At 65.3% G+C, this 114,784-nt stretch carries 104 protein-coding genes, 2 tRNA genes, 2 pseudogenes and 1 other annotated feature; of the genes and pseudogenes, 59 read left to right on the top strand and 49 right to left on the bottom strand.

Going from position 1 to position 114,784, the window contains the following annotated elements; all coding sequences use genetic code 11:
* Positions 1–67: 67 nt before the first annotated feature.
* Positions 68–703 (bottom strand): LuxR C-terminal-related transcriptional regulator, encoded by a 636-nt coding sequence (locus N825_RS38025; protein ID WP_037456371.1) that lies wholly within the window; start codon positions 701–703, stop codon positions 68–70.
* Between the two features lie 409 nt (positions 704–1,112).
* Here N825_RS38025 and N825_RS20735 point away from each other — a divergent pair, with 409 nt between their 5' ends.
* The 3 genes from N825_RS20735 to N825_RS40410 all read left to right on the top strand — a co-directional run bounded on the left by N825_RS20735 (position 1,113) and on the right by N825_RS40410 (position 6,073).
* Positions 1,113–2,453: an MFS transporter gene (locus tag N825_RS20735; RefSeq protein WP_084164925.1), complete on the top strand. Its 1,341-nt coding sequence runs from the start codon at positions 1,113–1,115 to the stop codon at positions 2,451–2,453.
* Between the two features lie 363 nt (positions 2,454–2,816).
* Entirely contained in the window at positions 2,817–5,525 is a 2,709-nt protein-coding gene (locus N825_RS36740) for an ATP-binding protein (protein WP_051512688.1), read from the top strand.
* A 140-nt stretch (positions 5,526–5,665) separates the two neighbouring features.
* Positions 5,666–6,073 (top strand): DUF2934 domain-containing protein, encoded by a 408-nt coding sequence (locus N825_RS40410; protein ID WP_157619449.1) that lies wholly within the window; start codon positions 5,666–5,668, stop codon positions 6,071–6,073.
* A 60-nt stretch (positions 6,074–6,133) separates the two neighbouring features.
* On the opposite strand, the gene N825_RS20720 is transcribed toward N825_RS40410, so the two are convergent.
* The 3 genes from N825_RS20720 to N825_RS20710 form a co-directional block, all read right to left on the bottom strand.
* The gene (locus tag N825_RS20720; protein WP_037456368.1) at positions 6,134–6,349 is read right to left on the bottom strand and encodes a hypothetical protein; all 216 of its coding nucleotides are present in this window, start codon (positions 6,347–6,349) and stop codon (positions 6,134–6,136) included.
* A gap of 175 nt (positions 6,350–6,524) precedes the next feature.
* Positions 6,525–8,282, bottom strand: a complete 1,758-nt coding sequence (locus N825_RS20715) for a monovalent cation:proton antiporter-2 (CPA2) family protein (protein ID WP_063833888.1) — start codon at positions 8,280–8,282, stop codon at positions 6,525–6,527.
* 37 nt (positions 8,283–8,319) lie between these two features.
* Positions 8,320–9,018 (bottom strand): Crp/Fnr family transcriptional regulator, encoded by a 699-nt coding sequence (locus N825_RS20710; RefSeq protein ID WP_037456365.1) that lies wholly within the window; start codon positions 9,016–9,018, stop codon positions 8,320–8,322.
* A 228-nt stretch (positions 9,019–9,246) separates the two neighbouring features.
* Here N825_RS20710 and N825_RS20705 point away from each other — a divergent pair, with 228 nt between their 5' ends.
* On the top strand, positions 9,247–9,996 hold the full coding sequence (locus N825_RS20705) for a DUF502 domain-containing protein (protein WP_425423743.1): 750 nt from the start codon (positions 9,247–9,249) through the stop codon (positions 9,994–9,996).
* 94 nt (positions 9,997–10,090) lie between these two features.
* Positions 10,091–11,956, top strand: coding sequence for a chloride channel protein (locus N825_RS20700; RefSeq protein ID WP_051512687.1), 1,866 nt, complete (start codon positions 10,091–10,093; stop codon positions 11,954–11,956).
* Positions 11,957–11,967: 11 nt separating this feature from the next.
* On the opposite strand, the gene recG is transcribed toward N825_RS20700, so the two are convergent.
* Complete coding sequence (gene recG / locus N825_RS20695; protein ID WP_037456363.1) at positions 11,968–14,049, bottom strand: ATP-dependent DNA helicase RecG; 2,082 nt, start codon at positions 14,047–14,049, stop codon at positions 11,968–11,970.
* 117 nt (positions 14,050–14,166) lie between these two features.
* On the opposite strand from recG, the gene N825_RS20690 reads away from it, so the two are divergent.
* The gene (locus tag N825_RS20690; RefSeq protein WP_245613181.1) at positions 14,167–15,006 is read left to right on the top strand and encodes a GNAT family N-acetyltransferase; all 840 of its coding nucleotides are present in this window, start codon (positions 14,167–14,169) and stop codon (positions 15,004–15,006) included.
* Here N825_RS20690 and N825_RS20685 read toward each other — a convergent pair.
* The 4 genes from N825_RS20685 to N825_RS20670 all read right to left on the bottom strand — a co-directional run bounded on the left by N825_RS20685 (position 15,003) and on the right by N825_RS20670 (position 19,205).
* Positions 15,003–15,860 carry an ABC transporter permease gene (locus N825_RS20685; protein ID WP_051512686.1) on the bottom strand — a complete coding sequence of 286 codons (858 nt, stop codon included), beginning with the start codon at positions 15,858–15,860 and terminating at the stop codon, positions 15,003–15,005. The genes N825_RS20690 and N825_RS20685 overlap by 4 nt on opposite strands.
* Before the next feature lie 3 nt (positions 15,861–15,863).
* On the bottom strand, positions 15,864–16,799 hold the full coding sequence (locus N825_RS20680; RefSeq protein ID WP_084164924.1) for an ABC transporter permease: 936 nt from the start codon (positions 16,797–16,799) through the stop codon (positions 15,864–15,866).
* Positions 16,796–18,121 (bottom strand): ABC transporter substrate-binding protein, encoded by a 1,326-nt coding sequence (locus tag N825_RS20675; protein WP_037456355.1) that lies wholly within the window; start codon positions 18,119–18,121, stop codon positions 16,796–16,798. Before N825_RS20675 ends, N825_RS20680 begins: the two co-directional genes overlap by 4 nt.
* A 76-nt stretch (positions 18,122–18,197) precedes the next feature.
* Positions 18,198–19,205, bottom strand: a complete 1,008-nt coding sequence (locus tag N825_RS20670; protein ID WP_037456352.1) for an ABC transporter ATP-binding protein — start codon at positions 19,203–19,205, stop codon at positions 18,198–18,200.
* Between the two features lie 184 nt (positions 19,206–19,389).
* On the opposite strand from N825_RS20670, the gene N825_RS20665 reads away from it, so the two are divergent.
* Positions 19,390–20,016: a phosphorylase family protein gene (locus N825_RS20665; RefSeq protein ID WP_037456349.1), complete on the top strand. Its 627-nt coding sequence runs from the start codon at positions 19,390–19,392 to the stop codon at positions 20,014–20,016.
* On the opposite strand, the gene N825_RS20660 is transcribed toward N825_RS20665, so the two are convergent.
* Together N825_RS20660 and N825_RS20655 are read right to left on the bottom strand one after the other, a co-directional pair.
* Positions 19,976–20,767 carry a DUF3108 domain-containing protein gene (locus N825_RS20660; RefSeq protein WP_037456346.1) on the bottom strand — a complete coding sequence of 264 codons (792 nt, stop codon included), beginning with the start codon at positions 20,765–20,767 and terminating at the stop codon, positions 19,976–19,978. The genes N825_RS20665 and N825_RS20660 overlap by 41 nt on opposite strands.
* An 87-nt stretch (positions 20,768–20,854) precedes the next feature.
* Entirely contained in the window at positions 20,855–23,002 is a 2,148-nt protein-coding gene (locus N825_RS20655; protein WP_051512685.1) for an RNA degradosome polyphosphate kinase, read from the bottom strand.
* A gap of 201 nt (positions 23,003–23,203) precedes the next feature.
* On the opposite strand from N825_RS20655, the gene N825_RS20650 reads away from it, so the two are divergent.
* The 3 genes from N825_RS20650 (at position 23,204) to N825_RS20640 (ending at position 26,644) form a co-directional block, all read left to right on the top strand.
* Positions 23,204–23,683 carry a CreA family protein gene (locus N825_RS20650; protein ID WP_051512701.1) on the top strand — a complete coding sequence of 160 codons (480 nt, stop codon included), beginning with the start codon at positions 23,204–23,206 and terminating at the stop codon, positions 23,681–23,683.
* Between the two features lie 90 nt (positions 23,684–23,773).
* Positions 23,774–24,766: a tRNA dihydrouridine(20/20a) synthase DusA gene (dusA, locus tag N825_RS20645; RefSeq protein ID WP_037456343.1), complete on the top strand. Its 993-nt coding sequence runs from the start codon at positions 23,774–23,776 to the stop codon at positions 24,764–24,766.
* 249 nt (positions 24,767–25,015) lie between these two features.
* A complete protein-coding gene (locus tag N825_RS20640) occupies positions 25,016–26,644 on the top strand; it encodes a sigma-70 family RNA polymerase sigma factor (protein ID WP_084164923.1) in 1,629 nt (542 codons plus the stop codon).
* A gap of 96 nt (positions 26,645–26,740) precedes the next feature.
* Here the strand turns inward: N825_RS20640 and N825_RS39050 are convergent, their stop codons facing one another.
* The 7 genes from N825_RS39050 to tatA form a co-directional block, all read right to left on the bottom strand.
* Positions 26,741–26,905: a hypothetical protein gene (locus N825_RS39050; RefSeq protein ID WP_157619445.1), complete on the bottom strand. Its 165-nt coding sequence runs from the start codon at positions 26,903–26,905 to the stop codon at positions 26,741–26,743.
* Positions 26,906–26,956: 51 nt separating this feature from the next.
* On the bottom strand, positions 26,957–29,719 hold the full coding sequence (locus N825_RS20635) for a sensor histidine kinase (RefSeq protein ID WP_037456342.1): 2,763 nt from the start codon (positions 29,717–29,719) through the stop codon (positions 26,957–26,959).
* On the bottom strand, positions 29,716–29,955 hold the full coding sequence (locus N825_RS20630; RefSeq protein ID WP_051512683.1) for a hypothetical protein: 240 nt from the start codon (positions 29,953–29,955) through the stop codon (positions 29,716–29,718). The genes N825_RS20635 and N825_RS20630 overlap by 4 nt, the downstream gene beginning before the upstream one ends.
* A complete protein-coding gene (locus N825_RS20625) occupies positions 29,952–32,054 on the bottom strand; it encodes a 3'-5' exonuclease (RefSeq protein ID WP_037456340.1) in 2,103 nt (700 codons plus the stop codon). Before N825_RS20625 ends, N825_RS20630 begins: the two co-directional genes overlap by 4 nt.
* Before the next feature lie 4 nt (positions 32,055–32,058).
* Positions 32,059–32,451 carry a response regulator transcription factor gene (locus tag N825_RS20620; RefSeq protein ID WP_037456338.1) on the bottom strand — a complete coding sequence of 131 codons (393 nt, stop codon included), beginning with the start codon at positions 32,449–32,451 and terminating at the stop codon, positions 32,059–32,061.
* Between the two features lie 131 nt (positions 32,452–32,582).
* Positions 32,583–33,467 carry an SPOR domain-containing protein gene (locus N825_RS40820; RefSeq protein WP_157619443.1) on the bottom strand — a complete coding sequence of 295 codons (885 nt, stop codon included), beginning with the start codon at positions 33,465–33,467 and terminating at the stop codon, positions 32,583–32,585.
* 217 nt (positions 33,468–33,684) lie between these two features.
* Positions 33,685–33,897 (bottom strand): twin-arginine translocase TatA/TatE family subunit, encoded by a 213-nt coding sequence (tatA, locus tag N825_RS20605; RefSeq protein ID WP_037456331.1) that lies wholly within the window; start codon positions 33,895–33,897, stop codon positions 33,685–33,687.
* Between the two features lie 307 nt (positions 33,898–34,204).
* On the opposite strand from tatA, the gene N825_RS20600 reads away from it, so the two are divergent.
* Positions 34,205–35,986 carry an SLC13 family permease gene (locus N825_RS20600; RefSeq protein ID WP_051512682.1) on the top strand — a complete coding sequence of 594 codons (1,782 nt, stop codon included), beginning with the start codon at positions 34,205–34,207 and terminating at the stop codon, positions 35,984–35,986.
* A 27-nt stretch (positions 35,987–36,013) separates the two neighbouring features.
* On the opposite strand, the gene N825_RS20595 is transcribed toward N825_RS20600, so the two are convergent.
* The 6 genes from N825_RS20595 to glpD form a co-directional block, all read right to left on the bottom strand.
* On the bottom strand, positions 36,014–36,193 hold the full coding sequence (locus N825_RS20595) for a hypothetical protein (protein ID WP_157619441.1): 180 nt from the start codon (positions 36,191–36,193) through the stop codon (positions 36,014–36,016).
* A 131-nt stretch (positions 36,194–36,324) separates the two neighbouring features.
* Positions 36,325–37,104 (bottom strand): ATP-binding cassette domain-containing protein, encoded by a 780-nt coding sequence (locus tag N825_RS20590; protein WP_037456329.1) that lies wholly within the window; start codon positions 37,102–37,104, stop codon positions 36,325–36,327.
* A gap of 12 nt (positions 37,105–37,116) precedes the next feature.
* On the bottom strand, positions 37,117–38,349 hold the full coding sequence (locus N825_RS20585; RefSeq protein ID WP_037456328.1) for a sugar ABC transporter permease: 1,233 nt from the start codon (positions 38,347–38,349) through the stop codon (positions 37,117–37,119).
* A 107-nt stretch (positions 38,350–38,456) separates the two neighbouring features.
* A complete protein-coding gene (gene xylF, locus N825_RS20580; protein WP_037456324.1) occupies positions 38,457–39,509 on the bottom strand; it encodes a D-xylose ABC transporter substrate-binding protein in 1,053 nt (350 codons plus the stop codon).
* Between the two features lie 257 nt (positions 39,510–39,766).
* Positions 39,767–40,291 (bottom strand): peptidylprolyl isomerase, encoded by a 525-nt coding sequence (locus tag N825_RS20575; protein WP_037456515.1) that lies wholly within the window; start codon positions 40,289–40,291, stop codon positions 39,767–39,769.
* 107 nt (positions 40,292–40,398) lie between these two features.
* A complete protein-coding gene (gene glpD, locus N825_RS20570) occupies positions 40,399–41,928 on the bottom strand; it encodes a glycerol-3-phosphate dehydrogenase (RefSeq protein ID WP_037456513.1) in 1,530 nt (509 codons plus the stop codon).
* Positions 41,929–42,139: 211 nt separating this feature from the next.
* Here glpD and N825_RS36735 point away from each other — a divergent pair, with 211 nt between their 5' ends.
* From N825_RS36735 to N825_RS20545, 5 genes are all read left to right on the top strand, one after another.
* Positions 42,140–43,972, top strand: coding sequence for an intermembrane phospholipid transport protein YdbH family protein (locus tag N825_RS36735; protein WP_198038797.1), 1,833 nt, complete (start codon positions 42,140–42,142; stop codon positions 43,970–43,972).
* A 5-nt stretch (positions 43,973–43,977) separates the two neighbouring features.
* Positions 43,978–44,226 (top strand): YnbE family lipoprotein, encoded by a 249-nt coding sequence (locus N825_RS20560; protein WP_051512700.1) that lies wholly within the window; start codon positions 43,978–43,980, stop codon positions 44,224–44,226.
* Positions 44,223–44,573: a YdbL family probable chaperone protein gene (locus tag N825_RS20555; protein WP_037456316.1), complete on the top strand. Its 351-nt coding sequence runs from the start codon at positions 44,223–44,225 to the stop codon at positions 44,571–44,573. The genes N825_RS20560 and N825_RS20555 overlap by 4 nt, the downstream gene beginning before the upstream one ends.
* A gap of 133 nt (positions 44,574–44,706) precedes the next feature.
* Positions 44,707–45,555: a hypothetical protein gene (locus N825_RS20550; RefSeq protein WP_157619439.1), complete on the top strand. Its 849-nt coding sequence runs from the start codon at positions 44,707–44,709 to the stop codon at positions 45,553–45,555.
* Between the two features lie 122 nt (positions 45,556–45,677).
* Positions 45,678–46,196 (top strand): gamma carbonic anhydrase family protein, encoded by a 519-nt coding sequence (locus tag N825_RS20545; RefSeq protein WP_037456495.1) that lies wholly within the window; start codon positions 45,678–45,680, stop codon positions 46,194–46,196.
* Positions 46,197–46,223: 27 nt separating this feature from the next.
* On the opposite strand, the gene N825_RS20540 is transcribed toward N825_RS20545, so the two are convergent.
* Positions 46,224–48,041 carry a PHA/PHB synthase family protein gene (locus N825_RS20540; protein WP_037456493.1) on the bottom strand — a complete coding sequence of 606 codons (1,818 nt, stop codon included), beginning with the start codon at positions 48,039–48,041 and terminating at the stop codon, positions 46,224–46,226.
* A 305-nt stretch (positions 48,042–48,346) separates the two neighbouring features.
* On the opposite strand from N825_RS20540, the gene N825_RS20535 reads away from it, so the two are divergent.
* The 12 genes from N825_RS20535 to N825_RS20490 all read left to right on the top strand — a co-directional run bounded on the left by N825_RS20535 (position 48,347) and on the right by N825_RS20490 (position 59,826).
* On the top strand, positions 48,347–48,778 hold the full coding sequence (locus N825_RS20535; RefSeq protein ID WP_037456310.1) for a hypothetical protein: 432 nt from the start codon (positions 48,347–48,349) through the stop codon (positions 48,776–48,778).
* A 189-nt stretch (positions 48,779–48,967) separates the two neighbouring features.
* The gene (locus N825_RS20530; RefSeq protein ID WP_084164920.1) at positions 48,968–50,251 is read left to right on the top strand and encodes an LL-diaminopimelate aminotransferase; all 1,284 of its coding nucleotides are present in this window, start codon (positions 48,968–48,970) and stop codon (positions 50,249–50,251) included.
* Complete coding sequence (locus N825_RS20525; RefSeq protein WP_037456307.1) at positions 50,248–51,540, top strand: homoserine dehydrogenase; 1,293 nt, start codon at positions 50,248–50,250, stop codon at positions 51,538–51,540. Before N825_RS20530 ends, N825_RS20525 begins: the two co-directional genes overlap by 4 nt.
* Positions 51,541–51,660: 120 nt before the next feature.
* Positions 51,661–52,629: a class II fructose-bisphosphatase gene (gene glpX, locus N825_RS20520; protein WP_037456304.1), complete on the top strand. Its 969-nt coding sequence runs from the start codon at positions 51,661–51,663 to the stop codon at positions 52,627–52,629.
* Between the two features lie 77 nt (positions 52,630–52,706).
* The gene (gene recJ / locus N825_RS20515; protein WP_084164919.1) at positions 52,707–54,413 is read left to right on the top strand and encodes a single-stranded-DNA-specific exonuclease RecJ; all 1,707 of its coding nucleotides are present in this window, start codon (positions 52,707–52,709) and stop codon (positions 54,411–54,413) included.
* Between the two features lie 112 nt (positions 54,414–54,525).
* A tRNA-Glu gene (locus tag N825_RS20510) sits at positions 54,526–54,601 on the top strand.
* Between the two features lie 182 nt (positions 54,602–54,783).
* Positions 54,784–55,086, top strand: a complete 303-nt coding sequence (locus tag N825_RS20505) for a hypothetical protein (RefSeq protein ID WP_051512680.1) — start codon at positions 54,784–54,786, stop codon at positions 55,084–55,086.
* Positions 55,087–55,312: 226 nt separating this feature from the next.
* Positions 55,313–55,657 (top strand): very short patch repair endonuclease, encoded by a 345-nt coding sequence (locus N825_RS38020; protein WP_084164918.1) that lies wholly within the window; start codon positions 55,313–55,315, stop codon positions 55,655–55,657.
* Positions 55,658–55,713: 56 nt separating this feature from the next.
* Entirely contained in the window at positions 55,714–57,042 is a 1,329-nt protein-coding gene (locus tag N825_RS38015) for a DNA cytosine methyltransferase (RefSeq protein ID WP_084164917.1), read from the top strand.
* On the top strand, positions 57,017–57,517 hold the full coding sequence (locus N825_RS38010; protein WP_245613180.1) for an Eco29kI family restriction endonuclease: 501 nt from the start codon (positions 57,017–57,019) through the stop codon (positions 57,515–57,517). Before N825_RS38015 ends, N825_RS38010 begins: the two co-directional genes overlap by 26 nt.
* A gap of 285 nt (positions 57,518–57,802) precedes the next feature.
* Positions 57,803–58,633 (top strand): FRG domain-containing protein, encoded by an 831-nt coding sequence (locus tag N825_RS38005; protein WP_198038796.1) that lies wholly within the window; start codon positions 57,803–57,805, stop codon positions 58,631–58,633.
* Between the two features lie 2 nt (positions 58,634–58,635).
* Positions 58,636–59,826, top strand: coding sequence for a DUF262 domain-containing protein (locus N825_RS20490; protein ID WP_084164914.1), 1,191 nt, complete (start codon positions 58,636–58,638; stop codon positions 59,824–59,826).
* Positions 59,827–60,705: 879 nt separating this feature from the next.
* On the opposite strand, the pseudogene N825_RS20480 reads toward N825_RS20490, so the two are convergent.
* Positions 60,706–61,182, bottom strand: a pseudogene (locus N825_RS20480) (transposase); the annotation flags it as partial.
* Positions 61,183–61,382: 200 nt separating this feature from the next.
* Here N825_RS20480 and N825_RS20475 point away from each other — a divergent pair.
* Positions 61,383–61,610, top strand: coding sequence for an AbrB/MazE/SpoVT family DNA-binding domain-containing protein (locus N825_RS20475; RefSeq protein WP_037456488.1), 228 nt, complete (start codon positions 61,383–61,385; stop codon positions 61,608–61,610).
* The gene (locus N825_RS20470) at positions 61,610–62,020 is read left to right on the top strand and encodes a PIN domain-containing protein (RefSeq protein WP_245613179.1); all 411 of its coding nucleotides are present in this window, start codon (positions 61,610–61,612) and stop codon (positions 62,018–62,020) included. Before N825_RS20475 ends, N825_RS20470 begins: the two co-directional genes overlap by 1 nt.
* 69 nt (positions 62,021–62,089) lie before the next feature.
* Here N825_RS20470 and N825_RS20465 read toward each other — a convergent pair.
* The 4 genes and pseudogenes from N825_RS20465 to N825_RS20450 all read right to left on the bottom strand — a co-directional run.
* Positions 62,090–62,361, bottom strand: a pseudogene (locus N825_RS20465) (IS3 family transposase); the annotation flags it as partial.
* Positions 62,174–62,290 (bottom strand) — a sequence feature (AL1L pseudoknot). (Overlaps the previous pseudogene by 117 nt.)
* Before the next feature lie 15 nt (positions 62,362–62,376).
* Positions 62,377–63,591 (bottom strand): ABC transporter substrate-binding protein, encoded by a 1,215-nt coding sequence (locus N825_RS20460; protein ID WP_037456288.1) that lies wholly within the window; start codon positions 63,589–63,591, stop codon positions 62,377–62,379.
* A gap of 192 nt (positions 63,592–63,783) precedes the next feature.
* Positions 63,784–64,554, bottom strand: coding sequence for a GntR family transcriptional regulator (locus N825_RS20455; protein ID WP_037456283.1), 771 nt, complete (start codon positions 64,552–64,554; stop codon positions 63,784–63,786).
* Between the two features lie 124 nt (positions 64,555–64,678).
* A complete protein-coding gene (locus tag N825_RS20450; protein WP_037456281.1) occupies positions 64,679–65,926 on the bottom strand; it encodes an ABC transporter substrate-binding protein in 1,248 nt (415 codons plus the stop codon).
* Positions 65,927–66,150: 224 nt separating this feature from the next.
* On the opposite strand from N825_RS20450, the gene N825_RS20445 reads away from it, so the two are divergent.
* From N825_RS20445 to N825_RS20425, 5 genes are read left to right on the top strand one after another with little or no spacing between them, the layout of a single operon-like run.
* Positions 66,151–67,071 carry a phytanoyl-CoA dioxygenase family protein gene (locus tag N825_RS20445; RefSeq protein WP_051512699.1) on the top strand — a complete coding sequence of 307 codons (921 nt, stop codon included), beginning with the start codon at positions 66,151–66,153 and terminating at the stop codon, positions 67,069–67,071.
* A 41-nt stretch (positions 67,072–67,112) separates the two neighbouring features.
* Positions 67,113–68,276, top strand: coding sequence for an acyl-CoA dehydrogenase family protein (locus N825_RS20440; RefSeq protein ID WP_037456275.1), 1,164 nt, complete (start codon positions 67,113–67,115; stop codon positions 68,274–68,276).
* Entirely contained in the window at positions 68,276–69,424 is a 1,149-nt protein-coding gene (locus N825_RS20435) for an acyl-CoA dehydrogenase family protein (RefSeq protein ID WP_051512678.1), read from the top strand. Before N825_RS20440 ends, N825_RS20435 begins: the two co-directional genes overlap by 1 nt.
* Complete coding sequence (locus N825_RS20430; protein WP_037456272.1) at positions 69,421–70,620, top strand: CaiB/BaiF CoA transferase family protein; 1,200 nt, start codon at positions 69,421–69,423, stop codon at positions 70,618–70,620. Before N825_RS20435 ends, N825_RS20430 begins: the two co-directional genes overlap by 4 nt.
* Positions 70,620–71,408, top strand: coding sequence for an enoyl-CoA hydratase/isomerase family protein (locus N825_RS20425; protein ID WP_037456269.1), 789 nt, complete (start codon positions 70,620–70,622; stop codon positions 71,406–71,408). Before N825_RS20430 ends, N825_RS20425 begins: the two co-directional genes overlap by 1 nt.
* A 5-nt stretch (positions 71,409–71,413) precedes the next feature.
* Here the strand turns inward: N825_RS20425 and N825_RS20420 are convergent, their stop codons facing one another.
* Positions 71,414–72,757 (bottom strand): GntT/GntP/DsdX family permease, encoded by a 1,344-nt coding sequence (locus N825_RS20420; protein ID WP_037456267.1) that lies wholly within the window; start codon positions 72,755–72,757, stop codon positions 71,414–71,416.
* A gap of 338 nt (positions 72,758–73,095) precedes the next feature.
* Here N825_RS20420 and N825_RS20415 point away from each other — a divergent pair, with 338 nt between their 5' ends.
* The 4 genes from N825_RS20415 to N825_RS20400 are packed head-to-tail and all read left to right on the top strand — an operon-like array spanning position 73,096 to position 76,272.
* Positions 73,096–74,439: a hypothetical protein gene (locus N825_RS20415; protein ID WP_037456266.1), complete on the top strand. Its 1,344-nt coding sequence runs from the start codon at positions 73,096–73,098 to the stop codon at positions 74,437–74,439.
* Positions 74,436–74,942 (top strand): hypothetical protein, encoded by a 507-nt coding sequence (locus N825_RS20410; protein ID WP_037456264.1) that lies wholly within the window; start codon positions 74,436–74,438, stop codon positions 74,940–74,942. The genes N825_RS20415 and N825_RS20410 overlap by 4 nt, the downstream gene beginning before the upstream one ends.
* A 58-nt stretch (positions 74,943–75,000) precedes the next feature.
* Positions 75,001–75,516, top strand: a complete 516-nt coding sequence (locus tag N825_RS20405; protein WP_157619435.1) for a hypothetical protein — start codon at positions 75,001–75,003, stop codon at positions 75,514–75,516.
* A gap of 15 nt (positions 75,517–75,531) precedes the next feature.
* Positions 75,532–76,272, top strand: a complete 741-nt coding sequence (locus N825_RS20400) for a hypothetical protein (RefSeq protein ID WP_037456261.1) — start codon at positions 75,532–75,534, stop codon at positions 76,270–76,272.
* Here the strand turns inward: N825_RS20400 and N825_RS20395 are convergent.
* Positions 76,269–78,464: a mechanosensitive ion channel family protein gene (locus tag N825_RS20395; protein ID WP_051512677.1), complete on the bottom strand. Its 2,196-nt coding sequence runs from the start codon at positions 78,462–78,464 to the stop codon at positions 76,269–76,271. The two genes, N825_RS20400 and N825_RS20395, sit on opposite strands and share 4 nt — an antisense overlap.
* A 289-nt stretch (positions 78,465–78,753) precedes the next feature.
* Here N825_RS20395 and N825_RS20390 point away from each other — a divergent pair, with 289 nt between their 5' ends.
* The gene (locus N825_RS20390) at positions 78,754–79,059 is read left to right on the top strand and encodes a DUF485 domain-containing protein (protein ID WP_037456260.1); all 306 of its coding nucleotides are present in this window, start codon (positions 78,754–78,756) and stop codon (positions 79,057–79,059) included.
* 53 nt (positions 79,060–79,112) lie between these two features.
* Here the strand turns inward: N825_RS20390 and N825_RS20385 are convergent, their stop codons facing one another.
* Positions 79,113–79,568 carry a hypothetical protein gene (locus N825_RS20385; protein WP_051512676.1) on the bottom strand — a complete coding sequence of 152 codons (456 nt, stop codon included), beginning with the start codon at positions 79,566–79,568 and terminating at the stop codon, positions 79,113–79,115.
* 290 nt (positions 79,569–79,858) lie between these two features.
* On the opposite strand from N825_RS20385, the gene N825_RS20380 reads away from it, so the two are divergent.
* Positions 79,859–80,158, top strand: coding sequence for an antibiotic biosynthesis monooxygenase family protein (locus tag N825_RS20380; RefSeq protein WP_037456258.1), 300 nt, complete (start codon positions 79,859–79,861; stop codon positions 80,156–80,158).
* A gap of 46 nt (positions 80,159–80,204) precedes the next feature.
* On the opposite strand, the gene N825_RS20375 is transcribed toward N825_RS20380, so the two are convergent.
* The gene (locus N825_RS20375) at positions 80,205–80,423 is read right to left on the bottom strand and encodes an HVO_A0114 family putative DNA-binding protein (RefSeq protein WP_342666035.1); all 219 of its coding nucleotides are present in this window, start codon (positions 80,421–80,423) and stop codon (positions 80,205–80,207) included.
* Between the two features lie 102 nt (positions 80,424–80,525).
* Here N825_RS20375 and tnpA point away from each other — a divergent pair, with 102 nt between their 5' ends.
* The 4 genes from tnpA (at position 80,526) to N825_RS37995 (ending at position 86,393) form a co-directional block, all read left to right on the top strand.
* The gene (gene tnpA, locus N825_RS36730) at positions 80,526–80,903 is read left to right on the top strand and encodes an IS66-like element accessory protein TnpA (RefSeq protein WP_051512675.1); all 378 of its coding nucleotides are present in this window, start codon (positions 80,526–80,528) and stop codon (positions 80,901–80,903) included.
* Positions 80,900–81,253 carry an IS66 family insertion sequence element accessory protein TnpB gene (gene tnpB / locus N825_RS20365; protein WP_037456252.1) on the top strand — a complete coding sequence of 118 codons (354 nt, stop codon included), beginning with the start codon at positions 80,900–80,902 and terminating at the stop codon, positions 81,251–81,253. Before tnpA ends, tnpB begins: the two co-directional genes overlap by 4 nt.
* A 72-nt stretch (positions 81,254–81,325) precedes the next feature.
* The gene (gene tnpC / locus N825_RS20360) at positions 81,326–82,906 is read left to right on the top strand and encodes an IS66 family transposase (protein WP_037456249.1); all 1,581 of its coding nucleotides are present in this window, start codon (positions 81,326–81,328) and stop codon (positions 82,904–82,906) included.
* 790 nt (positions 82,907–83,696) lie between these two features.
* Positions 83,697–86,393 carry an AAA family ATPase gene (locus N825_RS37995; protein ID WP_084164912.1) on the top strand — a complete coding sequence of 899 codons (2,697 nt, stop codon included), beginning with the start codon at positions 83,697–83,699 and terminating at the stop codon, positions 86,391–86,393.
* A 542-nt stretch (positions 86,394–86,935) separates the two neighbouring features.
* On the opposite strand, the gene fahA is transcribed toward N825_RS37995, so the two are convergent.
* The 5 genes from fahA to phhA are packed head-to-tail and all read right to left on the bottom strand — an operon-like array spanning position 86,936 to position 92,343.
* A complete protein-coding gene (gene fahA, locus N825_RS20350) occupies positions 86,936–88,216 on the bottom strand; it encodes a fumarylacetoacetase (protein WP_198038793.1) in 1,281 nt (426 codons plus the stop codon).
* Positions 88,217–88,254: 38 nt separating this feature from the next.
* A complete protein-coding gene (hmgA, locus tag N825_RS20345; RefSeq protein WP_037456243.1) occupies positions 88,255–89,568 on the bottom strand; it encodes a homogentisate 1,2-dioxygenase in 1,314 nt (437 codons plus the stop codon).
* A 12-nt stretch (positions 89,569–89,580) separates the two neighbouring features.
* Entirely contained in the window at positions 89,581–90,693 is a 1,113-nt protein-coding gene (hppD, locus tag N825_RS20340; RefSeq protein WP_037456240.1) for a 4-hydroxyphenylpyruvate dioxygenase, read from the bottom strand.
* Between the two features lie 27 nt (positions 90,694–90,720).
* Positions 90,721–91,425 carry an SDR family oxidoreductase gene (locus N825_RS20335; protein ID WP_037456463.1) on the bottom strand — a complete coding sequence of 235 codons (705 nt, stop codon included), beginning with the start codon at positions 91,423–91,425 and terminating at the stop codon, positions 90,721–90,723.
* Between the two features lie 24 nt (positions 91,426–91,449).
* Entirely contained in the window at positions 91,450–92,343 is an 894-nt protein-coding gene (gene phhA, locus N825_RS20330; RefSeq protein WP_245613178.1) for a phenylalanine 4-monooxygenase, read from the bottom strand.
* Between the two features lie 142 nt (positions 92,344–92,485).
* On the opposite strand from phhA, the gene N825_RS20325 reads away from it, so the two are divergent.
* Complete coding sequence (locus N825_RS20325) at positions 92,486–92,965, top strand: Lrp/AsnC family transcriptional regulator (RefSeq protein WP_037456235.1); 480 nt, start codon at positions 92,486–92,488, stop codon at positions 92,963–92,965.
* Here the strand turns inward: N825_RS20325 and N825_RS20320 are convergent.
* Genes N825_RS20320 through N825_RS36725 form a run of 3 tightly spaced genes read right to left on the bottom strand, consistent with a single transcriptional unit; the run spans position 92,962 to position 95,382 of the window.
* Positions 92,962–93,864, bottom strand: coding sequence for an NAD-dependent epimerase/dehydratase family protein (locus N825_RS20320; RefSeq protein WP_037456232.1), 903 nt, complete (start codon positions 93,862–93,864; stop codon positions 92,962–92,964). The genes N825_RS20325 and N825_RS20320 overlap by 4 nt on opposite strands.
* Before the next feature lie 33 nt (positions 93,865–93,897).
* Positions 93,898–94,644, bottom strand: a complete 747-nt coding sequence (locus tag N825_RS20315) for an SDR family NAD(P)-dependent oxidoreductase (RefSeq protein WP_037456229.1) — start codon at positions 94,642–94,644, stop codon at positions 93,898–93,900.
* Positions 94,645–94,704: 60 nt separating this feature from the next.
* Positions 94,705–95,382 (bottom strand): GntR family transcriptional regulator, encoded by a 678-nt coding sequence (locus N825_RS36725; protein ID WP_157619433.1) that lies wholly within the window; start codon positions 95,380–95,382, stop codon positions 94,705–94,707.
* A gap of 332 nt (positions 95,383–95,714) precedes the next feature.
* On the opposite strand from N825_RS36725, the gene N825_RS20305 reads away from it, so the two are divergent.
* From N825_RS20305 to N825_RS20290, 4 genes are all read left to right on the top strand, one after another.
* A complete protein-coding gene (locus N825_RS20305; protein ID WP_211098405.1) occupies positions 95,715–96,347 on the top strand; it encodes a GntR family transcriptional regulator in 633 nt (210 codons plus the stop codon).
* An 83-nt stretch (positions 96,348–96,430) separates the two neighbouring features.
* On the top strand, positions 96,431–97,123 hold the full coding sequence (locus tag N825_RS20300) for an ECF transporter S component (protein ID WP_037456226.1): 693 nt from the start codon (positions 96,431–96,433) through the stop codon (positions 97,121–97,123).
* A 2-nt stretch (positions 97,124–97,125) separates the two neighbouring features.
* The gene (locus tag N825_RS20295) at positions 97,126–98,961 is read left to right on the top strand and encodes an ABC transporter ATP-binding protein (protein WP_051512671.1); all 1,836 of its coding nucleotides are present in this window, start codon (positions 97,126–97,128) and stop codon (positions 98,959–98,961) included.
* Between the two features lie 8 nt (positions 98,962–98,969).
* Positions 98,970–99,782 carry an energy-coupling factor transporter transmembrane component T family protein gene (locus tag N825_RS20290; protein ID WP_037456225.1) on the top strand — a complete coding sequence of 271 codons (813 nt, stop codon included), beginning with the start codon at positions 98,970–98,972 and terminating at the stop codon, positions 99,780–99,782.
* On the opposite strand, the gene N825_RS20285 is transcribed toward N825_RS20290, so the two are convergent.
* Entirely contained in the window at positions 99,761–100,642 is an 882-nt protein-coding gene (locus N825_RS20285) for a hypothetical protein (RefSeq protein WP_051512670.1), read from the bottom strand. The genes N825_RS20290 and N825_RS20285 overlap by 22 nt on opposite strands.
* Before the next feature lie 220 nt (positions 100,643–100,862).
* On the opposite strand from N825_RS20285, the gene N825_RS20280 reads away from it, so the two are divergent.
* The 3 genes from N825_RS20280 to N825_RS20270 all read left to right on the top strand — a co-directional run bounded on the left by N825_RS20280 (position 100,863) and on the right by N825_RS20270 (position 104,253).
* Positions 100,863–102,149 (top strand): serine hydrolase domain-containing protein, encoded by a 1,287-nt coding sequence (locus N825_RS20280; RefSeq protein ID WP_198038792.1) that lies wholly within the window; start codon positions 100,863–100,865, stop codon positions 102,147–102,149.
* A 405-nt stretch (positions 102,150–102,554) separates the two neighbouring features.
* Complete coding sequence (locus tag N825_RS20275) at positions 102,555–102,923, top strand: hypothetical protein (RefSeq protein WP_037456223.1); 369 nt, start codon at positions 102,555–102,557, stop codon at positions 102,921–102,923.
* A gap of 568 nt (positions 102,924–103,491) precedes the next feature.
* Entirely contained in the window at positions 103,492–104,253 is a 762-nt protein-coding gene (locus N825_RS20270) for a terminase small subunit (RefSeq protein ID WP_037456220.1), read from the top strand.
* A gap of 54 nt (positions 104,254–104,307) precedes the next feature.
* Here N825_RS20270 and N825_RS20265 read toward each other — a convergent pair.
* Positions 104,308–104,381: transfer RNA gene (locus N825_RS20265), tRNA-Gln, on the bottom strand.
* Positions 104,382–104,607: 226 nt separating this feature from the next.
* Between N825_RS20265 and N825_RS20260 the strand changes: the two genes are divergently transcribed.
* From N825_RS20260 to N825_RS20250, 3 genes are all read left to right on the top strand, one after another.
* On the top strand, positions 104,608–105,633 hold the full coding sequence (locus N825_RS20260; protein WP_037456448.1) for a Ppx/GppA phosphatase family protein: 1,026 nt from the start codon (positions 104,608–104,610) through the stop codon (positions 105,631–105,633).
* Between the two features lie 105 nt (positions 105,634–105,738).
* Positions 105,739–106,491 (top strand): RlmE family RNA methyltransferase, encoded by a 753-nt coding sequence (locus N825_RS20255; RefSeq protein ID WP_051512669.1) that lies wholly within the window; start codon positions 105,739–105,741, stop codon positions 106,489–106,491.
* Positions 106,492–106,510: 19 nt separating this feature from the next.
* Positions 106,511–107,647: a cysteine desulfurase family protein gene (locus tag N825_RS20250; protein ID WP_037456217.1), complete on the top strand. Its 1,137-nt coding sequence runs from the start codon at positions 106,511–106,513 to the stop codon at positions 107,645–107,647.
* Here the strand turns inward: N825_RS20250 and N825_RS20245 are convergent.
* A complete protein-coding gene (locus N825_RS20245; protein ID WP_342666034.1) occupies positions 107,613–108,530 on the bottom strand; it encodes a LysR family transcriptional regulator in 918 nt (305 codons plus the stop codon). The two genes, N825_RS20250 and N825_RS20245, sit on opposite strands and share 35 nt — an antisense overlap.
* A 162-nt stretch (positions 108,531–108,692) precedes the next feature.
* On the opposite strand from N825_RS20245, the gene N825_RS20240 reads away from it, so the two are divergent.
* Complete coding sequence (locus N825_RS20240; RefSeq protein WP_037456214.1) at positions 108,693–109,892, top strand: urate hydroxylase PuuD; 1,200 nt, start codon at positions 108,693–108,695, stop codon at positions 109,890–109,892.
* A gap of 1 nt (position 109,893) precedes the next feature.
* Positions 109,894–111,225, top strand: coding sequence for a guanine deaminase (gene guaD, locus N825_RS20235; protein WP_051512668.1), 1,332 nt, complete (start codon positions 109,894–109,896; stop codon positions 111,223–111,225).
* On the opposite strand, the gene N825_RS20230 is transcribed toward guaD, so the two are convergent.
* The 3 genes from N825_RS20230 to N825_RS20220 all read right to left on the bottom strand — a co-directional run bounded on the left by N825_RS20230 (position 111,205) and on the right by N825_RS20220 (position 113,476).
* The gene (locus N825_RS20230) at positions 111,205–111,519 is read right to left on the bottom strand and encodes a hypothetical protein (RefSeq protein ID WP_037456212.1); all 315 of its coding nucleotides are present in this window, start codon (positions 111,517–111,519) and stop codon (positions 111,205–111,207) included. The genes guaD and N825_RS20230 overlap by 21 nt on opposite strands.
* Positions 111,516–111,800, bottom strand: coding sequence for a hypothetical protein (locus N825_RS20225; protein WP_037456210.1), 285 nt, complete (start codon positions 111,798–111,800; stop codon positions 111,516–111,518). The genes N825_RS20230 and N825_RS20225 overlap by 4 nt, the downstream gene beginning before the upstream one ends.
* A 137-nt stretch (positions 111,801–111,937) precedes the next feature.
* On the bottom strand, positions 111,938–113,476 hold the full coding sequence (locus N825_RS20220; protein WP_037456207.1) for a helicase HerA domain-containing protein: 1,539 nt from the start codon (positions 113,474–113,476) through the stop codon (positions 111,938–111,940).
* A gap of 282 nt (positions 113,477–113,758) precedes the next feature.
* On the opposite strand from N825_RS20220, the gene N825_RS20215 reads away from it, so the two are divergent.
* The gene (locus N825_RS20215; RefSeq protein WP_037456206.1) at positions 113,759–114,544 is read left to right on the top strand and encodes an Hpt domain-containing protein; all 786 of its coding nucleotides are present in this window, start codon (positions 113,759–113,761) and stop codon (positions 114,542–114,544) included.
* 53 nt (positions 114,545–114,597) lie between these two features.
* Here N825_RS20215 and N825_RS39815 read toward each other — a convergent pair.
* A partial coding sequence (locus N825_RS39815) for a hypothetical protein (protein WP_037456205.1) occupies positions 114,598–114,784 on the bottom strand: 187 nt, incomplete at its 5' end.

The raw sequence follows: 114,784 nt of genomic DNA, 5'->3' as shown, positions 1-114,784 counted from the left end.
CGGCCGGAACCATGCCATATGGCGCGGTCCCGGCGTCGGGTTCCCAAGAGACACATTCGATCCAACCTCAGGCGCTGAGCATGCGCGGCTGGTCGAAGCCCTGGTGGATCGCCCACAAGGCCGCCTGCGTCCGGTTGGCCGCCTTGATCTTGCGCAGCAACTGCTTGACCGAGGCTTTGACCACCATCTCGCTGAGCGACAGGTGGTTGGCGATCATCCTGTTGCTGTCGCCGTTGACGAGCCGCCGCAGGATCTCGGCCTCCCGCGCCGTCAGGCCGCGCGGCGGCGCCGGCTTCGGCACGGGGATCTTGAAGGGAGTGAGGCCGGCGGGGAACAGCAACTGGCCATCCATCACCTTGTCGAGCGCCGAGATGAGTTCCTCCGGTCCATGGTCCTTGGTCAGGTAGCCATGGGCCTGGGCCTCGACCGCCTGACGCAGGTGGTCGGCTTGAAGGTTCGAGGTCAGCATCACCAGCCGGGCGTTCGGCAAGGCGGCGCGGAGCGCCTGGATCGAGCGCGGTTTGTCGGAACCGGGGTCGAGGACGATCAGCCGCGGCTCTTCCGTCAAATCCGACAGCGGGTGGGCCAACGCCTCCTCGATGGTCGCGTGCTCCGCGACCACATGGTAACGCGATCCCTCCAGCAGACGCGTCAGCCCTTGGCGGAACAGGCGGTGCGGGTCGATCAGCAGCGTCGAGGTCATCTGAATTCTCCATCGCGGGAACCTGACGCCACAAGACCACGGCCTGATCCGTGAGACAGTGAAGTAGTTCACAATCGATGAAGAAGTTTCTTTTTTTCGCGCTTCCTTAACGCATTGGGACCGACTGCCGCTGGGGGCGGCAACTTGTCCGATTCGTCGTGGTGCCATTTGGAGATGACAAAAAGATAGGCTCACGATTGTTCGATTGCGTCCTCCGAGTTGCTGAACTTGTTGGTCGAACGTGCCAAGGAATGCATCGGATCTCAAGATGATCCTTCTCATATTTCCAGCCGCGGTTTGTTCGACGAAATCCATCGGGATCGCCAAGTTCCGGTAGCGGGCCAACCGACCATCCCGGACCGTGGATCGGAGCGTTTGGCGGCACCGGCTTGTTGAAGGGGGTGTAGGAATGATGGGCGCCCTCGAACTTCCCCTGGGACGCTTCCCGCCCCGCCGCCCCGGAGCCAGACAGCCCTTGCGACCGATAACTCCCCCGACCAAATCCCCTGCCGGTTTTGGCGGCGTCGTCAGAGCCCTCCGCAATCCGAACTATGGCATCTACACCGCCGGTAACGCGGTGTCGCTGATCGGCACCTGGATGCAGAGGATAGCCGTTGGCTGGCTGACCTGGCAGCTGACCGGATCGGGCGCCTGGCTTGGCGCCATGGCTTTCGCCGATCTGTTTCCGACCGTCCTCGTCGGTCCCTTCGCGGGCGCGGTAGCGGACCGGTGGGACAGGCTGCGGGTGACCAAGGTCAGCCAAACGCTGGCGATGCTCCAGTCGATCGTGCTCTTCATCCTGACATACTTGGATCTCATCGACATCGCCTCGCTCTTCGCTCTGACGGTGGCGCTCGGCGTGATCGCGGGGTTCAATCAGCCGGCGCGGCTGGCCCTGATCCCCAGCCTGGTCAAGCGCGAGGACCTCTCGGCCGCGGTCGCGATCAACTCGATCATCTTCAACTCCGCGCGCTTCGTTGGGCCGGCGGTCGCGGGGGTGATGATCGTGGCCGGCGGCATCTCCGCCGCGTTCGCGGCCAACGCCGTCAGCTTCGCGCTGTTCCTGGTCTCGCTGTCCTTCATCCGCGTCACGGGAGAGCGGCAGGAGTTTCCGGCGGCGCGCCGGTCGCTGCTCGGCGATGTCGGCGATGGCATCCGCTATACCGCTTCCCATCCGGGAATAGCGCCGATGATGCTCCTGCTCATCATCGTTTGCATGTGTGTCCGACCCGTTGTGGAACTGCTGCCGGGCTTCGCCGCGGCGGTCTTCGCGTCGGGCGCCGACGGATTGGCGGTGCTGACCTCCACCGTGGGAGCGGGAGCGGTCCTTGGCGGCCTCTGGCTGGTCCGCCGGAGCGACCCCGCCGGCCTGACGAACATCGCCTTGGGCAACACGCTGGTGCTGGCGCTGGCCTTGCTGGCCTTCGTCGCGACCGATCGCTGGTGGATCGCGTTGCCAGCGCTGGCGGTGCTCGGGGCCTGCATGGTGGTCACCGGCGTCGGGACCCAGACCCTCCTTCAACTCTCCGTCGCCACCGAGATGCGGGGCAGGGTGCTCAGCCTCTATGGCGTGATCTTCCGCGGCGGCCCGGCGATCGGTGCCCTGGTCATGGGGGTCGCGTCGGAACACCTGGGGCTTCGGCTACCGCTGGCCATCGGCGCCGGTTTGGCGATGCTGGCGTGGCTGTGGACTTGGCTGGGTCGCGCCAGGATCACCGGAGCGCTCGAGTCCCAGGGTAATGCGGACTGATGATCAATGGTGTGGACGATCTCGCGAGATTTGAAAATCCATAGTTATGGCGAGTTATGACCCATGAATGAGTATTCGATCTAAATTCTATTTACTAAGGTTCCGTGATTATCCTCAATATTTCGTTTTATTGATCTCGATTGCGCCACGACATTGCCAAGACATGGCTTGTGGACTTGATCGCAACCATCCTCCGACATTCGCAATGGTCATCAACACTTCTTATCAGGATGTGAGGTGGACATCATGATGGAAGTCTTTTTGTCTCTAGACATCTGAGGTAGCCTAAGTCGTCTGAAATATGTCATAAAACCAGTCAACTCGGTCTTGGGGCACCGGTTCCAGAACGCTGAAGGCGCAGGAATGCCGATCAAAGCCGATCTGATATGGGGAGTTTTGTTCGGGCTGCGGGTGCGTCTGGTGCTTCTCGTCGCCTGCGGATTGATCCCCCTGTCCATCCTGGTGCTCACCCAGCTGGGGCGCCAGCGGGACGACGTCCTGGCCGAGGCCCATGAAGGGATCAGGGCGGTGGCGCGTCAGGCCGCCGTCAGGCAGGCCGAGGTGCTGGGGCAGGTGCGGGGCCTGCTGGAGGTGTTGAGCGCCATTCCCACGCTGAGGGAGTTCCAGGCGGGTGCTTGCGACGAGATGCTGGGCCAGATCCGCGATCACTATCCCGGCGTCACCTCCATCTGGTTCGCCACTCCGGACGGCCGGGTGCCTTGCAGCGACCAACCCTCCGGTCACAATCTCAGCATGGCGGAGCGCGATTATTTTCAGCGAGCCTTGGCGGGTGGCGAGTTCGTCGTCAGCGACTATCTGATCGGCCGCGTCAGCCGCCGGCCCGTCCTCGCCACCGCGTTGGCGTTCCGGGGGCCGGACGGGCCGATCGCGGGTATCGCGATGGCGGCGGTCGACATCGACTGGCTCCACCGGATGGCGGAGCGGACGGTCGGCGGAACGGGCTTGAGCCTCGTCCTGATCGATGGCAAGGGCACGCTGCTCGCGGAGGTCCCCCCCGGCCCGGCGCCGGTCGGCCAGCCAGCCGGCGGAAACCCCCTGGTCGCCGCGATGCTGGGGACGGCGGAAGGCCGCTTCGAGACGGTGGACGACTCCGGTGTCCAGCGCTTGTACGCCCATGTGCCGCTGCCCGGTACCAACGCGCGCTTGGCGGTCGGGCTGGAGCGGGCGACGGTCCTGGCGCGGGTCGACCGGCAACGCGTCGTCAGTCTCGTCACCCTGGTCCTGGCGACGGTGGCGTCGCTGATCGCCGCCATCGTCGCGGGGGAGGTGCTCATCGTGCGCCGGCTGGACCGGCTGCGGGAGGTGGCGGCGCGGCTGGGGCGCGGCGATTTGTCGGTGCGCGCCCACGTGCCTCCCGAAGCCGAGTTGCGGGAGCTGGCCGTCGCCTTCAACGACATGGCCGACAGCATCGAGCGGCGGGAAAAGAGCCACCGCGACAGCGAGGCCCGCTTCCGCGACATGGCCGAGGTGTCCAGCGACTGGTTCTGGGAAACCGGTCCGGACAATCGCTTCACCTACATCTCCAAGGGGATCGCGCTGACGGGCGCCGGTCCGGAGATGTTCATCGGTGCCAGCCGGGAGGAATTGCGCGCCGCGGAGGTCGATCCGACCGAGCTGCCCGGCTGGGAGACCTACGCCGCCGACATAGCGGCGCGCCGGCCGATCCGCGACTTCACGTATAGGATCGTGGCGCCGGACGGATCGGTCCGCCACCTCGCCAGCAGTGGCAAGCCGGTGTTCGACGACGCGGGCGTCTTCGTCGGCTATCGCGGCGTCGGCCGCGACGTCACCGGCGAGGTCGAGGCCGAGCTGGAGATGCGGCGCGCGCGCGCCGCCGCCGAGTCGGCGAACCTCGCCAAGTCGCAGTTCCTGGCGATCATGAGCCATGAACTCCGCACCCCCATGACCGGCGTGCTCGGCACCATGGATCTCCTGGCCGACACGGGCCTGACGGACGAGCAGAACCAATGGCTAGGCATCATGCGCGGCTCGGCCGAGACCCTGATGACGGTGCTGAACGACATTCTGGACTTCTCCAAGATCGAGGCGGGGCAACTCCATTTCGAGGAGGTGGATTTCAAGCTGAGCTCGGTGACCCACGAGGTGGCCTCGCTCTTCGCGAGGCTGACGGAGGGCAAGCGGCTGGAATTCGCCGTCGTCTCGGATGACTTGGAGCGCCGGAACCTGGACGATGTCCGCGGCGATCCGGTCCGGCTGCGGCAGGTGCTGTGGAACCTGGTCGGCAACGCCGTCAAGTTCACCCAGCATGGACGCATCGGGATCCGCGTCACCGTGGCGGATCCCGGCGCCGAGGTCCTCCGCGTGATGTTCGAGGTTTCCGATACCGGCATCGGCATCGGCGAGGAGCAGCGGGAGCACCTGTTCGAGCCGTTCTCCCAGGCGGACGCCTCGACCACCCGGCGTTTCGGGGGGACCGGCCTCGGTCTCGCGATCTGCAAGCGGCTGGTGGAGGGCATGGGCGGCGCCATCGGCGTCACCAGCGTGCCGGATGTCGGATCGACGTTCTGGTTCACCGTCCGGCTGGGGCGCGCGACGTCGCGGGACCCGGCCTCCCGGGACACGGCGCCGCCCGCCGAGGAGGTGCCGGTGACCGCCACGCCCAGGCGCGTCCTGCTGGCGGAGGACAACGACCTCAACCGGCTGCTGGTGACCACCATGTTGCGGCGCATGGGTCATGATGTCATGGCGGTGGAGAACGGCCTGCGCGTCATCGAGGAGATCGGCCGCGGCGTCCACGACATCGTGATCATGGACCTTCACATGCCGATGATGACCGGCGAGGAGGCGGCATTGCGCGTTCGGGCTATGGAAGTGCCTTGGCGCGACCTGCCCTTGGTGGCGCTCACCGCCGACGCCATGCCGCCACGGTCCGAGCGGATCCAGGCCATTGGCTTCGACGCCTGCCTGACCAAGCCGGTGGACTGGCGTCAACTGGGCGAGATCATCGCGCGCCTGACCAGCGCCCGCGATGGGGAGGATGGCGCCGGTCAGGGTTCCGGCGCCGAAGTGGAATCAACCGCGGGATGGTGAGGGAACCGGGGCTTTCCCTGTCCGTTAGCGTCGGACAACCGACTGGTTCGGCGCGAAGCGTTCGTGGCGCGCTGCCCCGGGGGACCTAGCGATGGAATTGTCAGGATTGCCGGAAACCGGCCAAGGGAGAGCTGCCTCAAATGAGCTTGATCGACGACGTTGAAAAGCGGGTGGAGCAACGCGCCTACGAGATTTGGCGGCGCGAGGGATGCCCCGAGGGCCGCGACGCGGACCATTGGGTGCTTGCCAAGGAGGAGATCGCGATCGAGGACAACCAGAGCCAGGCTCTGATGCCAAACCCGTCACAGGGCGGCGACGACACCGTGGTTCATTCCGAGCCGGTCGAGCCGCTGCTCGCCGCGGAGACTCTGGGGGAGGATACCGGCGGTCCGACCAACCAGTCGGAAGAGCAGCCACTGCCTAAGAAAACACGTGCCCGCCGTGCGCCCGCCGCCAAGACCGCCCCAGCGGGAGAGCCGGAACCCGCTGGGTCTAGCGCTCCGGAGGCGTCCAAACCGGCGCGCGCCCGGAAGAAGGCCAAGGAATAGGGCCGGTCGGGGGAAAGGCTTCAAACCGATAACCGTCGAAAGGGCCGGGCGTCGTCGGGGTCACGCCGCGTCGTTGACCGCGATCAGCCCGCCCAAGGCGCCATAGGCCTTGCGGTCCGAGCGCATCAGTTCAAGCGTCTCCCGAAGACTCTCCTGCGCGAACGAGCAGGACTGCCGATCGAGTTCGGCGCGGGTCAGTTCGATGAAGCTGTCCAACAGGCGCGCATGCACTCGGCAGGCGGAACGGAGTTCGGAGGCGATGATCGGAGTACGCATGGCGGCTGGCCCTTCGGCTCATGTTGAACGTGTCCCCATTAAGCTGATTCCCGGTTAATGACCCGTAAATGCTGGCATTCGCCAAGCGTCTTCAGAAGAACTACCCCTTTGGAGCGACGTCCTTCGAAGGCTTCATGACCCCGTGATCCGTCCTGTTCCAAGTGATCGGGTGAGCTTACCTTGCTCCGCGTTTCCTCTCCTCGGGTGAGGTGGTCGGCGCTGGATCCGGCTTGGGTGGGATCAGGTTGGTCAGCTTGGCGTAGGCTTCGACACGGAACTCCTCCAGCACCTCGGCCACCTCTTCGGACGACCTGCCGAGCGAGCGGAGCAGCAGGCCGCCAAGCCGCAGGCTTCCCTCCATCATCTCCGGCACCACATGGGTGGCGCCGGACGCGCGCAGATGGACCTGATGTTCGTGATCGCGCGCCCGGGCGTGGATGTCCAACATCGGGCATAGCCTGCGGATCGCCTCGACCGCCCGCTCCGCCGCCTGTGGCTGGTCCAGCGTCACCACCGCCGCGCGGGCGCGGTCGATCCCGGCGGCCCGCAGCACCTCCGCCCGGCTGGCGTCGCCATAGTAGATCGGCAGCCCGCGCGCCCGTCCTTCCGCGACCCGCGACGGCTCCAGATCGAACGCCATGTAAGGCAGTCTTTGCGCGTCGAGCAGCCGGGCGATGGTCTGGCCGACCCGGCCGAAGCCCGCGATGATCACGTGTCCCTTGAAGTCGCGGGCGTCGCCCTCCAGCCGACGGAGTTCCGCCGGCACGATCCGGGGTGACAGCGCCTTGGCGAGCAGCCGCCCCGCCGCCATCAGGAATGGCGTCAGCGCCATGCTCAGCGCCACCACCGCCAGCATCAGCTGGCCGGTCGCCGGTGACAGGACGCCCACCGTCATCGCGAGGCTGAACAACACGAAGGCGAATTCGCCGCCCTGTCCCAGGCTCAGGCCGACATGCGCCGCGACCGCGAAGGGAAAGCCGAAAGCGCGGCACAGCAGGCCGGTCACGACGGCCTTGCCCAAAACCAGCGCCGCGACCAGCGCCAGCACCAAGGGCGCCTGCCCGACGATCAGCCCCAGGTCGATGGTCATGCCGACAGTCATGAAGAACAGGGCCAGCAGGATGCCGCGGAAGGGCTGTATGTCGCCCTCGACCTGATGTCGGAACTCCGTCTCCGCGATCAGCAGGCCGGCGAGGAACGCTCCGAGCGCCATCGACAGTCCCGCCAACTCGGTCAGGTAACCGACGCTGAGCACCACCAGCAGCGTGACGCTGGTGAACAGTTCGGGTGATTTGGCGGCCGCGACCACGCGCAGCGCCGGCCGCAGGATCAGACGCCCCACCACCACGATGATGACCAGCACACCGATCGCCTTCAGCGCCGCTATGCCCAGCGCGCCGGCCAGCCGGGTCCCGCCGGCGGCCAGCAGGGGCACCAGCGTCAGCAGCGGGACGACCGCCAAGTCCTGGAGCAGCAGCACGGCGAACGACAGCCGGCCATGCCGGGTCGACAGCTCGCCCCGCTCGACCAGGATCTGCAGCACGATGGCGGTGGACGACAGAGCCAGCCCACCGGCCAGGATGGCGGCCGCCTCCCGTGGCTGGCCGAGCCAGCGGGCGCCCAGATAGAACAGCGCGGCGGTGAGGATGACCTGCAAGCCGCCCAAGCCGAAGACATGGAGCCGAATCGCCTTGAGCCGCTCGATCGACAGTTCAAGCCCGATCGTGAACAGCAGGAACACGACGCCGAAATTCGCCAGCACCGTGACGCCGTGGACATCGGACACGATCGCCATGCCGGCGGGTCCGATCAGGGTTCCAGCGACCAGATAGCCCAGCACGGGGCTGGACCGCAGCCTTTGGAAGATGGGAACCACCAGGACGGCGGCGGCGAGGATGATCAGGACGTCTTGAAGGCTTTGATTGGCGTGCATGCGCGGCTCGGTGGCGACGGACTGTGGCGGACGCGTATCACTCGCCCCGGACTTCCTCCACCATATCGACCAATCGCGTATAATCCTTAACGACGAGCGCGTGGCTGCGCCGCTCGACGATGCCGCTCCGCGACAGATCGCTCAAGACCCGGGCCACAGTCTCGCGCGTCGTGCTGACCCGGCTGGCGATGTCGCCATGGACCGGGATCGGCGAGATCTCCGCCGTGTTGTCCGCTTTCAGTCCGGGCTTGGCGAGACGCACCAGTTCCGCGTGGACCCTGTTGTTGGCGCCCAGTGTGCTGAGGTCCATGATCCGGCCGGTGGCGCGGCGGATGATCGCCGCCAGCCGCCGCATGAACAGCAGCGCCACCTTGGGATGGGTGGTGACGATCTCCTGGAACAGCCGAGGAGGTACGAAGGCGATCAGCGTGTCGGTCAGCGCCACCACCGTCGCCGACCGGGGCTCGCCGTCCACCGCCGACAACTCGCCGATATAGCCGCCGGCGGAAACGTCGTCGAAGCTGATCTCGCGCCCCGACATGGAGAACATCACGACGCGCACCCGGCCCTCGACAACCAAGCAGGCGTCCCGCGTCTCGCTGAGGTGGTCGATGATCTGTTCGTCCGCCTTGTAGCGGCGCCAGCCGCACTGGCGGACGATGGCCGACCTTTCGTCCGGCGTCAGCGACGCCAGCAGATCGATCCGGTCGAGCGATGCGACCTGCGTTTCGGACACGGCTGAACTCTCCGGGCATATGACGGTCTATGAAGGATAGCGCACCCCGTCGCGGCCCGCGACCCCTCCCCTTGATGGGGAGACCCATTGTATGCTTGCAAGTTGAACCAATTTTATCAAGAGCGGCCAATCAAGCCCACCTAACGTCCAATGGGCCGCCCAACAAAACATTGTGCCATCGGGGCGTCCGGCCCATCATCGATCAACCTCCCAGGTCAGGTTAAGCCCGTGCTCCCCGAAAAAACCATCAAGCCAGCCGACACACAGGCCGCCGCGTCCGGAAAAGCCGCCAAGCCACTCAGGATCGGCATGATGGGCCGCCTGCGGGCCTATTTCCTGGCCGGCATCCTCGTCACGGCGCCGGTCGCCATCACGCTCTACCTGGCCTGGGCGGTGATCAACCTGATCGACACCGCCGTCTCGCAGCTGATCCCGGCGACCTACAATCCGGAAAACTACTTGCCGTTCAGCGTTCCCGGCCTGGGTGTCGTGATCGTCCTGGTGGCCTTGACCCTGACGGGCGCCTTGACGGCCGGCGTGATCGGCCGTCTGGTGGTTCGCGCTGGCGAGTCCGTGCTGGCGCGCATGCCGGTGGTGCGCGGCGTCTACGCCGCCACCAAGCAGATCATGGAGACGGTGCTGGCCAACCAGTCCGCCGCCTTCCGCGAGGTCGTGCTGCTGGAATATCCCCGGCGGGGCATCTGGACGATCGGTTTCATCAGCGGCACCACCCAAGGCGAGGTCAGGGACCTGACCGGCGAGGAGGTGGTCAACGTGTTCGTCCCGACCACGCCCAACCCGACCTCCGGCTTCCTGCTGTTCGTCCCGCGCACCGACCTCCGCGTGCTGGAGATGACGGTCGAGGAGGGGATCAAGATGGTGGTGTCCGGTGGCATCGTGGCGCCGCCCGACCGCCGCCCGGTCGAGAGCCGGGGCATGCCGCTGGAGCGCGAGAGGACGCGGGAAACGGTGGAATAACCGGCGGCGGTGCCGCTTCGCCCTCCGAGGTGTTAGGCAAGGGACGCCCAAACCGGCTCCGCCGGATCATTCGAGCGAAGCGCCAAGCACCATCATGTCGGAAGCTACCCGAAATCCTTCGGACACTCCCCGCGACGCGCCGGCCGAGCCCGCGGCCGTCCCGAAGCACACCGAGACGTGGTCGATCCGCCGCCTGAGCATGGCGATCCCGACGCGGAAGCTGCGCAACAGCGAGATGGTGCTGATCCTGATCAGCGGCGTGCTGGGCGGCGTGATCGGCTTGGGCGTGGTCCTGCTCCACGACCTCGTGGGCCTGCTGCACCGACTGGTCTTCGGAATCGCCGAAGGGCGCTATCTCAGCGAGGGTGTCGACATAGCACCCGCCGCCATGGTGCTGGGGCCGACGCTCGGTGGCCTTCTGGTCGGCACGCTGATCTTCTTCGTCCGCAAGATACGACCCGGCGAGATCGTCGACCCGATCGAGGCCAACGCGTTGTTCGGCGGCAAGATGTCGTTGATCGATAGTTTCCGGCTGACCATCTCGACGCTGATCTCCAACGGTTGCGGCGCATCGGTCGGGATGGAGGCGGCCTATACCCAGACCGGCTCCGGCTTGTCCTCCGCCGTCGGGCAGGTGATCCGCCTGCGCCGGGGCGACCTTCGCATCCTGACCGGCTGCGGGGCGGCCGCCGCCATCGCCGCCGCCTTCAACGCGCCGCTGGCCGGCGCCTTCTACGCCTTCGAACTGGTGATCGGCAGCTATACGCTGGCGGCGCTGGCGCCCGTCGCGGTCGCGGCCGTGGTGGCGACGCTGGTCGCCCGCCTCACCATCGGGACCGCGCCGATCTTCATGGTCGATGTCACCAGGGTCGGGGCGGGCGCGGTCGACTACGCCGCCTTCGCGCTGGTGGGATTCGCGTCCGGCTGGCTCGGCATCCTGACCATGCAGGCGGTGACCGTCTGCGAACGCTTCTTCCGCAGGCTGGCGCCCCAGATCTGGATCAGGCCGGCGCTTGGAGGGCTCTGCGTCGGCCTGATGGCGATGTGGGTTCCCCAAGTGCTGGGCAGCGGCCACGGCGCCCTCCAGATGAGCCTGGACGCCGGTTACACCCTGCCGGTGCTGCTCACGGTGCTGACGGTCAAGATCCTGGCGTCGGCGGTTTCGCTGGGTTCCGGTTTCCGGGGAGGGTTGTTCAGCTCGTCGCTGTTCCTCGGCAGCCTGTTTGGCGGCGTGCTGGCCCAAGTCGCCGACCGGGTCTATCCGGAACTCTCGGTCAGCGACACATCGTTCATGCTGGTCGGCATGGGCTCCGTCGCGGCGGCGATCATCGGGGCGCCGATCACCATGGTGATGCTGGTGCTGGAAAGCACCGCCGACTTCCCCGCCACGGTCGGCGTGTTGACCGGCGTCGTGGTCGCCAGCGTCGTGGTCCGCAAGGTCTTCGGCTACTCCTTCGCGACGTGGCGCTTCCACCTGCGCGGCGTCCCGATCCGGGGTGCTCATGACGTCGGCTGGATCGAGGACCTGACGGTCGGCCGCCTGATGCGCCGCGACCAGAAGGTGGTCGAGGAGGACATGAACATCGCCGCGTTGCGCCGGATCTATCCGCTGGGCAGCGTCAAGCAGGTGTTCGTGGTCGACGAGGCGGCCCAATACCGCGGCCTGATCGATATGGCGATGGTCCACAACCCCGATTTGGACGAGACGGCGGACAAGACCCAGGTGGCCACCCTGGTCCGGGGTGTCCGCTATTTCCTGCTGCCGCGCACCAATGTCAGGACCGCGCTCAAGCATTTCAGCGAGGCGGAGGAGGAAACCCTTCCCGTCCTGGACAGCCCGACCAGCCGCAAGGTGGTGGGCTACCTGACCGAAGCCTACGCCCTGCGGCGCTACAATCAGGAACTCGAGAAGCAGCGCAGCGACGAATTGGGCATGAAGAACCTCTACGGCTCGGACTGAGGCCGCCCCGGTCAGCCGGACCGCAGGTATTTGACCGCCTGCTCCCGTTCGAACAGGTACAGCAGAACGCGCAGCGCCCGCCCGCGCTCCGATTGAAGCTCGGGATCGCGGTCCAGGATCAGCCGGGCGTCGTCTCGCGCCACCGCCAGTAAATCGCCGTGAACAGCCAAGTCGGCCATGCGGAACTCCGGCAACCCGCTCTGGCGGGTGCCCAGCACCTCGCCAGCCCCCCGCAGGCGCAAGTCCTCCTCCGCGATCAGGAAGCCGTCCTCGGTGTTCTTCATGATCGTCAGTCGTGCCTTCGACGTCTCGCTCAACGGGTTGTCATACAGCAGCAGGCAGGTCGACGCCGCCGTGCCGCGGCCGATCCGTCCACGCAGCTGGTGCAACTGGGCGAGGCCGAAGCGCTCGGCGTGCTCGATCACCATGACGGAGGCCTCCGGCACGTTGACGCCGACCTCGATCACGGTGGTGGCGACCAGCACGTCCAGCCCGCCGCCCGCGAAGGCGGTCATCACGGCATCCTTGTCGGTCGGCTTCATCTTGCCATGGACCAGCCCGACCCGTTCGCCGATCATGCCGCGCAGCAGCGCGTGTCGGTCGGTGGCCGCCGCCAGATCGACCAGTTCCGACTCCTCGACCAGGGGGCAGACCCAATAGACGCGGGCGCCCTCGGCGATCTTGCGCTGGACGCCGGCGATCACCTCCTCCAGCCGGTCGATCGGGATCGTGATGGTCGTGATCGGCTTGCGGCCCGGCGGCTTCTCGGTCAGGCGCGACACGTCCATGTCGCCATAGGCGGTCAAGGTCAGCGTGCGCGGGATCGGCGTCGCGGTCATGACCAGCACGTCGACCGCCCGGCCCTTGGACGATAGCTGGAGCCGCTGATGGACACCGAAGCGGTGCTGCTCGTCGATCACCGCGACCGCCAAGTCGCGGAAGGCGACGTCCTCCTGGAACAGCGCGTGGGTCCCGACGATGATGTCGATCTCCCCGGCGGCCAGCCGCTCGTGGATGGCGGCCCGAGCCTTGCCCTTGTCGCGGCCGGTCAGCACGGCCAGCCGTACCCCGGCGGCCTCCGCCAGCGGCGTCAGCGTCTCGAAATGCTGGCGCGCCAGGATCTCGGTCGGCGCCATCAGGGCCGCCTGCGCCCCGGCCTCGACCGCGTTGAGCATGGCGAGCAGGGCCACGACCGTCTTGCCGCTGCCGACATCGCCTTGCAGCAGCCGCAGCATGCGCCGGTCCGCCCGCATGTCGTCGTAGATCTCCTCCAGCGCGCCCGCCTGCGCGCCGGTCAACGCGAAGGGCAGGGCGGCGGTCACCCGCTGGCGCAGCCTGCCGTCGCCGACCACGGAGCGGCCCGACAGCTTCCGCTGGTGCTGGCGGATCAGGGCCAGCGCCAACTGGTTGGACAGCAACTCGTCGAAGGCCAATCGGCCACGCGGCGGCGTCATGCCGGAGAGATCCGCCTCGTCCTGGGGATTGTGGACGGTGGCGAGGGCGGCCCGCCAGGACGGCCAGCCGCGCCGGGCGAGCCAAGCCGCGTCCTGCCACTCCGGCAGGTCCTTGGCGGCGGCCAACGCCGAGGCGACCGCTTTCCGCAATACTTTCGAGGCGAGCCCGGCCGTCATGGGATAGACCGGCTCCACTGGCTCGAACTCGCCCTTGGCATCGGCCGGGACGATGTGGTCCGGATGCGCCATCTGCGGCATGCCGTTGAACCACTCGACCTTGCCGCTGACGACGACCTGCTGCCCGATCGGCAACTGCTTCAACAGCCAGTCGCCCCGCGCGTGGAAGAACACGAGGTCGATCTCGCCGCTGTCGTCCCGGCATCGCACCTTGTAGGGGTGGCGCGGGTTCATGGGGGCGGAATGGTGCTCGACCCGGACCGTCAAGGTGGCGATGGCGTTGTCGGGAGCGTTCGCCACCTCCGGCGCGAAGCGGCGGTCGATGATGCCGGTTGGCAAGTGCCACAGCAGGTCCGCCACATGCGGTCCGACCAGCTTCTCGGTCAGCTTGCCGAGCTTCGGCCCGAGCCCCTTCAGCGTCGTGACCGGGGCGAACAGGGGGAACAGGATGTCTGGCCGCAAGGAGCGCCCTCGTTACGCGGGATGGGATGGCGGACTTAGCCGCGGGCGCGCCGTTGTCGCAAGTCCCGTGTCATGCTTCAATCCCGATCGACGTGATGAGTGGAGAGGGATGCCAACGTGACGATCAGGACCATGAGCCGGGGCGAGTTGGACCGGGTGATCCAATGGGCGGCGGACGAGGGATGGAACCCCGGCCTCGGCGACGCCGCCGCCTTCCACCTTGCCGATCCCACCGGCTTCCACATCGTCGAGGCTGACGACGGCCAGCCGGCCGCCGCGATCTCCGTCATCCGCTATGGCGAGCGATTCGGCTTCCTCGGCCTCTACATCGCCCGTCCGGGATATCGGGCGCGCGGCCATGGCATGACGATCTGGCGATCCGGCATGGAGTATCTGGCGGGCCGCACGGTCGGTCTCGATGGCGTGGTGGCCCAGCAGGAGAACTACCGAAAGTCCGGCTTCGCGCTGGCCCACCGCAACATCCGCCACCAGGGCGTCGTCCCCCCGGTCGAGGCGCCGGACGGCCTGACCAGCCTGACCGACATGCCGTTCGACACCTTGCTGGACTACGACCTGCCCCTGTTCGGGGCCCCACGCGCGGCCTTCCTGTCCGCCTGGATCGGCATGCCCGGCGTGATCGCCCTGGCGGCGGGAGCGTCGGCGGAAAGCTTCCAGGGCTACGCCGTGGCGCGCCCCTGCCGCGTCGGCTGGAAGATCGGCCCCCTGTTCGCCGACGATCCCGCCACCGCCGACGCCCTGTTCCGCGGCATCGCCACCCGCTTGCCCGCCAACGAGACGGTGATCCTGGACGTCCCGGAACCAAACCGCGCCGCCCTTGCCCTGGCGGCGCGCTTTGGGCTGACCCCGGCCTTCGAGACCGCCCGCATGTACGCCGGCCCGCCACCCGACATCGACCTCGCCCGCGTCTTCGGCATCACGACGTTCGAATTGGGCTAGACTCCCACCCCCGCGTCCGACCCGAGCCTCGCCCGCCGGCGCTGGACCAGCAGCACGCCGCCCAGGGCCGCCAGGATCACCAGGAATGAGAGCGCCGTCGTCAGGGTGCCCAGCGCGTAGAGCACCGGCGTGGTGACGTTGGTGGTCATGCCGTAGATCTCCAGCGGCAGTGTGTTGAAGCTGCCGGCCGTCATCAGGGTGCGGGCGAACTCGTCATAGGACAGCGTGAAGCCGAACAGGGCGATGCCGATCACGCTGGGGGCGATGATTGGCAGCACGACGAAGCGGATCGTCTGCCAAGGTGTGGCGCCCAAGTCGCGGGCGGCCTCCTCGTAGGCCCGGTTGAAGCGGTTGAAGATGGCGAACATGATCAGCAGGCCGAACGGAAGCGTCCAGGTCAGGTGCGCGCCGAGGCCAGAGCTGAACCAGTTGGGCTCGACGCCCACGATGTTGAACATCAGGCCGATGCCCAGGCTGACCAGGATCGACGGCACGATCAGGCTGGCGACCGCGATGTAGAAGATCACGCCCGAGCCCCGGAAGCGGTGCCGGAACCCCAGGCCCGCCGCCACCGAGAACAGCACCGTCACGACCATCACGATCAGGCCCAGGCTGACCGAGCGGGTCAGAGCACCACCGAAATCGCCGACCGCCTGCTGCTGGAACAGGTTGTGGAACCAGTGGGTCGAGACGCCGTTCATCGGGAAGGTCAGCCCGCCGTTCGGCCCTTGGAACGACAGGATCACGATGGTCGCGATCGGGCCATACAGGAACAGCACGAACAGCCCGAAGAACGCCGCCAGCAGGTAGAAGCTGAGCGGGCGTGGCTCACGGCCCTTGGCGGGTTTGGCCATGGCTCAAAGCTCCTTCCGGATATCGACGATCCTCAGCATCAGCGCCACCATCATCAGGACCACGAACAGCAGGACGACCGCGTTGGCCGCCGCGGCGGGGTATTGCAGCAGGGAGATCTGGTTCGCCATCATCAGGCCGACCGACGCGCTCTGCCCGCCGCTCATCAGGCGGACGGTGATGAAGTCGCCCATGACCAGCGTCACCACGAAGATCGAGCCGATCGCGATGCCCGGCTTGCTCAGCGGGATGATCACGTTGGTCAGGACCTGCCATCCGGTGGCCCCGGCGTCCACCGCCGCCTCGACCAGCGCGCGGTCGATCCGCATCATCGAATTGAAGATCGGCACGACCATGAACAGCACGTAGAGGTGGACGAAGGCCAGCACGACCGAGAAGTCCGAGAACAGCAGGAACTCCAGCGGCTGGTCGATCACCCCCATGGCGAGCAGCGTCGAGTTGAGCAGCCCGTTGCGGCCCAGGAACGGGATCCACGAGATCATGCGGATGATGTTCGACGTCCAGAACGGGATGGTGCAGATCATGAAGAGTGTGATCTGCCATGTCAGCGACCGGACGTGGAAAGCCACGAAATAGGCCACGGTGAACCCGATGCCCAGGGTCAGCGCCCAGGTCAGCACCGCGTATTTCAAGGTGTTGAGGTAGATCTGCCAGGTGACCGAAGAGGTCAGCAGCTCCTCGTAGTTCAGCATCATGAAATCCGGGATGACCCGGATCGAATCATAGTCCCAGAAGCTGACCACGATGATGGTGGCGATCGGGATCAGCAGGAAGATGGCGAAGGTGAGCGTGAGCGGCGCCACCTGGAGATAGGGGGCGATCGCCGCCGCCAGACGGCCCCTGTCGAGGCGCTTGTCCAGGCGGCGGGGCACCGCCCCCTCCCGGCGCTGGGCCGGGAGGGATTCGGCTCGATCGGTCATGCGGCGATGAACTCGTTCCACTTGCGGAGCATGTAGCGGTCCTCGTCCATCACGGCGTTCCAGCAGGCGACGGCGCCCATCCGCTCGTTGAACGATCCGCCGTCGCGGACGGCGCCGGCCTTCTCCATCACCTTGCCCTCGGGGCTGAGGATATCGGCGGCCGCCGGCTTGCCCTCCATCCAGAACGCCCATTCCTCGGGGCTCATGTGCTGCTTGGCGGTGTCGAGCACGGCGCTGTAATAGCCCTGGCGGTTCAGATAGGCGCCGACCCAGCCGGACAGGTACCAGTTGATGTACTCGTACGCCGCCTCCAACTCCAAGCCGCTGACATGCTTGGCGATGCCAAGCCCGCCGCCCCAGGCGCGATAGCCCTCCTTCAGCGGCTGGTAGACGCAGTTGATGCCCTTGGCGCGGACGGCGGCCACGGCGGGCGACCACATCGACTGGATCACGACCTCGCCCGAGGCCATCAGGTTGACGCTCTCGTCGAAGGTCTTCCAGAAGGCGCGGAACTGGCCGGCCTTCTTGGCCTCGATCAGCAGGGCGATCGTCTTGTCGATCTCCTCCTTCGTCATGTTGCCCTTGTCGCCGTACTTCATCTCGCCCATGGACTCGGCGACCATGGCGGCATCCATGATGCCGATCGACGGGATGTTCAGGATCGACGCCTTGCCCTTGAACGCGGGGTCGAGCAGGTCCTTCCACTGGGTGATCGGGCGGCCGATCAGGTCGGGCCGGATGCCCAGCGTGTCGGCGTTGTAAATGGTCGGGATCAGCGTCATCCACTGGGTCTGCGACTTGGCGAACTTGACCGAGTCCTTGCCCTCGACGAAGCCGACGGTGTGGGGCGCCGTGCCCTGCGCGATCGTCGATTCCGGCGTCAGCTTGCCGGTGATGAACAGCGGGACGATCTTGTCGAAGTTCTTGATCTTGCCGACATCCATCGGCTGCATGACGCCCGCCGGGAAGACCTTCTTGCAGATCCAGTATTCGATGTCGGCGATGTCATAGGACTTGGGCTGGGTCACCGCGCGCTGCGAAACCGCGTCGCTGTCGAGCGCCGTCATCTGAAGCGTGAAGCCCAGGTCCTCCTTGACCTTCTCGGCCACGGCATTGAGGTTCGACACGCCGGTGCCGAACTGGCGCAGCGTCACGTTCTTGATGTTCTGCGCCCAGATCGTGGGAAAGCCGGTGATGGCGCCGCTGCCCACCGCGAGGCCGGCGGCCGCCGCCGTGCCCTTCAGCGCCTGGCGGCGGGAAATGCCCAGTGTTTTGGTCCCAGGAGTCTTGGCCTTCGGCGGATTGGTCGAATCGCTGCTCATCTCTGAAGCCTCTCGTTTTTTGCTTGTCGGTTTATTGGATTTGGATGGCGGGTTCTTCGTTTCTGGTCCCGCTTCCTCAGGCGGCCAGCGGGTGCATGTCCTCCGCCGCCCACGTCGCGGTCACGGTGTCGCCGACATCGTGCGGCGCCGCGAAGAAGGCGTGTTCCGTGATGGTGATCGCGAACTCCTCGACGCCCGGCGCCGACAGCCTCAGATGCACCATCGGGCCTTGGTACTCGACCAGCCTGACAGTCCCCGTGAAGGTGTTGGTGCCGCCACTGGAGCCATCCGGAAGGATGCGGATGCGGTCGGTGCGGACGGCGACCTGCCTGCCGCCGGTGCCGTCGCGCGGCGCCAGGACGTTGTGGCCGCCGATGAAACGGGCGACGAAGGCGTCACGCGGCTGATTGAAGACCTCGCGCGGGGTTCCGGCCTGGGCGATCTTGCCGTTGTTCATCACGACGACCAGATCCGCCAGCGCCAGGGCCTCCTCCTGCCCGTGGGTGACATGGATGAAGCTGATGCCAAGCTCGCGTTGCAGGCGCTTCAGCTCCTCCCGCATCTTGACCCGCAGGAATGGATCGAGGGCTGACAGCGGCTCGTCCAGCAGCAGGGCGCTGGGGTTGGTGATCAGCGCCCGGGCCAGCGCCACGCGCTGTTGCTGGCCGCCGGAAAGCTGGGCGGGCAGGCGTTCGGCGTACTTGTCCATCTGGACGAGGTTCAGCAATTCCATCGCCTTGGCGCGGCGCTCCGGCTTCGCGACGCCTTTCAACTTGAGGCTGAAAGCGACGTTGTCGACGCAGGTGAGGTGCGGGAACAGCGCGTAGCTCTGGAACATCATCGCCGTCCCGCGCCGGGCGGGAGGCAGGTCGTTGATATGCGTGTTGCCGAGCAGGATGTCGCCGTCGGAGACGGATTCATGCCCGGCGATCATCCGCAGGGTCGATGTCTTGCCGCAGCCGCTGGGCCCCAGCAAACAGCAATAGGTTCCGGCCGGGATGCGCAGGTCGATCGCGTCGACCGCCGTCACCGGCCCATACATCTTGGTGACCGCAGCCAGTTCGATATCCGCCGGTCCGGCCATTCGCCTTCACTCCACCCTGTCTTGACGCGCCGACATTGATCGGCCGTTCAATGTTGAGCAATTTGGGTGCCACGGCGATGGCCTCGGCTAGGATGCCCGCCGTATTGACGCTTTGGGAGTTCAATGTGATCGCTTTTTATTCATATTCCAATTTTAGCCTAATTAATAGGCGGAATATCGGGGCATGACACCCGCGATCGTCGTCGGCATGGAGATGGAGGCCAGGATCGCCTGCGGGTCGGGTATGCCCGTCTCCCTGCTGGCCGGTGCCGCCGGTTTGCTGGCCGAAGGCGCCAGCGGATTGATCAGTTTCGGAATCGCGGGAGGCTTGGCGCCCGGACTGCTCGCCGGAACCCTCGTCGTAGCGAGCGAGGTGGTTCTGACCGATGGAACCCGGCTGCCCGCCCGCCCGGTCGAGTGCCGCGAAGCCATCATCGCGCCCATCGCGGCGGCGCCGGCGATCGTCTGGCGCGTCGCCGACAAGCGGGCGCTTCACCGGGGCACCGGTGCCGCCGCCGTCGATCTCGAAAGTGGCGAGGTGGCGCGCCTCTGCGCCGAGGCGGGAGTTCCGTTCGCCGTCATCCGGGCCATCGCCGATCCCGCCGGGCGGGAGCTTCCCCCCGCCGCCCTGATCGGCATGGGCGCCGATGGCCGGGTCGATCTGCCCGCCGTGATCCGGAGCGTGGCGCGCCGGCCCAGCCAGATCCCCGCCCTGATCGGGGTTGGCCTCGACACGAGACGCGCGCTTCGAACCCTCGCCGCGGTCGATCTCAGGCTTTGCTGGCCGACACCAGGTTCATCACGACGTTGATCCAGTCGAGATCGACCTGGATCCGCACCGGCACGCGCGCTTGGCCAGGCATCGGTTCCGCGAACCAAGCCGTCGCCGTGCGATCTACCCCGTACTGGAAGAACTCGCCATCCTCGCGGTCACGTTCGAAACCGGCCACGGGATGGATGCGGATGGTGCATTTTTCGGCCGCACCCTGGTGCATGTTGCGCGACGACTTCTGGAGCGTGTCCGGACCGTTGGAGGTGACGATCACGTCGTAGCGCCGCCGCCCGTCGAACACCGGGAAGGTGCCGGAACACCCCGTCTGGCCGCTGGCCGCGATCACGCCCACCGCGGCGCTGACTGGGTCGAGCGTGTTCGGCCGGAACTCCGGCGACACGGCGTTGGCCGACAGGTCGGACTGCGGCGGCTCCGCCGTGACCGAGACCTTGCCAGCCTTGTCATACCCCATGCTCAGCTTGCGGTGCCGGCTGCGCGTCTGCCGGTCGGACTGGAACCGTTCCGGCTCGACCTTGGCGCCGCCCTCGACCCGGCCATCGGCGCTCGCCCGATAGGACCAGCGCGACAGCAGGTCGATCAGCCGGCCACCCTTGGCCTCGACCGACGCCTTGTAGCGGTCGCTGTCGAGATCCAGCGTCATGCCGCCGCTGACGAGGAAAATTCCGCCGGCATAGACGTCGTAATCAAGCTTCATGGCCGGCGCGTCGGCCCAGGCCTGAAGCGGAAGAACGCACAGGGCCGCGGCGAGGCAGGTGCGGATCGGTGCCATGGTGGTTCCCCCGACCGTGTGGAGTGCTGATGAACATCATCGGCACTCTACATGGCGACATGGTGATACCATGGCAACCAGGGGCGTCTAGCCCCGGCCGTGCGTCCTGGCGCTGCCCCGGCCGGACAGGCTTGGGTTGTTCATGAAATAGGTGTGCGCGTTCGGCGCCTTGGGGTCGGCCTTCATGCGGATGAACTCGCCCTCGGGGTTCATGACCCAGCTCTGCGCCGTGTCCCGCAGGTTGGTGCCCATGATCTGCTCGACAATCTGCTCGTGGACCGTGGCGTTCTCGATCGGCACCAGCGTCTCGATGCGGCGGTCGAGGTTGCGCGGCATCCAATCCGCCGACGAGATGAAGACCTTCGCCTTGGCCGATGGCAGCCCATGGCCGTCGCCGAAGCACATGATCCGGCTGTGCTCCAGGAAGCGGCCGACGATGCTCTTGACCCGGATGTTCTCCGACAATGCCGGCACGCCCGGCCGCAGGCAGCAGATGCCGCGGATGATCAGGTCGATCTGGACCCCGGCGCCGGAGGCCTCGTACAGCTTGTCGATGATGTCCGGATCGACCAGCGAGTTCAGCTTGACCCAGATCGCCGCCTTGCGGCCGGCCTTGGCGTGGGCGATCTCGCGGTCGATCATCTCGACCAGACGCGAGCGCAGGGTCAGCGGCGCTATCGCCAGCTTCTCCAACTGCTGTGGCTTGGCGTAGCCGGTCATGTAGTTGAACATCACCGACGCGTCATGGCACAGCGCCGGGTCGCAGGTGAAGAACGACAGGTCGGTGTAGACCTTGGCGGTGATCGGGTGATAGTTGCCGGTGCCGAAATGGACATAGCTGTGCAGGCCGTCGGCCTCGCGCCGCATGACCAGCGACACCTTGGCGTGGGTCTTCAGGTCGACGAAGCCATAGACGACGTGGACACCGGCCCGCTCCAGGTCGCGCGCCCATTGGATGTTGGCCGCCTCGTCGAACCGGGCCTTCAGCTCGACCATCGCGGTCACCGATTTGCCGGCCTCGGCGGCCTCGATCAGCGCCGCGACGATCGGCGAGTTCTTGCTGGTCCGGTACAGCGTCTGCTTGATCGCCACGACCGCCGGATCGTGCGCCGCCTGGAGCAGGAACTGCACCACCACGTCGAAGCTCTCGTAGGGGTGGTGGACCACGATGTCCTTGTGCCGGATCGCCGCGAAGCAGTTGCCGCCGAAATCGCGGATGCGCTCGGGAAAGCGCGCGGTGAAGGGCGGGAACAGCAGGTCGGTCCGCTCGTCCAGGATCAGCTGCTTGACATCGGTCAGCGCGATCAGGCCGTTCTGCACGAAGACCTCGCTGGGGGCGACCCTCAACTCGCTGACCAGGAACTCGCGCAGGTCCTGGCTGGTCTCCGCCTCGACCGCGAGGCTGATCACCTTGCCGCGGCGGCGGCGCTTCAAGGCGCTCTCGAAGGTGCGGACGAGATCCTCCGACTCCTCGTCGATGTCGATCTCGCTGTCGCGCAGCACGCGGAACAGGCCCTGGCCGGACAGCTTCAAAGGCGGCGGGAACAGCCGGTCCAGGAACATCAGAACCAAGTCCTCCAGCAGCAGGAAGCGCGTGCCGGCGCCGGGCAGGCGGACGAATCGCTCCAACTGGTTGGGCAGCGGTATCAGCGCGTCGAGCGGCTCGACCTTCTCGGGGTCCTTCAATTGGAGCACCAGCGCCACGCCGCGATTGGCGATGAACGGGAAGGGGTGCGCCGGATCGACCGCGATGGGGGTCAGCACCGGAAAGATCTCGCGCAGGAACCGGGCCTCGGCCCAGGCTCGGTCCTCGTCGCCCAGGTCCTGGGGCGTCAGCACCTGGATGCCGGCGTCGCGCAACTCGTTCCACAGCAGGTTGGCGCAGCTCTGCTGCTGCTCGTCCAGCTTGATGATGGCCTGGTTGATCAGGGTCAGCTGCTGCTCGGGCAGGAGATTGTCCGGAGTCAAAGCCTTGACGCCGGCCCGTTCCTGCGCCTTCAGCGCCGCGACGCGGACCATGATGAACTCGTCCAGGTTGGCGGCCGAGATCGACAGGAAGCGAAGGCGTTCCAGCAGGGGGTGGTGGATGTTGAGCGCCTCGCCCAGGACCCTGTCGTTGAAGGCCAGCCACGACAGTTCGCGATTGATGAAGCGGTCGGGCGGCAGCGCCACGGGTTCCGGCTTCCTCGGCTGGTTGGCCTTCTTCTGGCTGGCGGCGTCCACGGTCGTATCCATATCCATCCCCTTGGGCCTTTTTATCGGCGGCCCCATTCACCGGAGCCGCAAGATGCCGCGACATTCATGGCCGCCGCATGACGGTTTTGTTAACATTTTACGCGATCTTTCAACCTGTGTCATATCGCCCTGCCGGACGCTTGACTTCGTCCCGCGTTGCGCGTGTCTGTGCCGGGTAAACGCTTCCACGGAGATATGGATATGGGCCGCTACGGTTTCGCTTCGGCACTGGTGGGGCTCGCCCTGGCATTCGGCTCCATGACGCCCACCGCCGCCAGGGCGGAGGAGGTCGGTTGCGTCACGACCGCCTGGAAACTGCTTGGCGCCAACCACAGGGTCTGCGTCGAGGCCTTCGACGATCCCAAGATCCCCGGTGTCGCCTGCCATCTCAGCCAAGCGCGGACCGGCGGGGTGTCCGGTAGCCTGGGCTTCGCGGAGGACCCGTCGCGCTTCTCCATCGCCTGCCGTCAGGTGGGACCCATCACGATGCCGGAAAAGCTGCGCGACAACGAGGAGGTCTTCACCGCCGACACGTCCATCCTGTTCAAGGAGACGCGCGTCGTCCGGATGTTCGACAAGAAGCGCAATACCCTGGTCTACCTCAGCTACAGCACCAAGATGGTCGACGGGTCGCCGATGAACGCGGTGTCGAGCGTCCCGATCATGCCGTGGCGCCAATAAAGCGCTCGCCGCGTCTGGTGATTCGGCGCCGTCCCGCTATAGTGTCCGGCTGTTGATCCCGGATCGCTGCCTGGAACCCCTGTCGTGACGATGTCGAGCCATCCTATTTCGGTCGCCCCCATGATGGACTGGACGGACCGCCATTGCCGGTACTTCCTCCGCCAGATCAGCCGGCACGCCTTGCTCTACACCGAGATGGTGACGACCGGCGCCATCCTGCACGGCCCACGCGACCGCCTGCTGGCCTTCCATCCCGACGAACATCCGGTGGCGCTCCAACTGGGCGGCAGCGATCCCGCCGATCTGGCGGCCTGCGCCCGGATCGCGGAGGAGTACGGCTATGACGAGGTCAACCTGAACTGCGGCTGCCCCAGCGACCGCGTCCAGTCCGGCCGGTTCGGCGCGTGCCTGATGGCCGAGCCGGACCTCGTCGCCGACCTGGTCTCCGCCATGCGCTCCACCGTCTCCATCCCAGTCACCGTCAAGTGCCGCATCGCCATCGACGAGATGGAGGAGTGGTCGACCCTGGAAGGCTTCGTCGCCCGGATCAGGGCCGCCGGCTGCGGCCGGATCATCGTCCATGCCCGCAAGGCTTGGTTGAAAGGTTTGAGCCCCCAGCAGAACCGGGACATACCGCCGCTCCGATACGATCTGGTCCATCGGTTGAAAGCCGAGAACCCCGACCTGGACATCACGATCAACGGTGGCATAATCGACTTGGACGAGGCCGCCCGGCATCTAGAGGTGGTCGATGGCGTCATGCTGGGCCGGGCCGCGTACAAGACGCCCTACGTCCTGGCTGATGTCGACCGGCGGTTCCATGGCGTTTCCGACTCGGGGCCGACGCGCCGCGAGATCATCGACCGGATGCTGCCTTATATCGAGGCGAGATGCCTCGAAGGTGTGCCTCTGCATGCCATCACCCGGCACATGACAGGTCTGTTCCAGGGGCAACGCGGCGGTCGGGCATGGCGGCGGCATTTGAGTGAATTTGCGCACAAAAGCGGTGCCGGGCCTGAGGTTGTCGAGGCGGCGTTGTCGAGGATTGTTCCCGAGCGTGAGATTTTTCAGGCGGCGGAGTAGCGCCCGCGACGAATCGGACCACATGGTGTTGTCTGAAACTCGTCGTTTAGCCCTTGACAAAACCTGCGTAAAGACCGAAATGGCCCGCCGTTCACCGATCGGAAATAGCAGTGTCAGAATTTGGTAACGTGAGCGGTGCCGCACCACGCAGGCGGTGCCGCTTCATTGATTTCCGAACCGAGTGAATTTCTATTCCTCCGCCTCGGCAGGGGTTGGTGGGACTGAGTTGGAAATCCGAGGACAATCGTTATGACCGCCCTTGAAGTAACGGCGCAGCCTGTCGCCGACACAGATCGCGCCCCCGCGGTGCGTAATGAGACCACCGGTGCCCGTGGCAACATCGCGTTCGCCGAGCACTCGACCGACCCGGTCCGCCTCTACCTGCGCGACGTGGCGCAGCACCCGCTGCTGACGCGTGAGCAGGAGGTGACGCTCGCCCAGCGCATGGAGGCCGCCCGGTCCGCCATCGATGACGTGATCGCCGTCAGCCCGTTCACCCGGACCCGGCTGGTCCAGTGTCTCCAAGGCCTGCGTGAGGGCTCGGTCAACGTCGGTAACATCGTGGATGTCGAGCGGTTCACCCGGATCGGCGCCGAGGCGGACGCCGAGGCCGCCGCCGGCGAGGCCAAATCCGGTGACGAGGTTCTGGACGAGGACCTGGAAGCGGTCGTCGACGACGCCGACGTGGCCGAGCCCGCCGCCCTTCCGGTGATCTCGGCCGCCGAACTGGCGGAGAAGGTCATCGAGGCGCTGGAGAGGATCGTGGCCGCCGATGCGACGGACGCCGCGGCTGCCGCCGTGCTGGTCCGCGAACTGCCGCTGTCGGTCGACCTGCGGACCGAGCTGATCAACGCCATGCGCGACGTCAACCGTCGCATCGTTGGCGTCGACGGCCGGCTGGCGCGGGTCGTGACGACGGCCGGGGTCAAGCGCGAGGTGTTCCTGGAGGCCTATCTTGGCTCCGAGGGTCAGCCCGACTGGCTGGCCAAGCGGGCCGCCAAGGGGGGAGCCTGGGCCAAGCTGGCGGAGCGCAAGGGCGCCGAGGTCGACGCGCTGTTCGCCGAGCTTGCCGAAATCGGTCAGACCGTCGGTCTGTCGATCGGCGAGTTCCGCGAACTGTCCGCCCGCCTGCAGCGGTCCCAGAACGACCAGATCCGCACCAAGGAGGCCTTCGCCAAGGCCAATCTGCGGCTCGTGGCCGCCCTGGCTCGGAAGCACCTCAACCGTGGCCTGCCGTTCCTGGACCTCGTCCAGGAGGGCAACATCGGCCTGATGACGGCGATCGAGAAATTCGATTGGCGGCGTGGCTACAAGTTCTCGACCTACGCCACGTGGTGGATCCGGCAGTCGATGACGCGGGCGCTGGCCGACCAGGGCCGCACCATCCGCATGCCGGCCCACGCCTGCGAGGCGCTGACGAAGATCCGCCGCTGCGCGGTCCAGCTTCGCCTGCGCCGTGGCATCGAGCCGACCAACGAGGACATCGCGACCGCGTTGGCCATGCCGGTGGAGAAGGTGGCGGAGCTTCTGCGCATGGCGGCCGACGCCGTCAGCCTGGACGCCCCCGTCGGTGACGACGATGACGGCGCCCGGTTAGGTGACTTCCTTGAGGACAGCGCCACGACCGGCGCGTTCGACGCCATCGCCGCCGGTTCGCTGCGCGAGAAGCTGTCGGAGATCCTGGACGACCTCACCCCGCGTGAGGCCGACATCATCCGCCGCCGCTTCGGTCTCGCCGGGACCGAGGAGACGCTGGAGGACATTGGTCGCGACTACAACGTGACGCGCGAGCGCATCCGTCAGGTCGAGGCGAAGGCGTTGCAGCGGCTGGGCCGGGCCAAGCACGCCCGCGTGCTGAAGACCTTCCTGGAAGGCTGAGTCCGCCCCATCGAGACGACGAAAAAGGCCGGCGGGAGATCCAATCTCCCGCCGGCCTTTTTCGTTCCGAATTATGCCAAGGGCCGATCCGGCTGTCTATTTGTCGGCGGGCTTGCCGCCCTCGCCGGTCCAGTCGTCGGTGATCATGGCTTGCGCCTCGCTGATCTCGTCGACCTCCTCCTTGGAAGGCGGACGGGGGATGTTCGGTGTCTTGGGCCTGTCCTCGAGGTCCTTCGAGGTTGGGTGCTGCCGTTCGGCCATGGTGATCCTCCGTCCTGTTGCCCTTTCCCCAACAGCGCCCGGCGCGGATGATCACACGGTCATCTGTTTCGGATACGGAATGACGAAGGCGAAGGTGGCTCCCTGTCCGGGAGCGGTGTCCACCCAGATCCTGCCGCCCAGATGCTCGACGATGCTCTTGCAGATGGCGAGACCCAGCCCGGTGCCTTGTGGCTTGTCCGTCATTGTGTCTCCCACCTGTCGGAACCGGTCGAACACGATCTCCGCGTCCTTCGCCGCGATGCCCGGTCCGTTGTCGGTGACCGCGACCTTGACGCCCTCGGCGACCGGCGCGACCGAGACCACGACCCGGCCCGTGCCGGACGGGGTGAACTTGGCGGCGTTCGACAGCAGGTTCATCGCCACCTGGGTCAGCCGGTCGTGATCGCCCTGGACGATCGGCACCTGCGCCGGGATGGCGACCTCCAGGGCCACATCCTTGTCCTTGAAGACTTGGGCCGTCGTCGCGGCCGCGTTGCGCATGATGGCGGCGAGGTCGACCGGCCCGATCGTCCAATCGACCTCGCCAGCCTCTATCTTCGCCATGTCCAGCACTTGGTTGATCAGCCGGGTCAGCCGCTCGCTCTCGCGGATGATCACGCTCAGGAACTCGCGCGACTGCTCGGGGTCGATATCGGGGTTGTCGTGCAGGATCTCCGCGAAGGCGCGGACGGAGGTCAGCGGTGTGCGCAACTCGTGCGTGACGGTCGATAGGAAGTCGTCCTTCAGGCGGTCGACCTCCAGCAGCTTCTCGTTGGCGGCACGGAGCGCCGCCGAGGTGCGCTCCAATTCGGCGGACTTCTGTTCGAGCTGGCGGCTGTATTCCAGCACCTGGCTGGTCTCGTCCAGCATCCGCAGCAGCTCGGCCATGGTGACCTCGCCGCCCTTCACGGCGGAGGCGAGCGCCACCCGCGCCGACGCGGCGCCGATCGCGCCGGCCATCAGCCGTTCGCCCAGGCGCATCAGTTCGGCGGTCGCCTTGCGATCGCGCCGCAGGTCCATGTTGCGGCCGCGCGCGAAACCGACGAAGGCCTGTTCCGCCCGCGCCGGGCCCAGGAAGCGGCTGACCAGGGCGATCAGCTCGCCGACGGTGGTGTCGCCGCGCCATGTCCCGGTTTCGACCGACCGTTCGTTCTGCCGGAAGACATCGACGAAGGCGAGGGCCTGGACCCGCTCGCCCACGCTGGGTTTGGTGAACAGCGAGATGCCGACGAACAGCCCGACATTGGCGACCATGCTCCAGAACAGCGCGTGCGACAGCGGGTCCAGACCTTCCAGGCCGAATAGCGCGTAGGGGCGCAGCAAGGTGACGCCGCCGGGCCCCTCCGACAGGAACGACGGGTCCAGCCAGCCGGAACGGGCGAAGGACGGCAGCAGCAGCGTGTAGGTCCAAGCCGCGATGCCGGCCACGAGCCCAGCGATGGCGCCGAGCCGCGTCGCCCGGCTCCAGAAGATCCCGCCCAGCAAGGCCGGCGCGAATTGCGCAACGGCCGCGAAGGAGATCAGCCCGATCGCTCCCAGCGCGTAGGCGCTGCCGGCGAACCGGAAATAGGCGTAGCCCAGCAGCAGGATGACCACGATGGCGATCCGGCGGATCGCCAGGATCAGCCGGGTCAGGTCGGGATGGCGCTCCAGTTTCAGCACCCGCAATCCCAGCAGCGCCGGGATGACGAGGTCGTTGGATACCATGGTGCTGAGCGCCACCGTCTCCACGATGATCATGCTGGTGGCGGCCGATAGCCCACCCAGGAAGGCCAGCAGCGCCAGTCCGCGCCAGCCCTCCGACAGGGGAAGCGCCAGCACGAACATGTCGGGATCGACCTTGCCGTCGGGGAACAGCAGCAGCCCGGTCACGGCCACAGGCAGCACGAACAGGTTGATCAGCAGCATATAGAGCGGGAACAGCCACATGGCGCGGCGCAGATGCGACTCGCGCATGTTCTCCACCACCATCACCTGGAACTGGCGCGGCAGGCAGATGATCGCGGCCATCGACAGCAGCGTGACGGTAATCCAGCCGCCATCGGCCAGCGCGGGCTCCGCCGTCAGCAGGCGGGCTATGGCCGGGGCGGCGGCGACGCGCTCGGCCAGATCGCCGAAACCGTCATGGATGCCCCACACCACCATCACGCCGACCGCCAGGAAGGACACCAGCTTGACCACGCTCTCGAACGCGATGGCGGCGACCATGCCGCGGTGGTGCTCGGTGGCGTCGATGTTGCGGGTGCCGAAGACGATCGCGAAGGCCGCCATCAGCAAGGCCACGTGGAAAGCCTTGTCCGCCAGGAATGTCACTTGCGGCCCAGCGCCGAATCCGGATGGGTCGGTTCCGGCCAGCACGTCGAAGCTGACGGAGACCGCCTTCAGCTGAAGCGCTATGTAGGGTGTCACGCCAAACACGGCGATGCCGGCGACCAACCCGCCCAGCAGGTGGCTCTTGCCATAGCGCGACGCGATGAAATCCGCGATCGAGGTGCTGCGCTGCTTGCGCGCGATCCGCAGGATCTTGGCGATGACCAGTGGCGCCAGGACCATGACCAGCGTCGGGCCGAGATAGACCGGTAGGAAACCGATGCCCTGGGTCGCCGCGCGCCCGACGCTGCCGTAGAAGGTCCAAGTCGTGCAGAACACGCCGAGCGACAGGGCGTAGACATAGGGACTGGCGACGGCGCTCCAGCCGCCCTCGGCCCGGCGTTCGGCGCGCTTGTCGGCCTTGCGGTCGGCCGCCCAGGCGATCGCGAACAGCAGGAACAGATAGGCGAAGGACGCCGCCGCGATCAGCGGCGCCGGGATCATCCCCTGTCGTCCCCGTCGCGCCCTTTGCGCTCCATCGCCAGGGCGATCAGCGCTATGATGGCCAGCCACACCCCGAAGATGTAGATCGGCAAGGATGGCCAGCCGAACAGCGTCGCCGGTGCTCCGAACGCCGCCAGCAGGGGAGGGTTGAACAGCACCAGCGCCAGCAGGAACAGCGCGATCAGGCGGTCGCCACCCGCTCGCCCATACGGCTCCGGGGGGCGGCGCCCACTCAAAACGCCCGTTCCCGCGCGTGCAGCTCGACCAGGATGTTAGCGCTCCGGATCGCGTCGTCCAGCGTGACGACGTTCTGCTCGCGCAGCATGTCGACGAAGCTCAGGAATATGGCGGCGGTCAGCAGGCTGTCGCCCAGCGCCGTGTGGCGGTCGACCACCTGGATTCCGAGCCGCTTGGCGATGCCGTCGAGCGTGTGGTCGGCGTCCTGTCCCTGGAGCTGGCGCGACAGCAGCATGGTATCCAGCACCGGATGGTCGAATTTGACGCCGCTGACCTTCTCCTTCATTTTCAGGAACTTGAGGTCGAAGGCGGCGTTGTGCGCGATCAGCACGGCGCCCGACACGAACAGGTGGAACTGCGGCAGCACGACCGAAGCCTTGGGCTTGCCACGCACCATGTCGTTGGTGACGCCGTGGAACTGGATCGTCTCCGGCGGAATCGGGCGTCCGGGGTCGACCAGCTGGCTGAAGGTCTCGCCGGTCAGGATGCGACCGTTGACGATCCGGACGCCGGCGATCTGGATGATCTCGTCGCCATCGGACGGGCGCAGCCCGGTGGTCTCGGTGTCGAACACCACGAAGGTCAGCTGGTCGAGCGGCGTCCGCCCCAGTTCGGTCGTGGCGATCGGCTGCCGCAGCAGCGAGAAGTCGAAGAACTCGGGCCGGGCGGACGGGGCCGAGCGGTCGGAGTGGCCATGCAGTTCCACGGTTGGCGGCAGCGGCACCCGCATGCGGGCGATGCCCGGCCGCGGCGCGTCGCACCACAGCTCGCTGCGGTGGTGCTGGAGCGCGTCGCTGACGGTCAAGCCGCCCAAGGCGTCGGGCAGCGGCTGGTCCATCCAGCTGTCGACCGTGGAGGAACCGACGGGGGTGCCGCTCCACGTGATGTCGATATAGACCCACCGCCCGTCGGTTTCCGCCGCGAGATCGAAATCGCCGACCCCGGTGACCTCGCCCAGCCGGCGCACCAGATGGTCCAGCAGCACGACGAGGCTATAGCTGTCGCCATGCAGCCAGAGCGGCAGGCCCGTCAGAGTGATGGTCGGGCCGCCCGCCGCCGTGGTCCGCGCGATCACGAGGTTGATCAGGTTGCCGGTGTGGACATCGCTCATCGGCCACGCGCCGGTGATGATGCTCCGGTAATCGTCCGTGACGCTTTCCAGCCGCCGCGACAGGGCGGCGCATTCGTCCAGGATCACCTGCTCGAACGCCCGGCGTGACGCGGCGTCCAGGTCGGGATTGTCCGACAGCGTCTCCGCCGCCGCGAGCAGGTTGGCGACCGGCGGCCGGAAGCCCTCGGTCGCGGCGCGCAGCACGGCGTCGCGCTTGCCCAGCACCGCAAGCTCGGCGGTGACATCGTCGAAGGTCACGACATAGCCGGTGATCACGTCGTCGTCTTGGAGGATCAGGCTCATCCTGCCTTCCAGCAGGTAGCGGCCATCGGTGGTCGCGGCGACGAACTCGGCCGTGACGCCCATCGGGTGGCTGAGGTGCCGCCCGGCCTTGACGCGCAGGGTCAGGCGCTCCAGCGTGTGGAGCACCGGCGCCCGGGTCACGACCTGAAGCAGGTTGCGGCCGATGCCGAGATCGCCGGTCAGGTGCAGCAGCGTCAGCGCGGCCTGATTGTACAGCAGGATCTGATGCTGGTGGTTGCAGACCAGAACGCCCTCGTGCAGGTCGCGCAGCAGGGTGGACAGCCGGCTCTTCTGCTCCTGGACCACGGCGGTCGAGGACTCCACGGCGCGGTCGATGTCCGACCGGGCGGCGGCCAGCTTCTCGCCAAGCTCGTTGATCGCCTGGGGCAGGGGGGCCAACCCGGCGTAGCGCTCCGGCGGGACGCGGGCGGCGGTGGTGCCATGGCTGATCACCCGGGTCTCGCCCGCCAACGCCAGCAGGGGACGCAGCACCTTGCCATCCACCAGCAGCCACAGCGCGAACACCGCGCCCACGGCGATGGCGACGGCGGCGACGGTCTGGGTGACCATGGGATTTCCGACACCGTCGCCCTGGGATAGCGCCACCGCCAGCAGGATGATCAGCGATGCCGCACCCCCGCCAGCCGCCACGAAGAGGGAGGCCAGTCCGCGGCGTCCGTTCATGGATCTATCGCTCCAGCACGGGGGTCGAGGCGGTGGCGAGGTGCTTCCGCACCGTCTCGACCAGATCGCGGGTCGAGAACGGCTTGGTGACGTAGTCGGTGGCGCCCATCGCCATGCCCTTCTGCCGTTCGACATCGCGACTCTTGGCCGTCAGCATGATGATCGGCAGGTCGCGATGCTCGGGATTGGCCCGGATCGTCTGGCAGACGTCGAAGCCGTCGCGCTTTGGCATCATGGCGTCGAGCAGGATCAGGTCGGGAGCCGATTGGGCGACGGCCTCGAGCACCTCCTCGCCGGTCCGGGCCAGACGGACTTCGAACCCCGCCTTCCGGAGCATGAACTGGAGCGAGAGCAGGATGCTCGGCTCGTCATCGGCGACTAGGACGGATTGGGTCATGGATGGCGTTTCCTCCGGCGCCCAACCCCGCGGCAGGGGCTGATTATTATTGGTTGTGGCCTACACCAGTGGCGTCCAATCTACCCAGTCCGCCTTCGTCCAATCAACAGTGACCATAAGGAAATTGTGATTTACCGGATGTTCAGGACATTACCGCGAAGATTTGCCGCACTCCGCAGCTCCGCCGAGGCGTCGGTCGCCTCCTTCTCCGTCTGATAACGTCCGACGCGGACGACCTTCCAGGTCTTGCCCGCGCTGTTGGTCCAGTCGGCGGCGAATGCCTCCCACCCCTTCGCCGACAACTCCCGGACGAGGCTCGCCGCGTTGGCGGGATCCTGGAAGCTGCCGACCTGGACGGTGAAATAGCGGCTCGCCAGGGCTCGCGGGGATGCTGGAGGCGGTTGTGCCGCCTTGACCTCGGGTGGTTGTGCCGCCTTGACCTCGGGCGGTGGTGGCGGTGGTGCGGGCCGTTTCGCCACGAGATCGCTCAGCGCGGACAAACCCGGATCGATCACCGGCGCGCGATCGGGTTCGGCGACGGCGGGAGGTGGCGGGGTCGGCGTGGGAGCGGCGGCGGGCGCCGGTTCCGGCGCTTCGGCCGGGGCAGAGGGAGCGGAACCGGGAGCGGCGGCCGTTGGCTCGGGGATGGGCACGGCCGCTGTCGGTTCGGGAACGGCGGGCATCTCGGGGACGGGGATCGCCTCCGGAGCGGGAAGCGGTTCCGGAGGCGCTGGCTGAGCCATGGGAGCAGGCTCGGCCATGGGAGCAGGCTCGGGCTCGGGGGCAGGCGCCGGGGTGGGAGGCAAAGGGGGCAGCACGGTGCTGGCCGCCGGTGGCTGGACTGGGGCGGGGGGAGCCTTGGACGTGATTTCGGCTGGCTGGATGGGAGCCTGCGCCACTTCCACCGGCACCGTCATCGCGCGGCGGGGTGGCGCCAGCATCACGGTGCTCAGCCAAGCTCCGGCGGCGAAGGTCAGCACCAGACCAAGCGCCATCGCGGTGGATTTGAGTCTCATCGGACGCGATCCGGGCCGGAGGCGCCGCGCCGTTCCGGCTTATTGAACGTATTCCCCATCATACGATGAAGTAGCCGCCGATATGTTAACGTCGCGTAAATCACCGCGCCCATATTCCGGCGGCGTCCTGGAAAAATCGCCCCCGACTGGCGGGGGCGATGGTCGTTCCGGTCATCCGGTTTTCACTTGCCGGCCGCCGGCAGCGGCTAGCGAGTCATCAGCCGCGCGACACGGTGTCCCGCGGCAGTTCGGGAGCGCGGTTGACGGGGGCGGTGGCGACCTCGGGGGTCTCTTCCTCCCGCAACCCGCTGCGGAATTGTTTCATGCCGCGGGCGATGTCGCCCATGGCCTGCGGAATCCGCTTGGTGCCGAACAGCAGCATGACCGCCGCCAGAACGACGATCCAATGGAAGAGGCTGAAGGAACCCATGATCTTGATCTCCCGTCCGGCCCGGCGACGCCGGTCATTTCCGGTTGAGTGGTTGCGGTCTCGGTGATGGTGCTGCTTCCCGTGACGGTCGATAACACATTCACCCCCGCCACGCCCATCACCATCCTGTGTAACCCTGCGGATCTATATAGGGGCTTTCGGCACCCCATCACAGCATTAGCTTGATAAGGGATATTTAAGGCCAATTTGCGGCTTGTCGCCGCCTGCGGCTGGTGATAGCGAAGCTGGCTCCATATTCCGTTCAGCCCCCGGGCCGGACGACCCCGCCAGCGCCGTCCGGAGCACGATGTCCTCCATCTCCTTTCAGACCATCGTGGTGTTCGCGCTGTTGATCGGCGTTTTCGTCGCTTTCGTGCGCGAGTGGGTTCCCCCCGACATCGTCGCGCTGTCGACCGCCGCGATCCTGCTCCTGACCGGGGTGCTGGACACCAGCGAGGTGTTGGCCGTGTTCAGCAACAGCGCCGTCGCGACGGTGGCCGCGATGTTCGTGCTGAGCGCCGCGCTGGAGCGCACCGGCGTCGTCGAGGCGATGGGAACCGCCGCCATGCGGATGGTGGGGCGGGATAAGATGCTTGCCTTCGTGATGCTGGTCGGCTTGGCGGTCGTCACCTCCGCCTTCATCAACAACACGCCGGTCGTGGTGATCCTGACACCGGTCGCGGTCCGCCTGTGCCTCCACCTCGGCATGGCGCCGAGCAAGCTGCTGATCCCCCTGTCCTTCGCCGCGATCTTCGGTGGCACTTGCACGCTGATCGGCACCTCGACCAACCTGCTGGTCGACGGCGTGGCCCAGCGGATGGGCATGCCAGCCTTCTCGATCTTCGAGATCACCGGTTTCGGCATCATCATGGCGCTGATCGGAATCACCTATCTGGTCCTGATCGGCTATCGCCTGCTGCCCGACCGCGAAACCACCAGCGAGCTTCTGTCCAGCCAGCCGCAGCGCCAATACCTGACCGAGGTGGTGGTGCCGCCGGGCAGCCCGGTGATCGGCCTCAGCCTGAGGGAGGCGAAGCTCGTCAACCTGACCAACGCCCGCGTCATCGACGTGGTCCGCCAGGACGAATCGCTGCGCCGGGAACTGGACAAGGTGGTATTGGGCGCTGGTGACCGCATCCTGATGAAGAGCGGGATGGAAGGCGTCATGGGGCTGCGCGATCATGTCGGGTTCTCGTTCGACCCCGAGGTCGACCTGCAGGAGATGTCGACCCGTCGAACCCGCGTGGTCGAGGGCATCATCGGCCCGCGCTCCAGCTTCGTGGATCACAAGCTGGCGGAATTCAACCTGCGCCGACGCTATGGCCTCTACATGATCGCGGTCCACCGGCAAGGCGTCAATCTTCGCGGCAAGTTCGAGGAAGTCAGCCTCGAGGTGGGCGACATGGTGATCCTGGAGGGGCCGGAGGACGGTATCCGCCGGCTGGTCGACAGCGGCGACCTGATCAACCTGACCGAGGCCATCCATAGCCCGATGCGCCACGCCAAGGCGCCGATCGCGATCGGCGCGGTCCTGGCCGTCGTCATCCTCGCCGCCCTCGACGTGATGCCGATAGCCGGGCTGGCGCTGATCGCGGCGGTGGGCGTCGTCCTGACCGGCTGCCTGGACCGCGACGAGGCCTATCGCTCGATCGAGTGGCGGATCCTGTTCCTGATCCTCGGCATGCTGACCCTGGGCACCGCGATGGAGAAGACGGGAGCGGTCGAATTGGTGGCGGGCGCCGCCGTCGACGCGATCGGACGGCACGAGCCGCTGATCATGCTGTCGCTGGTCTATCTGCTGGCGTCCGCCCTGACGGAGATCGTCAGCAACAACGCGGTGGCCGTGCTGCTGACCCCCATCGGCATCGGGATCGCCCATCAATTGGGCGTCGATCCCAGGCCGTTCGTGGTCGCGGTGATGTTCGGCGCCTCGGCCAGCTTCGCGACACCGATAGGCTACCAGACGAACACCTTCGTCTATGGCGCCGGTGGCTACAAATACATGGATTTCGTCAAGGTCGGCCTGCCGCTCAACGTGATCTTCTGGATCGCGGCGACCTTCCTGATTCCCCTGTTCTGGCCGTTCTGATCTAGCCGGGCTGATCCGAGGGCCCGATCACCGGACGACGCGTGGCATCTCCGAACCGCACAGCAGGTCGTCGATCCGGTACGCCACGTCCATCGCCATCCTGAAGGCCGGATTGTCGTAGTTCGGCCTGCAGCCGGTCTCGTAGCAGATCAGGCGGGCGTTGCGGATGGCGGTATTGATGCTGGCGGCTCTCAGATCGTCATCCATGGCGAATATCCCGTGTCGGATGTTGTATACTTTCCACAGGATATTCGTGCGGATGGTCAAGCGATAGCAAAAAGCCTTTACCGTTATGGCAAGGGATCCCTTGTGATTGGGCCCAAGGCTCCGGTTCCGACCTAGTGCATCTCCTCAAGCTCGGCGGCGGTTTGCTGGCCGGGCAGCTTGCCCAGGATGATCATGCCCAAGACCTCGTCCTTGGTGACCTCCGAGGTGCGGCAGGTGCCGACCAGCTTGCCGTTCTTCATGACGCTGACCCGGTCCGACAGGTCGAAGACGTCGTGCAGGTCGTGGCTGATCAGGAAGATGCCGATGCCCTCCTTCTTGAGCTGCTTGATCAACTCCGCGACCTGCTTGGTCTCCTGCGGTCCCAGGGCGGCCGTCGGCTCGTCCATGATCAGGATCTTGGCGTTGAAGTGCAGCGCCCGGGCGATGGCGACCGACTGGCGCTGGCCGCCGGACAGGTTCTTGACCGGCTCCTTGATCTTGCGGAAGTTCGGGTTGAGCCTGCCCATGACGTCGCGCGTCGCCCGCTCCATCGCGTCGTCATCCAGCGTGCCCCAGGGCGTCATCAGCTCCCGCCCCAGGAACAGGTTGCCGGGCGCGTCGATGTTGTCGGCCAGCGCCAGCGTCTGGTAGATCGTCTCGATCCCCAGCGCCTTGGCGTCGCGTGGGCTGCGGATGTCGACCGGCTGGCCGTTGATCAGGATCGAGCCCGTGTTGGCCTGATAGGCTCCCGAGAGGATCTTGATCAGCGTCGACTTGCCGGCGCCGTTGTGGCCCAGCAGACCCACGACCTCGCCGGGGTGGAGCGTGACGGTGACGCCGTCGACCGCCTTGATGCCACCGAACTGGATGGAAATGTCGCGCATCTCGACCAGGGGAACGCTTCCTGTCATGTGGGTGCCCTCCTAGCGGCGGCGTTTCTGATAGACGGTGTCGAGCCAGACCGCGACGATCAGCACCAGCCCGATCACGACCGGCTGCATCGGCGTCGCGATGTCCAGCAGGATCATGCCGCTCTGCAGGCTCTGCATGATCAGCGCGCCCAGGATGGCGCCGGCGATGGTGCCGACGCCGCCGGCCAGCGAGGTTCCGCCGATCACGGCCGCCGCGATCACCGACAGTTCCAGCAGCGAGCCGGTCGAATTGAGACCAGCGTTCAGCCGGGCGGTCTGGATGGCGCCGGAGATCGCGGCCAGGAAGCCCATCAGCACGAAGATCATCACGGTGACCTTGCGCACGTTGATGCCGCCCAGTTCCGCCGCCTCCGGATTGCCGCCGATCGCGAAGACGTAGCGGCCGAACTTGGTGACCTTGGTCAGGGCCGACATGGCGACCGCGACGACGATCAGGATCAGCACCGGGATCGGAATGCCCTGCGGGATCTGGGTGCGCGGCCGGTAATACGAGTTCATCACCAGCACGAAGCTGACGATCAGGCCGATCGAGACCGCCAGGATCAGGGCTTCCGCCCACAGCGGCCGGACCGGGAAGTTGAAGCGGTTGCGCCGCTGGCGGGTGCGGACGGTCTTGAACAGCGCCGCGGCGATGAACACCGCGCCGACCACCCAGCTCCAGAACGCGCCGATCGAGCCATCCAATCCCCCGCCCATCAGCTGGAAGGTCGGGTCCATCGGGGCGACCGTGCGGCCCTGCGTGATCCACCACGCCAAGCCGCGGAAAATCAGCAATCCGCCCAGCGTGACGATGAAGGCGGGGACGGCCCGATAGGCCACCCACCAGCCCTGGAACGCGCCGATCAGGCAACCGGCGATCAGACCGGCGGCCAGCGAGACCAGCCAGGTCCAGGATGTGCCGATCGGCAGGATCTCGACCTGGAGCACGGCCATGATCATTCCGACGAAGCCCAGCAGGGAGCCGACCGACAGGTCGATGTGGCGGGCGACGATCACCAGGACCATGCCGGTGGCCATGATGCCGACGACGCTGGTCTGGACCGACAGGTTCCACAGGTTGCGCGCCGTCAGGAAGATGCCGCCGGTCAGGATGTCGAGGCCGACCCAGATGACCACCAGGGCCGCCGCCATGGCGAGCAGCCGGGTGTCGATCTCGAGGGCCGCGATCAGGTCTCGGGCGCCTCGCGGCCGCGTCGCGCCGGGATTTTCAACGGCAGTCGTCATTCTTGGATACCCTCATGCGCGGCGGGCGGGCTCGCCGGAAAGTTCCCGGCGAGCCCGCCCGTCCCACTCAACGGACGAAGACGTCGTGTCTCACATGCAGGCCCGTCTCACATGCAGGCTTTGGGACCCTTGGTCTTGTCGACGCCCTGGCAGGCGACGGCCTTGGTGATCCAACCCGCGTCGATGACGAGGTTCAGGTTGTCCTGGGTGATCGGGACCGGCGTCAGGAAGATGGTGTCCAGCTCGATGCCCTTGGCGCCCTCCTTCCACTTGGTGGCGCCCTTGATCTTCGCCGGCTCCGTCCCCTTGGCCATCTCGACGGCGATCTCGGCCGCGTTCTTGCCAAGCTCGCGGGCGTCCTTCCAGACGCTGACGGTCTGGGTGCCGCGCGCGACCCGGTTCAGCGCGGCCTGGTCGGCGTCCTGGCCGGACACGGGGATACCCTGCAGGCCCTGGGCGGACAGCGCCGCGATGGCGCCGCCGGCGGTGCCGTCGTTGGAGGCGACGACCGCGTCGACCTTGTTGTTGTTGGCGGTCAGGATCTGCTCCATGTTCCGCTGGGCGTTCTCCGGAAGCCAGCCGTCGGTGTACTGCTCGCCGACGACCTTGATGTCGCCCTTGTCGATCGAGGGCTTAAGGACATCGAGCTGTCCGGCGTGCAGGAAATTGGCGTTGGGATCGGCGGCGCTGCCCTTGATGAAGACATAATTGCCCTTGGGCTGCACCTTCAGGATCGAGCGCGCCTGGATGCGACCCACTTCCTTGTTGTCGAAGGTCAGGTAGAAGACGCCGGGCGCCTCGATCAGGCGGTCGTAGCCCACCACCGGAATGCCCTCGGCGGTCGCCTTGGCGATGGCCGGCATGATCGCGTTGTTGTCCTGGGCCAGCACGATCAGCGCGGTGGCCCCGCGCGAGATCAGGCTCTCGACGTCCGCCAGCTGCTTCGAGGGCGAGCTTTGCGCGTCGGCGCTGATGTAATCGGCGCCCAGCTGCGTCAGGCGGGCCTTGATCGCGGCCTCGTCCGTCTTCCAACGCTCTTCCTGGAAGTTCGACCAGCTGACGCCGACGACGACCTTCTGGGCCAGCGCCGCGGTCGACAGCGCCGTCGTGGCACCCAGCGCGAGCACGGCGCCCAGCAGGGTCTGCTTGAGTGTGTTCATTGAGTTTCGCCTCCCCTAGGAGTTGGTTCTTGTTGGCCCGGCTTGTACCGTGGCGATTGTTTGGTGACCAACCGTTCACAACGTCCGGGCCACCAGACGCCGCGACTTGATCACCCGGCCGCGTTCCGTCTCGATGGAACGATGCCATGCGGCGGAGGTCAAATCAATTATTCCGACCGACGATCTAAAGAGGCCCAACAGGGTGGATGGTTGGATCGACGCCCCCTCCCGCGGCCGGGAGAGGGCGGAGACACGCCTTACTTGGCGTCGGCGGCGACCTGCATCTTGACGATGCGATCGGGATCGGTCACCGAGCCATTGCGCATGGACGACCCCTTCTTGATGTTGTCGACATGCTCCATGCCCTCGACCACCTGGCCCCACACGGTGTACTGGCCATCCAGGTGCGGCGAGGTGCCGAACATGATGTAGAACTGGCTGTCGCCGCTGTTCGGGTCCTGGGCGCGCGCCATCGAGACGGTGCCGCGGACGTGCTTGTAGTTCGAGAACTCGGACTTCAGCTTCTTGCCGGAACCGCCGGTGCCGTCGCCGCGCGGATCGCCGGTCTGGGCCATGAAGCCGTCGATGACGCGGTGGAACACCAAGCCGTCATAGAAGCCCTCGCGGACCAGTTCCTTAATCCGGGCGACGTGGTTGGGAGCGAGATCGGGCTTCAGCTCGATCACGACTCGGCCATCCTTCAGGTCGAGATATAGTGTGTTTTCAGGATCCAAGGCAAAAGCCTCCCCACTCCAGAGAAAGGCGCCCATCAGGGTCGCCATGATTAGGGTCTTCAACCAGCGCATCGTTCATATCCACATAGTGCGGGTCGGTGACCGGGCGACCATAGTGGAAGCGCCGTCGGGATGAAAGTCGCGGCTCGTCCCAGTCAGCTCGCCTGGGCCATCGGCCGGGAAGCCTCCAGCCAGCGCGCCAGCCGTTCGGCCCCTTCGGCCGGAACGTGCAGGCCGAGCTTGGTCCGGCGCCACAGGATGTCGTCGGCGGTGCGCGCCCATTCCTGGTCGACCAGCCACGCCGCCTCGCGCTCGTACAGCCCGCCGCCGAAATCGGCGCCCATGTCCGCCAGGGTCGCGGCGTCGCCGACGATCCGCGCCGCCAGGGTGCCGTACAGCCGGCACAGCCGCAGGGCCACCGCGGCGGGCAGCCAGGGATGCCGTGCCTTGAAATCGGCCGCGAACGGCTCGAACCGCGAACCCGGCATGTCGCCGCCCGGCAGCCGGGCATCGGCCGTCCAGGCCGGGGCCAAGCCGGGAATGAAGCCCGCCAGCTTGTCCATGGCGTGCTCGGCCAGCCGGCGGTAGGTCGTGATCTTGCCGCCATAGATCGACAGCAGGGGAGCCTCCCCGGCGCCGCCGGAAAGGTCGAACACATAGTCGCGGGTGACGGTCGACGGGTTCGCCGCGGTGTCGTCGTCATACAGCGGCCGGACGCCCGAATAGCTGCGCACGACATCCGTCGGCCCGACGGCGGTGCGAAAATAGCGGTTCACCGCGTCGCACAGGTAAGCCGTCTCCTCCGGATCGATCCGCACATCGGACGCGTCGCCTTGGAACGGGATGTCGGTCGTGCCGATCAGGGTGAAACGGTGCTCGTAGGGGATCGCGAAGATCACCCTGCGGTCGGTGTTCTGGAGGATGTAGGCGTGATCGCCCTCGTACAGGCGCGGCACCACGATGTGGCTGCCCTTGACCAGCCGCATGTGGGCGGAACCCTTCTGCCCCGCCACGCCATGCAGGAAGCGCTCGACCCACGGCCCCGCGGCGTTGACCAGGATGCGGGCGGTGACCTCCCGCTCGGCGCCCGTGGCGAGGTCCCGGAGCCGGGCGGTCCAATGATCGCCCTCGCGCCTGGCCTCGACGCAGCGGGTACGCGGCAGGATCTCGGCGCCGCGCTGGCGCGCGTCCATGGCGTTCAGCACGACCAGCCGCGAGTCCTCGACCCAGCAGTCGGAATAGGCGAAGCCCTTGGTCAGCTCTGGCTTGAGCGGGCCGCCCGACACGGTGTCGGTGCGGAAATCCAGGCTCTTGGTGCCGGGCAGGCTGCGCTTGCCGCCGATGTGGTCGTACAGGAACAGGCCAAGCCGGATCATCCAGGCGGGACGCAGCAGCTTGTTGTGGGGCAGCACGAATCGCATCGGCCAGATGATGTGTGGCGCTATCCGCAGCAGGACCTCGCGTTCGGCCAGCGCCTCGCGGACCAGCCGGAACTCGTACTGCTCCAGGTAGCGCAACCCGCCATGGATCAGCTTGCTGCTGGACGACGACGTGGCGCTGGCGAGGTCGGCCTGTTCGCACAGGACGACGGACAACCCGCGCCCGGCCGCGTCGCGCGCGATGCCGGCGCCGTTGATGCCGCCACCGATCACCAGCAGATCCACCATCCCATCCTGCCGATCCATCACCACCTCCGGAGTGGCCCACCGCCGCGTTCGGGTCTGAGCCGAGTTCAACTTGATATGTTCGAATACGAACATAATGCCGGTCCACGATTTTCGCAAACGAACATTCTCGGATGTCCTTTTTCTGACACCGTGGCGTGCTAGGCTCCTGGATTGGTTCATGTCCGTTAGAGGGGGTAGGGACGCGATGCCGCGTCGCTGGATTTGGGGTTTGTTGACAGTCACAGGGCTGGGCACGGGGCTGGGTGCCGCTGGCGTGCTGGGGCTGCCAACGCTGATCGCATGGCAGGGCGACCGGCTGCTCGCCGATGCCGGCATGCCGGACTCGCGTGTCGAGGTGACTCGGCTGGGCTGGTCGAACGCCGCGATCGACGTTTGGCAGGGGGCCGGCACAGACAGAAGGATCGGCCGGATCGATCTGGACTATGGTTTCACCACCGGAATAAGCGGACGGGTGGACATGGACCTGCCCTTGGCCGGCTTGGCCGGCGACGGGATCGCGATGCCGGGTGCCGCGCTGCGGACCGCTGGTGCCGTCCGGTCGGTCGATGGCCGCTGGATCTACGACCCCGAAGGCTGCGTCACCATCGCCGCCAATGGCGTCGAGGTCGGCGACGTCGTCGTGAACGAGCCCCGGTCGGTCTGCCTGGAGGCGAGCCCCGGCGAGCACTTCCTGACATACGATCTAGCCGATGGCCTGACCCTGGCTTTTGGGATCAAGCCGGCCGCGCTCAAGCTCGCCGTGGCGGGAACGCCCGTCGCCGGCCGATCACCCGCGATCTCGGTCATCGCCGCCTTGGCCGCGACGGGAGCGCCGCTCAAGGTGGCGGTCAACTGGCGCCAGGGCTCGCTCACGCTGCCCAGGCAGTCGCTGACCGGCGACGGCTTCAAGGGCGAGCTGTTCTTCGACCCGGATCGGGAACAACCGCTCTCCACAAATTACGCCTTCGAAACGATCCACCACGATCAACGGGTTCCCGCCTTCGCCCCGGTGGGCTTGAAGGGTCAGGCCGAAGGGGACCCGGCCGGCGTGACCCGGTTCAAGGCCCGCATCGCCGATCCTACCAACGCCGTGGCGGTCGACGTCACGGGCCAGCACGACGGGCAGGTGGGCGCCGGCTGGCTGGAGGCCAAGGCGGCGCGGATCGCGTTCCCGCCCGGCGAGCCGTCATTCACCACCCTGTTCCCGATCGTGGGAGGCTGGGCCAAGTCCATCACCGGCACCTTTGGGCTGGATGGCCGGTACGAGTGGGGCGAGGGCGCCGGTCCGGGGCGCGCCTCGGTCATGGCTGAGGACGCCGCGGTCGACACCGGCGGCTTCACCGCGCGCGGCATCAACGCCGTGGTCGCGGCAGATCGGCTGTCCCCGCTCCGCCTGCCGCCCGGCCAGATCGTCTCGATCGGCCTGATGGATGTCGGCCTGCCGCTGACCGACGCCGTCATCGATTTCGGCGTGGTGGGCGACAAGCTCTCGATCGCCCGGGCGGAGTGGCGCTGGGCCGGCGGCTTGGTCCGGACCCATCCGTTCGAAACCCGCCTGACCGATCAGGCCCGCACGATCGAACTGGAGGCGGAAGGGGTCGATCTGCGCCAACTGCTGTCGGTCGCCGGCGTCGATGGCTTGGAGGCCACGGGGTCGCTGCGCGGCCGGCTTCCGGTTCACCTGGGGTCGGGAGGCGCCGTGACGATCGATGGCGGCAAGCTGGAGACGACCGGCCCCGGCACCCTGCGCTACAATCCCGACGAGCCGCCGTCCTTCCTGTCGGGTGACCCCGGCAGCGGGACCGACATGCTGCTCAAAGCCTTGACCGACTTCCATTACGAAGCGCTGGACCTGACCGTCAATGGCACGGCCGGCGGCGAGATGGCGATCTCCTTCGCGATCCGCGGCTCCAATCCCGGATTCTATGATGGCTATCCAGTGGCGCTTAATCTAAACGTCGGGGGCGCGCTCGACACCATCCTGCGGCGCGGCATCAGCACCTATAACATTCCGGACGCGGTCCGCGACCGGATCATGGATTTCCAGGCCCAGCGAAAATGATGGACATGTCGATCCCGCGGCGCCACGCGGTACTGGCCTTAGGGGCGGCTTGCCTCATTCCGGCCCTCGCCGCGTGCAGCCCGACCGTCAAGGTCGAGGCCCCGGACAAGCCGATCGAGATCAACCTGAACATCCGGATCGAGCAGGAGGTCCGCATCCGGGTCGAGCGCGACCTGGAGCAGGTTTTCGCCGAGGATCCCGAATTGTTCGGGGTGCCCTCCGGTTCCGGTGTCAAAGGGAAGGGCACGAAATGACGCGCTGGCTGATGATTCTCGCCCTGTCCCTGTGGACTGCGGCCGCGGCTCCGGGGTTCGCGTCACCGGCCTTGGCCCAGGCGCCGCTGGACGCCGCCAAACAGGCGGGTCTGGTCGGCGAGAAGCCGGACGGGCTGATCGGCTTCGTCGCCGGCACGGTGCCCGCCGATGTCGGCGCGCTGGTCGGTCAGATCAACGCCGGCCGCCTGGAGCGCTACGCCGAGATCGCGAAGACCAACGGCACCTCCGTCGACAGCGTCCGGGCCGTCGCCGGACGGCGGCTGATCGACCGCACGCCGGCGGGACAATTCGTCATGACCGCGTCGGGCGCGTGGCAACGGAAATAATCACCATCAGCGGCAGTTGTTTTTCTATCCTCCGGCACGATGACGTGATAATCTTTAGGGGTATTCAGACCTTCCGTCGCCGAGGGCGCTATCGCGCATGGCGGCGATCGAGCTCCAAAAGGGAGTCGCGGCCATGGTGACGATATCCAGTTTCGTGTCCGACCACTACGCGAAGCCCGCGTCGGCGACCAGCGGCGCGGCCAAGACCTCCAACACCAGCGCCACCTCCGATACCAGCTCATCCTCGGCGACGACCCAGGCGGCCGCGTCGACGTCCCGGTCCAGCGGCGACGCCTCCGCCATCAAGCTGACCTTCGACGACAAGAAGCCCCGGACCGCCGACAGCCTGCGCGACCAAGTCAGGACCAAGCTGAACGACGTGCTGGGCGGCATCTACAAGGACAAGGATCAGCGCGCCGCCGCGACCGAGGAATCGTTGAAGTCGCTGTCCAGCCAGATCGACAAGGCGGCGTCGTCCAAGGACGTCAAGGGCGTGGAGATCCGCATCGGTTCGGTCAGCACCAGCTACGGCTCGGCGTCGAGCGTCAAGGCGATCGGGGTCGAAGTCGGCCTCGTCCGCAATGGCAAGGTCGCCGCCGGCGACACCACCGTGCTCGACTACCAGGGCAAGAACACCAACCTCTCGACCAAGGAAGTCGCCTCCGGGCTGGCGAAAGGCGCCTACTCGACCACGGCGGAACTGCCGACCGCCGCGACCGACGCCGGCACCGCCGCGCTCCAGAAGGCCCGCACGGCCCTCTCCAAGGTGTCGCAGACCAGCAGCGCGCTGCAGGCTTTCCGCAACGGCGACACCGGCCCGTTGGACGATCTGCGGGCGCAGCTCCAGGGCGGCAAGGCTTCCTCATCCTCGGCGCAAGCGGCCCAGCAGTCCGACCCGACGGCGGCCCTGATGAGCAAGGACCCCAAGGTCCGGCAGCAGATGCTGTCCCAGATGATGTCGAGCTACAGCCTATTCCGCTGAGGCTCACCCGAGTCGTGGGAAAGGTCGGGGCGGCGGTTTCGAACATCACGGGCCTGGACGACACCCATCGCGGTGGCTAAGTGTCGCCGTCCCGACGGACGACCGCGACCGAGGAAGACACCATGCCCGCCCTGATCCTGCCGCACCACGGCAAGACTCCCATCATCCATGACAGCGCCTTCATCGCGGACAACGCGGTGATCATCGGCGATGTCGAGATTGGTCCCAACTCCAGCGTCTGGTTCGGCTGCGTGATCCGGGGCGACGTCAATATCGTCCGCGTCGGCGCCCGCACCAACATCCAGGACGGCGTCGTCATCCACGTCGCGGCGCGCGGGCAGGGGACCTTCATCGGCGACGACATCACCATCGGACACATGGCGCTGCTCCACGCCTGCACCCTGGAAAGCGGCAGCTTCGTCGGCATGAAGGCGTGCCTGATGGACGGCTCGCGGGTCGAGACCGGCGGCATGGTGGCCGCCGGCGCCTTGCTGACTCCCGGCAAGCTGGTCGCATCCGGGGAGCTCTGGGCTGGGACGCCGGCCCGTCCCATGCGCGACGTGGCGCCCGACGAGCGTGACTTCTTCTTCCAGTCCGCCCGTCAATATGTCGATCTGGCCGCCACCTACCAGCGGCCCTGAACGTCGGCGGTCAACCGCCGCCAAGGGTCAGCTGATGCGCACCGCGACATAGGATCCTGGGGCATCCTCGATCGCCGGCAGGCCACCCTCTCCCGGCACCCGCGCCGCCACGGTGCCGCCGCCCTGTTTGGCCAGCCAGCGGTACCATTCGGTCCACCACGACCCCTCGTTCTGCTTGGCGGTCTCCAGCCACGCGTCGGGAGTCTTGGGCAGCTTGGTGTTGGTCCAGTGGCAATATTTGCCGGCGGCCGGCGGGTTGACCACACCGGCGATGTGACCGGACGCCGACAGGACGAACTTGATCGGACCGCCGAAGATCTGGGTCCCGGCATAGGTCGATTTCCACGGCGCTATGTGATCCTCGCGCGTCGACAGCATGAACACCGGAACCGTGATCCGGTGCAGGTCGATCGGCTCGCCCCCGAGGGTGATGCCGCCCGGCTCGATCAGCAGGTTGTTCTGGTACATGTTGCGCAGGTAGAAGCTGTGCATGCGCGCTGGCATGCGGGTCGAATCCGAGTTCCAGTACAGCAGGTCGAACGGAAACGGGTCCTTGCCCAACAGGTAGTTGTTGACCACGAAGGACCAGATCAGGTCGTTGGCCCGCAGCATGTTGAAGCTGGTGGCCATCGTGCCGCCGTCCAGATAGCCCTTCTCGTTCATCCTCTCCTCCAGGAGCTGGAGCTGCTCCTCGTCGATGAAGACCGACAGCTCGCCCGCCTCGGAGAAGTCGGTCATGGTGGTGAGGAAGGTGGCGCTGATGACGCGCTGGTCGCCCTTTGCCGCCATATGGGCCAGGGTGGACGCCAGCAGCGTGCCGCCCAGGCAATAGCCGACCGCGTTGACCTCCGTCTCGCCGGTCGCCAGCTTGATCTGGTCCAGCGCCGCCAGCGGACCCTCGAGCATGTAGTCCTCGAAGCTCTTGGCCGACAGCTCCTCGTCCGGATTGACCCAGGAGACGATGAAGACGGTGATGCCCTGGTCGACCGCCCATTTGATGAACGAGTTCTTCGGCCGCAGGTCGAGGATGTAGTACTTGTTGATCCAAGGCGGAACGATCAGCAGCGGCCGGCGCAGCACCTTCTCCGTCGTCGGGGAGTACTGGATCAGCTGCATCAGGTCGTTCTGGTACACGACCTTGCCGGGCGTCGAGGCGATGTTTTCGCCGACCTTGAACGCGTCGTAGTCGGTCATCTTTATGCTGAGCTGGCCCTTGCCACGCTCCAGGTCGTCCAGCAGGTGCTCCAGCCCCTTGACCAGGTTCTCGCCGCCCGACTCCATGGTGGCGCGCAGCACCTCGGGGTTGGTCATGACGAAGTTGCTGGGCGCCATCGCGTCGACGAACTGGCGGGTGTAGAAATCGACCTTCATCGCCGTCTTGTCGTCCATGCCGTCCACGCCGCGGACGCTGGACTGCATGAAGCGGGCGGTCAGCAGGTAGGACTGCTTGATGAAGTCGAACAGCGTGTTCTCGTCCCAGGCGCTGTCCTTGAAGCGCCGGTCGTCCTTGGCCGGCAGGATGACGGGATCGGCCTCCTGTCCCAGGAACCGCTGGGTGGTCCTCTGCCACAGCGTCATGTAGTCGTTCCACAGGGACATCTGGGCCTGCATCAGCTTGACCGGATCGGACATCATCCGCGTGGTCATCTCGATGAAGGCGTGGCCGATGTTCAGCGGGTCGGCGGCGCCCGGGGCGACGCCGTCATGGGATGGACGGGCCGCCTGCCGCGCCAGGAACTCGGACACCAGATGCTGGCTGTGCTCGGCGATCCGGGCCATCGCCCGGCTCAGTTCGACCGGATCGGGAAACTTCACGTCGGGACCCCGCGCCGCGGTTCCCGGCATCGCGGTTCCCGGCATCTTTGTCTCCCGCTCTCCAGCCACATGCGTTTCAGCCATGTCTTTCGGTCCCCTGCGACTCTAAAATGATCTGGCGTCGGCCGTCTGGACTGCGCATAAGCCGAACGCGGATTACCGGGCTTGATGGACTGGACACTTTGATACAACATCGGCGCGATTTTTTCAGTGTCGGGATGCGGCGGCGGCCGATTCCCGGGCGTTGCATCTGCGCCCAAACGACGCATGGGATTCCTCCGCGACTGGGAGACGGTGACGGCCATGGGTGACAGAGACGACAAGAAGGCGGCGACATGAACGCCTCGGCATCGAAGCGCCTCCGGATTTGGCGGGCGCTCACCCTCGCGGCCCTGCTATCGTCCGGCACCGCCGGATGCGCCAACAGTCCCGTCCTCGACCTGCTGGGCGGCGGCGCCGACCTGCCGCCGGCGGGAGCGGAGGAGGGGCTGATCCAGCGCGCCCGGGACGAGGACAAGGTTTGGCCCAACCTCGCCAGCGTGCCGCCGCGGCCGACCGTCTTCAGCAAGCCGGCCGAGCGCCAAGCGCTGATGGACCGGCTCAAGGTCGAGCGGGGCGAGGATCTGGCCTCCGGCGCCGAGCTGGAAGCCAGGGCTCCCGTCGCCCCGGCCCGACAGGCGCCGCCGACGCTGCCGTCCATGGGCACCGACGCGCCGCCGCCGGTCAGCGCCATCACCATCCCGGACGCGCCCCCGGCCAGTCCCTGAGCGCCCTCCGCCCCGATCACCCGCCACACATCGCTTGCCACACATTGGCCGACCTCCGAAAAATCTCGATTCCGGAGCGGCGTGGCGGTACATACTGGCTCCCCGATCCAATCCGGCCGAAGGACCGTGTTGGACCAGGGCGGAGCGCGTTTTTGAAGGCGCCTGACTCTCCAGGTTTTTGGGGCACCCATGACGGATAGCGAATTCCACCGAATCAAGAGATTACCGCCATACGTGTTCGCGGAAGTGAACGCCATGAAGGCGCGAGCCCGAGCCGCCGGCGAGGACATCATCGATTTCGGCATGGGCAATCCGGATCTGCCGACTCCGCCGCACATCGTCGAGAAGCTGATCGAGGCGGTGCGGGACCCCAAGACCCACCGCTATTCCAACTCGCGCGGCATCCCCGGCCTGCGCCGGGCGATCTGCTCCTATTACAAGACGCGGTTCAACGTCACGCTCGACCCCGAGAGCGAGGCGATCGTCACGATCGGCTCCAAGGAGGGCCTCGCCAATCTGGCGCAGGCGATCACCAGCCCCGGCGACATCATGCTGGTGCCCAACCCCAGCTACCCGATCCACCCCTTCGGCTTCATCCTGGCCGGGGCCGCGATCCGGCATTTGCCGATCGGGCAGGGCTTCAGCTTCATGGAGTCGCTGGAGCGGGCGGTCAAGCACAGCGTGCCCAAGCCGCTGGCGGTCGTCCTGAACTATCCGTCCAACCCGACCGCCGAGGTCGTGGACCTGGATTTCTACCGGCCGATCGTGGAGTTCTGCCGCAAGCACGGCATCTACATCCTGTCGGATCTGGCCTATTCCGAGATCTATTTCGACGACGTGCCGCCGCCCTCCATCCTGGAGATCCCCGAGGCGCGGGAGATCGCGGTCGAGTTCACGTCGATGAGCAAGACCTACTCCATGCCCGGCTGGCGCATCGGTTTCGCGACCGGCAACAAGAAGCTGATCACGGCGCTGGCGCGGATCAAATCCTATTTGGACTACGGCGCCTTCACCCCGATCCAGGTGGCGGCCGCCGCGGCGCTCAATGGCCCTCAGGACTGCGTCGCCGAGGCCCGCGCGATCTACAAGGCCCGCCGCGACGTGCTGATCGATGGCCTCGCCTCCGCCGGCTGGCAGGTGCCGAGCCCGCCGGCCAGCATGTTCGCCTGGGCGCCGATCCCGGAACAGTTCGCCCATCTCGGCAGCCTGGAGTTCAGCAAGCTGCTGCTCCAGGAGGCCAAGGTCGCGGTGGCGCCCGGCATCGGCTTCGGTGAGTACGGCGACGGCCATGTCCGTCTGGCGTTGGTCGAGAACCAGCACCGCATCCGGCAGGCTTGCCGCAACATCAAGCAGTTCTTCCAGGAGGCCGGCATCGCGCCGCTTCCCACCGTCCGGCGCGCCCCGACGGCCGCCGCCTCCGCTCCCGCCGGCGCCGCCCCGGTGGCCGGCTCCAAACAGCGGGCGGCGTCGTGACCGCGCCGCTGAGGATCGGCATCGCCGGATTGGGCACCGTCGGTGGCGGCGTGCTCAAGGTCCTGGAACGCCACGCCGAGCTGCTGGCCGGCCGGACCGGTCGCCGCATGGTGGTGACCGCCGTCAGCGCCCGCACGCGGAGCCGCGATCGCGGCGTCGATCTCAGCGCCGCACGCTGGTACGAGGACGCGGTCGCGCTGGCCGCCGATCCCGACGTCGACGTGGTGGTGGAACTGATCGGTGGCTCCGAGGGCGTCGCCCGCGAGGTCTGTGAGACGGCCCTGTCGCGCGGCAAGCATGTCGTCACCGCCAACAAGGCCCTGCTGGCCATCCACGGCACCGGGCTGGCGCGGCTGGCCGAGGAGAACGGCGTCGCGCTGAGCTTCGAGGCGGCGGTCGCCGGCGGCATCCCGGTCATCAAGGGGCTGCGCGAGGGTCTGGCGGCCAATTGCGTCACCGAGGTCCACGGCATCCTCAACGGCACCTGCAACTACATCCTGACCGAGATGCGCGAGACCGGGCGGGAGTTCGGCGACGTGCTGGCGGAGGCGCAGAAGCTGGGCTACGCCGAGGCGGATCCCAGCTTCGACATCGACGGTGTCGACGCCGCCCACAAGCTGGCGATCCTGACCTCCGTCGCGTTCGGCTGCGCCGTCGATTTCGACGCGGTCCACATCGAGGGCATCCGGCACATCTCGGCGCTCGACATCGAATACGCCAGCGAGCTGGGTTTCCGGATCAAGCTGCTGGGCATCGCCCGGCGAAGCGACGGCGGTGTCGAGCAGCGGGTCCACCCCGCCATGGTGCCGGTCTCATCCCCGATCGCGACGGTCGATGGCGTGTTCAACGCCGTGGTCGCCGAGGGTGATTTCGTCGAGCGGGTGACCTTCGTCGGCCGCGGCGCGGGCGCCGGTCCGACCGCCTCGGCCGTGGTCGCCGATCTGGTCGACATCGCGCGGGGGCGGGTCAGCCACGCTTTCGGTGTCCCATCCGGGCGGCTTGAAAGCGTCCGGGCCGCCCCGCCGGAGGAACGCCGGGGTGCGTACTACCTGCGCCTCATGGTGGTCGACCGCCCTGGCGTGATAGCAGAGGTGGCGGCGGCGCTGCGCGACGAGAACGTTTCCATGGAGTCGTTCCTGCAACGCGGCCGCGCGCCGGGCGAGGCCGTGCCGGTCGTGCTGACGACCCACGACACCGACGAGGCGTCCATGCAACGGGCGCTGGCGTCGCTGTCGCGGTTGGAGGCGATACTGGAGGCGCCGCGCCTGATACGGATCGAGCGGTTCTAGGTCTAGGGATGGGAGCCGGCGCGGCCTCTGGCTGTCGAGCTGGCGGACGTTCGGTAAATATTCGAGTTATTGGGGAAGAACCCCAGGGGGAAAACGATGTTAGAGCAAGCAGCGCGTCAGATGGACCGCAACCTGGCCCTCGAGGTCGTCCGCGTCACCGAGGCGGCCGCCCTGTCGGCCTCGCTGTTGATCGGCCGCGGCGACGAGAAGCTGGCCGACCAGGCAGCAGTCGACGCGATGCGTCAGGCGCTGAACAGCTTGGCGATCGAGGGCACCGTCGTCATCGGCGAGGGTGAGCGGGACGAGGCGCCGATGCTGTATATCGGTGAGAAGGTCGGGACCGGCGGTCCCAAGATCGACATCGCCCTTGACCCGCTCGAAGGCACCACCATCACCGCGACCGGCGGACCGAACGCCCTGGCCGTCATCGCGATGGCGGAGGAGGGCGGCTTCCTGAACGCTCCCGACGTCTACATGGACAAGATCGCGGTCGGCGGCAACCTGCCCGACAACGTCGTCGATCTGGACGAGACGGTCGCCAACAACCTCAAGAACCTCGCCAAGGCCAAGGGCGCCGAGGTCTCCGAGCTGCTGGTCTGCATCCTGGACCGTCCGCGCCACTCCGAGCTGATCGCCAAGGTCCGCGAGGCCGGCGCCCGGATCATGCTGATCACCGACGGCGACGTGTCCGGCGTGATCGCCACCTCGCAGCCCGAGAGCGGCGTCGACCTGTACATGGGTAGCGGCGGCGCGCCGGAAGGCGTCCTGGCGGCTGCGGCGCTGCGTTGCATCGGCGGCCAGTTCCAGGGCCGGCTACTGTTCCGCAACGACGACGAGAAGGCCCGCGCCGCCCGCTGGGGTGTCACCGACCTGACCCGCAAGTACCTGCTGAACGACCTCGCCAGTGGCAACGTGATGTTCGCCGCCACCGGCGTCACCACCGGCACGATGCTGCGCGGCGTACGCCGTTTCGCCGGCGGCGCCGTCACCCACTCGATCGTCATGCGGTCGAAGAGCGGCACGGTCCGGATCGTCGAGGCCCACCACAACTTTCGCCGCAAGACTGGCTTCGGTCCCTTCGATAAGTGAGTTCGGACCCGGCTTTTCTTAAGGTAAGCCGCTCGTTCGGTGGCCGGCGCTGGATCGCCAGGCCAACCGACGAGCGGATGGCGCTGGCTCTGGCCCAAGGCCATGGCTTGCCGGAACTGGTCGGCCGCGTGCTCTCGGCGCGCGGCATCGACCTGTCCACGGCGGAGAACTTCCTGGCGCCGACGCTCCGCTCCCTGCTGCCCGACCCCAGCCACCTCAAGGACATGGACGCCGCGGCCGACCGGATCGCGCGCGCCATCATGGCCGGCGAGCGGGTGGCGGTGTTCGGCGACTACGACGTCGACGGCGCCACCTCGTCGGCTCTGCTGCGCCGATTCTTCCACGCGGCCGGCAGCGACCTGACCATCTACATCCCCGACCGCATCGCCGAGGGCTACGGCCCCAACGCCCCGGCCCTGGTCCGCCTCAAGGAGGCGGGCTTCTCCCTGGTCGTGACGGTCGATTGCGGCGTCACCGCCTTCGACCCGCTCGCCGCCGCGGCCGCCGCCGGCCTTGAGGTCGTTGTGGTCGACCACCACGCGGCCGAACCGCGCCTGCCCCAGGCCGTCGCGGTGGTCAATCCGAACCGGGTCGACGACGCCTCTCCCCACAAGACGCTGGCCGCCGTCGGCGTCACCTTCCTGCTCGTCGTGGCGCTCAACCGGCAGCTCCGCGCGGCCGGCTGGTGGACGACAGCCCGCCCGCAGCCGGACCTGATGGGCTGGCTTGACCTCGTGGCGCTCGGCACCGTCTGCGATGTCGTCCCGCTGGTCGGGCTGAACCGGGCCCTGGTCACCCAAGGTCTCAAGGTGATGGCGCGGCGCTCCAATCCCGGCATCACGGCGCTGTCCGACTTGTGCAAGCTGGCGGAGAAGCCCGACGCCTTCCACGCCGGCTACATCCTCGGACCGCGGGTCAACGCCGGCGGCAGGGTGGGGGCCTCCGACCTCGGCGCGCGGCTCCTCTCGACCGACGATCCCGGCGAGGCCGCAGACATCGCCCGCATCCTCGATCAGCACAATTCCGAACGCCGCTCGATCGAGGCCGGCGTGCTGGACGAGGCGCTGGCCCAGGTGGAATCGACGCTGGAGGACTTGGGCGGGCTGGTCTTCGCGGTCGGCGAGGGGTGGCACCCGGGAGTCATTGGCATCGTCGCCGCCCGGCTGAAGGAGCGCTACAACCGCGCCGCCTGCGTCGTCGCGCTGGACGGCGGCATCGGAAAGGCGTCGGGCCGCTCGGTGCGCGGCATCGACCTCGGCTCCGCCGTGATCGCGGCCCGCCACGCCGGCCTGCTGATCGCCGGGGGTGGCCACCGCATGGCGGCTGGATTCTCGGTGGCGGCCGATCGCCTGCCCGAGCTGAAACGCTTCCTGTCCGACCGAATTGCCGCCCAGCAGGAGGACGGCCCGCCAGCCCCCACCTTGGAACTCGACGGCGTGCTCTCGGTCGGCGGCGCCACGCCCACCCTGGTCGGCACGCTGGCCAAGCTCGGCCCGTTCGGCACCGGCAACTCGGAACCCCGCTTCGCCCTGGCCGACGCCCGCATCGCCCATGCCTCGGTGGTTGGCGAGAACCATGTCCGCTGCATCCTGACCAGCGCCGGTGGCGAGCGCCTCAAGGCCATCGCCTTCCGGGCCCTGGACAGCGATCTGGGCAAGGGCCTGCTGAAGAGCGGCGGCGCCCCCCTGCACGTCGCCGGCCACCTCCGCCCCGACAACTGGCAGGGCCGCAACGACGTCCAACTGTTCATCGACGACGCCGCCCCGGTCTGGAGCGGCGCCTGATCCCAAGCCGCGGCGAGCGGAGAGTCTTCCCACAGAAACTTCGCCGCCGCAGCGAATTCCGCCTTGATTTACCCCCGTCGCCCGGCTATCCATCCACTCACTTCAGCGCCTCGTCCCCTTCGTCTAGAGGCCTAGGACACCGCCCTTTCACGGCGGCGACACGGGTTCGAATCCCGTAGGGGACGCCACTCACATCAAGCGCTTAGCAGCTGCTTCAAGTTCGTACGGCAAATGTACGACATAGACTGGGTCGCGCCGTCACTGTTCGGCTAGGTGCATGCCTGTTCGTGGTTGGGTATCCCGTTGTCAGCGGGCATGAACCTGTGCCGCCGAGCTCCGTAAACTATCCCTCTTGCGGCTGCGTGCCAACATGAATGGCTTTTTCAACGTTGAGCCCACGACCGAGAATCGATGGCGAGCGATCATCCTGTTCGGGCGAAACACGGCTTCGTTCAAGTTCGCGCTGGGTGAGGCGCTCCTCAGCGCTGGCACCGCATCGGGCGACCTGATCCGACTCGACGGACTCGCGCTTCCCTATGCTAAAGCTATTTGCCGCCATCTGCAGAATGCTCCAAAGCAGATCACGACGTCCGCTGGCCAATTCCTCAAGGCATGCGTCTCTTGGAATGAAGGCATGATTGACGGTGAGGCGCTCCGTGGCGTGACCGTGTGACCCGGCTTCAACGACGTCATCGACGCTTTCCACAACATCGGTGGGGAACTCGGAGCGCGGTCTTCATAGACGAACGGCGGGAGAGCAGGGTCCCAGTCCAACGAAGATTACGAGAGTCCTCACCTCAGTATGTTCAATCGGCCCTTATAGCTCCGAGCTGAGCCATGTTAATTGCCTATTAACCAGGCGGCTGGCTGATAGAAAATGCTGGTGGGTTAGATACACCATGGACACTCGCACGCGACGACAACGCAGCGATCGCATGTCCCGGATCCGAAACCGCGACACTAAGCCCGAAATGGTCGTTCGACGTATGGTTCATTCCATGGGTTACCGATATCGTCTTCACCAAAGCGATCTGCCTAGCCGGCCTGATCTAGTTTTCTCTGGACGTCGACGCATCATATTGGTTCATGACTGCTTCTGGCATCGACATATAAGGCGCCGACTGGCACGATTGCCGAAGAGCCGCATTGAGTTTTGGGAAACGCAGTTGAGTAAGAATGTAGAAAGGGACCAGAGAAACTTAGGTGAGCTACAGCGGCTTGGATGGGAGGTGCTTACCATTTGAGAATGCGAACTGAGCGACCGCACCGGTCTAGATAAACGTATAAGGGGGTTCTTGGGGTGAGATCGATAGAACTATTTGCCGGCGCGGGAGGATTAGCGCTCGGCGCTTGCGGTGCCGGTTTCGAGCCAGAAGCTGTTGTGGAATGGGATAACCATTGCGCCGCGACGCTTCTTCTCAATAAAAACGCCCAAGTGGCTCCGGCTTCCAAATGGAACATTCAGCATAAAGACGTTAGATTTTTCAACTACAAGATGATCAATGCTGAAGTCGACTTAGTTACTGGTGGGCCCCCCTGTCAACCTTTCTCGATTGGCGGGAAGCATAAGGCCTTCAATGATGCCCGGGACATGTGGCCTGAGGCGGTCAGAGCTGTGCGAGAAACCAGACCACGTGCGTTCGTGTTCGAGAACGTGTTTGGCTTAGCGCGTCCAGCCTTTGCAGAGTATCTGGGATATGTCCTTGCTCAGCTAACATTTCCTGAGATAGTGCGGCGCGTTGATGAAAAATGGGACGACCACGCAAAGCGCCTTGCAATACAGATGAAGGACAAATCACGATCTATCCTCAGATACTCGGTGAGAAAAGATGTGCTCGATGCTGCTAATTTTGGAGTGCCGCAACGTCGCCGCCGCCTGTTCATTGTTGGATTTCGGGACGATCTTGATATTGATTATAAATTTCCTGTGCCAACACATTCCAAGTGGGCGCTTGATGAGCAAAAACGAACTGGTCAGTACTGGGAACGTCATGGCATTCGGGTTCCGATCATCGATGTCTCCTCCCCCAAACTGCGCCTTGCTGATGAGCTTCCAGTCAAGCCATGGAGGACGGTGCGAGATGCGTTGATAGGTCTGCCTGATCCGGAAAATGCCGATCACCGATTCGCGAATCATAGATTCCAACCTGGTGCCAGAGTGTATGTGGGGCACACTGGAAGCCCTTTAGATCAGCCAGCAAAAGCGCTCAAGGCTGGCGATCATGGCGTTCCCGGTGGTGAAAACATGATGGTCAAGGACGACCGCTCGGTTCGCTATTTTACGGTGAGAGAGGCGGCTAGAATACAAACTTTTCCCGATACTTACATGTTCGGTGGTGCATGGTCTGAGCAGATGCGACAGCTTGGAAACGCTGTTCCTGTCGAACTCGCCCGCGTTGTTTTGAGTGGCGTAGCATCTCGACTCTCGTGTACGAAAACGTGTACCAATGCAGACCTTGGAGCCATATTGAGAACATCCGATGACAAGCGAGAAGCCTTACAATCCATTGGACAAAACGCATTTGTCCGAGAGCGTGGTGAACGCTCTGCTGCGGCAAACGGTTGTCCCTCTCCAAGGGATTCCACGTTTCAACGGAGCGGGCTTGTACCTGATCTACTACTCAGGTGAGAATAAGCCATTTGCCCCCTATGATCGAATTGCTGATCTCAATCGTAACAACGCGTTTACGCATCCGATCTATGCTGGTAAAGCAGTACCTGCAGGCGGACGCCGGGGAACAATTGATACAGACGGCAGTCTAGGGTTTGCACTCTGGAGTCGGTTGACTGAACATTCTGATACTATTCGCAGCGTTAGCAATCTAAGTATCAGCGACTTCTGGGCAAGATTTCTTGTCGTCGATGACACATGGATCGGTCACGGTGAGGGTCTTCTTCTCCGACACTTTAGACCGATATGGAATCAAGTGCTGGATGGCTTTGGAAACCACGATCCTGGATCGGGACGCTATAATCAGAGGCGATCGCCATGGGATACAGTGCATCCAGGGCGCGCATGGGCCTTCCGATGTGCCGACCATCCTAAATCATCGGAACAAATGCTCGTTGAGATTGAAACATATGTCCCAAATATCAGCATCTAATCCTATCAAGCGCCTGTCTGCTTATTTCTGACATGCGATGCCCGATGCGTCGAGTCGAAGCTGAGAACTTCTGTTTGTGTAGAAGTAGTAGGTTAACTAAATGGTGACAACGGGTGCGGAGTGGGAACTGATCTGCTTTTATCATTTGCCACTCTACAGCAGTTCGCAGAAGAGAATTCGATGCTGTTGTGATCTACGCGGCAGAACAAAGTGGGCATGTAGAATGTCGAGGTATGCGGCCACATGCTTCTGTGATTAGTCATGGGATTTTCTTGGAGCGGAAGAGTGAGCAATCCAACCGAAGATTTGCTGGGGGAAGCCGGTACCCAAGCGCCGACGCTAACCGTTGTCAATAACCTTACCGAATTCGCCGCTTCCGTGAGTGATCTCGCATCAAACAACAGAGGGGTGCGATGGTTCCGTGGGACTAGTAGGTCAACACACAGTCTTGTTCCGAGCTTGTACCGACATCCTACCATGAAGGGGGCTAACGATCTTATTGAGTTAGAGTGGGAGCTATTATCAGAGTTTCGGCATCAAGCTCCGCCTTTTGCTGGCAAGTTGCCTGACGCAAATCTCGAGCTACTATTTCTGATGCAACATTTTGGAGTTCCTACACGATTATTAGATTGGAGTGAAAATCCATTTATCGCGCTTTTCTTTGCTCTTGAGAACGCGATGCCAAATCCTGTTGATGCCTACGATGCTGCAGTCTGGATTCTTGACCCTGTATCACTGAACAGGCGGTCGACATCCTATCGCGTTACAAATACTGGCATCTTCGGAGCTTATGCTCCCGAGTTAGCGGGCTATGAACCGAGTGCGGATGGTAGACGGGTTGCAATGAGGCTGCCATTAGGAATTTTTGGTATCCATAACAGCCCCCGCATAGTGGCGCAACGTGGCGCCTTCGTCATGTTCGGCAGGGACACGACGGCGCTGGACCTAAATAGTGATCTAAGTGGACCTGATGGGGTAGTCCACAAAATCCTGATCAAGGCTGAAAGTAGGTGGCAGATGCGCAAAGATCTGTCTAATATTGGGATTTCGGACTCGGTTGTATACCCTGACCTTGATGGGCTTGGGCGAGAGATCAAGAACCGGAAGGGTTTCTAATTATGAGCTTTCGAGTTATTCAAATGCCTCCCCAAACTTTAACAACTTGGTGGGACGATAAGGAAGAACTAGATTTTGACCCAAGCTACCAGAGGAAAGGTAACATATGGTCTTTGGGGCAAAAACAGGGATTGATAGATAGTATTATCAATGGCTTCGATATACCAAAATTGTATTTGGCTGATTTTACACTCCTGAATAGCCATCTCAATGAAAATAAGAAAAAATACGCTGTAATTGATGGCAAGCAGAGACTTCTCACCGTAATATCCTTCTTCGAAGGAGAATTTCCTTTAGCTAGTAATTTCGTGTACTTTGACGATTACTCTTTGAGATTGGGCGGTTTGACTTATAGAGATCTTGTGCAGAATTTCCCTAGAGTATCAAGGAGGTTCGATAATTTCTCTCTGACTGTTATGAGCGTTGTGACCGATGATGAGGCGAAAATAAGCGAACTGTTCGTAAGGCTAAACACAAGCAAGCCCCTTGCAGGTGCTGAAATTCGCAATGCTATGGTTGGTGAGGTTCCAAGGGTAATCAGGGACCTCGTCACACATGAGTTTTGGACGAAAACACGTTTCAGCAAGTTACGTGGACAAGATAAAAATGCGGCGGCAAAGCTCTTGTTGCTTGAGCACATGGGCACCTTCGTTGATACAAAAAAACGCCAGCTTGACCGTTTAGTTGCCGAAGTTGCAACTAGTAAGCCCGATGAGGTGATGGCTCCACTCATTCATGAGGAGGTTCTTGAGAACCAACCTCCCGACGAGTCAGTGGATGAGTCGCCAGTCACTGATGATGACGTCGCGGAGGCCGTGATTGAAGCCGAAGAGTCAGATGTTAAGCATGCCTCAAGGCGAGTTTGGCAGGTCCTAGACCGGATGACTCCGTTATTCATCGTTAGCGATCCACTTCTTAATCAGCAGGCACAAGTTCCCGTCGTTTACTGGCTGGTGCGTAGCCTTAGCGGAGATTTGCTGCGGCATGTCCGGCCCTTTCTAGCTCATTTTGAACAGGCACGGGCAAGGAATAGGTCGTTGCCCGTAGGCCATCAGGAAAGGGATCCTTTCCTTACCGATTTTGAGCTCATGGCGCGGACGAGCAATGATCAAGCGAGTATCGGCGGGCGATACCGAATAATGCATGAGCGATTTAACGAATTTGTCAAGAGTGCTAAGGCTACTACGCCGTAGGACATTACTCGACCAGCGGAATCGATTGGTTGTGGTGTAGAGTCGTCTTCTAGTGCATTGATGCTGACAGGGAATTCAGAGATGAGCAGCGTTGTGCGGATCTGGGTGCATGGCCCAGACATTCAGCGTCATTAGCAGCCTCAAGGACCGCGTGCGGTTGGCCGCCGCCATCGGAGACCGTAACCGCCCGCTCAAACGTAAGCGATGCGAGCGGACCCCTGGCCTTCGGCTGTGCGACTACCGCATGGTTTGCGGCGCGCCTTGGGTGTTCCTGGAGTTCCTAATCGAGGATGTCCGCCCGTGCCGGCAAGACGGCGCCGCACGATGTGTGTCGGACCGTGGAGACGATCGTCTGGCATCACGCCGCCGGGGCGAAGTGGGTGCCATCCCGTCCGACCTCGGCCCGTGGTGGATGGCGGCCGAAACCCTCATCCGGTGGTTGCGGCTGGGCGTTTGCGGCGCCTGAGGGCACTCATGCCGGAGAGGGGTGTGGCGCTTGGCATGACCTTTCTTGACGACAGGACTAGTCGAGCGCACGCCAAGGCGGTGTGGGCGCAGAAAAAGGGAATCTGGGTCGTAAAGCGGTGAGCGTAGGGCGCTTGGACATTCCTTCATGACAGTGTAGCGACGGCCTTGACCGCCGGGTGGTATTGATGGAGACCGGCGGCGAAGGTTTCTACAACCGGGAAAGCTTCAGCGAACTTTGAATGTGTTTAGGCAGCCCGTGCGCGAGTTGGACGGCATCTCTCGATCGGTTATAAGGGTAAAGAACCGGGGGCGCCAACGTTTGGTCTGTGGTGCGCGGTGCGATCATGTCCCAGGACGTGGTGTAACAGCGGGATCAGTTCCGCGGCTCTCTTGGTCGTCTGGTCTGTCGGATCATGAGCCGGTCATGGGCAGCATGATGGTGTCATCATCGCCGAGTGTCGCGATCGTTTCCAGCGTCATGTAACGCGCTCTTTCGACGACCCATTCGTCGTTCTGTCCGAGGAGGACCGCGCCGAAGAGGCGGGTGATGGCCGGCTCGTTCGGAAAGATGCCGACGACCTCGGTGCGGCGCTTGACCTCGCCATTGAGCCGCTCGATGGAGTTTGTCTAGTGGATCTTGACCCTGTGCTCCTTGGGGAAGGTCATGTAGGCCAGGACATCCGGTTCGGCCTCGTCCAGCAGTGCCGCCAGCTTGGGCAGCTTCGGACGGATCTGGTCGGCGACCTGGCGGCACTGGGCCCGGGCAGCGGCCTCGTCATCCTGGGCGAAGGCGGTTCCGACGAACGCGGCCACGACCCGGCGCCCGCTCTTGCCGGCGTGCGCCATGGCGTTGCGCATGAAGTGAACATAGCACCGCTGCCACCCCGCCTCCGGCGCTTCAGCCTTTTTGCGGAAACTCTCGCACTCTATTGTGGCCGCCAGACGCAGGCCGGTTTAGGCGCCACAGTAGGAAGGAGAGGCTCCCCACGTCATCGACGCCCTGTCCCCGCACAAAGCCAGCTCTCTGTATACCTTGACTAATCGGCCTCTAAGATAGACATTCGCCATGTATATCTATGGAGACGATCATGCAGGTAGCCAGATGGGGTAACAGTCTCGCCGTACGCTTGCCTGCCGCTGTCGTCGAAGCATTGGAACTGAAAGAAGGCGACGAGATTGAAATTCATGTCGTCGGCGAGCGAAGCTTCGATATCGAGCGCGACCGGAGCCGTGAGAGAGCCTTGGAACGCATCCGCTCATTCCGCAAGAAGTTACCTCCGGATTGGAAGTTCGATCGCGACGACGCCAATGCGTGATGACCTCGATGGCGGGTGAGTTTCTCGACACCAATATCCTGATCTATGCTTTCACCGATGATCCTCGTAGTCGCAAGGCGCAGGAACTGCTCGGCAAGGGCTGCGTCATCGGCGTGCAGGTATTGAACGAATTCGCCAACGTCGCGCGTCGCAAGCTGGGCATGACATGGGAGGAACTACGTGAAGCGCTTTCCTCCATCCAGATCGTCTGCCCGACTGTTCTGCCCATGGACCTTCAAGTCCACAACGACGCTCTCGCCATCGCGGAGCGATACGGTTTTAGCATCTTCGACTCCCTCATGATCGCGTCGGCCCTTCGCGGTGGATGCGGGATACTTTGGTCAGAGGACATGCGGGATGGCATGGTCATCGACGGTCGCCTGCGCATCGTCAATCCCTTCCGCGCCTGATTGAACCGCACCGGGATTCCCGGAAGCCGATTTGGTTGAGTCATGCCGCCTTGGCGACACCCTCGGTTTGAGCATGGTGGCGTGCTTCGGCCTCGGCGGGTGGAGTGTTGCCGATGGGTTCCTCGGCCGGGCCGCATGGGCGTGATAAGTTTGCGGGGTCATCGGCGGAACCTCGCGGATCGGCCCGGCCCCGTGGACGGCGCGATGCTCGTCGATTAAAGCGATCATTTCCTGAACGGGCGGTCGAGTTCCGCCTGGACGAAATACGCCGACGCCTTGCGAAGGATCTCGTTCGCAAGGCGCAACTCCCGGACTGCGCGCCGCAGCGCCTTGATCCGCTCAACAATTCCCCCCGATCACTTCACCAACGGGCAGCCGCTGTCCTTCGGGTCGATGTAGGCCTGCGCCGCCGGGATGGTCTCCACCAGGTTGAAGTAGTCCCAGGGTCCTTTGGTCTCACTCGGCGTCTTGACCTGGAACAGGTACATGTCGTCGAACACGCGGCCGTTCTCGGCGATCTTGGCGTTCTTCATCATCATGTCGTTGACCGGCGTCTCGCGCATCTTGGCGGCGACCTTGTCCGCGTCGTCGGTGCCGAGCGCCTGCACCGTCATCAGGTAATGCCGCGTCGCGGAGTAGACGCCGGCTTGGTTCATCGACGGCTTGCGGCCGGTCCTGTCCTCGAACTTCTTCGACCAGGCGCGAGTCTCGTCGTTCATGTCCCAGTAGAAGGCGTTGGTCAGCACCAGTCCCTGAGCCGCCTCCAGGCCGAGCGCGTGGATGTCGTTGACGTTCAGCAGCATGCCGGCGAGGTTCTGGCCGGACTGGGTGATGCCGAACTCGGCCGCCTGCTTGACCGCGTTGATGGTGTCGCCGCCCGCATTGGCGAAGGCGATGACCTGCGCGCCCGAGCCTTGGGCCTGGAGCAGGAAGGACGAGAAGTCCGACGTGCCGAGGGGATGGCGCACGCTGCCCACCACGGTGCCGCCAAGCTGCTTGACGACATTGGCGCCTTCCGTCTCCAGCGAATGGCCGAAGGCGTAGTCCGCCGTGACGAAGTACCAGCTCTTCTTGCCCTGCTCGACCAGCGCGCGGGCGGTTCCCGCCGCCAAGGCGTGATTGTCCCAGGTCCAGTGGAACCCGTAGGGGCTGCACTGCTTGCCGGTCAGGTCGGTCGATCCCGGACCGGACATCAGGAAGATCCGCTTGTTGTCCCGCGTGATTCCCTGCACCGCCAGCGCGGCGGCTGAATTCGGCACATCGGCCACGACGTCGACCTTGTCGTTGTCGATCCATCCCCGGGCCAGGTTCGCGGCGATGTCGGCCTTGTTCTGGTGGTCGCCGGTGATGATCTCGATCGGCGTTTCCCCGATCTTGCCGCCGAATTCCTCGGCCGCCAGACGCGCCGCCACGACCGAGCCCTCGCCATTGATGTCGGAATAGATGCCCGAGCGATCGGTCAAGACGCCGATCTTGATCAGGTTGTCGGAGAATTGGGCGTGCGCCGGACTGGCGGCGAGGGCCAAGGTGGCGGTTCCGGCAAGAAGGCCGGCAACAAGAACGGTGCGCATATTTCACTCCCCATTTGGTCCAGCCGTGACGGTGTTGTCCCCGGTATCGGCTGAACTCCCCATATCGTGTCTCGACGTGTGAGCACTGTGTGTCATCCCGTCAAACACGCAAGTACATATGGCCGCCCGGCCGGTGCCGAGCAACAACTTACGGGGCGGAGTGTGATTTGGGGCGCTGGAGGTCTCGACCGGTCAGACGTTGACGCTGGCTTTGGTGAAGGCCTCGACATAGTCCATCAGCGCGTCGGACGCCTTCTCGGCGGCGGCCTCGTCGCCGGCGACGATCGCGTCCATCACGACCGCGTGCAGGGGGGCCGCGATGCTGATGTCCTGGGGCTTGGCGAAGACCGACCAATAGCGCCTGGACATGGCGTGGATCGAGGCGATCGCCTTGATGGCGAAGGGGTTGGCGGAGCAGGCCGCGACGAAGCGGTTGAACTCGTTGTCGCTGCGCAGGAACAGCAGGTAATCGTTGGTGGCGGTCGCCGTCCGCATGGCGTCGGCCAGCTCCGCGAACCGCTGGCGCTGTTCCGGAGTGCTGCGGCGGGCGGCGCGGCCGGCGATCAGCCGCTCCAGCTCGCGGCGGACCTCCAGCAACAGCAGTTGGTCGCGGACATTGACGTCAGTCACCACCAAGCCCCGGTGGGGCACGATCTTGACCAGACCGTCCTCGGCCAGCCGCAACAGCGCCTCCCGCACGGGGGTGCGGCCGAACTGGGTGGTCTCGGCCAGCCAGCCCTCCGTCATGGTGGCGCCGGGCGGCAGCTTCAACGTGGTGATCATCTCCTCGATGATCTGGTAGGCCTGCTCCGACTGCGTGACCGAAGGCGCCTTCCGTTCAGCCGATCCCGCCGCGTCGCCACGCTTCCGCGCCGCCGCCCGCGCGGCGGGTTTCCGCTTCGCGGTGTTCCGCGCGCTCGACCGGCCCGCCGTGCCGGCGGCACCTTCATCACTCGCTCTCATCGCCGACGCCTTTCAACAATTCGGGCTCCGGGGAGCATCCGAAGACACTCCCGACTTGTAGCATCTTGACCCCGAGGCGCCAGCGGTCTCGCGTGTCATCGGCCCTGGATCACGGGACGATCCGTCACGGCTTCACCATCGGGCAGCCGCCCTCCGACATCGGACGGAACGCCTTGTCCCCCGGATATGTCGAGATGATCTTGTAGTAGTCCCACGTGCCCCGCATCTCCTCCGGCTTCTTCACCTCGACAAGGTAGATGTCGTTCAGGCTGCGGCCATCCTCGCGGATCCGGACGTCCTGCCACAGGGGGTCGTTGACCGGCGTCTTCTTCATCTGCGCCACCGCCACATCGCCCTTGTCGGAGCCGGTCGCCTCCACCGCCTTCAGGAAGTGGGTGACCATGGAATAGACGCCGGCCTGCGCCATGGTCGGCGCCCGGCCACCATTACGCGCCATGAAACGCTCGCTCCAGGTCCGCGTGCTGTCGTCGCGATCCCAATAGAACGCGGTCGCCAGCTTGATCCCCTGGGCGGCCTTGGGGCCGATCGAGTGGATGTCGGTGATGAAGGCCAGCATAGGCACGATGCTTTGTCCGCCCGAGGTGATCGCGAACTCGCCCGCCTGCTTCATCGCGTTGACCGTGTCGCCGCCGGCGTTCGCCAGCGCGATCACCTTGGCGCCGGACCCCTGCGCCTGCAGCAGGAACGAGGAGAAATCGGTCGAGTTGAGCGGGTGGCGGACGGTGCCCAGCACCTTGCCGCCCTGCTCGGTGACGAACCGGATGCCCTGCGCTTCCTGCGCGTGGCTGCCGACATTGTCGCCGGTCAGGAAGAACCAGCTATCCCCGCCATTGTCGACCGTCGCCTTGGCCGCCACGGTCGTCAGACCATAGCTGTCGAATCCCCAATGAACGGTGACCGGCGTGCAGCTCTTCCCGGTCAGGTCGGGACTGGACGCCGAGGTCACCAGGATGGCGCGGTTCTTGGCCTTGCCAAGCTCCTGGACCGCCAGCGTCACCGCCGACGTGGTCAATTCCAAGATCGCGTCGACACCCTTGTTGTCCATCCACTCGCGCGCCGTGTTGGACGCGATGTCGGGCTTGTTCTGGTGGTCGGCGCTGAGGATCTCGATCGGCACGCCGGCGACCTTGCCGCCATGGTCCTCGACCGCCATCTCCGCCGCGATCACCGACCCGCGCCCGCCGAAATCCGAGTAGACGCCGGACTGGTCGTTGAGCACGCCGAAGCGGACGACCCCATCGCTGATCTCCGCCCGCGCGGTCGCCATCGAAACGGCGCCGAGACCCAGCGCCACCCCGAGCGCCATCCCGACGGGGGTCGTCACCCTGAGCGCACCTGTCATGACCTTCATTCCTGTATCCTCCCTGCTTGCCTGTTCTAACCAGCGTTCTTATCCGAGCCGTGCCCGAAGGCATCGGCCGGCGGCGGCATGCGTGCAATATATTGCCAGTATAAGAGTGATATAAAATTCTTGCAATTCGGATTCTCCGGTGGATAATGAGCGACGATATATTACTCATGTATCGTGGAAATCGCGCCCCCAGCAAGAGGTTGGCGCCCATGGGAGGAGACGGCATGACACCCGAAGAGGTACTTTCGCACCGGCCCAAGATCCTGACCCAGAAGCAGCGCGAGGACTACTTTCGGGATGGCTACATCCTGGTCGAGTCGGTGATCCCCGCCGCCATCGTGGAACGGCTTCTGGACGTGACCGGCTCGTTCATCGAGCGAAGCCGCGAGGTGACCGCGTCCAACTCCGTTTTCGACATCGAGCCGGGCCACAGCGCCGCGGAACCCCGCCTCAGGCGGCTGTCGAGCCCGGTGGACCAGCATCCCGCCTATTGGGACTTCGCCTCCAGCGGCGTCGTCGCCGACCTGATGGAGGACCTCATCGGCCCCAACGTGAAGTTCCATCACTCCAAGCTGAACTTCAAATGGGCGAAGGGCGGTCAGGAGGTCAAATGGCACCAGGACATCCAATCCTGGCCGCACACCAACTACTCGCCCCTGACGATCGGCACCTATCTGCACGATGTCACCGACGATATGGGGCCACTGCTGTGCGTTCCCGGCAGCCAGGACGGTGAGCTGTTCGACCAGTACGCCGAGGACGGCTCCTGGGCCGGCTACATCCTGGACCGCGACTTGCCCCGGGTCGCGACGGAGAAGGCGCGAGCACTGTCCGGTCCGGCGGGATCGGTGACGATCCACAACTGCCGCACCGTCCACGCCTCGCTGCCCAACAACTCGCCGGTCGGCCGCCCCTTGCTGCTGCACACATATTCGGCGGCGGACGCCTTCCCCTATACCCCGAACCCGATCCCCAGCAGCCACGCCGGCGCGGTCATCCGGGGCGAGCGGACCCGCTGGGCCCGCCACGACACCCGGCCTTGCCTGGTGCCGCCCGACTGGTCCGGTGGCTACATCTCGGTCTTCGAGGTCCAGCAGAAGGGCGGCCAAGCCGGAGCCAAGGCATCCTCACCCGTCATGATGTGAGACGCGAGCCGACCAAGAGCCGCTCCCGATAAGAGGACGACATGCAGGGATTCCGCTTCAACCCGACGGCCTTGCCGCCGGAGGCCGAGGCCGCGCGGACGCGGGTGCGCCGGTTCCTGGCCGGCGAACTCGAAGCCGGCACCTACGCGCCGCACCGGTCGTCCTGGACGACGTTCGACGCCGGCTTCAGCCGCCGCGCCGGGGCCGCCGGGCTGATCGGCATGACCCTTCCGACCCGCTACGGCGGCCAGGAGCAATCCGATCTGGCGCGGTTCGTCGTCACGGCGGAATTGCTGGCCGCCGGGGCGCCCTGCTTCGCCCACTGGGTCGCCGACCGGCAATCGGCGCCCCAGATCCTGCGCCACGGCAGCGAGCGGGCCCGGCGCGAGATCCTGCCGCCGATCGCCAGAGGCGAATGCTTCTTCGGCATCGGCATGAGCGAGCCGGACGCCGGGTCCGATCTGGCCGCGGTGCGGACACGGGCGGTGCGGACCGACGGCGGCTGGCTGGTGACCGGCTCCAAGATCTGGACCTCCAACGCCCACCGCGTCCATTACCTGATAGCATTGGTGCGGACGGGGGATGCCGGGGAGAACCGCCACGGGGGTCTGACCCAGGTCATCGTCGACCTGTCCAAGCCGGGCGTCACGGTCCGTCCGATCCTCAACATGGCCGGACACCACGAGTTCAATGAGGTGTTCTTCAGCGACTATCTGGTGCCCGACGACATGGTGCTGGGTGCGGAGGGGCAGGGCTGGGAGATCGTCACTTCCGAACTGGCCTTCGAGCGTTCCGGTCCCGACCGCTTCCTGTCCGACTATCCGCTGCTGGTCGAGCTGATCGACCGCGTCGGCCCGACCCCCGACGCGCGCCAAGCGGTCGAGATCGGCCGTTTGATCGCCCATCTGGCCCCCCTGATGCGCATGTCCCGCTCGGTCGCCGGTCTCCTGCACCAGGGACAATCCCCCGAGGTCGAGGCGGCGCTGGTCAAGGACGTCGGCACCGCCTTCGAGCGCGAGGTGCCCGAGGTGGCCCGCCGCTTGGTCCCGGTCGAGGCGGAGATGGACTCCGGCGATGACGATGCCGCCGATCGCTTCGCCGACGCGCTGGCGCACACCGTGCTCGACGCGCCGGCCTATACCCTGCGGGGCGGCACCCGCGAGGTCATGCGCGGTGTCATCGCGCGCGGCCTGGGGCTTCGCTGATGGAGAGCGAAGTGAACTCGATCGACGCCCAGTCCAGGCCAGCCCCCGAGGCCGAGCCGGACATCTCCGCCATCGTGCTCGAACAGGCCGACCGCCTGTTCCATGAACATGTCACGCCAGCGGTCCAGGCCGACGCGGACCGGAGTGTCTGGCCAACCGACCTCTGGCGCGCCGTCGAGGAGGCGGGGCTCACCCTCGCCCTGGTGCCGGAACACGCAGGCGGCTTCGGGCTGCCGCCCGACGACGCGCTCCGCGTCATCCGGCGATCCGCCTGGGCCGCCGCCCCGATCCCCCTGGCGGAAACCATGGTGGCGGCGGGCCTGTGGAGCCTGACCGGCGGCGACGTGCCGGAGGGCAGCCTGACCCTCGGCCCTGTCAACCAAGCGGACGCCATCACCGCCGAGCGCCGCGCCGGTGGCTGGCGGCTCGATGGGCGGGTCCGCCGGATTCCCTGGGGAAGTGCCGCCGGGAACGTGCTGTTGCACGCCGTCTCGACCGACGGCGAACCCTTGGTCGCCTTGGTGCCCTCCGACACGCTCGACTGGGCGAGCCGCCGCAACCTCGCCGACGAGCCGCGCGACCGCCTGTCGCTGAGCGGTCTGGACGTTCGCTGGGACGCGGTCCATCCAGCACCCGCCGCGTGCCGCGACGGCTTCCTGCCGCTGGGCGCCCTGATCCGGTCGCAGCAGATGGTCGGCGCGTTGGAGCGGGCGCTGGATCACGCCTTGCTCCACGCCGGGGAGCGGCGCCAGTTCGGTCGGTCGCTGTCCAAGTTCCAGGCGGTCCAGCATATGCTGGCCGAGGCCGCCGGTCATTTCGCCGCCGCGACGGCTGCGGCCGATCTGGCGGCGGCCGAGTGGTCGGCCGCCGGCGGGCTGGAGGCGGGCGCCGAGGCCGTCGCCGAACTGGCGTTCCCGATCGCCGTCGCCAAGGCGCGGACCGGCGAGGCCGCCGGCATCGTGGCGGCGATCGTCCATCAGGTCCATGGCGCCATGGGTTTCACGCAGGAGCATCCGCTGCACTATTCGACCCGCCGGCTGTGGTCCTGGCGCGACGAGTTCGGCGGCGAAAGCCACTGGCAGGCGGAAATCGGCCGCCTCGTCTGCTCACGGGGAGGTGCGGCACTTTGGGAACGGTTGGCGACATGACGGAACGCTTCCGCGACGGACCCCTCACGGGGGTCCGGGTGCTCGATCTGACCAGCGTCATCATGGGTCCGATGGCGACCCACATCCTGGCCGACTTGGGGGCCGACGTCGTCAAGGTCGAGGGGCCGGAGGGGGACTCGTTCCGCAACTACAGGCCGCTGCGCAATCACGGCATGTCGGGCAGTTTCCTCAACCTCCACCGCAACAAGCGCGCCGTCCAGCTCGACCTCAAACAGCCGGCGGATCGCGCGGCGCTCGACCGTTTGATCGCGGAATCCGACGTCTTCATGCACACCATGCGGCCCAAGGCCATCGCCCGGCTCGGCTGCGCCTACGAGGACGTGCGGGCGATCAGGCCCGACGTGGTCTATTGCGGCGCCTATGGCTTCGGGGCCGACGGTCCCTACGCCGACAAGGCCGCCTATGACGACCTGATCCAGGCGGGCTCCGGCCTCGCCGGGCTGGCCGCCAAGGCCGGCGGCCGGCCAGCCTATCTGCCGACGGTGCTGTGCGACAAGCTGACCGGTCAGGCCATGGCCTACGCCGTCATCGCGGCGCTCTTCCAGCGGGCGATGGGCGGCGGCGGCCAAGCGGTCGAGGTCCCCATGTTCGAAACGACGATCGAGTTCAATCTCGTCGAGCACATGTTCGGCTTCGCCTTCGATCCGCCGCTGGACAAGCCGGGCTTCCCGCGGGTGCTCAACCCGCGCCGCCGTCCCTACGCCACCAGCGACGGCCACGCCTGCATCCTGCCGTATTCCGACCGCAACTGGACCGACTTCTTCGCCTTCACCGGCCGTCTGGAATTGGCCGACGACCCCCGTTTCCGAACCCTGCACGAGCGGGTCCTGAACATCGGCACGCTCTACGAGCTGGTCGAGGAGGAGGCGTCGAAGCGGACCACCGCCGAATGGGTCGCCTTCTGCGACCGGGTCAGCATTCCCTGCATGCCGGTGATCGCGCTGGAGGACTTGCCCGACGATCCCCATGTCGCGGCGGTCGGCCTGTTCGGCTTCGCCGAGCATCCCACCGAGGGGCGCTATCGCACCCTGCGGCGGCCGACCTCGTTCAGCGGCAGCCGCTTCCGGATCCGGCGGCACGCCCCACGCCAGGGCCAGGACACGGTCGAGGTTTTAAGAGAGGTCGGCGTCTCCGAATCCGACATCGCGATCATCATGAAACGGGAGACCGCCTGATGGCTGACCTGGATATCCGCGTCGACGATGGCATCGGCCGGATCACGCTCAACCGCCCCGAGCGCATGAACGCCTTCACCTTCGACATGATCGACGCCTGGGCCGAGGCCCTGCGGGAGTGGCGGACCGACGACGGGGTCAAGGTCGTGGTCGTGACCGGCACCGGCGCCGCCTTCTGCAGCGGCGGCGACATCGTCGAGATGGGTGACCGGCTGGAGCAGGCTCCCGTCCAGCGGAAGGACGAGCTGTTCAACCGCGTCCAGCGGATAGCCCTCGCCCTGGAGGACCTCGACAAGCCGGTGATCGCGGCGGTCAACGGCTCCGCCACGGGCGCCGGGATGGATTTGGCGCTGATGTGCGACATCCGCTACGCCGCCGCCGGCGCCCGGTTCGCCGAAACCTATGTACGGATCGGCCTCGTGCCGGGTGCGGGAGGCGCCCACTACCTGCCGCGGCTGGTCGGCGTCTCCAAGGCGCTGGAGCTGTTCCTGACGGGGGAGTTCATCGACGCCGAGGAGGCCCTGCGCGTCGGCATCGTCAACAAGGTCTTCCCCGACGACCAACTGGCCGCCGAGGTCGACAAGATCGCGCGCCGGATGACGCGGACGCCCTCGCTGACACTGCGCCTGCTCAAGCGCTCGATCACCCAGGGCTTGCGGAACGACCTCCGGACCAATCTGGACCTGATCTCGTCCCACTACGCCCTGGTGACCTCGACCGAGGACCATCGCCAAGCGGTCCGATCCTTCATCGAAGGCCGGGCCGCCCGACCTCCCGCCACCGGCTGAAGCCCTCAGCCGATGAACGCGCCGAGCAGCAGCACCATGGCGAAACCCACCAGCGACACGATGGTGACGGCCACGGTCCAGGACTGAAGCGTTTCCTTTTCGGTCAGGCCGAAGAAACGGTTGATCAGCCAGAAGCCGCTGTCGTTGACGTGGCTCAGGATCGTGCCGCCCGCCGCGATGGCGATGGTCGCCAGCGCCAGCTGCGGGCCCTCGACGTTGTTCTGCTGCAGGATCGGCGCGACCAGCCCGGCCGCCGTCACCATGGCGACCGTCGCGGACCCTTGCGCCACCCGGATCAGCGCCGCGACGACGAAGGCCAGCACCAGATAAGGCAGACCGGAGGCCGACATCATGTCGCCCAGCACTTGGCCGACGCCGCTGTCGATCAGGATCTGCTTGAACACGCCGCCAGCCCCGGTCACCAGGATGATGATGCCCGCGGGTTCCAGCGATTTGTTGACGATGTTCTGGATGTCCTCCCGGCTATAGCCCCGGCGCGAGCCGAGCATGAACATCGCCAGCAGCGTCGCGATCAGCAGCGCCGCGTAGGGATGGCCGATGAACACCAGGGTCGAGCGCAGCGGGTTGCCCTCGTCCAGCAGGATGGCGGAGGTCGTGCTCAGCAGGATCAGGAGCAGCGGCGTCAGGATGATCGCCAGCACCTGGGCGAAGCTCGGCAGCTCCCTGCTCTCGTCGATCTCGCCCAGCGTCACGTAGTCCGGAACACCCTTGGTGATGCGGCGCGAGATGTAGGAGCCCCAGACGGGCCCGGCCAGGATCATGGCCGGCAGGCCGCAGATCGTCCCGAACAGGATCACCCAGCCCAGATCGGCGCCCAGCAGGTCGGCGACCGCGATCGGGCCAGGGGTCGGCGGGATGAAGGCGTGGGTCACGGCGCCGCCCGCCGCCAGGGGAATGCCGTAGTATAGCAACGGCCTGCCGCTGTCGCGCGCCAGCCGGTACAGGATCGGCACCAGGATGACGATGGCGACGTCCAGGAAGACCGGGATCGAGACGATGAAGCCGGTCAGGCCCAGCGCCCACTGCACCTTGTCGTCACCGAACCTCCGGACCATGGTGCGGGCCAGCCGCTCGGCACCGCCGGAAACCTCCAGCATCTGGCCGAACATGGCGCCGAGGCCGACCACGACGGCGACGAAGCCCAGCGTCCCGCCCATGCCTTTCTCGATCGACTTGATCACGCCATCCAGCGGCATGCCGGCGGCGACGCCGACCAGCAGGCTGACCAGCAGCAGGGTCACGAAGGCGTGGAGCCTGACCTTGATGACGAGGAAGAGCAGGGCGGAAATGCCCGCCGCGGCGACGATGATGAGATACGCACCCGACATCGCCTCAGCTCCGTCGGGGAGGACGCGGACGCCCGTTCGCGCGCGTGACGGTGCTGATGATGGTCATTCTCGTTTCCTCTCCTCTCCTCTTTTCTTCCAACGGTCCTCTTCTCGGAAAGGGGCCGCACCGTCCCACCTGTCCTTGATCGCGCCCGATACCATCCCCAGGGAGGGCTAATCCCCGTCTGACACGACAGTCGAGCTCTTCCCCGATATTGGTTGGTGGAATCCAGTGGCGATGCGGCTCTGGTATATCAACGCAATTTCATAAAATGCGCTTGAAGAGCGCGGAGCTTCCGCGTCAATTTCGGCTGTGGAAAGTTGCAAGGCTGGTGTCCATGACCACCGTTGAGATAGACCTTTCACAGGACAAGCCGGCGCGCCTGATCGCGCGAGCCAAGCGCCTGACCATCCTGTTCGCCGTGGTCCAGGCGTTCCTCTTCCTGGTCTCCACCAAGGCGGCGGCGGACATGATCTCGTTCGTCATGCTCCTGGCGGGAGCCGGGCTGACGATGGAACTGCCAGTGGTCAAGGAGATGATGGCGACGCCCGAGGGCCAGGAACGGTTCATGGCGTATCTGATCAACAACGCCGGGGAGATCCGCGCCCATTGGAACATCGAATGGCCGCTGTTCCTCATCGTGTTTTCCGGCGTCGCCGTTCTTGGGGTGATCAAGAAGCTGAGGACGCGCAAACCGCGTTCGGGAACACCTTTGTCCGAATATCAACCGGGCGTGACGGTCCCCGAGAACCTAGCCGGTCGGGAACTGGTGCTGTCCAACCGCAGCGCCATCAGTCGCAAGAAGATATATATCGGCATCGACAGCGCCCGCTTCATCAAGACGAACCTCGTCTACTTCTTCTTCTTCCTACAGCACGAGTGGTTTCACCATAAATCGGGAGATACCACTTGGGTTCCCTTCGCGCGTTTCCTCAGCGACGTCTCCGCCGTGTTCCTCGCGGTGTATTTTGGAGCCATCGTCATCCCGTTCATTGTGCCCTTGGGCCCGCTCCACGCGTGGCCCGTCGTCTCCGGGCTCGCCATGGTTCTGCTGGCCCTGGTCGGGTTCTCCGTCATGCACCGGCTGTTCAAATACGATACCGGTCGCTTCATCTACTTCAAGGAACAGCTGGCGGATGGCTTCGCCGCCGCGAAGACTCCGATCACGCCATCCGAGCTGTTCGCCGGTGACGGCGTGGTGGGATCCGCCAGCCTGTTCGAGGAGGGACCGGCCGCGTACCAGCGCCGAATCTTCATCGAGAGCGAGCGGGCCGACCAGCCGGTGGCCCTGCTGTCCGCCATGCTGGTGAAATGGGCGCTGATCAGGACGGTCGCCATGATCGTCGCCACGTGGGCGCCGGTGACCATCGCGGCCATCCTCGTCATCGACCTGCTGCTGGCGGCCTGCGTGATTCCCTTCATTCGGACGGCATGGCGCCTGGGGACATCCGATCCGCCGCCCTCCACATGGATCGCCGCCACGCTTCCCCTCGTGGTCTTCTTCGTCATGGCTCCGCTCTGGCTGGGCTTCATCCTGACCAACCTGCCGGCCGGAACCTCGGGTACCGCCGATTGGACCTGGGTCCACTTCGTGATCGCCCTCCCCACGGCACCCGCCGTCCTCGCCTTCGTCTTCGTGGCGGGCATGGTGATCCGGCGCGTCACGAGGGCAATCCGGTGATCCGAAAGCTCGCGCTGGACCTCACCAGAACCTCGGGCCGGAGCCTGTCGCTGGCGATCCTGCTGGTGATGGCGCTGATCATGATCCTCATTGTCGGGGGAGCGGCAGTTACCGCGAAAATGCCTCACACCATCGATCTTTGCGCCACGGCCGTCGCGGCACTCCTGATGGTGACCAGCGCCTACAACAGCTTCACCTGGAAAGATACCGGTGGCGATCACTTCAGGCTGATGCTGCGCGCCGTCCTCCTGGAAGGCGCCCTCCTGATCGGTGGCATTCCGTTCATCGTCTACCTGTTCCACGCCATTGGCTGGATCGGCGTGATGGGCGACGGTCAGTCGCTCGATCCCAACTTCAAGGAACATCTCGATCACGCGCTGGGCAACCCCCCCGAGGGCGGCTTGATCGCGGTGGCGAAGGACGCGCTCGTGCTAGGGGCCGCCGTGACCCTGGTCTACGCCGCCCGATGGTGGCAGGTCCGCCACGACGCGGGCCGAGGATGAGCCGGACTGGGATGAGCCGGACTGGGATGAGCCGGACTGTGATGAAAGGAACCGATCCATGCCTGATCTCACGCGGGACTTGGCACTGAGGGTGGTGGCCGCAATCGCGCCGGAGGAGCGGGACCTGCTCGACGCGTTCTACGACATCCTGATCCAGGATGTCGCCGGGGCGGCGGCGGGCGGCATCGCCGAGCCCGGCTTCGGAAAGATGGGGGCGGGGCTCGAGAACGACGTGACCCGGCAGATCGTCTCGATCAGCCACGCCCTGACCAGGAGTGGCCCACGCGGCGCCTCCCGGGTCACGGCCGACGCGGCGCTGGATGAGCTTTGGCGACGGTGGTCCCGGCTTGAGGCTTGGGTGGCGGAGCGGGGTGGCGACCAGCGCATCGTCCCGGCTTTCCAGGCGGCACTGGTCGACCTGGGCGGCGCCACCACGGATGAGGCGTTGCTGGTCGCGACCGCGTTGCGGGTCTTCAGCCTTTCCGATCTGGAGGCCGATGACGCCGACAACGTGCTGGCGCGGGCGATGAGGTTTGATCCCAACCCGTCATCCCTTGGTCCCACCGGTGGTTGAGGGGGTGTTCCAAAGATGCGGATGAAATCCCCCCGCCCGGAGGAACCGGAGGACCAAGCGATACGCTGGGCCTACGACATCGCCTGCGCCGCGACGGGAGTGGCGTCCAACAACCGCGCTCACGTGGCCGAACTCTCACGCCACAAATGGGCGATCGCGCCAAGGCACCAGCAGGCCGCCATCGACCACGTGGCGGCCCTGAAGACCCGGCCGGATGTCAGTCGGATCGCCGGTTTTCGCCGGATCATGGGGGGCATGCCGGCATACAACGCGGTGGTCGGCCTGGAGGCGTTCGAGCGGCTATCCGCCGGGATCTCGGTCGCCGAGCGAACCCGCCTCGCTGAAACGATGCTCCCGTTCTCCTGCGCCCTGCTGGTGTTTCACACCTCCTACGCCTGGACCTTGCTGAACACCAACTCCGAGATCGAGTCGAACCGCGAGGTGTTGAGGTTGCTCGGCGTCGGCATGCCCGGACCGGAACTCGGCTATAAATTCGTCTGGAAGACGGAAACGGACTGGCTTTGCCGGCTGATAGTGGGTGTCGGGACCACCGTCGAAATCCCGGAGACGATCGATCGCGCGGGGCTGGACGTCGCCAAGGCCCGCGGACAGCTTCGTGGCGCTTCCCTGAAGCAGACGTTTCCCGCCCGGCTCGCGGACCTGGAGGCCTTGAGCGCCGATTGCTGGAAATTCCTCATCGCGGCCCGTGGCTGGGCGATGGCGAACATCGACCATGTTCCGATCGCCCAGTGCTAAGGGGCGGCGGCCGGCGGCCTCACCAGTTCCAAGCCCACATGCCCCACGGCGTTCTCGACTTCCGCCGGAGCGCCAGGGGAACCGCCGGAGACATGCACCGTCGGGAAGGCGAAGTGGATGCCGTTTTGCTCGAAGGCGGTCTTGATCGACGCGTAGGCCCGCCGGCGGATGACGAATTGTTCGCCCGGCTTCGTCATCATCTTCATGCGGATCTGGATCGCGAAGTCGCCGAACTGCTCGACCCCCTGCATCTTCAGGGTCTCGATGACATGCGGCGCGAACTCGGGATCGCTGGCTAGTTCCGCCCCGATGCGCTTGATGATCTTCTTCACCGCCGCGAGGTCCGTGTCATAGGGGACGTTGATGGACAGCTTGTCGATCACCCAGTCCCGGCTCATGTTCTGGACGGCGCCAAGGTCCCCGAAGGGCACGGTGTAGAGGGGGCCGCGATGGTGCCTCAGCTTGACCGAGCGGAGGCTGAACGATTCCACCGTTCCCTTGTAGCTGCCGCTCTGGATGTACTCGCCAACGCGGAAGGCGTCGTCGAGAAGATAGAACATGCCGCTGATGATGTCCTTGACCAGCGTCTGCGCGCCGAACCCGATCGCGACGCCGACCACTCCCGCCCCGGCGATCAGCGGCGCGATCTCCACCCCCATCGCCGAAAGCACCATCAGGCCCGCGACGACCACGACGGTGATGAACAGCATGTTCCGCAGGATCGGCAGCAGTGTGCGCAACCGCGACAGCCGCCGCGCCTCCTCGCCGTCGGGATCACCCAATTCCCGCGGCTGGGCCAGTTTGCCGTCGATCACCGCCTTGGCGACATGCCACGCGAGATCCGCCACCAGCACGATCAGCGAGGCGTTCAGGACACCGCGCAGAAGCCGGGTCGGCGTGGTGTCGCGGCTGGAAAGCTCGATCAGGTCGATGTTCCAGGCGCGGCTCAGCAGAAGGGCGGCACCGATGAGGACGACGGCCCGGGCTCCCCGTTCCAGGATGACCGCCGTGACGCCGGGAACGCCAGGGGAGGGGGCCTCCGCCGTATCGCCGGTATCTGACGGGCGCAGCACATGCCGGACCGACCGCCGCGTCAGTTCCATCGCCTTGGGCAGTGCCACCCCCACCACGACCAGCCAGAACACCGCCATGGCTTGCGCGACCCAGAGCAGCCAGAGCCCCACCAAACAGCCGGACAGCAGCCAAGCACCGCCATGGCCCCCCGGCTCATCCTCCGAACGCGGGCTTCGCCAGACGCTTTCCAGCCCAAGGGCAAGCAGTCCCAATCCCAGCGCGTAGCCGATGATCTGCCGGGCTTCGAGCGAAACGCCCAGGACTTCCAGCTGTTCCACGGTGATGTAGCCGAACGCGAACCATCCGACGATCAGCGCCAGCCTGCGGTACCAGAACCGCGCCAGCGACGTCGTCACGGGAACGATGCGAAACCGCTCGACCTTCGGCGCCAGCAGGAACCGGCCGAGGACCAGCGCCAGCCGCACCGCCAGGAAGGCGATCAGGTATCCAAGCACGAGGGTCCGCAGCAGGGGCGGCCAGTCGAACGCCAGGAACGAGCCGACGCTGCCCAGCGCGAAGGCGAGCACCAGCCCTGCGGCCAGCATGAAACGCCGCCAGATCAGCCGCAGGCGATCGTTCACCGTTTCCGGCCGGGCATCGATCAGCCTCGTCCGGACACGCCCCGTTGCCCGCCAGACCAGCAGTTCGCACCCCAACCCGAGCAGCGCGAAACCGGCGATCAGCGGGCTAAGCCGAACCAAGCCCCGATCCCGCTGTTCCAGCATCAGGACCGATCCCGCGCGGTGGAGTTCGTCGGGAACCCGCGGCAGCGCGCTCGAAAGACCAAGCAGGTGCCGCTTGACCGTCATCAGCCGCGCTGTCGCGTACATCGACACCAGCCCCGGATCGTCGGCCGCCATGACAGGCGCCGGAGCGGGTGGGCCGGACCGCCGTTGTTCGATCCAGCCGCGAACTGTCGGATCGTCGAGCAGGTCGATCAACTCGCGCACCCGCCCGGGAACCTCGCCTCCGCCGTCCTCGGCCACCGCCGCGGTTTGGGCGGCGACAGGCCCGGCTCCCATCATGGCGAAGTCCATCCCCAAGAACAGAACCGCCAAAGCCAACAGGGTTCGCCGAACCCCGACCGAGAGCCAGTAAAACGCGGAGCGGCCCTTCATGACGTCGCGCGAACTCCCCAGTGAATCCCGCCGTGCCCGCCGTTACCCTTCGGAACTTGTTCGTGGCGGCCATCATCACACGGCCATCGCAGTCGGAACAGCGAAGACTTCCCCGGCACCCCTCCGACGAGCGCGGTCCGCCGGCTCCCGAAACCAGCCTCAACGTCCCTTTATTTCCATGAGAATTTCCCAACCCCAGACGAAAAAGGGAGTACGCTAAATCCACGATAAATAAATACAGCGTCGCACGAAGGCGGACGAGAAATCAGCCTTCCAAGGAATTCTTGAAATGCGCCCGGAATTGACCAGCAGGATCAGAGCCAATCCCAAATTCGCCGAGCTGATCCATAAAAGGACGAAGCTCGGCATTCAGCTTTCGGTCCTGATGCTCGTGATCTACTACGGCTTCGTCCTGGTCGTGGCGTTCGCCCCCAGCGTGCTCGGCATCCCCGTCTATGGTGTGATAACCCTTGGGCTCCCGGTCGGCCTCTTCATCATCGTGACGGCCTTCCTGCTGACCGGCATCTATGTCCACCGCGCGAATTCCGAATTCGACGACCTGACCCGCCAGATCATCGACGACGCCAGAACCTGATAGCGGCCGAGCCGCCCGGCGCGACCGCAACCGCGCCGGACGGCCCAACCTCTTCAGGAACGGGTGAAACTCGTTCCTTCGCCGAAAGCCGTGATTTCCCCCACGCGCCTCACGCCCGAGAGCCGAGCATCCCGGCCGCTCAGCAAGCCATCCCCGATCACCACGGCCATGAACAGCGTCATGGAGAGGATCGCCATCGCGGCGCCCGCCAGCGTGACGCCCAGCGCCACCGGCCCGCCGATGGTCAGCGTCACCGCCAGACCGCCGCTCATCCCGATGAACCCAACGACGCCCGTGCCGACCTGCGTCCACGCCAGCGCCGCCGGCCGTTTGTCCCGCCCCCGGTGATAGAGCCCATACAGGCTCATCGTCACCCAGCCCAGAAGGTTCAGATGGGCGTGCGCCGGTGCCAGCGTGAAATCATGCGCCAAGCCCATGTAAAGCCCCACGGACATGCCGGTCAGAGCCGCCGCCGCGGCGGCGACGAAGCAAAAATATTCGATCTTCATTTCGATTCCCATAGGGTCTGACTGGGACCACCCGCCGGACACGCGCCGCCATTTCCGACACACGCTCCGATCCCTGGGGTGACCTGGAGCCGAAACTACCCGGCTGCCGCCAAACCTCTTGTGAACCCGCTCACACCTCCCGGCTCTCTTCCGGTCAGAAAATTTCCCCACCCCGAAATTTCCCGACGATTTCTCCCGCACGCCTTGCGCTAAAATGCTGACGACCACCCGCGCATCGTTCATGATCGCCCGCGCCGACCGGCACTCGATCGCTTCAAAGGAAGAACTCAATGGTTTGGGAAATCGCCCGCATCACCGTCAAACCCGGTATGGAGCAAGCCTTCGAGGAAGGCGCCACCCAGGCGGTCCCGCTTTTCCGCAACGCCAAGGGATGCCTTGGGATGGAGTTGCAGCGGTCGATCGAGACCCCCTCTGGCTATCGCCTCGTCGTCCAGTGGGAGACCCTGGAGGACCACACGGTTCACTTCCGCGGCTCCGAAGACTTCCAGAAATGGCGCGCCCTCGTCTCCCACTGCTTCGACGGACCGCCGGCGGTCGAACATACCAATCAAGTGGTTTTTGGGTTCTAGAGGGTCGGAGCTGGGGCGCTCGGCCTCCCGGTGGGCCGAGCTTCCGTCATGCCGCCTTGGTCAAAGTGAAGTCGACATGAACCGCGTCGTAGGGGAAGACGATGTGGCCCTCGGCGGTACGGTAGAGAATGCCGGCGTTGAGAAGCGCCCGCACATTCCCATGGACCGCCTTGACGTCGCGGCCAACGCGCCGGGCGGCCTCGCGAATGGTCATCGCACCCTCGCCAGTCATCGACCTCAGCAGTTCCCAGCGCTTCCGAGTCAAGGTCGTAAGCGTCCGGGGAACGCCGCCTTTTCATCCGTGCCATGATGTTGGAAGAGAGGGTTTTCGGAGGCTCCATCGGAGTCCGTACGGAGGCTCACAAGGATGCAACGTGTCGAGATCATCACCGGACGGGAGCGGCGCCGACGCTGGAGTTTGGAGGAGAAGGCGCGGCTGGTCGAGGAAGCGTTCGCGCCGGGAGCGATCATCTCGCACGTGGCGCGCCGCCATGAGGTTGCCGAGAGCTGCCTCTATGCGTGGCGCAAGCGGCTATCCACCGGCAGGAACGGGGCTGGCGACGACGCGCCCCTTCTGATTCCGGTCAAGCTGTCCGAACTGCCAGCTTCGGTCGTCGAGGGCGAACGGATCGGGTCGGATCGGGTGGCCGTCACGCTGCCCGACGGAACGCGCCTGGAAGCCGGAGCCGGCTATCCCGTGCCGGCACTCCTGGCCCTGGTCGCCGCCCTGGGGAGCCGGCCATGATCGCGGTCCCGCAGGGCATGAAGGTCTGGCTGGCGGCCAAGCCGGTTGACATGAGGAAGGGGTTCGACGGACTGGCCGCGGTCGTCCAGGAACAGCTGAGCAAGGACCCGTTCTCCGGCCATCTCTTCCTGTTCCGGGGCCGACGGGGCGACCTGCTGAAGATCCTGGCGTGGGACGGCCAGGGGCTGTGCCTTTTCGCCAAGCGGCTGGAGAAGGGCCGGTTCGTCTGGCCCAGCCCGGCCGCGGAGCAGGTCCGGCTGACGCCGGCGGAACTGGCGATGCTGCTCGAGGGCATCGACTGGCGCGCCTTGCGCCGGACCGACGAACCGGCTCCGACACGGGCGGCCTGAAGCCCCGCGGCGCGATGACTCATCCCGGCAAGGTCCGATGCCCGCGGCCGGCAGGCGGGGTATACTCGGGACATGGTCACCCGCTCCGCCCCGATCCCCTTACCCGACGACGTCACGGCGCTCCAGGCGCTGATTGCCGACCTGACGGTCCGGCTGGCCGAGCGGGACCGGGCGGTGACGGCGCGCGACCGGATCATCGAGACGCTGAAGGACCAGCTCGCGGCCCTTCGGCGGCGGCGGTTCGGGCAGAGCTCCGAGAAGCTCGACCGCGCCGCCGACCAACTCGAGTTGCAGATCGAGGATCTCGAGCAGGAACAGGCGGAACGCGACGCCGGTTTGGCGCCTTGCCCCGCGTCGCCGACGGCGGAGCGGCGGCATCCGGTGCGCAAGCCCCTGCCAGCCCACCTGCCGCGCGAGGAGGAGGAACTGCCGCCGCCCTACGCGGCCTGCCCCGGCTGCGGCGGGGATCTGCGGCGGATCGGCGAGGACGTGAGCGAGGTGCTGGAGGTGGTTCCGGCCCGGCTGCGGGTGCGCCGGTACGTCCGCCTGGTGATGGCCTGCCGGTGCTGCGGCGACATCAGCGAGGCGCCGCCGCCGCCCGTGCCGCTGCCCAAGAGCAACGCCGGGGCCAGCCTGTTGACCGACATCGTGCTGTCCAAGTACGACGACCATCTGCCGGCCTACCGTCAGGCCGAACGCTTCGCGCGCGACGGTGTCGACCTGCCGCGCTCGACCCTGACCGACTGGCTCGGCCGGACCGCCGCCCTGCTGAAGCCGCTGGCCACGCGCATCGCCGAGCACGTGGTGCGGTCGTTCAAGCTGCATGCGGACGATACGCCGGTCCCGGTGCTGGCGCCCGGCGCCGGCAAGACCCGCACCGGCCGGCTGTGGGTCTATGTACGTGACGACCGCGCCAGCGGCGACGCCACCGCCCCGGCGGTGCTCTACCGCTACGCTCCCGACCGCAAGGCGGAGCGACCGAAGGCGCACCTGGCCGGATGGAGCGGCGCCTTGCAGGCCGACGGCTACGCCGGGTTCAACGCGCTGTACGAGGCCAGGGGAACCGACCCGCCCGTCGCGGTCGAGGTGGCCTGCTGGGCGCATGTCCGCCGCAAGTTCTTCGACATCCACCATGCCCACGCCAGCCCGGCGGCGGCGGAGGTGCTGGAGCGCATCGGCTCGCTGTATGCGGTCGAGGACCGGGTGCGCGGCAAGCCGCCGGCGCGGCGGGAAGCCGCGCGTCAAACCGATGCCGCGCCGGAAATCGCGGACCTGCGCCGCTGCCTGGAGCGACTGCTCGGTCAAGTCTCCGGCAAGTCGGCTCTCGCCGAGGCGATCCGTTACGCGCTGACCCGCTGGGCGGCGCTGACCCGCTACCTTGCCGACGGGCGGCTGGAAATAGACAACAACATCGCCGAACGCTCGATGCGCACTGTCGCCATCGGCCGCAAGAACTGGCTGTTCGCCGGATCCGATGCCGGCGGCGACGCCGCCGCCGTCTACTACACCCTGATAGAAACCGCCAAGGCCAACGGCGTCAATCCCCGCATCTGGCTGACCCGCGTGCTGGAGACCATCGGCCGCGACCGCGATCTCACCGACTACGACAAGCTCCTGCCCTGGGTCATGAGCTTCGATCCAGAGATCTGCTGACGGGCGTTCCTCGGGCGCTTACTCAAGGTCTGCCACAGGAGTTCGACTGACTCGAACGAGATATGGGCACCTTGCCGCTCACCGCCGAAAGCCGACAGAGCCCGCCGCGTCACATCCTCGCGGGAAGCGATCGAGAGTGTCACCGTGTTCATGCAAGCCTCCATCGACTCACATTTAACAAGATTAAAAGTTGCATTTGGAATTTTACAATCAACCCCGACATGGTCCGATTTCAACCTTCTTTGACCTCACTACCGATCACTTCATTTGTCGACCTGTTAACACAACCCGAACATTAATACCTAAGTCGTTAATTTCTCTACGTTATAATGATTTTTGTAGCTGTTTCTAATTGGCTAGCGAAGATTGCAAGTAACTTGGAAAACGCGTGCGAGGAGGGGGTAGTTTGCGGAATGGCGAGCAAGGATGCAGGGGAGATCCACGAGTTATTGCTTAGTGTAGCTGTCACAAATCCGGCTAGCAACGTCGAGGCCATTGACTGTCCTGCTCTGATATAGGCTTTGCTTTCCGCTCTTAATCTGATTCACCTAGCCAGTGATTTATCGCGTTTCAAGCAAATCTCAATAATTTTTACTAAATCTATTTTTGCATCATAGCAAAATGCACAACCATAGATATTATAGATTTGTGTTGTGCCGGCTCAGAGTCGATCGTACAACTAAGTGCTTGACTGAGAGTTCAACAAGACGGTATTTTTTTGCGCTGTACCTAGTTCACAAATTGATATTGCACAAAAACTAAAGAACCTGATAAAAAGGCCAAGCACCAAATGAATGATGTAATGTCGTTGCCATACATTAAGAGCGTTCAGATCAGATATTTCAGATCGTTATACAAAGCCAGACTGGATTTTAACGGCAATTTGAATATCATCACTGGTTCAAACAACGCCGGAAAGTCAAATTTGCTCAAAGCTCTCAATCTTTTTTTCAACGGTGAAACTGAATGGCAAGAAGCCTTAAATTTCTTGCGCGATTATTCCAACCAGAGAAGCAATGAGGCGAAGCGACGTAACCCTAAAACGCGGCCTTCGATTTCGATAGCGGTCACATTTTCTCGAGGCGATTTTTTTGAAGACGCACTTCCAGCAACATTTACTGTCACGAAAACTTGGTTTGATGGAGATCATAAAGAGAAAATCTCCATTTATAGCGGGCGTCAAGATCCAGAGAGTAAGTTTAGCTTGGAATCGGCATACATATTGCAAATTGTAGAGATATTTCTCAGCAGACATCGATATGTATACATACCTGCCATAAAAGACCTGAACGTTTTTCAAGGTCTTATGAAGCATCTGCATAGATCAATATTTGAACTAGACGAGAAAATTCATAAAAGCTTTGACAATGAAGTAGAAGGATTTAACAGATACCTTAAGGTCACGACTGAGTCTCTGAGGAAGGATTTTTCATTAGCCACCGATATTTCTTTGAACTTTTCATTGCCCCGCAGCTTACCTGACCTTTTTCAATCTATACTTATCACAACGATGCAAGCTGAGCAGGTAGGAACTTCAATGAACATAGATGCTTTGGGAGATGGATTGCGTTTACGGATGATTCCAACTATTTTGGATTATATCGCAAAAAAATCAAAGCATCGGTTCCTTTGGGGGTTTGAAGAACCGGAAAATTCAATGGAATTCCGCATAGCAAGTCAGATGTTCCAAAGGTGCGCAGATGAATACAGGAAAAGCTCCCAAATATTTATCACTACCCATAGTCCCGCGTTTATCTCCGTTGACGATCCCCGCTGTTCATTATATCGAGCAATTAAAGCTGGAGGTACTACAACGATTACTAATGTAGCTCATCCTCACGCTACGGACATTGATGACCTTACATTAGCCGAGGAGCTTGGACACATATCTCTTATGTCGCAGCTGCGTAATCTGATGCATCGCAAAATAGCAGAAGCTGAGGAGGCAAAGGTTTATACCAAGCAGTTCGAAGCTCAAGCGGCTGAGCTTGAGGAGAGGATCAAGCGGTTTTCAAAGCCTGTTGTAATCACCGAAGGAAAAACGGATGTCATGATATTATCAACTGCATGGAGTAAGCTTTTTCCGAACCAAAATGCTCCATTCGATATAACATCGTGTGATACTACTCCTGAAAACATATCCACCGGCGGCAGCGCTGGTGTGGGAACCCTAACCAAGCATTTGTGTTCGGTGATCCCTTCTGTCTCTACGTTAAAAATCGGCATCTTTGACAACGACGGAGATGGCAAAAAAGCCTTCCAACTAGACAGAAACTTTGAGATATTTCCTGAAAAAGATTGGATAAAGGTGCATAAAAATCGCAGAGCTTATGCCCTGCTACTACCGCCTATTCCAGAGAAGCAGGATTGGGTTGAGGCGGAGAACTTGTCAATAGAGTTCATGTTTGATGAAGAGTTTCTAAAAACAAAGATTGATGATTATGGTCTTGTCCTCAAGCCAGGATTGCTCATAATGAAATTTGGCAGCATAACGGTAGAATCCTCCTTATCGGATCAGCTTCAGTTCATGAAGGTCGATAGTGACTCAAAAATGGGTTTTGCCGAGCACGTTGTGCCTACCCTACCAGAGCGAGCTTTCCAGAATTTTAAGACAGTTTTCGATAATATTTTGGAAATAATTTCGGTGTCGACCAGCGATGAAGAGCCAGTGGGAATCCATACATCAAGTGTAAAAGGGAAAGTCGAGAAAAAACCGCCCAAAACTAAGCTGGATAAAACCAACGTCGCTACTCAGCTTACTGAGCTTACTGAAGGAACATTCAACTCACTTGAAAGTGAGTATGAGCACCAACTGACTCAGAGTATATTCTTACTGAATTGCAATCCACACCCGATCGTTGATGCTTACTCACATTCCCTCCAAGAAAAGGTCTCAATTGCAGAGCTTCAGAAGCAGTATGGAGAGAAGAATGTCTCTGTTTTATTGCGCTTTCGCCTGATCGATTTCGACGGACAGCCACAGATACCTCTCTGGAGTAACAGCACGAATGCTAAGAGCATTGTTCGGGGTGCTGCGTCTCGTCACGAAGTTATAGAATTTGTGAGGCCACTGATACGTGAGGACCCTCTCGTATCACCTAAGAGCATAGGTGATTCAGTCGCAAAGAAGTTTGGCATCACAAGCTGGACGGGTGGGTCTAAGCACAAAATTGGTGGATCTCTACGGAGTTGGGTTCTCTGGCTTGAGGAGGAAGAAAAAGATCCTGAAAAGCCGATGACCGAAGATGACATTATCAATGAGATCCTTAGTAATGGAGGCATATCTCCGGATATTCGTCTTCTTCTAAGCGACGGATCTCACAGATCGCATGGGAGGCGCCCAGTTCTCAATGAACTAGGAATGCGGGTAATGCGTAGAATGGTTTTAGATTATGGTATCATGAAGGGAAAAGTCGCAGACCTTCTTAATATTGGACATAGCACAGTTTATAAGTACTTTCCAAAATCTGAAGGACCAGAGAGGTGATGATCAAGATTAGTGATGGAAGCTGATGCGGGAGGTCATTGCTTCACCGCCTGGACGCGGGCATTGGCTTCGCGCCATGCGGTGAAGAGATCCGAGTCATTGGTGTATGGGGCCTTGATGAACTCCGTAAGCTGGACGTCAGATGGTATGAACTGGAGGCCCGGTCCGATAGTCTTGATGTAGCGCTCGGCTAACTCGTCCGCTCCGACGTCGGTGCCGGTTACGACAGATATGCATCCCACCATATCAACGATCCAGTCTATCTTGATCCTGTTACCGTGACTGTCCGACCGGGATGTCATTTCCGGATCGCTGGTCCTGATCGCGCTGGAGATCTCCTCTCTGGTCTTGCCTCCACCCGGACACTAGGATAATATTCCGGAAACTCGTAGCCCCGCCAACCCCGGCCAACCCATCACCGAAGGCGCCCGCGAATGATGACTTCCGGCGCCCCGATGATCACGAATGATGACATTTTGGCCGCATTAGGGGGGGTGATCAACGCCACATCCTCCAAACAAGCACCGTCCAAACCCCGAGCCCTATCCAACCTCCAGCGTCGGCAGCACCCGTCCGGCCACCTCACCGAACCCCACGCGATAGCCGATCCCCTGGCACCATCCTGTCATGATCACCTCGTCGCCATCCTCCAGGAAAGTCCGCCGCGCGCCGCCCGCCAAAACCAGCGGGTCCCGCCCGTTCCAGGTCAGTTCCAACAGGCTGCCGAACGAGTCCGCCTCATGGCCGCTGATCGTGCCCGACCCCATCAAGTCGCCCGCCTGCGTGTCGCAGCCGGAGACGGTGTGATGGGCCAGTTGCTGCGCCATGCTCCAGTACAGATGCCGGAAGTTCGTCCGGCAGACCACCGTGACCCCATCACCACCCGCCGGCCTCAACCCCACCTCCAACCGGATATCCAACGCAGCCGCACCCCCGCCATGCCGCAGATAGGGCAGGGGCTCCGGCTCCTGCGCCGGGCCGGCGACGCGGAAGGGTTCCAGCGCGTCCAGCGTCACCACCCAGGGCGAGATCGAGGTGCCGAAGCTCTTGGCGTTGAACGGACCCAGCGGCACATATTCCCACTGCTGGATATCCCGAGCGCTCCAGTCGTTCATCAGCACCATGCCGAAGATGTGGCGCTCCGCGTCGCCGACCGGGATCGGCTCCCCCAGCGGGTTGCCCTCGCCGATGATGAAAGCCGTCTCAAGCTCGAAATCCAGCTTGCGGCTCGGGCCGAAGGCGGGAAGCTCCGCGCCCGGCGGCTTGGTCTGCCCGTTGGGCCGCCGGATCGGCGTCCCACTCACCACGACCGAACTCGCCCGACCGTTATACCCGACCGGCAGATGCAGCCAGTTCGGCAACAGGGCGTTGGCCGGATCGCGGAACATCGACCCCACATTGGTCGCGTGCTCGCGCGACGAATAGAAGTCGGTATACCCGCCGATCTCCACCGGCAGGTGAAGCCTGACCCCCGCCACCGGCACCAAGGCCCGCTCCCGCAGCGCCCGATCGTCCCGCAGGCGCGGGTTGTCGTGGCGCAGCAACCCGCTGACATCGGCCCGCACCCGACGCCACACCTCCCGACCCCTCGTCATGAAACGGTTGAGGCTGCGACCATCGAACACCGGCGAGTCCCCCGCCGTCAGCAACCCCTCCCGCTCCAGCACCGCCAGATCCAGCACCCACTCCCCGATCGCGACGCCCACCCTCGGCCGCGGCTCCGCCTCCATCGAGAACACGCCGAACGGCAAGTTCTGGATCGGAAAATGGCTGTCCGCCGCGACATCCACGAAGCTCCTCAGACCGGGATCATTGGGGTTCATCACCGTTCCCATCGGCTCATCCAACCCACCCAACCCCCTCACGGCCGATCCGGCGTGAAGCGCTTCCTCAACCCCTCCCAGCAGCGGAAATACTCATGCTGAAGCTGGGCGGTCTCGATCGCGAAGCGGGTCGGGCGGATCACCGCGCGGGTTTCGACCATGAAGGCCATGGTGTCGGTCACCGGCTGCGGCTTCGACGTGTCGGCGGCGCTGGCCTTCTCGACCGTCTCGGCGTCGGGGCCATGGCCGCTCATGCAATTGTGCAGGCTGCATCCGCCCGGCATGAAGCCTTCCTGCTTGGCGTCATAGACGCCGTGGATCAGGCCCATGAACTCGCTGGCGACGTTGCGGTGGAACCAGGGCGGCCGAAACGTGTCCTCCGCCACCAGCCAGCGCGGCGGAAAGCAGACGAAGTCGATGTTGTCGACGCCCGGCGTGTCGCTGACCGACTGGAGCACCAGGAAGATCGACGGATCGGGATGGTCGAAGCTGATCGACCCGATCGTGTTGAACCGGCGCAGGTCGTATTTGTACGGCGCGTAATTGCCGTGCCACGCCACCACATCCAGCGGCGAATGGCCGATCCGGGTGGACCACAGGTTTCCCAGGAACTTGGCGACCAATTCGGCGGGCTCGTCGCGGTCCTCGTACCACGCCACCGGCGTCTGGAAGTCGCGCGGATTGGCGAGCCCGTTGGCGCCGATCGGCCCCAGGTCGGGCAGCCGGAACAGCGCGCCGAAGTTCTCGCAGACATAGCCGCCGATCACGCCGTCCAGCGGCTCGACGCGGAAGCGCACGCCCCGCGGGATCACCACGATCTCGCGCGGCTCCGCGTCGATCAGCCCGAACTCGGTCGCGAAGCGGACGCGGCCCCGCTGCGGCACGATCAGCATCTCGCCGTCGGCGTTGTAAAAGTACCGGTTCCCCATCGCCTGGTTGGCGGCGTAGAGGTGGATGGCGCAGCCGGCCTGCGCCTCCGGCCCGCCATTGCCGCCCATCGTCACCAGCCCCTGGACGAAGTCGGTCGGCTCGACCGGCGGCGGGGGAGGGTCCCAGCGCAGCTGGTTGGGCGGTGTCGGCACCTCGTCGAACCGGCTCCGGATCAAGCCGGCGTCGATCCGCTCGAACGGCGGATGCGCCACGGCGGGGCGGATGCGATAGGTCCACGACCTGCGGTTCTCCGCCCGGGGTGCCGTGAAGGCCGTCCCGGAGATCTGCTCGGCGTACAGGCCATAGGCCGGGCGCTGGGGCGAGTTGCGGCCGACCGGCAGCGCGCCGGGCAGGGCCTCGGTCGCGAACTCGTTGCCAAAGCCGGTCTGGTACGCCAGCTTTTCCATTTCCGTCCCAATCATGCGGCTTCCCCCTCAGGCGCTCGCCTTGATCACACCGCGGCGGATCTGGTCTTCCTCGATGCTCTCGAACAGGGCGCGGAAGTTGCCCTCGCCGAATCCGTCGTCGCCCTTCCGCTGGATGAACTCGAAGAAGATCGGCCCGATCACGGTCTTCGAGAAGATTTGCAGCAGCAGCTTGGTGCCGTCTCCCTCGACCACACCCTCGCCGTCGATCAGCAATCCCAGCCGCCGCAACGCGTCCAGCGGCTCGCCATGGTTGGGCAGGCGCTGGTCGATCTTGTCGTAATAGGCGCTCGGGGGCGCCGGCATGAAATCCAACCCGCGCTCGCGCAGGGTCGCGACGGTTTGGTAGATGTCGCGGCAGCCGGTGGCGACGTGCTGGATGCCCTCGCCCTTGTAGTCGCGCAAGTATTCCTCGATCTGGCTCCGCTCGTCGGCGCTCTCGTTGATCGGGATGCGGATCTTGCCGTCGGGGCTGGTCAGCGCCTTGGAGAACAGCCCGGTCATCTTGCCCTCGATATCGAAGAATCGGATCTGCCGGAAATTGAACAGCCGCTGGTAGAAGTCGGCCCATTTGCCCATGTTGCCGCGCCGGACATTGTGCGTCAGGTGGTCGATGTAATACAGCCCGGCGCCCTCGGGTTTCGGCTCGCGCTCGCCGGTCCAGACGAAATCGACGTCATAGATCGAACCCCGGTCGCCATAGCGGTCGACGAAGTACAGCAGGCTGCCGCCGATCCCCTCGATCGCCGGAATGTTCAGCTCCATCGGCCCGACGCGGGTTTCCACCGGCTTGGCGCCCAGCCTGACCGCGCGCTCGAAGGCGTGCCGCGCGTCCGCCACGCGGAACGCCATGGCGCAGGCGCAGGGGCCATGCTGTTCGGCGAACCGGCGGGCGAAGCTGTCGGGTTCGGCGTTGACCACGAAATTGACGTCACCCTGGCGGTGCAGCGTCACGGCGCGCGAGCGGTGCTTGGCGACCGCCGTGAAGCCCATGGTCTCGAACAGCGCGTGCAGCTTCTCCGGCTCGGTCGAGGCGTATTCCACGAACTCGAAACCGTCGGTCCCCATCGGGTTGTCTTCCGAGATTTCCGCCCGAGGGGCGTCGTGCGGGTAAGGTCCCATGACGTGACTCCCTTTTCTCGTATCGGTTCAGCTCAGGCCGGTGACGGGCAGCGCCGCGCCGTGGACCGCCCGCGCCGCGTCGGAGGCGAGGAACAGGATGACGCTGGCGAGATCTTCCGGCGCCACCCACTTCGCCGGGTTGGCCTTCGGCATCGCGGCGCGGTTCTCCGGCGTGTCGATGATGGTCGGCAGCACGCAGTTGACGTTGATGCCGTGGTCGCGCAACTCGGCCGACATGGCCTCGGTCAGCCGGATCACCGCGGCCTTCGACGCGCTGTAGGCCCCCATGCCGGCGGCGCCCCGCTGCGCGGCGGCGGCTCCCACCGTGACGATCTTGCCTCCCCCGGCGGCCAGCATGTGCGGCACCACAGCCTTGGCGGTATGGACGAGGCCGCGCGCGTTGAGGTCGAGCAGGTAGTCCCAGGTCTCGGTGGAGGTCTCGTGGACCGGCTCGCCCATGCGGAAGCCGCCCGCCAGGGCGCACAGCACGTCGATCCGCCCGGTCTGGCCGATCGCCACCTCCACCGCCCGCGTCACCGAGGCTTGGTCGAGCAGATCGGCCGGGACGAGGATCTGGCGCTCGCCGGTCGCCCCAAACGCCCGCTCCAGGTGGGGCAGGCTGGAGCCCACCAGCACCAGCGTGGCCCCCTCCGCCGCGAAACCCGCCGCGACCGCCCGCCCCAGATTGCCCGAGGCGCCCGTGACGAGGATCGTCTTGCCCTTAAAACCCATGTCCGTTCCTTTCCGCGGTACCATTCAGCCCGCGCGCTTGCCGCCGTGATGATAGGCACCGGTTCCGCGGGTGATCGCCCGGTCCGTCGCCAGCACGACGCCGGGTTCGATCTCCCGCTGTCCCTTGACGCGGTCATAGATCGGGCCGAAGTCGATCCACGCCAGATCCAGCAGCTCGTCGAACCCCTGGATGACGAAATAGGTCTCCTGGAAATCGTCGATTCGGTACCGGGTCCGCATCACCCGCTCCACGTCGAACCGGACCCGGTTGGGCGAGGTGTCGTCGAGCGCGAACAGCGTCTCGGCATGGGACGAGGCGATGCCGGAGCCGTAGATCCGCAATCCGTCGGCCTGCTCGATCCCATCCTGTTCGATCAGGCCGAATTCGACCGTATACCAATAGACGCGGGCGAGGTTCGCCAGCACGCCGAGCTTGCCGGCACGCAGGCCGCCGACGCCATAGGCCTGCATGTAATCGGCGAAGACGGGGTGCATCAGCATCGGCACATGGCCGAAGACATCGTGAAAGACGTCCGGCTCCTCCAGATAGTCCAGCTGGTCCGGCCGCCGGATGAACTGGCCCGCTGGAAACCTGCGGTTGGCGAGATGGTCGAAGAAGACCTCGTCCGGCACCAGCCCCGGCACCGCGACCACCTGCCAGCCGGTCCGCTTCGCCAGGACGTCGCTCAAGCGCCGGAAATCGGGAATGCGGTCGGCATCCAGGGTCAGACTGCCAAGGCCCTTGATGAACTCGTCGCAGGCGCGGCCGGGCAGCAGCTTGCCCTGCCGCTCGAACAGGGTCTTCCAGACGTGATGTTCGGCGGCGGTGTAGCCATCCCAGCCTTGGTCGATGGTCCAGTCCGGATTGTCGGGCTTTCCGCCATCGCCCGCCGCGGCACCATGTTTCTCGGACTTCACGGCGTCCTCCCCCACCTGTCGGCGCTGATTATTCGTTGCAACCAGCATAATCCCGCCGTCGGGGCATCTGTCGCCTATTCCCGAGCCAAACGGTGCCATTTCGGTCATGATATGACCGTCAAAAGCCAAAAGCGGGGAGGATATGACCGACCGGGACCAGAAGCGGATTTCGACCGTGGACCGCAAGATACTCTCGATCCTCCAGGGCGAGGGTCGCGTCACCAACATCGACTTGGCGGAGAGGATCGGCATGGCGCCATCCCCCTGCCTGCGCCACGTCAAGGCGCTGGAGGCCGACGGCGTGATCGAGGGCTACAGCGCGCGGCTCAACCGGCGGGCGCTGGGGTTCGGCGTCCTGGCCTTCGTCCAGATCAACCTGTCCCAGCACACCGACGATTCCGTCGAGCGCTTCACCGAGGCGCTGGGCCGGTTGAGCGAGGTCACCGAATGCTACGCGGTGACGGGAGACTTCGACTATCTGCTGCGGGTGGTGGCGCGCGACCTGGACGATTTGGGCGAGTCCGTGCTGCGGCGGCTTTTGCGGCTGCCGGGCGTCAAGGATGTCCGCTCGACCATCGTGCTGGATGTCGTCAAGAACGCGCCGCCCGTTCCGCTCGTCTAGGACGGCGCCAGCCCTGCGGCCAGCTGCGCCGCCATCCCCTGGGCGAGGGTGTGCTTCGGCCGCCAGCCCAGATCCTTGGCGATGCGGGAGATGTCGAACGACGCCTGGACGTCAGGCACGTCGTCGGCGCCCGGCACCAGCAGCGCCTTGGCGCTGGGGATCACCCGTTCCGCCTGTTCCACCAGGACCGGCATCGTCACGACCTCGCCGGAGCCGACATTGTATTCCCGGTGCCCCAACCGATCGGCCTCCAGCGCCGTGATGATGGCGTCCACCACGTCATCGACATAGACGTAGTGATAGCGGAACTCCGGATCGCACGGGATCTCCGTGACCTTGCCCTCGGCGGCGTCGCGGATCAGCGAGCCAATGTGGCAATTGCCGCGCCGATAGGGGCCATGGACGCGGGCGATCCGCAGGCTGACCCCGTCGAGCCCGAACTGCGCCGCGTAGCCCCGGATCAGTTGTTCCCCGGCCACCTTGCTGGCGCCATAGACGGAGGTCGGCTGGAGCGGCGTCGCCTCGTCGATCGGCGCCTCGCCGACATCGCCATAGACGCTGATGGACGAGCAGAAGACGAAGCGGGTTGCCTTGGCCAGCCGCGCCTGTTCCAGCAGCAGAGCGGTCCCGTTGATGTTGACCTCGACCATCTTCAATGGCTCGTCCCGCGCCATCATCGGGCCGGACAACGCGCCGCAATGGGCGACCGCCGTGATCCCGCGGTCCTCGAACAGCCCGCGCAGCGCGGCGGCGTCGTTGATCGACATCAGCGTCAGGTCCGGATCGTCGCGGCCGAAATCGGTCACGTCGATCGCGGCGACCCCATGTCCCCGCGCCGCCAGCGCCCGGCGCAACGGCATGCCGATCAGTCCGGCGCCGCCGGTCACCAAGATGTTCATCGGGAAGCCTTTCGGTGCGTTTTCGGCATGATGTCAGAGCGCCACCATGCCGCCATCGATGCTGAGATCGCTGGCGGTGATGAAGGACGAGCCATGCGAGCAGAGGAACAGGATGGCGGCGGAGACCTCCTCGGATTCGGCGAAGCGGTCGATCGGCGTCAGGGTGCGGAACACCGCCCGCTGGGCCTCGGTCACGTCGCGCTGCAGGCCGGTCATGGTGGTGCCGGGCGACACCGAATTGATCTGGATGTTCAGCGGCGCGTACTGGACTCCCGCCTGACGGGTCAGGGCCAGCACCGCGCCCTTCGACGCGCAATAGGCCGCCGCGTCGCGCAACCCGATATGGGCCGCCGTGGAGGCCACGTTGCAGATCTTGCCCTTGCGGCGCTCGACCATGCCGGGCAGGACGGCGCGCATCCCCAGCCAGACGCCCTTGGCGTTGACGTCCAGGATCTTGTCCCAGATCTCCTCGGTCACGTCGATCGCGGTGTCTCCGGGAACAGCGACGCCCGCGTTGTTGACCAAGGCGTCGATTTGGCCGTACCGCTCGATCAGGCCGCCCACCAGTGTGGTCCAGCCCGCCGCGTCGCGGACATCCAGGAACGCCGCCTCGGCGGACCCGCCACTAGCCTTGATCTCGGCCGCGGCCTCCTCGGCGCCGACCACGTCGACGCAGATCACGGTGGCTCCCGCCTTGGCGAAGTCGATCGCCGCGGCCTTGCCGATCCCGCTACCGGCTCCGGTGACGATGACGGTTTGGTTGGTGAAGTCGAGTTTCATGGGCGTTCCTCCATCAGATGTGAACGTCCCGTTGTGCAGGAAACGGGCCAGCCCCGCCGCTCAGCGCGTCGCCAGACGGAGCGGCACGCTGGTGGTCCGCGACACCACCACGACATGGGAGACGCCCCCGGCGGGGTCGAACACGGTCTCGACGATCTGGAACAGCGCCTCGCCATTCTCGCTGACGGTGCCGATCCGGACGGCGGAGCGCGCGGCGGGCGGGGTTCCACTTGTGACCGCGGCGGGGCTTCCAACCCGGTGGAAGACATCGACGCGCGCCATGAACCGCTCCGCCGCGGCATAGTGCCGGCGCAGCATCAGCACGGTGCTTCCGGGTGCGATCCCCAGCGCCTCCGCCACGGAGTCCGGCGCCGCCGTCATCATCGGACTTTCGTCGTGCCCGTTCCAATCCGGCTCGATCCACGACGACGGGGAAACGGCGGTGCGGGCCGACAGCCGGCCATCGACGATCCGCGGCAGTTGGTCGGTGATGAAGGTGCCATCGCCCCAGCGGCTGACCACCAGCCCCTCATGCGCCAGGATCCTCAGCGCCTCCCGCAGGGTCGGGCGGCTCAGGTGGAGCATGTCCGCCAGCTTCTTCTCTCCCGGAAGACGGCTGCCGCTGGGCAGCTTCCCCAGGAAGATCTGCTCGCGCAGGCCAGCCAGCAGGTGGTGGACGATGTCGCCACGATGGAGACGCGCCTCTTCCAGGCGCCTGATGATCGGAGTCCACGGCATGGCGTCCTCATCCAAATGGCGACAGAGGTCAGACCTCTTGAAAATAGTGCTCCTGAACCGACATGGCAGGGCGGGCGAATGATAATCCCTTCATCTCTTCGCCTCAACAGGGTGAACACTTTATCAAATGGCGTGATAATTGGCATGATGACTGGAAATCTGCCCATGAAACCGGCTCGCCGTGTCTGGTCGATTACCCTGTTCGGACCTGTTCTGTCCTACAAGACTTCTGCCGCGTCCATCGGTATGGTGTGTTCCACCCTTGGTCGAGGCTCCATCCAATCATCGGCATGATCCCGCATACACCCTGCAGCCCCGAGAACCGGCGGCCCGTGGCCGACGTGCTCCGCGACCTGATCGTCAGTGGCGCCGTCGCTCCCGGAACGCGGCTGACCGAGGTGGAGCTGTGCCGCACCTTCAACCGCTCGCGCGGCCCCATCCGCGAGGCGATCCGCGTCCTGACGTCGGAGGGCCTGACCGAGCCGCTGCCCAACCGCGGCGTCCGGGTCCGGCAGCCCGGCATCGATGAGATTCTCCAGACCTTCAGCGTGATCGGCACGCTCGACGCGATGGCCGGGGAGCACGCGGCGGCCCGCATTTCCGACGCCGGGATCAGCCATATCGGCGACCTCCACCAGCGGATGGTCGCGGCCTTCCAGGGCGGCGATATCGCCGGCTACTACCAGCTCAACCAAGCCATCCACCACGCCATCTGGGAGGCGTCGGAGAACAAGGTCCTGGTCCAGGAACTGGAGCGCCTCAACGCCTGGGTCCGGCCCTATCGCTTCGCGGTCAATATCCGGGTCGACAGCTGGCGGAAATCGGTGATGGACCACGAGAACATCCTGATCGCGCTGATCAATCGCGACGGCCGCCGTCTCGGCCAGATCCTGCGCCTCCACCTGCCGGGCAAGGCCGACGTCCTGCGGGCGCAGCTCGTCGTCTCCCCCACCCAGTCGGAGTAATCCCGACAGCTTCCGCTTTATTGGCATACGCGATGCAGACGCTTCGACCAGCCGCTATCGGCCTCATGTCAGGAGCGTCGGAAATGAACGTTGGAACGCTTTACGGGATCGTCGTCGTCATCGGGGCCATCCTCGCCCTGTTCGCCTACATGCGGAACAGGGGCACCGGAACCGTCGTCATCGGCTTCACGCTGATGGAGATCGTCATCATGGCGATCATCGGCGTCATCAACGGTGTGCTGGGCACTCCCAACGCCATGCTGGGTCGTCTGTTCATGACGTTCTCCGGCAGCTACGGCTTCCTCGCCTTCGCCGCGATCTGCGGCGGCTTCTACATCTCCGGTCCACTCTGCGCCTACATCATCCGCAAGCCCGGAGCCGCCACCATCGCCGAGACCATGAACGGCGTGGCCCAGGTGCTCTCCGGCAACCCGAACGGCGTCATGGTGCTGGGCGCCGGGTTCCTCCAGGGCTTCATGTCCGACCTGGCCTTCGCCTTCTACGGCTACAAGCGCTGGACCCTTGGCGTCGTGGCGCTGTCGGGCGCGCTCGCCCCGCTGCTCCAGCAGATCCCGGAGGTCTACTTCTTCGGCGTCGGTGACATGGGTCTCGGCTACAACCTGCTGGCGCTGGCGATCCGCATGGTCAGCGGTGCCGTCTACGCCATCGTCCTGGTCCGCCCGATCGCCCGCGGCCTCGCCAAGGCCGGCGTGCTGCGCGGCACCGCCATCGCCGACGAGGAAGGCAAGACCCGTCTGGCCGGCCAGGTCGCGTGAGCATGAAGATGGACACCGTGACCTTGACGCCCGCGCCCACTCCCCCGTCTGGCGAGGCGGCGGCTCCCAAGCCCGCCGAACTCCTGGTCGAGATCGAGAACCTGACCTACAGCTACGAGGGAGAGATCAAGCCGGTGATCAACGGCGTCTCCCTCAAGGTCCGGGAGGGCGAGTTCGTCCTGATCCTGGGGCCGAGCGGCTGCGGCAAGAGCACGTTCCTGAACGTGCTCAACGGCACCATTCCGCATACGCTCAAGGGTGACCTCAAGGGCACGGCGTTCGTCTGCGGCAAATCCGTTCATGAAACCAAGGTGGCGGTCTTCGCCACCGAGGTCGGCATGGTCTTCCAGGACCCCGACGCCCAGATCATCAACACGCGGGTGCGTGACGAGGTCTGCTTCGGCCTGGAGAACCTGTGCCGCCCGGCGCCGGAGATCATGCTCCGGCAGGCGGAGGCGCTGGCCTTCGTCGGCTTGTCCAACGCCGGCGACATGTCGATCTTCGACATGTCCGGCGGGCAGAAGCAGCGCGTCAGCATCGCCGCCGTCTTGGCGGCCCGCCCGCGCCTACTGGTGCTGGACGAGCCGACCGCCAACCTCGACCCGGCCGGCATGGCGGAGGTCTTCGCCGTCTTGCACCGCCTCAACCGCGACCACGGCACCACCGTGATCATGGTCGAGCACCGGGTCGACGAGTTGGCCGACCTGATCAGCCGGGTCGTCATGATGGACCGGGGAACCATCATCTTCGACGGCACGCCGCGCGAGGCCTTCGCTCGCCGGCGCGACGCCCATTCCGAGGAAGCCGAAGCCGTCTCCATCAGCGCCTGGTTCCCCCAGGTCAGCGAGTTCGCGCTGGAATTGGCGGCCGCCGCCGGAACGGACCTCGCACCGGACCAGGTGCCCTTGAACGTCGCCGAGGCCGTGGCCCTGGCCGAACGTCTCATCGCCGCACCCAGCATGGTCCCGACCGGAACGGTGGAACCAGCCCCCGCACCACCCCCTCCCGAGACGCGCAAGCCGCTCCTGTCCATCCGCCACATGTCGTTCGGCTACGACAAGGACACGCCGATCCTCCGCGACATCTCGCTGGAACTGGAATCCCGCAGCATCGTCGCCCTGCTCGGCCAGAACGGCTCGGGCAAGACCACGCTCGCCAAATGCCTGATCGGCATCAATCCGGCTCCGAAGAACTCGATCTACCTCAATGGCAAGGACATCTCCGACCTGGGGCCGAAGGACATCTCGGCGGAGGTCGGCTATGTCTTCCAAAACCCGGACCACCAGTTCGTCACCGATCAGGTCGACGAGGAGGTCGCCTATGGCCTCAAGGTCCGCGGCTACTCCGATGCCGCCATCGCGGAGCGGGTCGACGAGGTGCTGGAGATCGTCGACCTCGCCCGCTACCGCGCCCGCTCGCCGTTCAACCTCAGCCTGGGCGAGCGCCGGCGCCTCAGCGTCGCGACCATGCTGGTCCTGGAGCCACACCTGCTCCTGCTGGACGAGCCGACCATCGGCCAGGATCACGAGCGCGCCCAGCACCTGATGGGGCTGATGGCCAGGCTGCGCGAGCGCTACGGTACAACCATCGTCATGATCACCCACGACATGCGGCTGGTGGCTCAATGGGCCGACCGCGCCGTGGCGCTCAGCGGCGGCAGGATCGCCTTCGACGGCAGTCCCACCGAGTTGTTCGGTCTGCCGGAGATCTTGGAGGGCAGCAGCTTGATGCCGCCGCCGGTGTTCGAGGTCAGCCGCGCGTTGGCCCGGCGTCACCCCGCCAAAGTCCCGGCCGCCACGCTGTCGGTCTCGGGCCTCGTTCAATCGATCCTAGGATGATTTGAGACATGGCGCGCACCACCGCTTTCCAGTTCCGCGCGGGCGACAGCATCTTCCACCGGCTCGACCCGCTGACCAAGTTCGCCTGGGTGCTGACGATCTCGTTCCTGGCGTTCGGCGCCTATATCGCCTGGGTCCAGATCATCATCACCGCCATCGTGCTGATCACCGCGCTGGTCTTCGCCAAGCTGTCGCCGCGCGAGATCCTGCGCGGGACTTGGTTGTTCCTGATCGCCTGCGTCAGCTTCTTCTTCATCCAGACGCTGACCCTGCCGGGATCGACCGAAATCCTCCGCATCCTCGACAAGCCGATCTACATGGAAAGCGCCGACTACGCCCTGGCCTCGGCGCTGCGGATCTACACCATCATCCTCGGCTCGCTGGTCTTCGTCCGCGCCACCGACCCGCGCGAACTCGCCATCGCGCTGGTGACCCAGATGCGGGTGCCGTACCGCATCGCCTACGCCTTCTTCATCGCCCTGCGGATCGTCCCGACCATCGAGGAGGAGATCAAGATCATCCGCTCCGCGCAGGCCGTCCGTGGCGTCGACCGGCAGCGCGGCCTGATGGGCAGGATCCGCGAGACCAAGCGCTACGCCATGCCGCTGCTGGTCGGAGCGCTGCGCAAGGCCTCGACCATGGTGATGTCGATGGAATCGCGGGGATTCGGCGCCTATCCCCAGCGCACCTTCGTCGAGGCTCCCCAGATGGGCGCCGGCGCCCGGGTGCTGTGCGTCGTCATGCTGTGCTGCGTCCTCGGCTGGTACACTGCCCTGGCCTTTGGTTTCGTCCACTCCTTCTACGTCTTCGCGCCCAGCTGAGTTCGGCGGAACTCCATCATGCCGAGATAGTCCATGATCCGCTCCCGCCGCCAAGCGGGATCGGCGTGGACATTGGCGGCGCGGGCCCGCTGGCAGGCGGCGACAGCCTCCGACCTCCCCTCCGGCATGAACGCCGGCCGCATGCCGGCTGGCACTCCCGCCAGCACCGCCTCCGCCACCTCCGGAGGCGGCGCCGGCCCATCCCGCAGCCACGCCTCGGCCTGCCGGAAGCCATCCAGGCACATCAGCTCGATCATGTAGTTGCAGGCCGATTGCAAACCCGGCGCCAACCGCCCCAGACTGGCCGAGATCATGGGAAGCACCGGCGCCAGCGACGGCACCAGATGGTTGGCGTAGATCGACGCCTTCCAATACCGCTCCGCCGTTTGGCGGAAATGGGCGAGGTCGCGAACGGAGACCAACCCCGACCCCTCCATCGGCAGGATCTCCACCTTGGGCTTGGTCACCACCACCGTGTCGTTGGACACGTCGACATACAGGCCGCCCAGCTGCAGGGCGTTCTGGAAATACTGGTCGCGCAGGACGCCCCAGACCCGCCGAAACGCCCCTCCCTCCGCCATCAGCCGCCGGATCGCGCGCTCCACCTCGCAGCCGGGGTTTTCCAGCCGCTTCGTCAGGCGCTTGTGCAGGTCGCCCGTGATCTCCTCGCAGCGGCCATAGGGATACGGGCTGCCGGCCACGGCGGGCGGAAGTGAGACCAATTCCACGTCCGTCTCCCGGCGCAACTCCAGGAAATACGCCTCCAGCGCCGGTCCCAGCGCGATCAGGTGCTTTTCGGTCAGCGCCAGCTGCGCGTCATCCACGGGAACGATCTGTTGGAACAGCAAGGGCGTCGGCATCGGTCGCTAACCCATCAAGGCCTGGCCCGCTGGCCACGTGCCCAAGCATTCGCCAGCGAAATCCGCGCGCTGTCAACGCCCAACCACACCCATGTCGGAAACCGGTTCGCATCCCTGGCTTGTTCTTTTTACCTGCAACCGAAGCTTACAAAACGACATTAGTTAACGACGCTGGAAACAACCGGCGCCCACGATGATAAAGATCACGAGGAAACGCATCATGCGGGATATCAGCAGGCGCTCGGTCTTGTTCGGTGCCGCGGCCCTGACGGCGGGCTGCGCCGCCCGAGGCCCAGCCGGCCTCATGTCTCCCGGCGCCACCGCCAGCAACGCCGCGGCCACCAACACCGCCGCGATCGATCAAGTCCTGCGTCAGGCGGTCGGCCCCAACAAGGTCGCCGGTCTTGTGGCCCTGGCGGCGACCGACCAGGGCACCTTCTACGAGGCGGCCTATGGCAAGCGCGAGGTGGGCGGCCAAGCCGACATGACGATGGATTCGGTCTTCTGGATCGCTTCCATGACCAAGCCGATCACCAGCACCGCCGCGATGCGGATGGTGGAGCAGGGCAGGTTGTCGCTCGATGCCCCGATCGGCGACATCCTGCCCGAGCTGAGATCCCCCCGCGTCCTCACCGGCTTCGACAAGGCCGGCAAACCCCGGTACCGCCCGGCCAAGCGCCCGATCACCCTGCGCCACCTGCTGACCCACACCGCGGGTTTCGTCTATTCCATCTGGAACGCCGACCTCGCCCGCTATTATGAGGCGACCGGCCATCCGGCCACCGACACCGGCCTGAAAGAATCCCTCAACATACCGCTGCTGTTCGATCCGGGCGAACGCTGGGAATACGGCATCAACATCGACTGGGCGGGGCAGGCGGTCGAGCGGGTCAGCGGCCAAAAACTGGGCGACTACTTCCAGCAACACATCTTCCAACCGCTGGGCATGACCAGCACCAGCTTCAAGCTGACCCCGAGCCAACGTGGCCGACTGGTCAAGGTGCACGCCCGCCAGTCCGACGGTTCGCTGAAGCCGATCGAGTTCGAGATCAAGCAGGACCCCGAGTTCGAGGCGGGCGGCGGCGGTCTCTATTCCACGGCCGGCGACTATCTCAAATTCTGCCAGATGTTCCTGCACAACGGGCAATCCTCCAATGGCCAACAGGTGCTGCGCCCCGAAACCGTGGCCGCCATGGGCAGGAACCAGATGGGCGACCTGAACGTCCGCCTGCTGCCGACCCACGCCCCGAACCTATCGGCCGACGCCGAGTTCTTCCCCGGCATGGTCAAGAAGTGGAGCACGGCCTTCATGCTCAACACCGAGCGCGCGCCCACGGGCCGGAGCCCCAACAGCCTAGCCTGGGCCGGCTTGGCCAACACCTTCTTCTGGATCGACCCCACCCGGAAGGTAACCGGAGTCATCCTGATGCAGATGCTGCCCTTCGTGGAACCCAACGCGATCGACACCTTCACGCGCTTCGAGACGGAGACGTACCGGGCGGTTTAGAGCCTCCAGCCAAACCGGGCGCACTTCCCGCGCCGGGTTTTTTATATGCCCCGACACGACCCCACGGGAACCCACCTTGGCCAGCCCCGTGGAGTTATCTGGGAAATCGGCGCCGCCCTGAAGCCGTATGGCAGCGGCCGCTGGTATTCACCGATGGGAGGCGAACGCTCGCCGTAGGTCCGATAAAGCGAAGCGGCATCCGACAAGCAGGCGCGCGGCCGTCGGAGCCGCTTCGTTTTATCCGACCTCCCAAAGACAACCTGTCATGCTTTTGTGCGACGGTGCCGCCCTGTTGTCTAATCGCTTCCAGGGAGGGCATCCAAGTGGATTGTTGACCAACACCCAAACCGCCTACAATCCGCCTCTAGCAACGATCATCCATCCGATCCAACTCGGGAGAACCTGATGCGGGAAGTCGATACCGTTCTGCGGGAGTACATGGACCGCAAGGCGCATTTCACCTCGATCGACATAGCCAACGAGGTCAAGCGGCGGGGAACCTGGGTCCCGAACCGGGATGTCGCCCTCCATATGCGTGAATACGCCCCCTTGTCGCCGGGCGGCGATTACCTCGCCAGCCTGACGACGTGCTTCCTCAAGGACGGCAGGTCGGTGGAGGCTTATGTCTTCCATCCTGTCGGCACCTCCGCGACGGACTACCGGGAAATCCTTGAGCCAGCGATGTCGCCGCAGGAATTCGCCGCCCTCCATCCGTCGGCCCCAATGCCAAGCCAGCCGATGGGCGGTGTGCCGAAGCCGCCTTTGGTGAACTGACGGCGAAAGCCTCGGTCATCCGGCAAGACCTGCCCCAGGCCGCCATTTCACGAACATGGTCCGTCTTCGAGCCCGCAACTCCATCGTGATGAGCCGGTCGCCCGCGCGACTTCCGCCATCCCGTCGATCATCAGATCCTTCCCGCTTGGTTCAGGCCACCCACGAATGGATCGCTAACTGCTCCAGAAGCGCGAAGCGGAGGAGGTGCCGGGCCACGACGTCCTGAAGTTGCGCCATCTCCGCGCTGTCTCGAGCGGTCAGCGCCACGAAGAGCCGGTCTCAAAGCGCGTGTTAAAAGAAAAAGATGACATTAGGGCAGAGGCGGTCGGGAATAGGACGCCCGACCCAACTGGTCTCGCGGCCAAACCGCTTGAGTTGTTGATCCCAGGTGCCATTGTCGGCGCCCTCAAGCTGGTCGCTTGCGGTTTGTCGTTCAAGGCCCCGCACAATCGGGGGGCACAATGGCGATCGCGAGCTGTGATCCGCACAGAAGACCTTTGTCTTGTCGAAAGAGGTAGTATAGGATCTAAATCCCTATCACATCCTATGCAAGGCAAAGGCACCCGCCATGAAGACCCCGGCTTCCTCCCACTCCAGCAACACATCCACTCCCAAACCCACCGCCAACCGTCCCTCGCTGACCTCCCGTCAGGAAGAGTTCTGCGAGGCCATGTCGTTCGGCGTCGGCGGGGCGGAGGCGGCGAGGCGGGCGGGGTACTCGGCCAGTGGCGCCAAGCAGCGCGGTGCCTTCCTGATGCGCCAGCCGGAAATCCGCGTCCGGATCGACGAGATCAGGGCCGAGCGCCGGGCCGCTCATCAAGCCCATCTGGACGAGGCGGACGAGCAGGTTGGCTGGGTGATCGAGGACGCGTTTGAAAGCAAGCGTCCTGCGCTGGCTCTCCGCGCCATCGAGTTCCGCTTGAAGCTGCGCGGCGTCATCCAGGACAAGCGCATCGCCCACCATCACCACGGCGCGCTGTATAGCAAACCCCATCCCGACGCCGATCTGGAGAACCTGCCTGGCGATCCGGACGAGGAGCTGGACCCCCTCCGCTTCCGCCCCGGCTACGCCGCCGCGTCCGTCCCGACACCCACCGCGATGGCCACTGCGGAGGATGACCCCAGCACCGGAATGATGACCTATGATGACCCTTCGGAGGATTTTCCGGCCCAGCCGACACTGACCGGCACCCTGGCACCAACCTCGACCGCCACGCCGAAAATGATACAGGGCGGGATCATCCGCGAGCCCGAGCGACTGATCAGCGAATTCCCACCGACCCCGGCCGCGCAAGCGCACCGGGCGTCGAAGACGCTGGAAACGGTTTAAGCCGGTGAGGAAAATCCTGGCACCGGCTGAAGCGACATTCAGTTTTGGAGAGGTTGGTTGGGGGACTAGGATTCGAACCTAGGCTGGCGGAGTCAGAGTCCGCTGTCCTACCACTAGACGATCCCCCATCAAGCTGGTGCGGCGCGCTTCGTGTTGGCGTCGCTCCGTGCTCGGAGGCCGCCTTATAGCAAAGGGTGGTCGGACGGGAAAGACCTAATCGAACATTTTTTTCGGTGCCGATGGTCGTACGGCACCGCACCGCCGAAAGGCGTCCTTTCATCCTTGGGGAAGGTTAGGCTACGATCACCAGTCCGGATGGCGATGAGGCCAGCGGCCTGGATTTTTGGGGGTATCGTGAACATCGAGCTTGGCATGGATCGGCAGGGGACGGCGGCGGGCATGCGCCCGACTTCGTACATGCGGCCGGTTTTCGCCGCGCTCGATCTTGGCACCAACAACTGCCGCCTGCTGGTGGCCAAGCCCCTGGTTGGCGGCGGCTTCCGCGTGATCGACGCGTTCTCGCGGATCGTCCGGTTGGGCGAGGGTGTCAGCCGGACCCGGCGGCTATCGGACGCCGCGATGGATCGGTCGCTGTCGGCCCTGCGGATCTGCGCCGCCAAGCTGGAGCGGCGTGGGGTCACCGCCGTGCGCGCGGTCGCGACCGAGGCGTGCCGCCGGGCCGAGAACTGCGACGACTTCATCGATCTGGTGGAGCGCGAGACCGGCATCCCGCTCGACATCATCACGACCCACGAGGAGGCGCGGCTGGCGCTGGCGGGATGCGCGCCGCTGCTCGACCCCGCCATCCGCAACGCCCTAGTGTTCGACATCGGCGGCGGCTCGACCGAGCTGATGTGGCTGGAGATCGGCAAGGGCGGGCGGCCGCGCATGATCGACCAGATCTCCGTGCCCCAAGGCGTCGTCGGGCTGACCGAGAGCTATGGCGGCGACCGGGTCTCGGCGGCCACATATGTCCGCATGGTCGACGAGATCACCGAGGCGCTAGCCGCCTTCGAGGCGCGGAACGGCATCCGCCGCGCGGTCGAGAATGGCCAGGTTCAGATGCTCGGCACGTCGGGCACGGTGACGACGCTCGCCGGCATCCATCTCGGGCTCCAGCGCTACGAGCGTTCGGTGGTCGATGGCAGCTATCTTCAGATCGACCACGCGCGGGCGGTCAGCCGCCGCCTGCTGGAATTGGACTTCGCCGGCCGCGCCGCCTACCCGTGCATCGGACGGGAGCGGGCCGATCTGGTGGTGGCGGGCTGCGCCGTGCTGGAGGCGATCTGCGACACCTGGCCGGTCACGCGGCTGCGGATCGCCGACCGCGGCCTGCGGGAGGGCATACTGGTCGATCTGATCGCCGCGAATGGTGTCTGAGAACCGCTGGCCGAAACCCGATGTTTTGAGCGGCATTTTGCCGGATCAAGGCTCATCCGCGATTTTGCCGGGTGAAACCGGCCGGTATTTCCTATATCACACGGCATGACCAGTAAATCCTCCGGACCGAACAAGCCCAGCGGCCGCAACTTCGGTGTTCGCGTCAAGACCGCCAAGAAGCGGTCGCTGTCGTCCACCCTGTGGCTTCAGCGGCAACTCAACGACCCCTATGTGGCCGAGGCGCAGAAGCGCGGCTACCGCAGCCGGGCCGCGTTCAAGCTGCTTCAGCTGGACGACAGGTTCCACCTGCTGGCTCCCGGCAAGCGGGTGGTCGATCTTGGGGCGGCGCCGGGTGGCTGGACCCAGGTCGCGGTCGAGCGGGTCAAGCCGCACGAGAGCAAGGGCAAGATCGTCGGGCTGGACATCCTGGAGATGGAGCCGGTCGAGGGCGCCATCACCTTCCAGTGCGACTTCAACGACGAGGACGCGCCCGACCGCCTGCGCGAGAAGATGGACGGCCCGGCCGACATCGTGCTGAGCGACATGGCCGCCCCCACCACCGGGCACCCTCAAACCGACCACATCCGCATCATGGGGCTGGCCGAACTGGCCTACGACTTCGCGGCGCAGGTGCTGGCTCCGGGCGGCGCCTTCATCGCCAAGGTCTTCCAGGGCGGGACGGAGCGCGAGTTGCTGGACCGGCTGAAGCGCGACTTCGCCTCGGTCAAGCACGCCAAGCCGCCGGCCAGCAGAGCGGACTCGGCGGAAACCTATGTGGTGGCCGTGGGCTTCCGGGGTCGAAATTCGGCGTCGAAAGACGGTTATCAACCTGACCAAGGGGATGACGACGAGGACTGAACGCGGGTTGGATCGGGGAATGGACGGATCGATCTACCTGGATCACATGGCGTCCACGCCGCTCGATCCAGCCGTCCTCGATGAAATGCTGCCCTGGCTGTCGGCGGGCGCCGTCGGCAACCCGCACGCCTCTGGACACCGCGCCGGCTGGCGCGCCGCCGAGGCGATCGAGCGGGCGAGGGCGGAGGTCGCGACGCTGATCAATGCCCGGCCGGGCGAGATCGTCTTCACCTCCGGTGCCACCGAGGCCAACGCGCTGGCCCTGCTGGGCGGAACGCCGGACGGCTGGCCGGTCGTCGCCTCCGCGATCGAGCATCCCAGCGTGCTGGCCTGCGTCGCCGAGTTGGAAAGGCGCGGGCATCCCGCCAGTCGGCTTCCGGTGGACGACGCCGGCGGGGTCGATCCCGATTCGCTGGCGCTGACGGGGCCGGCGCTGGTCTCGGTCATGGCCGCCAACAACGAGGTCGGCACGGTCCAGCCGATCGCCGAACTGGCGCGGCGTTGCCGCCAGCGGGGCGGGCTGTTCCACACCGACGCGGTCCAGCGGCTCGCCACCGGAGAGATCGACGTCACGGCGCTCGGCATCGATCTGCTCAGCCTATCCGGTCACAAGCTCCACGGTCCCATGGGCATCGGTGCGCTGTTCGTCCGCCAAGGTGTGGCGCTCCGGCCCTTGCTGTTCGGAGGCGGCCAGCAGGGCGGCAAGCGTCCGGGCACGCTGCCCACGGCGCTCTGCGTCGGGTTGGGTGCCGCCTGCCGGATCGCCCGGGAGCGCCGCCAAACCGACGCCGCCCGCCTGACCCTGCTGCGGGAGCGCTTGGTCGCCGCCTTGGCCGCCGGCATCCCGACCCTGCGTCGAAACAGCCCAGCCGAAGGCGGGCTGCCCGGTTGCCTCCACCTGACCATCCCTGGTATGGATGCCGCCGACAGCCTGCTCGATCTCCCCGACTTGGCTCTCTCGACCGGCTCCGCCTGCGCCAGCGGCGACACCGGCCCATCCCACGTCCTCCTCGCCATGGGCCGCACCCCCGCCGAAGCCCACGCCAGCATCCGCATCGGCCTGGGCCGCTTCACCACCGAAGCCGAGGTGGACCACGCGGCGGCACGGCTGGTCGAGGTGTTCACCGCCTCGGATCATAGTCCAGCACGGCGCTGAGCACCGCCCGCGTCTCGGCGACAACGAAGTCGGCGAAGACGCGGGCCTTGGCGGGCAGCAGGGTGCGGTGGGGATAGAGCACCGCCAGCACGGCGGGTTCCGGGGGAAAGTCGGGCAGGACGACGCGGAGCGCGCCGCTCCGCAGGTGTTCGGCGATTTCCCAGACCGGCTTCATGGCGATGCCTTGGCCGGTCAGCAGCCAGTCGGTCAGCACGTCGCCATAATCGGCGTCGAAGCTGCCCGTCACCGCGACCTTGGTCGGTCCGTCGGGCGTGTCGAGGGTCCACTGGTATTGCTGGGAGCCTGGAAAGCGTAGCAGCAGGCAGTTGTGGCCGGCAAGGTCCTCCGGCCGCTCCGGCACGCCGACGGCATCCAGATAGGCCGGGGCGGCGCACAGCACGCGCGGGCAGTCGGCGATCTTGCGGACCACGAAGGTGCTGTCGCGCAGCACCGCCATGCGGATCGCCACATCGACCGCCTCATGCAGCAGGTCGATCAGGTGGTCGGACAGACGGAGGCGGACGTCAACCAGCGGGTGCGCCTCGCGGAACTTGGGGATCATCGGCCCCAGCACGCGTCGGCCGAACCCCAGTGGGGCCGTCACCCGCAGGCTGCCGGAGGGGACGCCGGTGGCCGACGCCAGGTTGGTTTGCGCGCGCTCGACCGCGTCCAACACCTCCAGGCAATCGCGATAGAAGATATGGCCGTGCTCGGTAGGCTGGAGCTGGCGGGTCGTCCGGTTGAGCAGGCGCACGCCCAGATGCTGCTCCAACTGCTGGATGCGGTGGCTGACGACGGCTGGTGACATGCGCAGGCTACGCCCGGCCGCCGACAGGTTCCCCATGTCGACGACGCGGACGAACGTGCGCATGTTTTCGAGCAACGACAAATCCACTACCCTTTCAAAAATCTAGCATGTCACTTTTTGGGATTGTTTGAAGGTCCTGCGGCACGCTCCCGCTTCCCGGCTTGCCGGAACACGTTTACCAATCATACCGCACCGCATCCAACAAGGGTGGGGGCGGGGAACAGTGGAGAGGTCGAGATGGACGCCATCGTTTGGGAATGGGTCAACTTCATGCTGCGGTGGCTCCATGTCATCACGGCGATCGCCTGGATCGGCTCATCCTTCTACTTCGTGCATCTCGACGCCAGCCTCCGCCGCGTGGACGGCCTTCCGAAGGGAACCAGCGGCGAGGCGTGGCAGATCCATGGCGGTGGCTTCTACCACATGGTCAAGTATAACGTGGCCCCAGCCAACTTGCCCGAGGAACTGACCTGGTTCAAATGGGAGGCATACGCCACTTGGATCAGCGGCTTCTTCCTGCTGGTCGTCCTGTACTATCGCGGCGCCGAACTCTTCCTGATCGACCAGACCGTGATGGAGCTGGAGCAATGGCAAGCCATCGCCATCAGCGCCGTCACCCTGGTGCTGGGCTGGGTCGTCTATGATCGGCTGTGCAAATCGCCGGTCGGGCGCAACGACACCTCCCTGATCGTGACCGGCTTCGTCCTGCTGGTGCTGGCGGCCTGGGGCTTCTCGGTCGTGTTCAGCGGGCGTGGCGCCATGCTCCAGGTCGGTGCCCTGATCGGCACCATGATGGCGGCCAACGTCGCCCACACCATCATCCCCAACCAGAAGAAGGTCGTGGCCGACCTGCTGGCCGGCCGCACGCCGGACCCCGCCCTTGGCAAGGAAGCCAAGCAGCGCTCGATGCACAACAACTACCTGACACTGCCCGTCCTGTTCCTGATGGTCAGCAACCACTATCCGCTGGCCTTCGGCACCGGCCACGTCCCGGCCATCGTGGCCATCGTGCTGGTCGTCGGCGCCACCATCCGGCATTTCTTCAATAGCCGCCACGCCGGCAAGCCGACGCCGTGGTGGACCTGGGGCGTCGCGGTCGTCGGTGTCGCCGGCATCGTCTGGCTCAGCGCGCGGGGACCAAACGACGACGCCGTGACCACCGCCGCCAACGCCGCGCAGCCGGTCGACTTCGCCCAGGTCGAGGAGGTCATCCTGAGCCGCTGTGGGATGTGCCACGCCGAGGTCCCCGCTTGGCCAGGCTTGCCGACGGCGCCCAAGGGCGTGCGCCTTGAAACCCCCGAGGACATCCGGCGCCACGCGCCCGAGATCCGCCTGCAGGCCGTCCTGTCCACCGCGATGCCGCCGGGCAACATCTCGATGATCACGCCGGAGGAGCGCGGATTGCTGGGCGCCTGGAGCGCTGGAAAGGTCAACTGACATGACGGAAACGAAGGCGATCCAGGCGATCAAAGCGATCAGGGGGCGGTTATTGAGCTTCGTCGCCGAACCGGCGGGGCCGGGCGACACTTCCAGCTACCGCCTGATCGAGGACGGCTTGGTCGTGGTGCGCGATGGCCGCATCACCGAGGTGGGCGAGGCGGCGGACCTGCTCCGGGGCTTGCCGGAGGGCACTCCGGTGGACCACCACCCGAACGGCCTGATCACGCCCGGCCTGATCGACACCCACATCCACTTCCCGCAGACCCAGGTGATCGCGTCCTACGGCGCGCAGCTGCTGGAATGGTTGAACAAATACACCTTCGTCGAGGAGCAGCGCTTCGCCGACGCCGGCCACGCCGAGCGCAACGCGACGTTCTTCCTGGACGAGTTGCTGCGGAACGGCACGACCACAGCGGTGGTCTACGCCACGGTCCATCCCGGCTCGGTCGACGCCTTCTTCGCCGAGTCCGAGCGGCGCGGCACCGCCATGATCGCCGGCAAGGTCATGATGGACCGCAACGCGCCACCGGGCCTACGCGACACGCCGCGATCCGGCCACGACGAGAGCCTGGACCTGATCGGGCGATGGCATGGCAAGGGCCGGCAGCGCTACGCCGTGACGCCGCGCTTCGCCATCACCTCGACCGAGGAGCAGTTGGAGGCGGCGGGCGCCTTGGTCCGCGAGGTCGAAGGCGTCTACATGCAGACGCACCTTTCCGAGAACCTGCGGGAGATCGAGACCGTGCGCGGCCTGTTCCCGGATGCTCGGCACTACACCGACGTCTACGACCGCTACGGCCTGCTGGGCGAGCGGTCGCTGTTCGGCCACTGCATCCACCTGGAGGAGGACGAGGTTCGGCGCCTGTCGGAGAGCCGGTCGGTCGCGGTATTCTGCCCGACCTCCAACCTGTTCATCGGCAGCGGGCTGTTCGACCTGGATCGGCTGTCACGCGGTGCAGCACCCGTCCGCGTGTCGCTGGCGACCGATGTCGGGGGCGGCACCAGCTATTCCATGCTGCGCACCGCCGCCGAGGGCTACAAGGTGCTTCAACTGGGCGGACAGAACCTGCCCGCGCTGGCCGCGTTCCACATGATGACGCGCGGCAACGCGCTGAGCCTTGGGATGGGTGACGAGATCGGCGTGATCGAGCCGGGCCGCTTCGCCGATCTGGTGGTGCTGGACTCGCGGGCGACGCCCGCCATGGCGCACCGGATGGAGACCATCGACGGCGATCTGGACGAGGAGCTGTTCGTCCTGATGACGTTGGGCGACGACCGGGCCGTCGCCGCCACCTACGTCCAGGGGCGGCTAGCCTGGGAGCGGGGCTGAGTCCTGGGACGACAGGCGTTCGATGTCCTCGCGGGCGCTGGCGATCAGCTTCTGGTGTCGGTGATCGCGCGCCTCGACCGTCCCGGCGAACAGGGTGAGGAGGTGGAGCATCTTCTTGGCCGCCTCGTCCCAGGTGGCGGCCGGGCTGGCTGACAGCGCGTCCGTCATCTCCTCCAGGTGCTGGCTGACCTGGGCCTGATCGGCCTCGACGGCGGCGGTGTGCCGACGGTCCTCGGTGGCTTTCAGAGCGGCCATGCCCCTGTGGGAGTCGAGTTCGATCGGACCTTCGGTCATGTGCTTCCTTTCAAGGATTCCCGCGCCGCCTCGTCGCGTTGCCGGGCTTCCTCCAGGTCGATCGGATCGACCACGGCGATTTGGATCAGGCTGGGCTGGCCGGGAGGCGGGCGGAGGAACAGCAGCGTCTCGGTGCGCCGGTAAGCCGGGAAGGAGAGCCCCTCGATCAGTTCCTCGTGGGTCTCGATCTTGTAGGTTCCCGCAGGCAGCGGCTCTTCCATACCCTTCAACTGGAACGGCTGGCTGAACTCGATCGTGGTGTTCAAGACGCGCTGGGTCATCGGGGGCTTTCATGCGGTCCCGTGGAGGAACCACGAACCCTATGGGTCCCTCGCATATGGGGGTTCGGAAAGCCAATACATCCGTTGGGGTCAAAGAAGTTCGGCGTTCCTCGATCCGCCGCCCTCGTGGCCGCCGCTCAGGCCACGTCGAACAGGCCGGCCTGCGGCGGTGCCGGGTCGTCGCCAGTGTTCGCCGCGGCGTTGGGATCGCCGGGAGCGGTCTCCCATCCCAGGCCGGGCAGGGCGATGATGCGGAAACCGCCGCCGTCGTTGCGGGTCACCACGAAGCCGCGCTGGTCCATGTAGGTCAGCAGCCGGCGGGCACGGCCGGGCGATCGGCTGCCGACCGCGCGGGCCAGTTCGGCGTCGGACGGGCAGGGCGCCCGCTCGATCGCGGCGCGGGCGATCAGCAGGAAGACGCCCTGGATGTCTTCCGGCAGTTCGGCCGCGATGGCGCTCGCCTGATCCCATTCCGGACCGTCGGCGGTCTGCTCGCCGACACCGGCCCTGGCGGCCGACAGGCGCCGCTTGAAGGCGACGAGGTCCAGCGGGGCTCCCGGCACCTTGTGGATCCTGCAGCGCACCAGGAAGTCCTGGTACAACACCGCGACCGAGCGGAACGCCGCCTCGGGATCGGTCAGGATCTTCCGCAGGATGTCGTCCAGCAGCGGTTCGCGGTCGATCGCCGGCCCCTGCTCCTCCGCCTCCTCGGGCGGCGGGGTCAGGACGGGCCGCGACTGGGCCAGCTGGAACAGGATGTCCATGTTGGGCGGAGCCGCGGGCACCGGCCGGCGCATCGGCGCCCTGACCGGCAGGTCGGGTTCGCCGGGCTGCAGGATCAACTCGCGGGCGTCGAGCGGCGCCGTGGTCGGCAGGGGGGTGAGCTTGGGGCTGCCCGTCCTTCCCGTGGTCTCGACCGAGCCGATCCGCAACGCCAGCGGACGTCGGGACAGCGCCGGGCCGAGCGCCACGAAATGGCCGCGCTCCAGGTCGCGGAACATCTCGGCCTGCCGCCGCTCCATGCCCAGCAGGTCGGCGGCCCGCGCCATGTCGATGTCCAGGAAGGTGCGGCCCATCAGGAAGTTGGACGCCTCGGCGGCGACGTTCTTGGCGAGCTTGGCCAGCCGCTGGGTCGCGATCACGCCGGCCAACCCGCGCTTGCGGCCGCGGCACATCAGGTTGGTCATGGCGCCGAGCGACACCTTTCGGGCGTCGTCCGACACCTCGCCGGCGGCGGCGGGCGCGAACAGCTGGGCCTCGTCCACCACGACCAGCATGGGATACCAGAAGTCGCGGTCGGCGTCGAACAGGCCGCCCAGGAACGCCGCGGCGTGGCGCATCTGCTGTTCGACGTCGAGCCCTTCCAGGTTGACCACGACCGAGACGCGATGCTCGCGCACCCGGGCCGCGATCCGTTGCAGGGCGCCTTCGGAATGGGCGGAGGCATCGACCACCACATGGCCGAAACGGTCGGCCAGGGTCACGAAGTCGCCTTCCGGATCGAGGATCGCTTGCTGGACCCAGGTGGCGCTCTGCTCGACCAGACGGCGCAGGAGGTGCGACTTGCCGGAACCCGAATTGCCCTGGACCAGCAGCCGGGTCGCCAGCAGTTCCTCGAGATTCAGCGTCGCCGGAGTGCCTCCTTGCGTCGAACCCATGTCGATGCTGACATTCATCAACCCTTGACCTCTCCACCGCGTCGCTTGATCGGATCACACCGCCGTACCGTGGCGGCGCAACCGGCGCCGCCGCCCCTCCTATAGCCTAGTTTGGCCGTCACCGCAAAACGGCGCGCCGCTCCGGCTTTCCTGACAGGGTTGAAGTAGCTTAGAAATCATAGCTAAAGCATAACTGCATATGCAGTCCTTGGTGCGGCATTTTCATGCGCCATGAAGATCGGAATGCTCTTGGGAAGGGGACATCGTATAATAATGGACTATTGTTCCCTGGGGCCGATTATGCCGAGCAACCAAAACATCGACGCTGATCTGGTTGCCGAGTTGTTGCCTTTCTTCATCGACGATGTGATCGAAAGGCTCGGAAACGTCGAGGAAATGGTTCTTCGGTTCTCGAATGATCCAGGTACCAAGCCGGACTCATTCGAGCTGTTGCGAAACGTCCACAGCATCAAGGGGTCCGCCGCCAGTTTTGGCTTTCCCACCATCGCGATGATCTCCCATCACCTCGAAGACTACATCATCGCGACTGGCAACTTCCGCGAGACGGCGGTCGATGGGATCATCGAGCATCTCAGGGCGATCGGCTCGATCGTCGACACGCGTCGCGATCCGGGCAGCGAGGAAGGGCGCCGGGTGCTGCAATCGCTGCCCGATTTCCATCCCTCGCCCGCCCAGCGCCGCAGTGCGAGCCAGCGGACAGTGCTGTTCATCGGACCGCGCAACATACAACTGCGCCTGATGGAGCCGGAGATCCGCGCCACGGGTTTTCGACTGGTGGCGTTGTCCAACTCGTTCCAAGGCATCGAGAGCGCGATCCGGACCCGTCCCGACCTGATCCTGATCAGCAACATCATCGATATCCTGGACGGTGTCGATGTCGCCCATATGATCCGGGTGTGCGAGGTCACACAGGCGATTCCCCTGATCGTGGTGGCGTCCAAACTGGACGCCGAACCGGTCAGCGCGCGGTTGGGCCACCAGGGCGACCGCATGCTGGTGGTCCGCAAGGGCGAGGACTTCGCCGCCGATTTCGCCAAGGCGATCGTGGCGCTCGAGGTCGTCTGACCCGTCGAACCCCAGTCGACCTCCTGACGGCAGCGGGCACCCCAAAAAATCCTCTAGTTGGCGAGACTACCCAGGCAGCGGCCGAGATTGCGCAGGTCGGACATGAAGCCTTGGGCGAAGCCGGACAACGACGCGTCGGGCGCCGCCCTGCCACCAGCGCCTTCGGCACAGACCTCCCGGGCCGACGGCGCCGGAGCCGGCGCGGGTCGCTCGGCGACCTGACGGGGCGCCGCGGGCGGT

Origin of the sequence: Skermanella stibiiresistens SB22 (genome assembly GCF_000576635.1) — a bacterium.
Lineage (GTDB): Bacteria > Pseudomonadota > Alphaproteobacteria > Azospirillales > Azospirillaceae > Skermanella > Skermanella stibiiresistens.
Note: the sequence above shows the minus strand (reverse complement) of the source record. Positions and strands in the feature narration are given on the sequence as shown.

Bases quoted from the DNA above. Each gene is read 5' to 3' on its own strand.
- N825_RS38025 (WP_037456371.1), bottom strand. From the start codon at position 703: ATGACCTCGACGCTGCTGATCGACCCGCACCGCCTGTTCCGCCAAGGG.
- N825_RS20735 (WP_084164925.1), top strand. From the start codon at position 1,113: ATGATGGGCGCCCTCGAACTTCCCCTGGGACGCTTCCCGCCCCGCCGC.
- N825_RS36740 (WP_051512688.1), top strand. From the start codon at position 2,817: ATGCCGATCAAAGCCGATCTGATATGGGGAGTTTTGTTCGGGCTGCGG.
- N825_RS40410 (WP_157619449.1), top strand. From the start codon at position 5,666: ATGAGCTTGATCGACGACGTTGAAAAGCGGGTGGAGCAACGCGCCTAC.
- N825_RS20720 (WP_037456368.1), bottom strand. From the start codon at position 6,349: ATGCGTACTCCGATCATCGCCTCCGAACTCCGTTCCGCCTGCCGAGTG.
- N825_RS20715 (WP_063833888.1), bottom strand. From the start codon at position 8,282: ATGCACGCCAATCAAAGCCTTCAAGACGTCCTGATCATCCTCGCCGCC.
- N825_RS20700 (WP_051512687.1), top strand. From the start codon at position 10,091: ATGTCGGAAGCTACCCGAAATCCTTCGGACACTCCCCGCGACGCGCCG.
- N825_RS20685 (WP_051512686.1), bottom strand. From the start codon at position 15,860: ATGGCCAAACCCGCCAAGGGCCGTGAGCCACGCCCGCTCAGCTTCTAC.
- N825_RS20680 (WP_084164924.1), bottom strand. From the start codon at position 16,799: ATGACCGATCGAGCCGAATCCCTCCCGGCCCAGCGCCGGGAGGGGGCG.
- N825_RS20675 (WP_037456355.1), bottom strand. From the start codon at position 18,121: ATGAGCAGCGATTCGACCAATCCGCCGAAGGCCAAGACTCCTGGGACC.
- N825_RS20670 (WP_037456352.1), bottom strand. From the start codon at position 19,205: ATGGCCGGACCGGCGGATATCGAACTGGCTGCGGTCACCAAGATGTAT.
- N825_RS20665 (WP_037456349.1), top strand. From the start codon at position 19,390: ATGACACCCGCGATCGTCGTCGGCATGGAGATGGAGGCCAGGATCGCC.
- N825_RS20660 (WP_037456346.1), bottom strand. From the start codon at position 20,767: ATGGCACCGATCCGCACCTGCCTCGCCGCGGCCCTGTGCGTTCTTCCG.
- N825_RS20655 (WP_051512685.1), bottom strand. From the start codon at position 23,002: ATGGATACGACCGTGGACGCCGCCAGCCAGAAGAAGGCCAACCAGCCG.
- N825_RS20650 (WP_051512701.1), top strand. From the start codon at position 23,204: ATGGGCCGCTACGGTTTCGCTTCGGCACTGGTGGGGCTCGCCCTGGCA.
- dusA (WP_037456343.1), top strand. From the start codon at position 23,774: ATGTCGAGCCATCCTATTTCGGTCGCCCCCATGATGGACTGGACGGAC.
- N825_RS20640 (WP_084164923.1), top strand. From the start codon at position 25,016: ATGACCGCCCTTGAAGTAACGGCGCAGCCTGTCGCCGACACAGATCGC.
- N825_RS39050 (WP_157619445.1), bottom strand. From the start codon at position 26,905: ATGGCCGAACGGCAGCACCCAACCTCGAAGGACCTCGAGGACAGGCCC.
- N825_RS20635 (WP_037456342.1), bottom strand. From the start codon at position 29,719: ATGATCCCGGCGCCGCTGATCGCGGCGGCGTCCTTCGCCTATCTGTTC.
- N825_RS20625 (WP_037456340.1), bottom strand. From the start codon at position 32,054: ATGAACGGACGCCGCGGACTGGCCTCCCTCTTCGTGGCGGCTGGCGGG.
- N825_RS20620 (WP_037456338.1), bottom strand. From the start codon at position 32,451: ATGACCCAATCCGTCCTAGTCGCCGATGACGAGCCGAGCATCCTGCTC.
- N825_RS40820 (WP_157619443.1), bottom strand. From the start codon at position 33,467: ATGAGACTCAAATCCACCGCGATGGCGCTTGGTCTGGTGCTGACCTTC.
- tatA (WP_037456331.1), bottom strand. From the start codon at position 33,897: ATGGGTTCCTTCAGCCTCTTCCATTGGATCGTCGTTCTGGCGGCGGTC.
- N825_RS20600 (WP_051512682.1), top strand. From the start codon at position 34,205: ATGTCCTCCATCTCCTTTCAGACCATCGTGGTGTTCGCGCTGTTGATC.
- N825_RS20595 (WP_157619441.1), bottom strand. From the start codon at position 36,193: ATGGATGACGATCTGAGAGCCGCCAGCATCAATACCGCCATCCGCAAC.
- N825_RS20590 (WP_037456329.1), bottom strand. From the start codon at position 37,104: ATGACAGGAAGCGTTCCCCTGGTCGAGATGCGCGACATTTCCATCCAG.
- N825_RS20585 (WP_037456328.1), bottom strand. From the start codon at position 38,349: ATGACGACTGCCGTTGAAAATCCCGGCGCGACGCGGCCGCGAGGCGCC.
- xylF (WP_037456324.1), bottom strand. From the start codon at position 39,509: ATGAACACACTCAAGCAGACCCTGCTGGGCGCCGTGCTCGCGCTGGGT.
- N825_RS20575 (WP_037456515.1), bottom strand. From the start codon at position 40,291: ATGGCGACCCTGATGGGCGCCTTTCTCTGGAGTGGGGAGGCTTTTGCC.
- glpD (WP_037456513.1), bottom strand. From the start codon at position 41,928: ATGGATCGGCAGGATGGGATGGTGGATCTGCTGGTGATCGGTGGCGGC.
- N825_RS20560 (WP_051512700.1), top strand. From the start codon at position 43,978: ATGTCGATCCCGCGGCGCCACGCGGTACTGGCCTTAGGGGCGGCTTGC.
- N825_RS20555 (WP_037456316.1), top strand. From the start codon at position 44,223: ATGACGCGCTGGCTGATGATTCTCGCCCTGTCCCTGTGGACTGCGGCC.
- N825_RS20550 (WP_157619439.1), top strand. From the start codon at position 44,707: ATGGTGACGATATCCAGTTTCGTGTCCGACCACTACGCGAAGCCCGCG.
- N825_RS20545 (WP_037456495.1), top strand. From the start codon at position 45,678: ATGCCCGCCCTGATCCTGCCGCACCACGGCAAGACTCCCATCATCCAT.
- N825_RS20540 (WP_037456493.1), bottom strand. From the start codon at position 48,041: ATGCCGGGAACCGCGGCGCGGGGTCCCGACGTGAAGTTTCCCGATCCG.
- N825_RS20535 (WP_037456310.1), top strand. From the start codon at position 48,347: ATGAACGCCTCGGCATCGAAGCGCCTCCGGATTTGGCGGGCGCTCACC.
- N825_RS20530 (WP_084164920.1), top strand. From the start codon at position 48,968: ATGACGGATAGCGAATTCCACCGAATCAAGAGATTACCGCCATACGTG.
- glpX (WP_037456304.1), top strand. From the start codon at position 51,661: ATGGACCGCAACCTGGCCCTCGAGGTCGTCCGCGTCACCGAGGCGGCC.
- recJ (WP_084164919.1), top strand. From the start codon at position 52,707: ATGGCGCTGGCTCTGGCCCAAGGCCATGGCTTGCCGGAACTGGTCGGC.
- N825_RS20505 (WP_051512680.1), top strand. From the start codon at position 54,784: ATGAATGGCTTTTTCAACGTTGAGCCCACGACCGAGAATCGATGGCGA.
- N825_RS38020 (WP_084164918.1), top strand. From the start codon at position 55,313: ATGGACACTCGCACGCGACGACAACGCAGCGATCGCATGTCCCGGATC.
- N825_RS20490 (WP_084164914.1), top strand. From the start codon at position 58,636: ATGAGCTTTCGAGTTATTCAAATGCCTCCCCAAACTTTAACAACTTGG.
- N825_RS20475 (WP_037456488.1), top strand. From the start codon at position 61,383: ATGCAGGTAGCCAGATGGGGTAACAGTCTCGCCGTACGCTTGCCTGCC.
- N825_RS20470 (WP_245613179.1), top strand. From the start codon at position 61,610: ATGACCTCGATGGCGGGTGAGTTTCTCGACACCAATATCCTGATCTAT.
- N825_RS20460 (WP_037456288.1), bottom strand. From the start codon at position 63,591: ATGCGCACCGTTCTTGTTGCCGGCCTTCTTGCCGGAACCGCCACCTTG.
- N825_RS20455 (WP_037456283.1), bottom strand. From the start codon at position 64,554: ATGAGAGCGAGTGATGAAGGTGCCGCCGGCACGGCGGGCCGGTCGAGC.
- N825_RS20450 (WP_037456281.1), bottom strand. From the start codon at position 65,926: ATGAAGGTCATGACAGGTGCGCTCAGGGTGACGACCCCCGTCGGGATG.
- N825_RS20445 (WP_051512699.1), top strand. From the start codon at position 66,151: ATGACACCCGAAGAGGTACTTTCGCACCGGCCCAAGATCCTGACCCAG.
- N825_RS20440 (WP_037456275.1), top strand. From the start codon at position 67,113: ATGCAGGGATTCCGCTTCAACCCGACGGCCTTGCCGCCGGAGGCCGAG.
- N825_RS20435 (WP_051512678.1), top strand. From the start codon at position 68,276: ATGGAGAGCGAAGTGAACTCGATCGACGCCCAGTCCAGGCCAGCCCCC.
- N825_RS20430 (WP_037456272.1), top strand. From the start codon at position 69,421: ATGACGGAACGCTTCCGCGACGGACCCCTCACGGGGGTCCGGGTGCTC.
- N825_RS20425 (WP_037456269.1), top strand. From the start codon at position 70,620: ATGGCTGACCTGGATATCCGCGTCGACGATGGCATCGGCCGGATCACG.
- N825_RS20420 (WP_037456267.1), bottom strand. From the start codon at position 72,757: ATGTCGGGTGCGTATCTCATCATCGTCGCCGCGGCGGGCATTTCCGCC.
- N825_RS20415 (WP_037456266.1), top strand. From the start codon at position 73,096: ATGACCACCGTTGAGATAGACCTTTCACAGGACAAGCCGGCGCGCCTG.
- N825_RS20405 (WP_157619435.1), top strand. From the start codon at position 75,001: ATGCCTGATCTCACGCGGGACTTGGCACTGAGGGTGGTGGCCGCAATC.
- N825_RS20400 (WP_037456261.1), top strand. From the start codon at position 75,532: ATGCGGATGAAATCCCCCCGCCCGGAGGAACCGGAGGACCAAGCGATA.
- N825_RS20395 (WP_051512677.1), bottom strand. From the start codon at position 78,464: ATGAAGGGCCGCTCCGCGTTTTACTGGCTCTCGGTCGGGGTTCGGCGA.
- N825_RS20390 (WP_037456260.1), top strand. From the start codon at position 78,754: ATGCGCCCGGAATTGACCAGCAGGATCAGAGCCAATCCCAAATTCGCC.
- N825_RS20385 (WP_051512676.1), bottom strand. From the start codon at position 79,568: ATGAAGATCGAATATTTTTGCTTCGTCGCCGCCGCGGCGGCGGCTCTG.
- N825_RS20380 (WP_037456258.1), top strand. From the start codon at position 79,859: ATGGTTTGGGAAATCGCCCGCATCACCGTCAAACCCGGTATGGAGCAA.
- tnpA (WP_051512675.1), top strand. From the start codon at position 80,526: ATGCAACGTGTCGAGATCATCACCGGACGGGAGCGGCGCCGACGCTGG.
- tnpB (WP_037456252.1), top strand. From the start codon at position 80,900: ATGATCGCGGTCCCGCAGGGCATGAAGGTCTGGCTGGCGGCCAAGCCG.
- tnpC (WP_037456249.1), top strand. From the start codon at position 81,326: ATGGTCACCCGCTCCGCCCCGATCCCCTTACCCGACGACGTCACGGCG.
- N825_RS37995 (WP_084164912.1), top strand. From the start codon at position 83,697: ATGAATGATGTAATGTCGTTGCCATACATTAAGAGCGTTCAGATCAGA.
- fahA (WP_198038793.1), bottom strand. From the start codon at position 88,216: ATGAACCCCAATGATCCCGGTCTGAGGAGCTTCGTGGATGTCGCGGCG.
- hmgA (WP_037456243.1), bottom strand. From the start codon at position 89,568: ATGATTGGGACGGAAATGGAAAAGCTGGCGTACCAGACCGGCTTTGGC.
- hppD (WP_037456240.1), bottom strand. From the start codon at position 90,693: ATGGGACCTTACCCGCACGACGCCCCTCGGGCGGAAATCTCGGAAGAC.
- N825_RS20335 (WP_037456463.1), bottom strand. From the start codon at position 91,425: ATGGGTTTTAAGGGCAAGACGATCCTCGTCACGGGCGCCTCGGGCAAT.
- N825_RS20325 (WP_037456235.1), top strand. From the start codon at position 92,486: ATGACCGACCGGGACCAGAAGCGGATTTCGACCGTGGACCGCAAGATA.
- N825_RS20320 (WP_037456232.1), bottom strand. From the start codon at position 93,864: ATGAACATCTTGGTGACCGGCGGCGCCGGACTGATCGGCATGCCGTTG.
- N825_RS20315 (WP_037456229.1), bottom strand. From the start codon at position 94,644: ATGAAACTCGACTTCACCAACCAAACCGTCATCGTCACCGGAGCCGGT.
- N825_RS36725 (WP_157619433.1), bottom strand. From the start codon at position 95,382: ATGCCGTGGACTCCGATCATCAGGCGCCTGGAAGAGGCGCGTCTCCAT.
- N825_RS20300 (WP_037456226.1), top strand. From the start codon at position 96,431: ATGAACGTTGGAACGCTTTACGGGATCGTCGTCGTCATCGGGGCCATC.
- N825_RS20295 (WP_051512671.1), top strand. From the start codon at position 97,126: ATGAAGATGGACACCGTGACCTTGACGCCCGCGCCCACTCCCCCGTCT.
- N825_RS20290 (WP_037456225.1), top strand. From the start codon at position 98,970: ATGGCGCGCACCACCGCTTTCCAGTTCCGCGCGGGCGACAGCATCTTC.
- N825_RS20285 (WP_051512670.1), bottom strand. From the start codon at position 100,642: ATGCCGACGCCCTTGCTGTTCCAACAGATCGTTCCCGTGGATGACGCG.
- N825_RS20280 (WP_198038792.1), top strand. From the start codon at position 100,863: ATGCGGGATATCAGCAGGCGCTCGGTCTTGTTCGGTGCCGCGGCCCTG.
- N825_RS20275 (WP_037456223.1), top strand. From the start codon at position 102,555: ATGCGGGAAGTCGATACCGTTCTGCGGGAGTACATGGACCGCAAGGCG.
- N825_RS20270 (WP_037456220.1), top strand. From the start codon at position 103,492: ATGAAGACCCCGGCTTCCTCCCACTCCAGCAACACATCCACTCCCAAA.
- N825_RS20255 (WP_051512669.1), top strand. From the start codon at position 105,739: ATGACCAGTAAATCCTCCGGACCGAACAAGCCCAGCGGCCGCAACTTC.
- N825_RS20250 (WP_037456217.1), top strand. From the start codon at position 106,511: ATGGACGGATCGATCTACCTGGATCACATGGCGTCCACGCCGCTCGAT.
- N825_RS20240 (WP_037456214.1), top strand. From the start codon at position 108,693: ATGGACGCCATCGTTTGGGAATGGGTCAACTTCATGCTGCGGTGGCTC.
- guaD (WP_051512668.1), top strand. From the start codon at position 109,894: ATGACGGAAACGAAGGCGATCCAGGCGATCAAAGCGATCAGGGGGCGG.
- N825_RS20230 (WP_037456212.1), bottom strand. From the start codon at position 111,519: ATGACCGAAGGTCCGATCGAACTCGACTCCCACAGGGGCATGGCCGCT.
- N825_RS20225 (WP_037456210.1), bottom strand. From the start codon at position 111,800: ATGACCCAGCGCGTCTTGAACACCACGATCGAGTTCAGCCAGCCGTTC.
- N825_RS20220 (WP_037456207.1), bottom strand. From the start codon at position 113,476: ATGAATGTCAGCATCGACATGGGTTCGACGCAAGGAGGCACTCCGGCG.
- N825_RS20215 (WP_037456206.1), top strand. From the start codon at position 113,759: ATGCCGAGCAACCAAAACATCGACGCTGATCTGGTTGCCGAGTTGTTG.